This is a genomic window from Legionella yabuuchiae (assembly GCF_900640115.1).
In the GTDB taxonomy this organism is placed as follows: Bacteria; Pseudomonadota; Gammaproteobacteria; order Legionellales; family Legionellaceae; genus Legionella_A; species Legionella_A yabuuchiae.
Window position 1 is genome coordinate 1 of the sequence record NZ_CAAAIW010000003.1, and the last position, 115,343, is coordinate 115,343.

The window sequence follows — 115,343 nt, forward strand, 5'->3', positions numbered from 1 at the left end:
TAATCCGCTGCTACCAGCCACTCACAAAAAACAATTTAAAAATAAATCCTGCTATTTGATGGTAATCCAAAGGAAATTCGGAAAAAAATCGTTGTATTCTACGGTACCTTGACGCTTAGAGGGCGTCACTGAATACAACACAAGCCAATTGGTTTAAATTAACTGTACGCGTAGCAATCAATGCAAGCAACATAGTTACAAAACATGTCATTCTCGCCTTGTTCCAGCCAAAATACATATTTAAACTATCCTTCAACTCGCTGATACACTCCATATAACCTTCTTTTGACGATCGAGATTATAGGATTTTCATTCTATGGCAGCCAGTTATCTTAATTTACTTCAGTGCCAAACCAGAAATGGTTGCCCGCCTGTGCGGGCATGACAGGTTTTTTTGTCATGTACAGAGCAACATCCCAACAAAACAATGCATACGGCACTTGTTCCAGTTAAAATAGGCGTTTAACATTGCTGCAAGCTCACGGTTCTCCATAACAATACATCCTTTTCTTCGCAAAAAAATAGGTATTTTGGTGAATTCGGTGGGCTGCTGCAAGCGCTAAGTTTATCTTTTAATCCTCTAAAAACCGGGTAAGGGCACGGGCACCATTTCATGGGGCACGGGCACGTATTAGCTCAGTGGATTTTTGTCCGGTACGAAGGATTTTTTTGTCATGTACAGAGAATTTTGTCACGGATCTTAGGATCCATTGGCGCTCGAATTAGATTCAGAGTACAATTTGACGTTTTTACTACCAGTTTTGTCACGACATGCAAAAAACACATCGTAAAACAGGGGCTTTATATCGCAGGCTGTTAGCTTATGTTAAACCGTTTTGGCCTGTTTTGCTGCTAGGTATATTCGCCAATATTCTATATTCAGCGATTGATGCTGGTTTTACGTATATGATGCGCCCATTTTTAGATAAAGGGTTTATTGATATTGATATGGATTTTGTTAAAACCATTCCCCTAATTGTGCTGATTGGAATTACTGCGAGGGGATTGGTGAGCTCAGCGGCTAGTTATTGCATGACCTGGGTGGCTCGTTCGGTGGTTAAAGTATTGCGGCAAACCGTGTTTGCACACATTATTCGACTGCCAGCCGATTATTATGACGAGGCCACCTCAGGACAATTGCTTTCAAAAATTTTATACGACGTTGAACAAGTGGCTCAAGTCAGTGCTGATGCCTTAACGGATTTAGTGCAAAACAGTTGTCTTGTTATTGGTCTGCTGACCGTCATGATGGTGATTTGTTGGCAATTATCCTTGATGTTTTTGTTGACGATCCCATTCATAGGAATCATTGTCAATGTTACCAACAAACGTGTTCGAAAAATTAGTCATAAAGTCCAAAAGACGATGGGCGAAGTTACCGAAATTGCCGGAGAAGCTATAGAAGGGTATCGTGTTGTTCGGGTGTTTGGTGGTGAGCAATATGAGGTGAATAAGTTTAATTCAGCCACAGAAACCTCTAGAAAAAATGATATGAAAGTGGCGGTTAGTAAAGCAATCAATGTTTCGGGCGTGCAATTTATTATTGCTATTGGGATTGCCGCGATTATTTATGTAGCCATACAATTGTCAACGGTTATTGTGATCACGGCGGGTTCTTTTTTGGCCATTATTGCGGCTATGTTGCAACTGATTAAGCCAATGAAAACGTTAACTACCTTAAATGCTACTATCCAGCGCGGTTTAGCGGGTGCTGAAAGTATTTTTGATTTGCTGGATAAACCGATTGAAATCAAAGGTGGATACCGCTTAGCAGGTCGTGCTGAGGGTGAAATTGAGTTTAGAGAGGTCAATTTTGCTTATCGTCAGGGGCAGCCAGTATTGCATGGGGTAAATATTTCTATTAAACCTGGGGAGACGGTTGCGCTTGTTGGTCATTCAGGGAGTGGTAAGTCCACGATAGCGAGTCTTGTGCCACGATTTTACACCGTTGATTCGGGAATCATCACCTTGGATGGTATCCCATTGAACAAATATGCGTTGTCAAGTCTTCGTGCCCAGATTGCACTGGTCAGCCAGCATGTGACCCTATTTAATGATTCTATCGCCAATAATATTGCCTATGGGCGTTTTGATGTTAGTCGTGAGGATGTGATAAAGGCGGCGAAATTAGCTCATGCTGATGAATTTATCAGCGCGCTGCCATTTGCTTATGACACTCGTGTGGGTGAAAATGGCATTTTGCTTTCCGGAGGGCAGCGGCAACGTTTAGCAATCGCCCGGGCCATTTTAAAAGATGCTCCTGTTCTAATCCTCGATGAAGCCACATCTGCATTGGATAACGAATCGGAGCGGTATATTCAAGCGGCTTTAGAAAGCATTATGCAACACCGAACGACTCTGGTGATTGCACATCGGTTGTCTACCATTAAACGCGCGAATAAAATTATTGTAATGCACAAAGGCCGAGTGGTTGAAGAGGGGACTCATGAGCAATTGCTGGCGGAAAATGGTCATTACGCTCAATTGTATCAATTACAATCAGGGCAGGAACTTAAACAGGAAGCCGTGGCTTAGAATGCATTTATGGTTGAATAAATTATGGTACTCCAACCACGCAGTCTCATGGCTGCTCTATCCCTTTTCAGTTGTATTTCAAGTGTTAACACGCACTCGAAAATGGTTTTTATGCCGTTTTAAACAACGATCATCACCAGTACCTGTCATTGTCGTTGGTAATTTAACCGTAGGTGGTGTTGGGAAAACACCCTTGGTTATCGCGTTAGCCAAAGCGCTAAGAGCACAAGGATTCAAGGTAGGGATTGTAAGTCGCGGTTATGGCGCTCAAATTAAACGATTTCCTTATGAGGTTCATCCCGATTCAAATCCAAATCTGGTTGGCGATGAACCCGTTTTAATCGCTCAAAAAACGAGATGTCCAGTAGTGATCGCCCCTGATCGTGTTGCGGCGGTTCAGTATCTTGTGGATCAAAATTCCTGTCAATTCATTATCAGCGATGATGGCTTGCAACATTATCGTATGGCTCGCGCAATGGAGATCGTGGTCATTGATGGTCACAGAGGGCTTGGAAATGGATTATGTTTGCCCGCAGGCCCTTTAAGAGAACCCTCGACAAGATTAAAAGGCGCAGATTTAATTGTCGTGAATGGCGGTGAATGGCCTAACGCTTATCGAATGGATTTAACTCCAGGGGAGGTTACCAATCTTAACCATGGCCAGAAGATAAATGTAACTCAACTCATGCCTCCCATTGCGGCTGTGGCAGGAATTGGAAATCCCACGCGTTTTTTCTGTCTGCTGGATGCGCTAAAGATTCGCTACAATCCCTATTCTTTTCCGGATCATCATCGTTATCAATCCAAAGAGTTAATTTTTTCTGAAAAAACAATCTTGATGACTGAAAAAGATGCGGTAAAATGCCAGCAATTTGCAACGAACAATATGTACTTTTTGCCGGTTGAAGCGCGTTTAAGCGAAGAGTTTTGGAACGCGTTTTGGTCACATACTCTAAGGAAGGTATGACTGTGTTTTTTTTAAGACGACCTCTTTTAATACTGGCTTTGCTCTTTAGCTGTTCTATTCATGCCGATGAGCTTGAAAAACCCAGCCTTTTACCCACTGAAACACCACAGGCGAGCTGGGTCTTTAGTGGTATTATTAATAACGAAGAGGGTGACCAATTTGGTTATCTGTTTCAAGTCCAACGAGATAACACCAAATTTCATGCCCTAGCAGCAATTGTAGATGCGAATACTCATGAAGTATTGATCTTTGAAGAAAGTAGCGAGATTTTGGAGAATCCAGATCCCTGTAAATGGCAAATTGGACGCGCTTTTTTAACGTTCAATCCCATCAATGAAAACTGGGTGTTTGGATTAAAAAATAAAGGAAAGAAGGGGTTTAATTTCAAGGTAGATATGCTTCTGCAACAAGCCAAATCCCCCAAATCTTATGGTTTAAGATCAGGCGTGGAACTGATGATTAATCAAACAGGACGTATTAATGGACATATAAATCTAGGTCAAGATCAAAAAGAACAGTTCGTAACAGCCAATAATGCCTGGTTTAGCCATGTTTGGCTAACCGAGAAACAAGATAAGCCGCATTTCTTTTCAAATTTATTATGCCATTTTACGGATGGAAGCGGTCTTTACTCAGCTAATATGAAAGAAGAAGACGTACACCAAGGCGCTATTGTTGGACTTTGTGATCGAGAAGGAAACGCTTTAACCATGTCACAATTCATTGATATTAAAGAAAATGAAAACAATGTCTGGCATATCCGTATCCCTTCTCCGAAAATGACCTTTGAGCTCTCTGGTTCTTTTCAGCAGTCTGATGTACTAGCCGGGTTTATTTCTAAAGGAGAAAAAGAGGGATTTTGTTTATTAAGTAAAGAGAAGCTGGGCTAGGGTTTGTTGACATTTTATTGCACGGCTGTAAATGCGGCTGATGGGCGCCATTTTTGAGCTTGAATTCGTTAAACGTGTGCCGGAGAAAGCCGGTATAGGGCCGGCTATTCGCCTCATCTAACCTAAAAATGGCACTCAATCATCTATAGGTTCGCTTCACAAATTAAAATGTCAACCGCCCCTAGTAATTCAAAATTAGGAATCATTGTTTTTCAGGAAGCCAAATGACTAGAACGCTTGCAATCAATAAGGATGCCGGAATAATCAATAAAGCAACTTGATAGTTCCAAAGGGAATAAATCTTATCATCGCTAACTTTATCCAGCACATAGCCAATCAAGGGTTGAAATATGGGAGCGGTTAACATTGCTAAAGTGTTGGTAAATCCTGTGCATGTTGAAAGCGAGTTTTTCGGAGCGAGTTCATTGGCTATCGAAAAAGCAAGCATATATGCCCCGCATACGCTACCAATAGCAAACATCAACAGACCGATGACAAAAGAGCTTTTAATAGGAGCAAATAAAGCCACTAAAAGCAACCCCGCCGTTGCCAGACAAGAGAATAGAATGAGTGGTTTGCGCGCAAAGTTCACGGCTAAATAGCCAAATAAAGGGCAGCTCACACCAGCGCCTAAAAAAAACATTGAGCCTAAAAAACTTGCTTCAGCTAAACTTACATTAAGCTTGACCTGAAGAAATGGGATTGCCCATAACGCCCCAAACACCGTAACAATGGTGAAACTTAATCCCACGAACAACCCATTCGCCCACGCTCTTGGATTATTTAGGATACGCAACAGTTGGCGACCATAATGCGGCATAGGACCAGTGGCTTTAGGACTATCTGGGATATAATACCAACACAAAAACGAGATAAGAAAACAGATAAACCCCACGCCATAAATAAAATTACGCCAACCCCAAATGGCGAGGAGCTCTCCCATGCTAATCATCCCAGCAACCGTAACAAGAAACGCTAGTGTTTCAGAAAAACCTAATAAAAAAGCGAAATGTTTTAGAGGAATATGTTCCCTTAAAATATGAGAATACCCTACAAAAGCAAAGGCTGATCCTGCTCCAATTAAAATACGACCGGCAAATAGCCCAACTAACGAACTGCTGGATGCAAAAACAAGACATCCAATACCGCATAATAAAGAATTGATGGTTAATAAGACTCGGGTATTTTTACGATCAAATAAAATCCCTACCGGAATTTGAAAACTGGTGTAGACATAATAAATGGAACTGGCCAGAAACCCGGCCATCAAGGCAGACAGTTGCAAATCTCTCATAATCGCTCCGATGACAATACCGGATGAAAGTTGCAAAAAAAACTGCATCAAAATGAATAAGACGCTGGCCTGCCAGATCATGTATTTACGAAAAGGGATATTGGATAAAAAAGTCATGTCGGAATTAAGCTACTTTATGGATTTTCAGTAACATTCCTGCATGAGGGTGATCAAGATAATAGACCTTATTTTCCTGTAGCTTATGTTTTTGAGATAAAACAAACGAAGTAGAGCGGGTATGCGGAGCTGAAAATAATAGTTCTGAGTCCACTAAAAAATAGTGACTGTGGCGGATTCGTAAAGTGCCCTCTACATTCCAACCGCTTCGGTCAATTCTAGGTAATATAATGGGTTTCTGGTTTTGTGCCGGTTGCAACCAAGAATAATGTCCAAGTACCTGGTAATTCCCTTTATGGTTGAGCGCCCAAAGTTCATTTCTTAATCCGGAAGACGAGGAGGGCAGTAAATGATAGGGGGCTGAATTGCCATCATAGGCTTGTAATGATATCGCTTGCTGAGGTTCAAGGAAGATGGGTGCTGTGAGCTCTTCTGAAATGGCTCCAGTGTCATTATGAGCAAATACAATTAAATCAACTTGGTAGAGCGGAGGGCTTGGGTTAGCGTATGCTGCAAAGGAGCTCGTTAAACTAATCAGTAAAAAAAGGCGCTTCATATATAGGCGTTATTAATTTTATTTAAATTTGATTATACACGGCTAATTACAATTCTAGAACTCGACTTGAGCCATTTTTATAAAAATGACGGAAAGTTGAGTAAAAAGGTCTACCAAAAGATAATTAAGATAACAATACTAACCACGATAAAAATAACCATCGATGCAATTGAATAAGTGGTATTCATCTTGGTATTTATCGTATTTTCACCGTCAAGATTTAAAAAAGAACGAATTTTATTAGCCATACTGGATTTAGATCTAAACATAGAATCATAGGCAGTTGTTATTGGAACAACGGTATTATCTTTAAATTCAAGAGCAACTCGATACATGACCCCTCCTTTACGTCCAACAGATTCTTGGAGGGTCACTTTGTTGATTTGGTCAAGCGGATAAATCGCCTGATTGTTCTTAAATAAGTTTGATCGAGTAATCGTTAATTGGTTTTTCGTTTTGTCGAATGTGACAGTGATTTTTGCGGGAATTACGATAAGCAACACTCCGATGAGAGGAAAGCTTAATACAAACAATTTAGTCCAAGCTGGTTGGATTGAGGAAATAGAAAGTGGTTTGGTAGGGCAACCGACTAGGTAAGCATTGATGGCATTTGCAACCGACTGGGCCCTAGCGTAACTTGGGGTTGTTGCTGTGCTAAGGTGGATTGATTGCATTTGACTCTGAAGTTTAACATTATAATTTATATTCCCTTCAGACGATCGTTTACTGATTACAGAAGCGTGTTTTAAATGCCCAAGTTGCGTATGAGATGATTTTAAGAAGTACTTTTGGGTGGTTAAAACACAGGATAGGCGGTCATCATTAGCTTGGCATTTACACTGTATTTGATAGGATTGCAACACGTTGAGCGCTATTGCTCCGCCAATGAGTATAAAAAACAATCCGATTAAACGAATAAAATTCTGTCGTATAACAAGGGTTAATTGATGATTCGAGTAGGATCCGATTGCCATAGTATTTTAGAAACGTCGCTAATACTTTTATTATCGGCATGAATTCCAATAAACTTAATCTAAGTCTGAATCCATTGCTGAAATAATTTAAGTCCGTATTGATTCATTTTTGCCAAAAAATTACACTGGATTAATACCAAGGAATTATTAGAAGGGATTTTACAAGGATGCTATCATGAAAAGACTTACCCAAGGATTTCTTTGCCTTTCTTGCATACTGATGGTTTCAACAGCTAGCCACTCAATGCAACTCTCTAATCTACCTGATAAAAACCAGACGATCGCGTTGAAAACGCATTCATTGTTTTTGCCTGTAGGCAGCGAAGAATCTTTGATGGTGATGAATAAATCCTTACAAGAGGCTGTCTATAATTTATCGCTGGAATTAACTGGGACTGATCTTGAGCATCAATTGAAGATCACTTCCAACGATTGTAGTGTTTTAAATCCCGGTCAGTCTTGTCGGATTTTTCTTAAAGCGATTGGGAAGATTGCTAAGCCAATTTCTGTTCGATTAATTGGTGAGAATATAAGGCCCATTACCCTAGATGTTATGATTGAGGAGCTAAAACCTGGTATCTTTTTTGAGGGGGGTATTGTTTATCAAGTTAATCCCGATGGTCGTAGTGGCAAACTTTGCTCGATGGAGGATAACGCCCACTTTTCCTATTGGGGTGGCTACGGAATGGCTTTAAATGTGTTAAATGAAAGGGATGGCTTACCAAATTCCAAAACGGTAGCCGAGTTGTTTGAGGAGGATACGGACTTCGCTGCAGGATTATGTTATCGCTATCGTACCGATAGTCTGGGACAGTTTCCTTGTCAAGTGCCTAATCGTTGTTATGATGGCTGGTATCTTCCGTCTAAAGAGGAACTTCGTGAATTATGGCAAAATAGCACCTTGGCGCATGGACTGATTGGCGGGTTTAGCCAGGAGATATACTGGAGTTCAACCGAATTTACCGGCTTACAACCTTATTTCGCTTGGGCGGTTAATTTTACAAGCGGTACTTTGATTGGAGAAGCTAAAGATCAGCCTCATAAAATTAGATGCATTCGTTCGTTTAAATTATCCTAACGCCAAGGAGAACCTATATTTTAGAGATGAAGCTGCTATAGTCTTTAAAGTCCATAGATAATTTAAGAAAGGGACGTTCATTTTTATGCGGATATTTTTTCTCATTGCCTGTTTGCTTTGTTTATTATTCCCTTTACCACCTGTTGCTGCGGTGAATCATGGGAACGCGGTTTCACAAGCGTTTAATGTGGAGCGTGCCAATGAACAATTTGACAAACTTTCCATAAAGTTATCCACGGAAAATCTCGATCCCAATACCTTGAACCAAGCAATCGAACAATTGAATAATCTGGCTAAACAAGCCGATACCTGCGTACAAAAAACGGATGCTCGGATTGAAGAATTAGACGCTCAAATTAAGCAATTTTTTGGTGAGAAAGAAAAAAAACCTGGCCGAGTCGATTCAAACTATTTAGAGAATCAACGCGCCGAAATCGCTGAACAGCAGGCCAAGTGTCGTTTGTTTTTAATTCGAGCTAATGAAGCTCTCGAGGCCTACCGCAAGACCTTCTTATCCTTACAACAAGCCATTACGTTCACTCGCAGCGAAACCATTGTTACGCGCTTACAAGAATTTCCCAACGACTGGGAAAAGCTTAGTAGCCCGCAGATAAATGCGTCTAAATTTGATCGCTTCATCAGTACTTTGTCTTATGCGATTCCATTGCTTTTATTGGCTTTGTTTTTAAGTTGGCGAATTCAACAGTTGATGCATCGCAAATGGCGGAAGCGTACGAAGACGTTTTTAAGCAATTCAGTATTGCTTTTTTTCGGATTTTTCGTTCTTAGTCAATTAATTTTGGTCCAAACTCCTTTTGTAGAAGCGAAAAACAACGAATTATTTTATGACATTCTTGTGGGACTTCTCGCCTACGTATTCCTGTTTTTTATTTATAAATTTTTATTTACCTTACGAAGACTTCCTATTCTTTTGCAGTGGTATGGATTTGACGTCGTTTTTTTAAGACGTCTGGGTTTGGCAATTCTCACGATTTATTTTATGCGTTGGATAGGGCAAGATTTATTGCGATTATTCGAAGCTTCAGAGAACTTAACGCAGTTATTTGAAGATTTTATGTTGTTGGTCTCATTATCTGCCATGATTTATTTCACGCTTATTTTATACCATTCACACAGTACGTGGTTTAAAAACCGTTTTAGTGGGGTGATGTTGTATAAATTGATCGGTCTTATCGTGCTATTGTTGTTGATTTTAGATTTTATAGGTTACTCTATACTGGCCATTAACGCGGCGAATATTTTGTTTTCATTGCTGTTAGTCATCGCGCTTGGAACGGTACTTTTTTTAGGCATTTCAAATGCTTATACCCTATTGAGCTATAATCCGCATTATTTGTTTTATTTAAAACAATGGTTCGGGTATTCCGGTGAACCTCCCTTTATTGAATTGTTGTTTTTAAAAGTCATCGCCCAAATTATCGTATTCGTTGGAATGGTTGCGATATTGCTCCAATTGATTGGGGAGGCCAGTTTTTTTATCGACTATTTCTTTGATAATCTCATTGGAGGATTTAATGTTGGGAATATGACCATCATCCCTTGGCAGTGGTTGCTAGGGGTTGTGATATTTTGCTTCTTATCCCTAGGTTCACGACATGTTGCTAATAAAATTAGCAAAAGTCAGCAGATTGGGGAGGGAGAGGAAGAAAAGCAAGTAGCGATTGCATCCATTGTATTGTATGTGGGACTTGCAATCTCTGTGATTATAGGTTTGTTATTGGCTGGATTTAGTTTCACTAGTTTGGCTATCATCGCAGGGGCCTTGTCGGTAGGAATTGGTTTAGGCATGCAATCCATTGTGAATAATTTTTTCTCTGGGCTTATTCTTTTGATTGAAAAACCCATCAAAGCAGGAGATAGAATAAAGGTTGATGATGTTGAGGGGTTCGTAAAGCGCGTCAGTGTGCGTTCAACTCAAATCGTAACGCCTGCACAAGAAGATATCATTATTCCTAATTCTGATCTCATTACCCATCAAGTGATTAATTACATGTTCTCAGATAATTATTGGCGAGTAAAATGTGTGCTTGGTGTGGCTTATGGCAGTGATACGGATAAAGTTAGCAACATGATGATGGACGTGGCAATGGCACATCCTGAAGTCATTAAAAAAGCGCCCAATAAGCCAATGGTCCTATTCCGCTCCTTTGGCGAGAGTGCTTTAAATTTTGAACTGTGGTGCTTAATTAAAGATGTGAATAACAAATATCGTGTAACCAGCGACCTAAATTTTGCGTTAGACAAAGCATGTCGCGAACAAGGGATTACCATAGCCTTCCCCCAACGCGATGTGCACATCAAATTTGATGAGAAACACTTGCCTTGGAATAATTCGGAGGGTTCTTAAAATAATTACGTGGCTACGAAAGTGAACTCGACTCGCTGGTAATTGTTGTTGAATTACTCAGTATGTAAAGATGCATCTATACTTTAAGTATGATGATGTAAAAAAAATTTACGCAATGAACTATGACGAAGTGTTTGAAAAGTCACCCGAAGGGATGCTTGTTTTTGATAATCAAGGGTTTATTCTTCGCGCCAATGAGCACCTAAGTTCATTATTAGCTTATGAAGAAGAAGAGCTTATATCAACGATGCTCTGTGAGTTATTTAATGAGGCTGATTCAGCTAAAATTCTTTCTAAATGCTTAAACCTCACTGTAGAGGATGAGCTTATAATCAATACAGCAATGCGTAAAAAAACGGGGTCGTTAGTATACACTCAGACTAAATTTAAACGTATTTCAGATGAGATATTGCTAGCCGTTGTTCGAGATGTGGCGGTTAATATTGAAATATTAAAACAATTGCAATCCAGTGAAGAAAATTTTCGGCAAATTACCGAACATATTCGCGATGTTTTTTTTTTAAGGGATTTCAAAACACGCCAATTTTTATACATTAGTCCGGGATATAAAAAAATATGGCAAAGACCACTCTCTGAACTATATGCCAATCCTGATTCTTGGCTGGATTTCGTTCATCCTGAGGATCGTAAGCGAGTTCAGAAGCGATACGCGGAAAAGCATGAAACTGGTTCATTTGACGCAAAATACCGCATTATTCGACCTGATGGACAAATCCGATACATTCATGCACGGGTGTTTCCTGTGTATGATGAGCACAATAATTTATACCGCACAGCCGGCGTAGCGGAAGACATCACGGAAGAAATGCAAATTGCTGAAGATAAGCTTAGTGCCTCTGATAACGTTGAACACAGTATCCATGAATTGATGGTGGCTATTATTACGGCATTTGAGCAACGTGATCCCTACACTGTAGGCCATCAAAATAACGTTGCCTATCTTTCCAAAGCAATTGCGCAAGAGTTGAAATTTGATAAAAAACGCCTTAAAGGGTTGGAAATTGCGGCGCTTGTGCATGATATCGGAAAAATCGGCATTCCCGCTGAAATTTTAAATAAGCCTAAAGAGTTAACAAAGATTGAATATGAGCTAATCAAAACACATCCTCAGGCCGGATATGATATTTTAAAAGGAATTCAATTTCCTTGGCCCGTAGCTGAAATGGTATTAATGCATCATGAACGCATGGATGGAAGTGGGTATCCTCATGGATTGAAGGGGGAACAAATACTTTTTGAAGCCAGAATTATTGCCGTAGCAGATTGCTTGGATGAACTGTTAGCAGCCAGAGCTTACAACCCACCACTTGACCCAAAAACAGCACTTGCTAAAATACAAGAAAAAAAAGAAAAATTTGATCAGAAAGTATTAAAAGCATGCACCCATCTTCTCCTGGAAAAAAAGATTGCGCCCTATCTCACCAGGCTGAGTCATTTTAAATAAGAAAGCATTTTTTCTGTCTTAACTCACTCATAGAATAGAGTCTGTTGACTTTTCATTTTACCACTGCACAATGAAAGGACTTATGTCTCTTAGTTTATAAGGATAGTCTATGCTCGATATGGATGAGTCCATCCCTTTAAGGCGCACGTTAAGTCGTTTATTGGTGATGTTCTATGGGCTGGGTACTATTCTTGGGGCAGGGATTTATGTACTCATCGGCAAGGTGGCCGATAAAGCTGGCGTTTATACCCCTTTTGCTTTTTTACTTGCTGCATTCATCGCCTTATTCACCGCTGTTTCTTATGCAGAGCTCAGTTCACGTTTTCCTAAAAGTGCAGGGGAAGCTTTTTATGTTCAGCGCGCGTTTGCACAATCCTGGTTATCCGCGTTAGTGGGCTGGATGGTCGTGCTCACCGGAGTGGTTTCGGCTGCTGCGATTACCCGAGGTTTTACAGGGTATTTTCAATTATTTATTCCGTTACCTGATTGGGCATGTATTATTTTGTTGCTCGTATTAATGGGTTTTATTTCAATCTGGGGCATAAAAGAATCAGCGTTAATGGTAATGCTGGTTACCTTAATCGAGATAGTTGGATTAATGATCATTATTTATCTAGCGCATGACCAATTAGGTAACCTTTCTTCGATATGGCATAAAGCGGAGCCACTCTCCATGAATGCGCTCACAGGTATTGGCGCAGGCGCATTTCTTGCCTTTTATTCTTACATTGGTTTTGAAGACATGGTCAATGTGGCAGAAGAAATTAAAAATCCAGAGCGCAATTTGCCCGTGGCCATTTTTTGGGCGCTTGGGATAGCAACGGTTTTATATCTTTTAGTGGCATTCGCCATGCTTGCCACGGTTCCATTACCTATTCTTTCATCTAGTGATGCACCGCTCGCTACGTTTATGGAAATGAAAGGCTATTCTTCTCTTTTGATTGGCTTTATTAGTCTGATAGCCATTGTAAACGGCGCTTTGGCCCAAGTCATTATGGCATCGCGCGTCATGTATGGGATGGCTAAACAAGGAACTGCTCCTCGGCAGTTAGGACAAGTGCATGCGAAAACCCAAACGCCGGTGATATCAACGATATGTGTGGTCAGTGTCATTCTAACGTTAGCATTGGGGTTCAATATTGAAGGGTTAGCCAAGCTAACCAGTGTGATTATTCTTCTAGTTTTTATGTTAATCCATGCCGCATTAATCAAAATCAAACTGCGTCGAGAAATTGATCCAAAGGCAGTGTCTTACTCCATTGCGTTCCCCATCGTGGGGTTAATCACGTCAAGTTTATTCTTAATTAGCCAATTCTTTTAAACTCGAATTTGACCCTCTCCTAGAATAACCCATTTGTAGGACATCAAGGCATCCAATGCCATTGGACCCCGAGCATGAAGCTTTTGAGTACTGATGCCAATTTCAGCGCCCATGCCAAACTGGCCGCCATCTGTAAACGCGGTTGACGCATTCACATACACCGCTGCCGCATCAACTTGTTGAAGAAAAAAACCAACCGCTTTCTCATCTTCCGAGATAATGGCTTCGCTGTGTCCGGAGGAGTACTGTTTGATATGCAAAACTGCTTCCGCTATCGACTCTACGGTTTTAATTGAAAGTTTAAGCGATAAGAATTCTTGGCCAAAATCTCTAGGTTTGGCATGATGCAATAAGGAGGAAGGATAATCTGATTGTAACGCTGAATAACTTGCCTTATCTGCATAGAGTTCAACTTGTGACTCAGCAAGCATCATTACAAGCTTTGCTAAATCGGTTAAGCGAGCTTTATGAACAATTAAAGTATCTAATGCATTGCAGACACTAACTCTTCTCGTCTTTGCATTATGAATAATTAGGCGGCCTTTCTCCAAATCACCTTGTTCATCAAAATAAGTATGAACAATGCCCGCCCCGGTTTCTATGGAGGGAATTTTTGCATGTTCTCTTACAAAGTTAATCAATTGTTGGCTACCTCGAGGGATGCATACATCCACCAAGCCAACGGCTTCAAGCAGTATGTGTGTTGCTTCCCGTTCTGGAGGAAGGAGATAGGCAACGCTTAGATCGATTAAATGATCGGCTAAAACATCAGAGATCAGACGGGCTAAGCACCGATTGCTGTGAAACGCTTCTTTGCCGCCTTTTAAAATACAGGCATTTCCCGTTTTAAAACAAAGACTAAATACATCGATTGTTACATTAGGCCTAGATTCATAAATCACGGCGACCACCCCTAAGGGAACCGATACTTTTTGTAATTCCAGCCCATTTTCCAGGGTGGTTTCGCTGAGAATTTTGCCAACCGTAAAAGGCATTCGCGCTATTTTTTCCACATCATCGGCTAGCGCGGCAATTCGTTTTTGGGTTAATAACAATCGGTCATACTTTGGGTCGTCTTCAGCCATTAAGGCGAGATCGTATTGATTTTCTTTGATGATCAAGTCATAGGATTGGCGAAGTTTGGCGGCCAAAGACAGTAATACGCTACTGCGCTTGGCATCATTAAGACTAATGAGTTCCTGACTGGCTAATTTAACGGCTTGTAAACGATCCAGCACTTCCTTTTTCATGGATATTCCTATTTAGTTTATATTAAAATATATGTAATTGATCATAATGAATAAATACAGGCGTTCCTTTCTGACCAAGATATTCATTTAATCTGTTAGAATCATAACGAGCAATACCAACCCCAATTCGCTCACCCGCTAAACTACGGATATTAATGATATCGCCTTTTTTAAACGTTCCATCGATTTTTACTAAACCAACCGGCAAAAGACTCAGCGCACGCTGAGTTTCTATTAACAAACGATGAAGCTCTTGATTAATATATATGGATGCCGTTTGCTTGCCGGCAAAAGCAATCCATCGTTTAATATTGGACTGTCGTTTATTGGGTAAAATGGTTGTGCCAATCGATTCATTCTTAACCAGTCGTTCAATGACGTTTGGTTCATCAACGCAAGCGATGTGAGTGGTGATTCCAAGTCCGGATACTGTTTTGGCTGTGGCTAGTTTACTAAACATTCCCCCTCGTCCGTGTATACTTTTCGCGGTAGAAACCTCTGGCCAAGTTTGATTAGGGTTAATGATAGAAATAAGTGTTGCCTCTTGGGATTCAGGCTGAGCGCTATAGACCCCAGCGACATTACTTAAAATAATTAATTTATCTGCCCCAATTTGAGCCGCAATTAACCCGGCTAATTCATCGTTATCTGTGAACATCAGTTCTTCAATGGCGACACTATCATTCTCATTGACGATAGGGATGATGCTTTTTTGGCTTAAAAGCTCTCGAAATAATCGGGCGATATTTAAATAATGTTTACGAGTGTGAAAATCTTGTTTAGTGAGTAGCAATTGTGAAACTAATAAATTATGGGGCTTAAAAGCATTCGCATACAAACGCATTAATTCAACTTGGCCAAGCGATGCCAAGGTTTGTTTTTCACCAATGGAATGGCCATATTGACGGCGAAGGTATTCTCTAGCGACTTTACGCCCCGAACTGACAGCGCCGGAACTCACTAAAACCAATTGATGGCCTGCCTGTTGTAAGCGCGCTAACTGCGCCACTAACTGTTCAATAAGCTTAGCATACGGGACTCCATCTTGAGATAAAATGCTTTGCGTGCCAACTTTAATGATGAGCTTCATGTTGCTTATCCATCGTGTCTCTTCAGTTTTCTCTCTTAGGTTGATTAAAAAAGAGTTATGGCCAGACCTAGATCGATTATTCGTTTTTAATCAATACAAGGACAAAACAATTGAATCGTCTAAAATATCGCATTTTGAAGTATCTTGGCCATATTTTTCAGAAGAAAGCTTCCGTACATGACAAAAAAACCTGTCATGCACAGAGGAAGAAAACATTTGTTATAGTACAGAACTCAAGATGGCGATGAGCCTGTTATTGAGTCGTTTGTTGTTTCAGCAGCCTTGGCCGGTGTTTTCACAAGGGGTTTGAATAAGGATAATTTAGAAAACCAAGGAATGTTTCGTGTTTGGGACTTCGTTTCCTCAGCAGGAGCTGATGATGTGGATGAAATTGAGAAAGCAGAAGGAGATGGTGATGGACTGATGGCACTTTGATTTAGCCTAAAAATTTCATGTAAGGCATCGAGGCTTTTATGAAAGCTCCTTCTTCGCACCGATCTTTCTTCTTCTTTTTGTTCTGGTGAAAAATTTCGCGCCAGAACGTCAATTTCTCCTAGCTCTGTCCAAGTTCTATTTTGTTCTTGCATGTGAAGAAACAAGCCTGCAGCTCCAATTGATTTTGCATCTATAGGGAAAAAATCATGTGTAAACATTTCTGGAGTAACCAGTTCTCCGTTGCAGTCTTCGCCTGTCCAGCACCGATAACTAGGTATACTTGTTAATTCAGTTCGGGAACGGTCTTTTCTAATCTCAGCCAAATAATCCTGATAGGCTTCGGGAAAGTTGTCATCTTCTTTTTCAGGGGAATATTTATCACTAACCCATTCATCCCCGCCCAGAGGATCGCAGTCAATGGGCTTTATCAGTTTTTTTTGAAAAAGCTCTGCGATTTGAAAAGCCAAGATTACTGTCATTGAGCAGGTCAGCCCTCGCCCAACACCATCCAGTCTTGTTCTAACCCAGGGCAGACGAATACGAGCGGCATATTTCATGGCGCGATAAATACCGGCTTTTCGATAATTTTCTTCACCCAGTCTTTTGAAATCATGTGCATCTAGGCCTTCAGCTTCCAAGACAAGCTTCTTATTAAGGCGGTCTTCATCATAAGGAATTCTATATCTCACCTGGTTCATCAGTAAACTTATGGCAATTTTCGTAGTCTCGGAGTTCAGTCTATTGCGAAAAGCAAGAAAACTTACATCGTAAGCGACGTCTTCAAACCCTTTTTCCTGTTGTATTTGATTTTTTAGGGCTCGTAAGGTAGTAATGCATAGCCCAGAGGATTTTTCTGGATGATAATGGCCTGAATTACTAGAAATACTATGAATAATCGTTGGGTAGCCATTGCTGTTTTTTCCCGCATATATGGCAACATGATCGATGTAACTATAGGGGGGGGCCGTTTTATAATTATTTTGAAAAAAAATAATGTCGCCTATTTGCAGCTCATCTTCTGTCATGTTCTTGCCATCTAAGTAATAATTAGTTTTGAGTCGCTATTCTCGCGGAAGTTTGTGCGTTTAATTTGTATAAAATACACAGTATTGTATCATTTTGTTTTTATTGTGTAAACAATAGGGGTCTATAATTGGGGTTTCATATTGAATCAAAACACATTCTGATCCATGATCGCTTTAGCAACAATGCATTTAAAAACCACATTCATTGCGGATGTATACTCAACTTCTTATAAAAGGTTTCAATGAATACCATTCATAATTATCAGAGTCATTTCTGGATCTTGCATGTCTTTAGTGTTGTTTTTATTACCGCATTAACTCATGTTCTTATTGCGGGCTTAAATAATAAGCTGATTACCAACGCAGAAAAAACGCGACTGATTTATGATGAGGCGTTAATTAAGGCAATCAAAACTCCCCTTGCTTTTCTTATCTGGTTGTTTGGATTAGCCATTGCTGCGGAGGTCGTTTTAGCTCATAACGCCACCTTAACGTTTTTTCAATATTTAACCGAAATCAAAAAATTAGGCGTAGTTTTAGCTGTGGCATGGGGAGCAATCCGTTTCACCCATAATCTAGAGGCGTTATATATCCGTCATTGCGTAGAACATAGTAAAGAAGTAGATAAAACGCTCATTCATGCTTTAACTCAGCTTTTTACAGTCACGATAACGATTACATCTGTTTTGGTTGCCATGCAAATTTTTGGGTTACCCATTTCAGGATTGTTGGCTTTTGGCGGCATAGGTGGTGCGGCTATCGCTTTTGCTTCCAGAGATTTGCTAGCCAATTTTTTTGGAAGTCTAGTCATTTATATGGATCGGCCCTTTAAGGTTGGAGATTGGATTCGTTCCCCTGATAAAGCAATTGAAGGAACAGTAGAGTTCATTGGTTGGCGTGTGACCTGCATTCGTACGTTTGATAAACGACCTTTGTATGTACCTAACGGCCTTTTTCTTACAATCAGTGTTGAAAATCCATCCCGGATGACCAATCGCCGAATTAAAGCCACGATAGGAGTTCGTTATCAAGATGCAGACAAAATGGATGCAATCACCACCCAGATTAAACAAATGCTAAGAGAACATCCTGAAATTGATCATACGCAAACCTCGTTTGTTAATTTAACAGAATTTGGTCCATCTTCTTTAAATTTTATGGTTTATACATTCACCAAAACAACCAACTGGGTCAAATTTCAGTCCATTCAGCACGATGTATTTATGAAAATATTACATATTATTACTGCGAACAAAGCGCAGTGTGCTTTCCCAACCCAGACTTTGTTTTTACAAAATGAGCAAGTTAGGTCTTCTGTTGAAGCGTAATATCTTTATTATTGGAAGCCAGCGTAACGACTGATGGGATATAAAAGTGTTTAACCTCTAGGGTTTTGAAATTCTTCAATCAGGCGATCACAGAATCGATCAGTTTTTGTCGATTGGTTTTTGCAAAATAACGCTTTCAATGATCAAAATACCGAGCATGACAAATCTAGTCATATTAAGCAAATCTTCTCTGTACGGTACGATTTTTGAAAAACGTCGTTGCGAGGAGCGCAGCGACGAAGCAATCTAGAGGCTTTGAGGTAGTGAATGACGACATCAGTGTTTCATAACGATCCTCCCAATAAGGGTTAACCTTTTCAATCAAAGCCAACTTCTTTTTTTTTGAGCCACCTTTTAGCTGCTTTTCTCTAGCTATAGCACTGAGCATGTCTTCTATAAGCTCATAATAGACAAGGTATTTAAAGTCATATTTTTGCGTAAACCCAGGGGGCGTCCGCATATTTATGTTCATGTACTCGTTTGATTAAATCACTGGTCACAGGTGTAGTAACCATTTAAAATACCGACCAGCGCATTGATATTCATTCCTGACTCCATGTCATTTTCTTGGCGGAAAAACTATGGATTATCAATGAATCAGTGAGCTACTTTAATGCATTAAGGCCTCTAGATTACTTCGTCGCTGCGCTCCTCGCAACGACGTTTTCAAAAATCGTACCATACAGATCTCGTCTTTAAGTAAGCGTCCAAAGCTGTGGCATGCTTAGAAGAGGGCTTTGAGGATGCAATGGCTGTCATGGCATTACCCGAAAAATACAGAAAGCGCTTACGTTCCACCAATATGCAAGAGCGGCTTAATGAAGAAATAAGGCGCAGAGAACGCGTTATACGTATCTTCCCTAATGAGGAGTCGTCTAAAAGGCTTATCAGTGCATTCGCTGCTGAGTTTAATGAACAGTGGTTAGCAAGACGTTACTTGGATATCGATGAGTTTAAAGACTGGTTTGCTGAACAAGAACAACCCCAAAAATACTGTTCTTGAGTTGAATAAAATAGTTAATTAATGAATTATCTCATGGGATCGAATTGATTGGAATTTACAGAAAATTTTGGACTTAATCGAAATTATAGCAACGCCTTTAACCTGTTTTTTTATTTATTCATAGTAGGAAACTGTTTTCACATACTTAAATAATAGACTTTATACAAATGGACATAATTTATGAAACAAACCTCGATATTTAATCTCATTTGGTTGTTAAGCTACATTTCAATTGCTTCAGTTTCAGCTGCAATCATCACTCCGGCTCTGCCTGAAATTGAACATCAATATCACTTAGCTATCGGTAGCGTGGAATGGATGGTATCGGCTTTTTTGATTGGGTATGTATTAGGGCAATTAATTTATGGGCCTCTTGCTAATCAATTCGGTAGGCTAAAAGCATTAAGAATCGGTCTTACAATAAACCTGTTGGGTATTATTATTTGTTTAACCGCTTTATTCGCTAATTTTTATTGGCTGCTCATTTTAGGACGATTCATTTCAGCGCTTGGTGCGGCAAGCGGGCTTGCTTGTACTTTTATGCTAATTAATGAATGGTTGCCTGAAACTCAACGTAAATCAGCTATGGCTTATGCTGTATTTTCCTTTGCATTAGGTGTTGGGATAGCGGTGATGATAGGCGGCATTATTACTGAATATTGGCACTGGCAAGGTTGCTTTTGGCTTTTACTGGCGCATGGCTTGGTCATGCTTTGGGGTACGCAAGTATTTAGTGAAACATTAGTTGAGGCAAAGCCCATTCACCTGTCCAGGATAATAACGGATTACTCAACTACACTTAAATCCCCCACGTTAGTTGTTTATTCAATCGTGGTTGGAAGTTGCTCTGCTATATCTTATTGTTTTTCTGCAGCAGGCCCACAGATTGCACAGAATAGCTTGGATTTATCAGCGGCAGAATATGGCTATTGGAATGGGCTAAATGTCATTGGCATGCTGGCTGGCGGTATTTTAGCCAAACAACTGTTAACGCGGCTTTCAGAAAATAGCGTCATCGCAATAGGATTAACTGGAGTCGCGATTGCCATTAGCAACTTATTCCTAATGTGGCATCTTGGAAGTCAGTCAGCATTATGGTTTTTCCTAATCACAGCCAGTCTATATTTATTAAGCAGCTTTTTATTTTCTGGAGGATCAGCTATCGCTTCTAATGCAATAGCTGATAAAGCAAGCTCTGCTGCCATGATGAGTTTCATTAATATGGGCTTTGCAACCCTTGCTGTTATTGTAATGGGTTATTTGGTGCACAATCCGCTTTTAGGGTTTACTTTAATCTTATTAATTATTTGGTTGTTGGTGGTAGGATTGATTTTTACAAAAAAATCTTTAATAAATAAGTCCTAATGGATTATCGATGGGTAACGCAAGGAAAAAAGATGGGTAGCTACCAACAGGCATTAATATCCGCATCCTACGATGCTTCAATCCCGCCTTATAAATTATTGAATGACATCAAGCAGTATTATCACGACCCCAAAATAATCGCCATGTTGGAAAATATCATCACCAACCTCATTGATACACCCAGAGGAAGTAGAAATCCTTCTCATGGTATTGCATTGCGCGCCCCACTGTCTCAATTTTTTAGTGCGCTTTATCTTAAACGCTCATGGAGCGAGTTAAACAAATCTCATCCATCAATTTTTCTTTTAAAAAGAATCGCTATCTCAGTTCGCATTTGGCCTGTTTCTGTAATTTAACGCCATTTCTATGATCTATACTATAATGTAAGCACACTCATTTACAGGGTGTTTTATCATGCCAAAAGGTTGGCAATATCTAGGCCGTGGTACTTATAATATAGCTTACGTAAGTGATGACGGAAGATCTGTATTAAAAATCCAAAGAAACAGAAGCGAAACGGACACGCCAGAGCGATCAGTAAGATTATGGAATGCCATCAATCCGAATCTTCCTCCACCAGCTAGAACTGTAAGTACAAAAGATGGATTTGGATGGGTTTGTCCTTATGTACGGGGTGTACAAGCATCCGACAGTGAAATGAGCGGCGCATTAATTGATATATATAATCGCACTGGAAGAATTGTAGTTGATGCAACCGCACCAAAAAATTTCGTTAAAACACCACCTCCAGATAGTCAAGTCTTGTGTGTTGATGTGGGGATGGCTCTGCAAATGGAACGTAGAGAAGAAGATTTTTTCACTGAAAAAATACGCCGTAGAAGTGTTATAAGTCTTAATGCTTGGCGAGGGTTAAATGGTGCATATACGCCTTTTTTTCGGGGATGCAGTAGAACACATCCTAAAACAGTCGAAATGGTGAAAGCTCTGATTTTTATAAAAAATAATCGCCCCGATATTTTTAATGTTAATTTTTTGAAAATTCATCCCGATTTGGTAATCAAGCTTGCTGGTGCTTATGAACATCAAAATATACACGAAGCTTTAAGAGATTTAGATCGCGTGACACCAGAAGGAACTCTGGAGCATGTGAGACCGATTACTCCTCCAGAAGTAAAAGCCGGAAAAGACATCTTGAATGACCAACGAGCCATTACTCTCGAAAATATTAAAGAGAGTTTAAAGGTAGAATTACAACGGTATATCGATTCTAGAGGTGCATTTAATAGAGAGGGAGTATTTGAGCCTTCTTTAATAACCCATCTCTTTAGGAATGGTGTTTTAACGAACACTAAAGTTACAGCCGCTAGAGAATTAATGGACAGCATTACTATTGCTAATTCATTAGAGGAAATTAATCAAGCGTTACGAGCAAAAGCTACCAAAGAATTGACTGCAGGTAAGGTTACGCGTGGATTTGAAGCTGCCATTGGCAGGTGCATGGTTATAACCGAATCAGCAAAAGATCATCCAGGTTTACAATTACAAGATCAAGGTGTGCATCCATCGTAACTTGTCTCCACATAAGCAGATTGTTTAATGAAGCAATGGTTATGCACACGTTTGAACAACCTTTATTTAAGGTTGCTAACAAAGCACCATAATTTTGACAAAAAACATCATTGAGTTCGCTCTGAAGGTAAATCTCATGGGCGTTCGGCAACCGCAAGAAAACGGAGGGATGAAATAATATTTATGTTCAATAAAGGCATAAGCCAATCAGAAATCAGCAGAAGACTAACAATTGGTCGTACATCTGTAAGCAGAATAATAAATGAAAATCAAATTGGAGGATCAAGTTGAAGAAACTTCCATTTTTACTGAAATTAAAAAAATGGGATATTAGGCTATTATCTGCAGATAATCAGGATGAGATACAAAAATTCATTCGGTTATTTGATGATTTTTTTGAATTGTGTGAAGGAGAAAAAGGTTCTGCTGAAGTAATTTTCTCAGCTTGCCCGCCATCAAAGAATATTAGAGAAGATAAATTTGTCTTAGGTGTTTATGACCAAAATATTTTAATTGGTATTTTGGATATAATTCGTGACTATCCAGAAAAAGAGATATGGACAATTGGTTACTTGTTGATTCATCCAAATTATCGGAATCAACGTATCGGTTCTTGCTTAATTAGAGATCTTAGGCATTCTCTCCAGAAAATTACATTAAGATGTATTGTGCAAGAACAAAACATGAAAGCTTTAAACTTTTGGAAATCGAATGGATTCACGATTGTAAATCAAAGAAAAGAAAAATTAGGCCAAATAACTAATACCATCAATATCTTAGAAAGCAGAGAATTTTAATTACTGAACTTATAACTAGGGGATGATATAAAGTTGCAAAGGAAACGGGCCTTTTCATCAGAATCCCGGCTGGCCCACTAAAAAACGATGGCTTTGAATTCTTAACCAGGCGATGCAAAGGAGAAGCATCCGTGTTGTTCCCAGGCGTGTTCTGCCTCTTTTTCCACAGAATCGATCAGTTTTTGTCGATTGGTTTTCGCAAAAAATAATTGACCCTGCTGTGCATATTGCCATCCCAGGGCAAAAAGGCCGATGCCCGTTAGCGCGATGAATATATTAGCGACAATGACTTTCCAAAATGCTCGATGGGTAGACATTTCACTATCTTTGGAATGAAGTGTTTTAACAAACGATCGTTTAAACTCTTCCATCGCTTCTTGTGTGTGTTCGGGCAGTTCAAAAAAGTTTTTTAATTCTTGCCTTAAATCCAACGCCAAACGGATGGCTGTTTTCCCTTTTTCAACATCGCAAGTGAATAAGTAAAGTCCATAAGCAAACATCTGGTCGATTTGGTGAAGTAGATTGCTGATGGGCTGAGGGCCTTGCCAATGAAATATCTGGGATTGTTCTTTGGTAAATAAGCCTTCCGTGCTATGGCCTCTAAGCAGCACACAAAAAGCGACTTGTGGGATTGTTTTACTGATCAGCTGCAAGTTAATCTCATTTAAAAAATCCTCAAGAAATTCTATATTGCTTCCCACATCTCTCGCATCTTTCCCGGCGTTAACCACGATTTCGAACAGCTTTTGATTCAAAAGACCGTGTAATTTTATCCGTGCAAACCCAAAATCAATTTCAGCGATATATTGCTTCTGTTTGAGGAGAAAATTAAAGTTCTCCAAAGTTAATAAACCTGCGCTTAAAAGATCGCTTAAAGCAGAAGATATTGATATGCCCGAAAACTTGGACTTATCCTCACGCCATTCAGCAAGTTGTTTGAAGGTCATGGGGGTGAGGATGCGAGCGGTGTGCAATGCGAAAACGGCTTCGGCAATATTAAGGTAAGGGACTTCCTTTAAATACGCCATGAGCGGCGCTTTTCCGCCGATTTCTTGCTCTATTGCGCTGATTTCTTCCGATTGCACAATGCCCAGCGTTAAATCGTAAAGTGCCTTTTTTTTATCAAAGCGAAAAATGTTACGAACTTCTGCATTTTTTCTTGAAGTTTCGCCTATTTTTTTCAAGGTTTCTTCTTCAACGTTGGTTCTTGTTGTCTTTTTTTCTAAGAGCTCTGCTCTTTTTTGGATGATATGACTGATGTAAGATAGTTTTTCCCACAATTCCTCGTAGGGCATGTTTACATGCCCTTTAGTGAATTGTTGGCTGCCTTGCAATTTTAAGTGCAGATTAACATACGTGTAGTGGTCGTATTGATGGGGGTTGTCTACCAATTGAAAATCTAAATTTTCCCGCTTATAACGTACAAGATAAGCATCAAAACTGCTTAAGGAAGGATCGTCATACAAAATCCGTTTGTCGGGATTTCCTAACACCTGGTAGGCTTCATTAATACGTTCGAATTGTTCTTTATTGCCGGTAGGTCTATCTGGGTGATGAATTAAAGCCAAACGCCGATAAGCTCGTTTAATATCCTCTGAACTGGCTTTGGAATCAATCCCCAGGCACTGGTAATAGTCAATCATAAATTTGTCCAATGATTAAATTATTCAAACGCTATGAGTTAGGGTTTGCACTCCTGCTGTGTCTTGAGCTTCGGCCTGAGAAACGGGTGTTTGTTCTTGCGACAATTTGTAAAGAAACGCAATCCTCTGTGCCAAAGAGCCTATTTCATTGTCCAGATTGATGGCTTCTAACTCACCCATTAAATCGTCCATATTGGTAATGATGCCATCGTCCATGGCTCTCACAATTTTTGCAACTTCAGCGACATGCTCTCGTACCCAATGAAAGGTTAAAAACCGCCAAAACGGCGAGTCGCCTTTCGTATAATCATCCAGCATTTTTCGAGCTTGTTTCATGAGGTCTGTTTCATTGGCTACATAGGTTGGAAACCAACTAGGCCAATGGTGCTTTGCAATATATTGAGCCGGACTTACAGGCTTTTCCTGTGATATAGAAATATGCGTCACCGTTTCGGGTAAGCTCGCAAATAATTGCTTTAAAATCTCAGAGCTTGCTCGCTCAAAGCCATTGCCGCTGAGGTCGATATATGCAATATTTTTTGGGAGGCCTCTTAATGCGCCAAATAAAGCCTGGCTGGATTCGGGATTATGCAAAAAACCATTGCCTCTTAAGTTTAGCGAAGTTGCGGCTTCAGGTATTCCTTTAAAAATTGCCCCCAACCTTTTTTCAGAATCTATCTGATTTAACCCGCAGCCTGCGAGATTCACGGTGGCTTCACTGGCAGAGCACACGCTAATTCGGCGGCGAACAGCAGCTTCGCAACGTAAGCGATGTTCTTCAGTAATCGTGGCGGGCGGTATGGGTGAGATAAAGGAATCCGTTAATTGAGCGTGCTCGGCTGCTTGTGAGGGATCAACAAATGGAGAAACAACGGTTAAGCCTTTAAATGCCTGTGTCACTGAGCTTGCAAGCTGCCTTTGATGTTTCAGCTGGCCTTGAGGATTAAAAAAACCATACCCAGGGCCGCTTGAATATCGCGTTAAGACACCGTCATTACGAACAAAAATTTTGCTGGGTTCAATTAATAAAGTTACATCAGGGAAGGCATCCATTAATTGATTGAGTTTTGTCTGGGGTAGTGTATCAAGCCCATTGTCGCGTATATCCAGGGTGGATAAATTGGTTAAGTTCACCTGGCTGAATGCCTCGCTTATCTGGCTTGCCTCAAGTAAATCTAGTTTATTTCGATTAAGTCTAACCGTTCTCACCTGGAAGGGGAGTTGAGAGAAGAGACGTTTTACATCAGCAATACGTAGTCTGTATATTGAATTATCACTTAAATCGATTGTTTTAACATGTCTTGGTATACCCTTAAGGGCAATGATAAATTTATCTATTGACAGCCCAAGCAAATTGCACCCGCTTAAATCAAGTTCAACTATATGACTTGGTATGCGAGAAAATCGTTCAGCAACTTCACGGCCTGTTAACGTATTACCCGATGTTTCAACACATCTAAGTTTAGAAATATTGTTTGGAAGGTGATTCATTACCTCAGCAAATTCATCAGGAGCTAAATAGAGAAAGCCATTATTGCTAATATCTAACTCTGTTAAGCTTGCAGGAGCTTTTGTTAAAGCCCGAATTAAATCCACTTGATTTAATCCATTGCTCCTATCATAAGTATTACCCAGTTTTAAAATTTTTAAATTAGGCGGGAGTTCATTAAAGATGGCCTGGAGTGTTTTGTATCTATACCCATTTAAATTACTTTCAAGATCAAATTCTTGTAAAGAATCAGGAAGGATCTCTTTTAATTCTTGATAGGTTATTCTTACGCCCTTGAAACGAATGGTTGTAATATTGGGGTGTGCCGCCAGTTTAACATCCTTAGTAAAAAGCGACTTTTTACCGACATCAGGAATGACATTAAATGTTGTAAGAGTGGCAGGTAGCTTATATGAGACCTCAACCTCACAATTTAAAAGACACTCAGAAAGAGTGAGCTCATTAATATGACCAGGGATTGCGCTCAATGCTTGCCCAAGGCTCTCACCAGGGAATTCAGTTGATTCATTTAACTTAAGGCGATTATAAATTATTCCAAGTTTAATCACTGAGGCGGGTAAAGCAGATACATAGTCGCTTAACAAATTTCCTACATCTACATTATAGTGATCTACTCCTAAACTACGGAAAGAAAACTTTTTAATACATGTGCCTTTGAAAATTACCGAAGATACATGAGCTGGCAAATAATATAAAACTTCAGCAGGGGTCTTTGAATCTTTTGAAGTTGAAAACGATCCTTCAATGATTATCTCTTTTTCGGATCGCGGTATTGTTAAAAAAAAAATCCTTTAGTTCAGTTACATTTTTTTTACATAAATCATTTAACGCAATCTTCATATTTACCTCTATATGAATGTCTTTGAATAACTTAAAAATTTATAAACGTTTAAGACTTAAGGGAGTAAAAAAATTGAGGCAAGTATATCTATTCTTAATTAGATGGTCAATGAAAAGTCACTTGGTAAGCAAAAAGATCATGAGGCGCTAATTAATTACCTATTTATTCAACAGCTTGTGTAAATTTTGAGTGACTGAGCTAAATTTAATCACCCATTCAAAATGACGAGGGGATAATACTGCCTATATTCAACATCACACTTGAGTAGCGTTTTACTCCCCAGGCAGTCAACACGTTCCATCTTTTATAAAGGTATACCGTGATCGTTCAAAATCCGTAATTTATGCTTTTTCTTTTTTTTCGCCCTGCCGCATTTTAAAAAACTTGCAAGGGAATGAGCCATTAGTCGCTTTTTAAAATGCGGCAGGACAAAAAATAAAGGCGCCTAAAAACTCGCATTTTGAACGATTACGGGAATATTGGTCGGAGTGACAAGAATCGAACTTGCGACCCCTGCCTCCCGAAGGCAGTGCTCTACCAGGCTGAGCTACACTCCGAAAATAAGAAATAATTGCTAATGATCGCGCGTTACGGCATAGCGCGCGAGTTCGGTAAGCGCTTCTTTATATACCGAATCGGGTAAAATTTGCAAGGCAGTGATTGCTTTATCGACTTCGGCTTCAGCCACTTCGCGAGTATATTGAATCGAGTTGGCTTGTTCAATGGCCGCTAAAATTTCAGGCAAGGCTGCTAGATTACCGGTTTGTAGACTGTCAACAATTAACGTTTGTTGAGCTTTATCACACTGTTTTAAAGCGTGTAGGATGGGTAACGTTGCTTTCCCATCCGCTAAGTCATCACCAATATTTTTTCCCAAGGTTTCTGCGCTAGAGCAATAATCCAGTGCATCATCAATAAGCTGAAACGCATTGCCTAAATGCAAGCCATAATTAAATAAACTCTGATATATTGTTTCATCGGAATCACAAATTAAAGATCCAAGAGCCGCAGAAACGGCAAACAATAACGAGGTTTTAGAACGAATAATGTCGAAATATTCCTCTTCAGTCAGTCTGGTATTATGGCGATTATTCAACTGTTGAATTTCACCGCGAGTAATCTCGTAAAAATGCTGGGTCAAAATAGCCATAATCTTCAAATTACCGACTTCTAAGGCTAATTGCATGTATTGTATGAAAAGATAATCCCCCACCAGTATGCTGGCTTTGGTTCCCCAAATTTTATTGGCTGTTTTACGACCACGACGCATGGTTGATTCATCAATGACGTCATCATGCAACAACGTCGCAGTATGGAAAAATTCAATCATCGCTGCAAGGTTAATGTGATGTTTGCCTTTATAATTGCAGGCATGGCAGGCTAAAAGCACTAAAAGAGGGCGCAGTCGTTTGCCGCCGCTATGCATAATGTGATTCGATAAATCATCTATTAAGGAAACTTCAGATTTAATTTTCTCATTAATAAGCGCATTGACTGCTTCAAAATCTTCACTAACCAGATCGCGCAAGCGTTGAATTGGCATAGCCTAACCCCAGTAAAAAGATGAGAGCATGCTAAGCGGCAGAATACTTAATGTCAAGATAGACCTTCTCAACCGCTAGCCTTAACTTATGTCATTGTGAACGATCACGGGTATATGCAAAGCTATTGATCTTTAAAATTGATTGCTTTAATAATGAAGATACGCCAGGAATAAGGAGCAACCAGTATGCTATACGAGTTATTTTCCTGGGTACATCGCCGTGGAGACATAAGTGTTTTGCAAGGTGAACCACTGTCTTTAGTGCAAGTAGAAGCAGCTTTAAACGAAGCGATGGCCCTGCAAAGAAAGCTGATTGCTTCGCTATGGACAATGCGGTTTTCCAAGGCCAATCATGAACAAGAAGCAGATGAGGTCCGTTCGGCGTTAGAAACAAATCAAGCTTATCAACGATTTTTAAACGCATGTAAGGATCAGATTGCGTCTTCAACGCCAATGGATATGAGCCAGCTGGCACTAAATTATTTAAATTCCTTGGAAGATAAGCCTCTAAGAACTGCTAAAATCAATGAATTATTCTCTTATGTTTTAATTCTGAACGAATCTCGCGCATTAAGCCTCTACCATAGGAATGAGGCAAGCTTAGATAATGAAACTCATGTACAGTTTGTTTTGCATAGGTTATCAGAGCAACTAAAGTATCAGAATTATCCACTAGGAGTAGCCCGGTTGATGTTTAATTGGGTTGATGATGTTCTTCAATTTACTGGAGGGATATTGTGGCTGTTAAAACATGGTGTGACTCCAGCGGAGATCATGACGACGGGGCTTATTCATCATTTTTTTGATTATCATGTGGCTTTTTTAGACTCAGATGAAGACTCGTTCAAGCGATTTATCCAGTTATTAGAACCTTTCCCAGAAGCAGACGAAGTCATCCAGTTAGCCAAGAGGACCGGCGCTCATTTACGTGGATTTGAAGAGTTCTCCTTAACAGGCGATAGGTTAGGCGAGTTATTAATCAAGCAAGTGGTGTGTATTCCTAGGGTTCATTTTTCAATTAGCCGTGAAAATGCGTTTGCACTGTATGATTTATTTCAATCGACTTTTCTTTTGGAGGCTTTAAATAATGACCATAGGACCGAAGAAGCCTGGAAACTTATTTTAAAGGAGCTATTAAACCATAAGGTAGATCATTCTCTATTATCACGCTTATTGTCTAAGTTAGCAGGCGATGGCCATTATGATCGTCTTGAGGCAGTAGGAAGCCTTCTAGAGGACAGTACTGGAGAACAATTGCTTAAAAAAGACTTGGGTGGTGTGTTTCATTTATTACCCTATAAGCCTGCATTATATGAACGACTAGGATTGTTTGATCCAACCAATTACCTGAACCAATTAAATGATGCAGCACACTGCTCAGAGGATGTAATCGCACAATTAGCCACGATGATTAAAGCGCTTCAAAAAACGAATCAATCCTCAGCGGATCTTGTTTACCAAGCCTTGGTAACTGTAATAACGCATCATCCTGAATATTTGAGCGATGAACCATTATTGAAATTATTAAGACGTTATCCTAGAAAAAACAGCCTGCTGCAAGAAAGGGCGGATAAGCTCTCTTCGCAATTTAGAACCTGTGTGGCTGAAGCTAGCACGAGCCAGACCTTTGGGGAAGAACAATATTATACCATAGAAGACACCTGGAAAGAGATTTCAAGACAGTTATCCGTTTTAGATTTAATAGGCACGATCACCACCAGTATTCCTCGTGACAAATATGGGCTTTACATCTTAGTGACCGATGAGCGATTCGCGCATCAAGCGGGTGTGATAGATTATAAGGCTTTGACTCGTATCTTTCGATTAGTACCGGAATTAAATCCTGATTCTATAAATGAATATGAACGCTATTTAATTGAATTGTTGATTGCATTGGATGATGAATCTATCCGTACGCAAATCCTTGCTGCGCTGAATTGTAAATACAAAGACTCTCTGGCATGGGTTAGATCTAACTATGGTGGAAGAACGCTTCTAATTGGGACAGTCGAGCGTAGGAATGTGGGGTTACTACGATGGTTATTAAGTGACGAAAGAGCTCTGATGATTCAAGACAAAGAGATAGCTGCCATGTTGGTTTGCTCTGCCCAGCTCGGGTTTTGGTCATCTACCGAGCTTATTATAAAAGCGTACTCAGAGCGCTTTGACAAAAGAATCATAAAAAAATTGCTGTTTATGGCCGCCGAACAAGGGGAGTTGGCCATGGTTCAACAGCTTATTGAATTAGAAGACTTCAATGAAAATACCCTGCAATCTGCGCTGGTTAAAGCCGTCGAAGCCGGTCACGCCAAGGTGGCTGTTGATTTTTTAAGCAAAGAAACTCGTGCGCCGCGAGCCTCTTCTTTTACTAAGGGCTTTAAAGAAGCCTTTTTGGCTGGATCATTCCCGGATGCAAACTTTTTTGTCTCTTACATGTCAAGTCCGAGCATGCAAAACGCGGTGCATCAGTTATTAATTCATTCGGTTATTCATAAAGACAAGGTGGGCATTGAATTTTTATGCGCGCTTGAGTGCAATGAGCCGAAGCAAAATTCTATTGAACAAGCTTTTGAAGAAGCGGCAAAAGTGGGTGCCGTTGAATTGCTAGCCTTATTTTGTAACTCCAAGTATCAGCCAACGCTCCCATCGATTGAACGCGCATTGAATCATGCAACGAACAATGGGCATGAAGAGGCCTTGCAATTCATTTGCGAGACTCCAAAAGCTCGACCAACCAAAGCGGCTATTGGCACGGTATTAAAACTAGCCGCAGGAGCCGGACATTTAGCTATTGTACGATATTTATATTCTTATGAAGTTAGACCAAGTCGTTCTGCGATTTCTCAAGCGTTGAATCAGGCCCAGGTCAATCAGCATCACGAAACAGCAGCCTTTTTAAATAATCCACGGCATGTTGAAGCCTATCAACAAATCGATTTAGGATCTCCTTTATCTATTGTGGGATTTTTTTCATCTGAACGACTACAACGTTCATGCAGCGTTGGTTCCGAGCCAGGACACAGAAAAGCTATTTCGTTTTCAACCTAGGAATATCCTAATGACAGGGCAAGATCATACCATTATGACTAGATTTTAATTTCTGAGCATGATCTAATTGCACTTTCAGAAAAGAAAAGGATGCAATTAGATGAGTTTTGCCGATTATTTTGAGCAAATTACAGATCCTCGCAAGGATATTAATGTAAAACATGATCTTTTAGACGTGGTGTTTTTAACCATTACAGGAGTAATGTCTGGCTGTGAGGGCTGGAAGGATATTTATGAGTTTGGTTGAACAAAGATTGATTGGTTAAGGAAGTACAGACCCTTTAAAAACGGCATTCCAGTTGATGATACGATAGCACGCATTATAAGTTCATTAGTACCTGAAGAATTTACAAAGTGCTTTGTTGCCTGGGTGAATGAATTAAGGCGATATGAAGGCAAAGAGCAGATTTCAATTGACGGTAAAACACTTCGTCATTCATTTGATGGCGATAGGATGAGTGCATTACATAGCGTGACTGTATGGAGCAAATCGAATGGATTAGTATTGGCACAATCACGTTCAAAGGGTAAGAAAAATGAAAATAAAACGGTCATGGAATTATTAGACCTCATTGAAATGAGTAATGCGATTATCACAATGGATGCGATGAATACACAGCGCCAAATCGTTTCTAAACTGCACCAAAAGAAGGCCGATTATGTCTTGCCTGTAAAGGATAACCAAAAAAATTTGAACGAAGAAATCAAGGACTATTTTAGCTACATGAACAAACAACATGCCGATGTAGTTGCAAAATCAACCTATCACGAAGTGGACGCAGGCCATGGTCGAATAGAACAACGTACCTATCGTCAATTATTAATCAACGAATTAATTCCAGAAGCAGAAAAATGGGCAGGCATTAGAAGCATTGTAGAGGTGATTCGTCAGCGTGAGCTCAAGGGCAAAAACGAAACAGAGCACCAGTATTACATTAGTTCTCTACCGATTAATTTGCCCCTAATTGCTGATAGTATTCGGGGGCACTGGGAGGTGGAAAATAAGGCCCACTATGTCCTAGATGTGACTTATAAGGAAGATGATTCTCGCATAAGACGAGAAAATGCCGCTGAAAATATTGCTGTGGCAAGGAGGTTTTCCTTGAATCTTGCTCGGTTACATCCTAAAAAGGACAGTATGAAAGGAAAGCTAAAACAGGCTATGTGGTCTGATAATTTTCGTGACCAACTCATAGTTGGTCATAAGGCGGTCAAAGTATGATTTTGCCCTGATCCTAATGATTCTCCATTTGCTGAGTGCTCGCTTCTGTGGGATAATTTTTTCTTTGCAAAATCCCCAATAGGTGAATATATGGAAGACAATAAAAATAAAGCACTAGCCGCCGCACTTTCTCAAATAGAACGCCAGTTTGGTAAAGGGTCTGTGATGCGCATGGGCGATGGTACGGCAGTACGTGATATTGAAGCCATTTCAACCGGATCTTTAGGGTTGGATATTGCATTAGGAATAGGTGGCTTACCAAAAGGCCGTGTGGTGGAAATCTACGGCCCTGAGTCTTCCGGTAAAACCACATTAACGTTACAAGTGATTGCAGAATGTCAGAAAAATGGCGGGACGGCGGCATTCATCGATGCAGAACATGCGCTAGATCCAAGCTATGCCGAAAAACTAGGGGTTAATGTTGATGAATTATTAATTTCACAACCCGACACAGGCGAGCAGGCGCTTGAAATCACCGATATGCTGGTTCGTTCAGCGGCGGTTGATGTGGTGATTGTGGATTCTGTTGCGGCATTAACGCCCAAAGCTGAAATTGAAGGTGACATGGGCGATGCGCATGTTGGTTTGCAAGCTCGTTTAATGTCGCAAGCGCTGCGAAAGTTAACGGCGAATATTAAACGCACGAATACGCTTGTCATTTTCATTAACCAAATCCGTATGAAGATTGGGGTGATGTTCGGCAACCCGGAAACAACCACGGGTGGAAATGCTCTGAAGTTTTATGCGTCAGTACGCTTAGATATCCGACGAACCGGCGCAATTAAAAAAGGCGATGAAATTTTAGGCAATGAAACGCAAGTCAAAGTGGTTAAAAATAAAGTGGCGCCTCCGTTTAAACGTGCAGAATTTGATATCCTATATAATGAGGGAATATCGCGCGAGAGCGAAATTATTAACTTAGCCACGCAACTAGGATTTATGGAGAAATCTGGCGCTTGGTATAGCTATCAAAATGAAAAGATTGGCCAGGGGAAAGAAAATGTTCGCCAATATCTTAAAGAACATCCAGAGCTTGCTCAAACCCTAGAGCAGCAGATACGGGCGGAGTTATTAACGAAAAAGCCCGTTTCCGCTAAAGATGGGGTATTCGATGAATCTGTCGAGCGAATGGATGATTAATGGAGCGCGCATACGCTTGTGCGGTTCGTTTATTAGCGAGACGAGAGCATGGTGCCCATGAGCTAGCTCAAAAGCTTGTTCAAAAAGGATTTGCGAGTGTTGAGGTTAATGCCGCTTTGGCCGAGTGCCAACGATTAGGATTTCAAAGCGATGAGCGATTTGCTGAAAGCTTTAGTCGTAACCGAATTCGGCAGGGTTATGGCCCTTTGCGCATTGAACAAGAATTAAAACAATTACGAATCGATGGCGAAATGATTCGGCAGGTATTAAGCCAGGATGAGGCGTCCTGGCTTTTTCAGGCAAAAATGGCTAGAGAAAAGCGGTTTCAAGATTTGGAAGATTTTTCCCTGGAGGTCATTCAGAAGCAAAAGCGTTTTTTGCTTTATCGCGGTTTTCCAAGCGATGTGATTAACCAACTTTTTAAACAATTAGAATCTCTAAAGAGCAGTTCAACTAAGTTATTAAGACATGAAAATGAAGAGTTCAGAAATTAGACAAGCATTTTTTGAGTATTTTGTAAGTCACAATCATCAATTAATCCCCTCAAGTTCATTAATTCCGGCGAATGATCCCACTTTATTATTCACCAATGCTGGTATGGTTCAATTCAAAGAAACGTTCTTAGGGCTTGAATCACGCCCTTATAGTCGTGCGGTAAGTTCTCAGCGCTGTGTTCGCGCGGGTGGTAAGCATAACGATCTTGAGAATGTTGGATACACCGCTAGACATCACACCTTTTTTGAAATGCTCGGAAATTTTAGCTTTGGCGATTATTTTAAACGCGAGGCCATACAGTATGCCTGGGATTTTTTAACCCATGTTTTAAAGATACCCAGAGAGCGATTATGGGTTACAGTTTACCAGGATGATGATGAAGCGGCCGATATTTGGCTAAAAGAAATCGGAATATCGCCTAAGCGTTTCTCCCGCTGTGGTGAGAAAGATAATTTTTGGTCTATGGGAGATACCGGACCTTGCGGGCCTTGCACGGAAGTCTTTTACGATCATGGTGAAGGAATACCTGGTGGACCCCCTGGCAGCCCAGATGAAGACGGTGATCGTTACATTGAAATCTGGAACCTAGTGTTCATGCAATACAATCGTGATAAAGAAGGCCGCCTCCATCCGTTGCCTAAACCTTCTGTGGATACCGGAATGGGACTTGAGCGTATTGCTGCTGTCGTACAAGGCGTGCACAGCAATTACGAGATTGATAGCTTTCAACATCTGATTAAAGCCATCGCTAAGATGGCCGAGCAATCGGATTTAACCCATTCCTCCCTGAAAGTGATTGCCGATCATATTCGCGCATGCACGTTTTTAATTGTGGATGGGGTATTGCCTGGGAATGAAGGGAGAGGCTACGTACTGCGTCGCATTATTCGTCGAGCGGTACGCCATGGTCATAAGCTGGGTTTAGAGTCGCCATTTTTTTATCGCCTGGTTTCGCCATTAATTGAGGTCATGGGTGATGCTTATCCCGAACTTAAGGAAAATAAAGCGCAAATTGAAACGGTGTTAAAACAAGAAGAAAATCAATTTGCCCGTACTTTGGATCAAGGATTAAACCTGCTGCAAGAACACATTAAAACAATAGAGGGTAAAGTCATTCCTGGAGCCGTGGCGTTTAAACTCTACGATACGTATGGTTTTCCAGTTGATTTAACCGCCGATATAGCCCGTGAGCAGGGGTTAACCGTCGATATGGAAGGATTTAATCAATGCATGCAACAGCAACGCTCGTTGTCGCAACAAGCAAGTCTTTTCCAAGCCGACTACGATACCCCTGTTGATTTGACCGAGCGCTCCGAATTTAAAGGTTATGAACTTCAGACCCTGCGTAGTCCTATAAAAGCGGTCCTCATTGATGGCAAGAAAGTTGAAACGTTATCAACAGGGGCGAAGGGTGCAATCATTTTACAAGACACCCCATTTTATGCAGAAAGCGGCGGTCAAGTTGGCGATCGAGGATGGTTGTTGTCTGATGGGGCCGAATTTAAAGTCAGTGATACGCAAAAAAAAGGTCAGGCCATTCTACATTACGGTGAATTAATTAAAGGAAGTTTGACAGTAGATCAAACCGTTGAAGCGAATGTGGATTCAAGCCGGCGCGATGCGATTCGTCTTAATCATACCGCCACTCATTTATTACACGCTGCTTTAAAGCAAGTGGTTGGCGCGCATGTGCAACAAAAAGGCTCCTTGGTGGATGCCGAACGGGCGCGTTTTGATTTTTCTCATTTTGAAGCGTTAACTGCCGAGCAAATCCAAACGCTTGAAATAGTAGTCAATGACAAAATTCGTGAAAACGAAGCGGTAGTCACCGAGCTTATGTCAATTGACGAAGCCAAACAGTCAGGCGCTGTGGCTCTTTTTGGCGAAAAATACGCCGATGATGTCCGTGTGCTTACGGTTGGTGATTTTTCAAAAGAACTGTGTGGAGGAACACACGCAAGACGTACCGGAGATATTGGATTATTTAAGATAATATCAGAATACGGTATAGCCAGTGGCGTTCGCCGTATTGAAATGGTTACGGGCCATCATGCTTTGCAATGGGTGAATCAACAAATAACGTTGTTTAATCATATGGTTGATGCATTAAAAACCACCCCAGCAACCGCCGAAGCAAAGCTTCTGCAGCTTTTACAAGAGGCAAAGCAGCAAGAAAAAGAATTGGCTCGTCTTCAAGCGAAATTAGCGACTCAATCAGGGAAATCGCTTGAAAGCGAAGCGCAAAAAGTCGGAGAAATTAATTTACTGGTAAAAAAATTAGAACACGCCGATGGTCAAGCGCTAAGAGCAGCGATGGATCACCTCAAATCCAGCCTCGAAAAAGCCGTTATGGTGTTATACACCACAGAAGGTGGAAAAATGAGTGTGATTGCTGGCGTTAGCAAGGATATTTTAGGCCAAGTTCCACCAGCCCCCGAATACGTCAAACAATTGTGTGGCAAAGGGGGAGGGCGTCCGGATATGGCTCAAGGCGGCGGCCCGATTCCGGACGATTTAAACGAAAGACTCGCAAAAATCCCGGATTTGGTTAAACAGCGTTAGCAATCTCGACGCTTTGGATTCATTTTTTCCTACATGCACCAATTGATTCGGATCATCTAGAATCAGGATGGCGTGAACAAGTCAGGCCAGGTAGGAGTGGTGAACTCTATTTAAACTATTTTTAACTTAGCCGATAATAGAATAAACCTAACTTCACTTTAATGAGGCGTTTAACATGGCATTGCTTGTGCAAAAATTTGGTGGTACATCCGTCGCAACACAGGCTCACATTAATCACGCGGCCGATATTGTTGCAAAGGCCAAGCATGCTGGCCACGACGTGGTGGTCGTGGTTTCTGCCATGAGTGGAGAAACGGATAAACTTATTAATTTAGCGCATCAAATGAGTGAAAGCCCAGATCCTCGCGAGTATGCTGTACTGGTATCCACTGGGGAGCAAGTTTCCATAGCGTTAATGGCCATGGCATTAATTAACCGAGGTATTCAGGCTCGATCTTATACAGGAAGTCAAGCCAGAATTCTAACCTCGGGTCAGTATAAAAAAGCCCGGATCGAGGCTATTGATACTCAGCCTATGTTAGAAGACTTAAAGGAAGGGAACGTGGTGGTGGTCGCTGGATTTCAAGGGGTTGATAATAAAGGCAATATCACTACCTTAGGTCGTGGCGGCTCAGATACGACGGCCGTTGCCCTGGCTGCTGCGTTAAAAGCGGATGAATGTCAAATCTATACCGATGTGGATGGCGTTTATACGACCGATCCCCGCGTCGTGCCTGAAGCCAAGCGCCTTGATCAAGTCACGTTTGAGGAAATGCTTGAATTGTCTAGTCTTGGTGCCAAAGTATTACAAATTCGATCCGTTGAGTTTGCCGGTAAATTTAAGGTTCCATTACGCGTTCTATCTTCCTCTAAAGAGGGTCCTGGCACCTTGATAACTTCTGAAACAGATACACGCATGGAATCGTTTGCCATTACTGGTATCGCCTTTAGTCGTAATGAAGCCAAAATTTGTTTAAATGGCATACCCGATGGACCGGGAGTCGCTTCTAGTCTGCTCGCGGAATTAAGTACCATTGGCGTGAATGTGGACATGATTTTGCAGCACAGCCCTATTGATAGCTTGGCTGATTTTAGTTTTACGGTTCATCAGGATGAGTATAAGCCGACGTTCAAACTATTAGGCAAACTGGCTACTAAATTGAACGCCAAAGGAATAAAAGGATTTGAACGTTTGGCAAAGCTTTCTCTGGTTGGAGCAGGCTTGAAAAGTCATCCTGAAGTCGCACCGATGATGTTTAGAGTGTTGGCTGATCAAGGAATTAATATTCAATTGATCACCTCTTCAGAAATCAAACTGTCTGTGATTATCGATGAATCCAGGCTTGATGATGGAGTCCGAGCATTGCATCAAGCGTTTCGCTTGGAAGTGCAAGCTATAGATGAATCAAGAAAAATTGCCATAAATGGCACTGTATAAAATACTAAACTCCATATATTTGACTATCCCTAAGATACTTAAAAATGCGATAGTCAAGACTGAAAAAATTATCCGTATAATACTCGCATTTTGAACGATCACGGGTATATACTTAATGATATTCAATCAAAAATGCAGGGATAGTATGGCTGAATTACTAAATTTATTTTTACTGATTATTATTGTTGGAGTAGTATTTTGGTTGATTAATGCTTTTATACCCATGGCTGCCGGATTTAAAACCATCCTGAATTTATTGGCGCTCATCTTAATCATTATTTATATTTTACAATTTTTTGGCCTGATTCAACCGATCTTCCCCACCATTCATCTAATTCGTTAGTGGTTTAAAGTCTTGTTATACGCTCGAATTGCCATGGATTGAGTATGGTAATTCGAGCAATTCATTTCTATTCTTCGAACGTTGAATGTCAAATAATTGTCATCATTTAATTGGCGACCTTCTCCCTATTGCCTATACTTAATACAGAAAAGCCACTGCGAGAAATAAAATGAAACAATTATTATGTGCGTTGTTTTTTTTCCTGTTCTCCTTTTGCGCAATTGCTGCCGACATTCCGGAGGTCGAACAAGGCGCAGAAGATTACGATGAAACGATGTGTGTCCAACGGTATACAGATAATTGCATTAACATGGTATGCTTGACCTCAGAAGAAAGGGATTGCCAAGAGCAATGTCAAAAAGATGCTGAAGATAAGTGCAAACTACAAGGATTATAATTGTGATGAGCCATACTTTCTTCTAATTTTTCCCTGTACATGACAAAAAAACCTGTCATGCCCACGTAGGTGGGCAACCATCCATCAAAATAATCCGAAACCCAAATCAATCCACTGGGGATTGTTTTGCTCGATAAGATTTATTTTCCATTGTCGGTTCCATATTTTTTACTGGCTAATATGTAAACACAATATTGCTTTTCTTCCATTGTTCATCCTGGTTGGTTGCTAAAAACTTATTTACTGCCGGACCATTCTTGCCTTGTTCCAGCCAAAATACATATTTAAACTATCCTTCAACTCGCTGATACACTCCATATAACCTCCTGTTGACGATCGAGATTATATGATATTCATTCTATGGCAGCGAGTTATCTTAATTTACTTCAGTGCCAAATCAGAAATGGTTGCCCGCCTGCGCAGGCATGACACCCATTAGGAGGCTGTCTGTTAATAGGCAAAAGCCATCGCTTCAACGCTGGTGGGACATCGCTTAAAATCGACTGGGATTACGAGTAAATTTGAAGCATTTGACGGAAAGCACTTATACCATTATATATTTAATATACCCGTAATCGTCCGTAAACTAGCATTTTGAACGATTACGGGTATATACCCAAGCCTCTTAAAAATAAGAATAAGGAGCAGGTCGTGGAAGATGCGTTGGCTTCAGACGGTAGTATAAATCGGACGGCACATGATACGTTAATTAAATCTCATGCCAAAATGGTGAAGCGAATTGCTCATCATCTATTAGGCCGCCTGCCACCTTCTGTTCAACTCGATGATCTGCTACAAGCTGGGATGTTGGGGTTATTAGAAGCGGTTCGTAATTATGACGAAACCAAAGGTGCCTCATTTGAAACTTATGCCGGAATTCGAATCCGTGGTCATATGTTAGATGAAGTGCGAAGAAACGATTGGGTTCCACGATCGGTTTATCGTAATGCGCGTTTAATTTCAGCGGCTGTTCGAGAAGTTGAAAATCGACTTGGCCGTGATGCAAAAGATCATGAAGTCGCCAGCGAGTTAGGAGTGGGTCTTAAAGAATATCATGACATGCTAAACGATTCGGCAGGTGGTCATCTTTATGGATTTGAAGATCTAGGGGTGACGGATGATGTTTTAAAAGATGAATATCGCGACTCCATGAGTGAGCCTCATATTAATGCACTTAACTCGGATAGAACGTCCCAATTAGCGCAAATAATTAATAGTTTACCTAAAAATGAAAAATTAGTGTTGTCGTTGTATTATGAACAAGATTTAAATTTAAAAGAAATTGGTGAAGTACTCGGAGTAAGCGAATCCAGAGTATCTCAAATACACTCTCAGGCAACCCATCGTATTAAGTCCAGACTTCCTGAGTTGTAAATTCCTGTTCTAGCCTTACCACGCTATTTTGAGTAAAATATTGTCCTTATTCTTTTTTTAAGAGCACCATATGTTAGAAGTGAATCAAGTTGCCCATACATTAGTTGATCTCAATGAGCGTGTACAAGCGCTTCGGGGGTATCTTTGACTTTGACAAAAAGAGCGAACGGTTAGAAGAAGTTGAGCGCGAGTTAGAATCGCCTTCAATTTGGGATAATCCTGAGCAAGCGCAAGCCCTAGGTCGCGAACGGGCTCAATTGGAAGCCGTGGTTCATCAGTTAAAGCAGCTAAGTCATAATCTTTCTGATTTAAAAGAATTGTTTGAAATGGCGCGTGCTGAAGAAGATGAAACGGCTATTCATGATGTGGCTGAAGAAATGAACGAGGTTGAACGTCAAATCGAGGCATTAGAATTTCGCCGAATGTTTTCCGGAAAAATGGATAATGCCAATGCCTTCTTAGATATTCAAGCAGGCTCTGGGGGCACCGAAGCTCAGGACTGGGCAGAAATGTTGTTGCGAATGTATTTGCGATGGGGAGAGCATCATGGATTTGAAACGGAGTTAGTCGAATGCTCCGCGGGTGACGTGGCTGGCATTAAAAGTGCTACAATATACTTTAAGGGTGAATTTGCCTACGGTTGGCTTCGAACGGAAACAGGCGTTCATCGTTTGGTGCGAAAATCCCCATTTGATTCTGGCAATCGTCGTCATACTTCATTTGCTGCAGTATTTGTATCCCCAGAAGTGGATGATGATATTGAAATTGATATTAATCCTGCTGATTTAAGGATTGATACCTATCGTGCATCAGGAGCCGGTGGTCAGCACGTTAACCGAACCGATTCCGCGGTCAGGATTACTCACGAACCAAGTGGCATTGTGGTTCAGTGCCAAAACGACCGCAGTCAACATAAAAATAAAGATCAAGCGATGAAGCAATTACGGGCGAAACTGTATGAGCTTGAAATGCAGAAAAAAAACAGCGAGCAACAAGCGTTGGAAGCGACTAAGTCGGATATTGGGTGGGGTTCGCAAATACGTTCATACGTATTGGATCAATCTCGCATAAAAGATTTACGAACAGGCGTTGAAACCAGCAATACACAAGCTGTACTAGACGGTGAGCTAGATCCATTTATTGAAGCAAGTCTTAAAGCAGGAGTAGGGGCAGAATGATAGAAGAACAGATAGAACAGTTAGATGAAAGTGAAGTCTATCAGATTCGAAAGCAAAAATTAGTTGATCTGCGTGGGGAGGGTTTTAATTATCCTAATCAGTTTCAACGCCAGCATTTAGCGCTAGAAGTATTAGAGCAGTATGGCGATGAAACTAAAGAGACGCTGGCTGAACAGCATGCTAAAGTCGTTGTGGCGGGTCGTATTGTGTTGCGTCGTATTATGGGTAAAGCCAGTTTTTTCCATATCCAAGACATGTCCGGTCGTATTCAGGTGTATGTGCGTCAGAATGATATGCCCGAACTTTACGAACAATTCAAACATTGGGATCTTGGCGATATTGTCGGTGTACGCGGTGAATTATTTAAAACCAACACAGGTGAACTTACGGTTAATGCTGAACATATCGAGTTGTTGACGAAATCGTTGCGTCCTTTACCGGATAAATTCCATGGCTTAGCAGATCAAGAAATGCGTTATCGTAAACGCTATGTGGATTTAATTGCGAACGAAGAAAGCCGCAAAACCTTTTTAGTGCGTTCGCGTTTAATTACAGCCTGTCGCGCGTTTATGGATCAGCATCAATTTCTCGAAGTAGAAACCCCAATGATGCACCCTATCCCTGGTGGTGCGTTAGCTCGACCATTTATTACCCATCATAATACATTGGATATGCAAATGTTTTTGCGTATTGCGCCCGAATTGTATTTGAAGCGCTTGGTGGTTGGCGGCTTTGAGCGCGTTTATGAAATCAATCGTAATTTCCGCAATGAAGGAATTTCGACGCGCCATAATCCAGAATTTACGATGATGGAATTCTATGAAGCCTATGCTACCTATCATGATCTCATGGATTTCACCGAAAAACTGATGCGCTTTTTATGCGATGAAGTCGTGGGCGCTCGCAAGGTAGAGTATCAAGATCTAGTCATCGATTTTGAGCAACCTTTTGCCCGTATGAGTATCCGTGAGGCTATTTTAAAGCATCATTCAGATATCCGTGCAGAAGAACTTGAATCGCTAGAGACTTGTCGAGGCTTGTTGGATCGCTTTGGATTTGATTATAAAGACGCCGATGGCTTAGGCAAGTTGCAAATGATTTTGTTTGAAGAAACAGTCGAACATCAGTTAGTGCAACCGACCTTCATCACTGAGTATCCTACAGAAGTGTCGCCCTTAGCACGCCGTAATGAAGTGAACCCAGAAGTAACCGATCGCTTTGAGTTCTTCATCGCGGGCCGTGAAATTGCGAATGGATTTTCTGAGTTAAACGATCCAGAAGATCAAGCCGCTCGTTTCCAAAAGCAAGTTGAAGAAAAAGACGCGGGTGATATGGAAGCGATGCATTACGACAGCGACTATATTGAATCGTTGGAGTATGGCATGCCACCCACCGCAGGAGAAGGAGTAGGAATCGATCGCTTGGCCATGATCTTTACAAATTCCCCATCGATTCGCGATGTAATTTTATTTCCGCACCTAAGACAAAGTTAATAGGCTTATTGTATCGCCCATGTAAATCATTGTTATATGGGCGCAGAGTCCTCTATACCACTATGATGTAAGGTATTTTCAGTAAGGTATTTTGCCATTCCCGCGAAGGCGGAAATCCATCTTGTTCTTGGTAGAGAGCCAGTAGGGAAATGGATCTTCGCTTTCCCAATGACAATATCACTCGGTTTAACCTAGAAAAAAGCAGTTGAGTCCGTAACGAGCAAGTTAAGAGCGTTGAAAACGTTGTATTTTTAATATTTTTTGTCATGTACAAAGTAGTTTTGGTGAAAGCAGTAGCCACCACTACGGTGAGCTAAAAAAATAAGAAAATCCAGCTGATTTAGTGCTATTAGCTTGAGTAGTAGGGCTTTAATGCTTTTTCTAGGTTTAACTTCTAGGGGAGTTATTATCCCGACTATGTTGCCAGTCGGGATTAATTAAAATACTTGTAGGGATAGTAGATTGGAAGACTGTAGTGTTTGGAAGACTGTTTTTTTAAGAATTAGTTAATGTTTATTCATCCCAACTGAGCGTACCACCGGCTTGGTATTCAATGACTCGGGTTTCAAAGAAGTTTTTCTCTTTTTTGAGATCCATCATTTCACTCATCCAAGGGAATGGATTTTCAGCGCCAGGGTATTGCTCAGGAAGACCGATTTGTGCAAGACGACGATTGGCAATGAAATGCAAATATTCCTCAAACATATCGGCATTCATGCCTAAAATACCATGCGGCATGGTGTCTTTTGCATATTGATATTCAAGTTCTACGCCTTCGTTAATCAATTGCACTATTTCAGCTTTAAATTCAGGCGTCCATAAATGCGGATTTTCAATTTTAATCTGATTAATGACATCAATACCAAAATTCATGTGCATAGATTCATCACGTAAAATGTATTGGAATTGTTCTGACGTTCCAACCATTTTATTGCGACGACCCATTGAAAGTATTTGAGTAAACCCAACGTAGAAAAATATTCCTTCAAAGACGACGTAAAATGCGATTAAATCACGTAATAAGCGTTGATCATTTTCTGGTGTTCCGGTTTTAAACTCAGGATCCCCCAAACTTTGGGTAAAGGGTAAGGCCCAAGAAGCTTTAGTGGCCACCGATGGAATTTCTCGGTACATGTTAAATACTTCAGCCTCATCAAGTCCTAGACTTTCAATGACATATTGATAGGCATGGGTATGCAGCGCTTCCTCAAACGCTTGTCGCAATAAGTATTGGCGGCATTCTGGGTTTGTAATGTGCCGATACACAGCCAATACTAGATTATTGGCTACTAGTGAGTCCGCCGTTGAGAAAAATCCTAAGTTACGTTTAATAATCAGACGCTCATCTTCAGTTAAACCATTAGGATCATTCCACAAAGCTAAATCAGCGCTCATACTGATCTCATTAGGCATCCAATGGTTTGCGCAGCCCGTTAAGTACTTATCCCATGCCCAAGTGTACTTAAAAGGAACCAATTGGTTTAAGTCAGCACGACAATTAATGATTTTTTTATCATCAACATGGATACGGCTAGCACCCATTTCAAGTGATTCTAGGCCAGTAGCCCCAACAGATGGGGATTCTAATGATTGTAATTGTTCACTGGTCATACATATCTCCTTTATTGACACGCTTCGCAGTCAGGGTCGAGAATCGAACAAGCCTGCGGTTGCGGTTCTGAAAGTTTAACGGCATTTAAAGCACCATCCGTCACGGTTGATTTTTCTGCATTGCTAGCCCCAACACTACGTAAGTAATAGGTCGTTTTTAAACCACGTACCCAGGCCAGGCGATACAGTGAGTCAAGCTTTTTACCGGAGGGTTGCGCCATATAAATATTGAGTGATTGGGCCTGATCTAGCCATTTCTGTCTGCGAGATCCAGCTTCCACCAGCCAGGATGGGTCAATTTCAAACGCAGTGGCGTAGCGCGATTTTAACTCTTTAGGGATGCGGCTAATGGGTTGCACGCTGCCATTAAAGTATTTTAAGTCATTCACCATCACCTCATCCCATAAGCCAAGAGTTTTAAGATCCGCGACCAAGTAGGGGTTAACAACGGTAAATTCACCCGATAAATTGGACTTCACATATAGGTTTTGGTAAGTCGGTTCAATGGATTGAGAAACACCGCAAATATTGGAAATGGTTGCGGTAGGAGCAATAGCCATCACGTTGGAGTTGCGCATACCTTGTGTGCGTACTTTAACGCGTAATGACTCCCAATCCAATGTTTGTGAGCGATCTTGTTCTAAGTATTCGCCTCGTGCCTGTTGGAGTAGGTTAATGGAATCAATTGGCAATATTCCTTTGCTCCACAAAGATCCTTCGTAGCTGGAATAGCAACCCCGTTCTTTAGCCAGCTCACAAGAAGCCTCAATAGCGTAATAGCTAATCAACTCCATAGAGGTATCGGCGAAGTTGACCGCATCGTTAGAAGCATAATCAAGTTTTAGCTTATATAAGGCATCTTGAAACCCCATCAATCCTAAACCAATCGGACGATGCTTCAAGTTTGAGTTGCGAGCTTGTGGTACCGAATAGTAGTTAATGTCAATGACGTTATCCAGCATTCGTATCGCCGTTTTGATGGTGTCTTGTAATTTCTTCTGATCAAGCTTGCCTTCATTAATATGAGCGGGCAAATTAATGCTTCCCAAATTACAAACGGCTATTTCATCAATAGACGTATTCAATGTAATTTCAGTACACAAGTTGGAACTATGAATCACCCCTGTATGTTGCTGTGGTGAGCGCAGATTACAAGCATCTTTAAAGGTTAACCAGGGATGTCCTGTTTCAAACAACATGGATAACATTTTACGCCATAGTTTGATGGCGGCAACGGTTTTTACATTGCGGATTTTTCCTTGTTTCGCTTTCTCTTCATAATCAAGATAGAGCGCTTCAAACGATTTTCCAAAGGCGTCGTGTAATCCAGGAACTTCATCCGGTGAGAATAGTGTCCAGTCACTTTGTTCATGAACACGTTTTAAGAATAAGTCAGGAATCCATAACGCGGTGTTCATATCATGCGTACGGCGACGATCGTCCCCGGTATTTTTTCTTAACTCAAGAAACTCTTCCACATCACGGTGCCAGCATTCAAGATAAGCACAAACGGCACCTTTGCGTTTGCCACCTTGATTGACTGCGATAGCCGTCGCATCGGCTACGTTTAAAAAGGGAACAACGCCTTGTGATTTACCGTTCGTGCCTTTGATGTGGGATCCCATCGCACGAACCGGCGTCCAGTCATTGCCAAGGCCGCCAGCAAATTTGGACAGTAATGCATTGTCTCTAATTGCACCATAAATCCCATCGAGATCATCGGGTACGGTGGTTAAATAACAACTGGATAATTGAGGACGAACGGTTCCTGAATTAAACAAAGTAGGCGTCGACGCCATATAATCAAATGAGGATAGAAGCGTATAAAACTCAATGGCTTTATTTTCTTTATCTTCTTCACGGATGGCTAGCCCCATAGCGACGCGCATAAAAAAAGCTTGCGGCAGCTCATAACGTACGCCGTGTTCATGAATAAAATAACGATCGTATAATGTTTGTAGACTTAGGTAAGTAAATTTCATGTCACGTTCAGGAAATATTGCCTTCGCGAGCTTATCGAGATCAAAATCCTTAAGCTTCGGATCAAGCATGCCTTGTTCAATGCCTTGTGCGATATATTGCTTGAAATAAGCAGGGTAAAGCTTCGCCATTTCATCAAATGTTGCTTCTTCTCGCAGGTTTAATTTGCTTAACGCTTCGGTTCGCATACTATCTAATAACAAGCGAGCGCTTACGTAAGTATAATTTGGTTCTGTTTCCACCAGCGCACGAGCCGCCATAATTAGAGCTTTATGAACATCTTCTAAACTGGCTTTGTTATAAAGATTGCGCAAAGCGTCTTTGATGACAGGTTCGGCGTTTACATTAGCCAGATCACGGCAGGCTTCGTCTACGATGGTTTCTACCCGTTTCATATCCAACGGGACCAACTCGCCATCAGGCATTGTAATTAGCGGGACTTTATTATCAGTGGCCTGTTTTTTAAGTTGCTCTGAGCGCGCTTTTCGTCGTTCTTCACGATAAAGCACATAGGCACGTGCAACTTTATATTGACTGCTACGCATGAGCGCCAATTCAACTTGGTCTTGAACATCTTCAATATGAATGGTGCCACCACTGGGCAAGCGCCGCTTGAAAGCCTGAGTAATTTGCTTGGTTAAGTCATCAATTTGCTGATGAATACGATTAGATGCGGCGGCATTGCCACCTTCTACGGCTATGAAAGCTTTAGTAATGGCTACTTGTATTTTATTTTCATCATACTGAACGACTTTGCCATTGCGTTTGATGGTTTTTAAAATACCAGGCGCATTTGTATTCAATTCCAGTTGACTTTTTTGAGGTAATTCTTTTACCGGGTCGATAGTCTCTGACATGTTTCCTCCAAGGAAGATGAATATTGTCAACTACTTATGGCAATATTCCGGTAAGGTTGTTTTATGAAAACACAATATATAGTAATTGTTGCTGCTATATGTAACAAGATAATGTGTTTTGAAGAGAATTTCAATAGAATAACTATGAGAATATTCTGTGGATAAAATGTGATTTTAAATCATGAACGAGAATTTACTGAAGCTGGTTTTAAGTTTTTATTGTGGATAACTAAATTTCTCTGTATATGACAAAAAAATCTGTCATGTACAGACCCTAAGGCTTTTCATCTGGAAAATAGGTTTGATATAAATTTAGGTAATAATCATCATTTTCCAGATCGTAAATTTGTTGGGTAAACTGGTTTATTAAATCGTTGTTTTTAGGCAATGCAAAGATGCCCATACCTGCACCAACAATGGTTGGCTTAGCAATCATTTTAAATTGTCCGCTCCCGTTTTGTATCCAATAAATAGCAGTGGATTCATGAACGAATGCGGCTGAGATTTTTTTATTTGAAAGAGCATTTAAAATATCACCAATTCCATTAAAGCTGATAACGTCAACTTGGTCTAAATAGTTGGCCTTAAGATAGTTATAAAAAACCCCGCCATCTTGTTCACCATCCATAACGCCAACTTTTTTCCCTTTTAAGTCCTCTATCGTTTGTATTCCGCTCTGTTTTAAAACCATAAAAGAGCCGCGGCTTACAAGGTAGGGGGTGCTGGAAATATAGTTGGTTAAGCGATCTTTGGTAATGACTAGACCGCCAATTGCGACATCAATCGTTCCATTATCTAAAGCACCGAAGATTTTGTTTAAATCCATTGGTATTAGTTGACAATCATGATTTGTTTTACGGCATAAGGTCTGAATTAAAGCAACATCAAAGCCCTCTTCTAACGAAATCACGAAGGGGGGATAAAAGTATAATGTACCGACTTTGATAGTATCGGCGCTACTCAAAGAAGCATAAATGAGCAACAAAATTAAAATTAATTTTAAACGTTTCATTGTTATCGTTTATCCAGACATGAAAGGGTTATGTGATAATCATAGCTCACTTCTATAGATTTGTGCTTCGTATTTTAAGCGTTGATTTCCCAAATTGGCGAATAAATCGCTCTATCAACTTAATGCGTTCATCTATACCCGTAATCTTTCAAAATGCGTGTTTTTAGGCGCCTTTATTTTTTGTCCTGCCGCATTTTAAAAAGCGAGTAATGGCTCATTCCCTTGCGAGTTTTTTTAAAATGCGGCAGGGCGAAAAAGAAAAAGCATAAATCACGCATTTTGAAAGATTACGGGTATATATCACTATTTCCACGTTTGTCTAATAAACAGCACAGTAATGGAATGGCTATTCCCTTATACACAATCGATAACATCAGGATATTGATGTCCTTGGTAACGCACTTCCAATTTGTTCTATCCATGCTCAATGTTAACGATTGTCCGCTTAAGTCAAAACAATAAATGATCCAAGATGCTAAGGGCGTGAAATCAATCGTGACTTCCTTGAAAAACCGTCTAATGCGTTTGTAACGTGATTCTATGCTGGCAAGACTCGCAAAACCGCATGCTAATTCTGTTCAATTGATCGTTCTCACTTGGATGAGCGCAAACAACATCCCCTCTGTACATGACAAAAAAACCTGTCATGCACAGAGCAACATGCCAACAAAACAATGCATACGGCACTTGTTCCAGTTAAAATAGGCGTTTAACATTGCTGCAAGCTCACGGTTCTCCATAACAATACATCCTTTTCTTCGCAAAATAATAGGTATTTTGGTGAATTTGGTGGGCTGCTGCAAGCGCTAAGTTTATCTTTTAATCCTCTAAAAACCGGGCAAGGGCACGGGCACGTATTAGCTCAGTGGTTTTTTGTCCGGTACGAAGAGATTTGTGGGCAAAACAGTTGATTTCCATGCTTGGATCAAATCCAGAAATCCAGTGAAAAGTATGTCTTTGAAACGGTTAATTGGATACGTTCGATTTAAAGCGAGGCTTTATAACGATAGCATCACTAACACGAGAAAATCCATGCACGTCGACTGCAAACGAGTCTATGTTGGCCTTTAACTGACTTGAACTTCCGCCGTCTAAATTTAACGCATTGACGCAATTTAAAGGATCGGATTTCATGACTTGGGCCAATGTGGTGGTGCTCATGGGAGTATTATCCGTTACTAAGACAATCACTTTATCATCGGCGGTTATACCTAGGGCAGAGCGTTCGGCAACACCTGGTTTAAGCGATGGGATTTTGCCATCAATAATTAAGCGAGGCCCGCTTTGTAAAGCGAAATCTACCGTTTTGATGGGCGGGAATTGACGATGGGTTGCAATATAGGGTTTACCATCTTTGATATAAAAAATTCCCCACCAGCTGATCCGCTTTAGCGGATTTTGTTGTCCATGTCCACTAACGCGTAATCCTAAGGGGTGAAACTTACGGTCAAAAAACCCTCCATTCAGGGTAATCAAGGCATGGCTGTATTCGGAAAACTCATCGACTGAGGCATGTTGAAAGGATAATTCACTGGCTAAAACAAGATCAAGCTCATTTTGCTTGGGATCAATTCGAAATACATGAATATGAGCCCAGGGGTTAAGTAAACGTTCACCAAGATCACGATATTCAATGCCAGGAGCTACTTCACGCCAGTCATCGGCAAAAGCTCCCGTTGAACAAAACAGCAGTAGAATGGACAACACGAGGGTATTCAACCAGAAAATATTGCTTTTCAGACATTGTCCGCGAACAGTTTGCCTTAGCATGGTAATCTTGTATCCTTAGTCTCTAACTTATTATCCAATGGAATAACCATGGAAACATTAACGCAAAATAACAAGCCCTCCCTCCCTAAGTCAACTCATGAGTTAAAGCAACTAATGCACCTGGTGTTGCAAAAAGCAAAAGCGCTGGGCGCAACTGATGCGTCGGTGTCGCTGAATCATGATAGCGGTTTTTCAGTTGATGTAAGAATGGGGGAGGTAGAGACGGTCGAGTTTAGCGAAGATAAAGGCATTGGAGTAACCGTCTATCTAGATCGTCGAAAAGGTTCTGCCAGCAGCACAGATACTTCTGAGACGGCGATTGAAGCCATGGTTATGGCCGCTTATGATATTGCTAACGTCAGTGCAAAGGACCCTTGTTTTGGATTGGCTGATAAAGAACTTGTGAACAATGACTTGCCCGATTTGGACTTATTCCACCCTTGGACTTTAAAGCCGTACGATGCTATTGAAAAAGCCTTAGCATGTGAGCAAATGGCTTTAGCGAAGGATAAGCGCATAACAAATTCCGATGGCGTCAATTTGTCAACCTATGTATTCCACCATGGTTATGCTAACACGAATGGTTGTGAGGCAGTCGTTAGCAGTTCTCGTCACAGCGTCAGTTGCTCTTTGATTGCTAAACAAGGAGAAACGATGCAGCGGGATTATGAGTATACCACCGCCCGCGACCACGAAGACTTACTTGATCTCAAGCGGTTAGCTATCCACGCGGCTGACCGAACTACTAGCCGATTGGGAGCAAGAAAAATTAAGACTCAAAAAGCCCCAGTTATTTTTTCTTCCCGGCTGTCTCATGGATTATTTTCATCGTTTATAGCGGCGGTAAGTGGTTCTAATCTTTATCGTAAAAATTCTTTTCTTTTGAATGCTTTAGATCAAAAAATATTTCCAGACTATATCCGTATATACGAACAACCCCATTTACTAAAAGCCTTAGGAAGCTCACCCATTGATGGAGAGGGCGTTCCAACGCGCAACAATGTTATTGTTGATCGAGGCGTGTTACAACAATATGTATTAGGCAGTTATTCTGCTCGAAAACTAGGATTAAAAACAACCGCCAATAGTGATGGGGTTTTTAATCTAACGATTGATCCCACCACAGAAGGGTTACAGACGATTCTTAGCAAAATGGATAAAGGCTTACTGGTGACTGAATTAATGGGGCAAGGCATTAATATCCTAACTGGAGATTACTCCAGAGGAGCCAGTGGTTTCTGGGTGGAACACGGCAAAATTCAATATCCAGTAGAAGAAATCACAATCGCAGGTAATTTAAAAACCATGTTTCAAGCAATAGCCGAAGTGGGTGATGACATTAATCCGAATGTTTCAACCCGTTGTGGTTCGGTCTTGATTTCAGAGATGATGATCGCAGGTGATTAATTTTATACCCAATCAACTTCAAAATGCGACTTTTATGCTATCCATTGAAACGTCTAAAATATCGCATTTTGAAGATGATTGGGTATAGAACCATGATACCCGCGATTCTTCGCAGGCGCATGGTATGTTGGTTAATTCTTATCGCGAAAAATAATTCGTCCCTTGGTTAAATCATAAGGGGTTAATTCAACTTTTACTTTATCGCCAGTTAAGATACGAATGTAATTTTTGCGCATACGGCCTGAAATGTGTGCAGTGACAATGTGACCATTCTCCAGCTCAACACGAAACATCGTATTGGGAAGTGTGTCAATAACAGTACCTTGCATCTCTATATGATCTTCTTTGGCCATAGCTCTCCTAAAATATAAAAATATCAATCGATTTTAGCCTGAATCAGGGAAAATCGTTAGATTATGAATAAAAATTATTTATAAGGCGCAAATAGTGCCTTATTTTCGAAAAAATGGCAATCGCTCTAAGCGAATGACTGTGAAAGAATGTTCTCTAATTACTCATCAGATGTCGGATTCTCCCAGTTTCCTACGCGTGATGGCTTTTTAAGTGATTGCTTCAACAAGATCAAATAATCATGTCTTGAAATGATTTGTGCGCCTAAACTACACAAATGGTTCGTGGGTAATTGGCAATCAATAAAGTTAAAATGCCATGTTTTTAAAAGCTCGCTTAAATAATAAAACGCAAGTTTGGAAGCGTCTCGTACCTTGTGGAACATGGATTCACCAAAAAATACACCACCTAAACTTAAGCCATATAATCCTCCCACTAGTTTTGTTCCTTGCCAAACCTCAAACGAGTGCGCATATCCTAACGCATGAAGCTTGTTATAGGCGTTCATCATATCGGGGGTAATCCAGGTGTGACCTATACGTTCAGAGGTTGTGGCGCAGGCATAAATCACGGAGGAGAACGCAGTATCGACGGTAAAACGAAACGATTTATTTAAAGTTTTTTTTAAACTGCGAGACAATTTAAAAGAATTAGGAAATAAAATCATCCTGGGGTCGGGCGACCACCATAAAATAGGCTGGCCTGCCTCATACCACGGAAAAATACCAGAACGATATGCCTCTAAGATTCTGGATGGTGACAAATCACCACCCACGGCTACTAATCCATGCTCATCAAATTCTTCGGGATCAGGAAATGAAATAGCTTGCTTATTAAGAATAACAGGCTGAATATCATTCTCCAGTATCTAAAAATTTTTCGGCATCAAGGGCTGCCATACAACCAAATCCGGCTGAAGTAATGGCCTGACGATAGACATGGTCGGCCACATCTCCACAAGCAAATACACCAGGAATATTCGTTGCTGTAGCCATCCCTTCAAGACCAGTGCGAATTTGAATATACCCATTGTTCATGGTTAGCTGATTTTCAAAAATACCAGTATTGGGTGTATGACCAATGGCAATAAAAACTCCTTCTAGACTTTGTTCTTCTAACTGATCCGTTTTCAAGTTTCGAATACGAATACCTGTGACTTTCATATCATCCCCTAACACTTCTTCTAAGGTATGATTCCAGAGAATCGTCACATTGCCATGTTTTTCTTTTTCGAATAATTTGTCTTGAAGTATTTTTTCAGCTCGAAGTGAATCACGACGATGAATTAATGTAACCGATGCGGCTAGATTTGAAAGATACAAGGCTTCTTCAACTGCTGTATTGCCGCCACCGATCACGCAAACGCGTTTGTTGCGATAGAAAAAGCCATCGCAAGTTGCACAGGCAGAGACGCCTCTTCCTTGATAGGCTTTTTCTGAGGGTATGCCTAAATACTTCGCAGACGCGCCAGTTGCAATGATTAAACTGTCACAGGTGTAACGCTCTGTGTCACCTTGTAGTTCAAACGGTCTTTGCTGGAGATTTACTTTGACAATTTCATCGAAAATAATGTTGGTGTTAAAACGTTCCGCATGGGCTTGCATACGTTCCATTAAGGCGGGGCCTTGCAATCCTTCAACATCCCCTGGCCAGTTATCAACATCGGTTGTGGTGGTGAGTTGTCCACCGGGCTGCATACCGGTAATGACCACGGGGTGTAAATTAGCTCTGGCCGCATAAACAGCTGCGGTATAGCCGGCAGGCCCTGAACCTAGAATAATTAAACGGTGATGGTTTGTGTCACTCATGTTGTATACCTTTTGAAAAAATTTTACGGCTCATTCTCTCTTACAAGCTCCATCTCTGGATTTTTGCTTTGCTGCATCCGGGCTACTTAAAGTGTAAGCTTCTGTTCTGAAGGGTGTTGTCGCCCGGATGGAGGCATAGCCGGAATCCGAGAATAAACCCAAGATAGTCAATCTTCTGTGTTCACAGTTTTGTAGCCAGGATGCTGCGAAGCGGAATCCTGGAATACAGCCAGATACAAAGTTAACTGGGTTTTATGTTAAGATGACGATAGTATGATAAATCACGATGCATTAAAATACCTATGACTAATAAGAACAAGAACAAAAAGGCTAGTGACCCTAAAAGCGCAATGCCTCATTATCTAGTAAAACGCATCAGCGAAGGCAGTTTTATCCTGGTTCTAACTCTAGCGTTATATACACTGCTTTCTCTTATAACTTACCGTCAGAATGATCCAGGTTGGACGCACATGGGGCCGCATCCGTCTCATATAACAAACGCGGGCGGCCAGGTTGGCGCTTATATTTCCGATGGATTGTATTTTTGTTTTGGATACTTAGCGTATCTTATTCCACTTTGTTTCGCCTATGTTGGTTGGGTTATCTTAAAAGATCACCTCGCGCTAAGAAAGCTGAATAAGGCTATGCTCATGGTAAGAGCAGCCGGGCTTATTTTTTTATTATGTGGGGGGTGTGGACTTTTAGCGCTTGAGCTTAAAATCACGGCAAATGCTTTCGTCAATCATACCGGTGGAGTAGTGGGCGAGCTTATGGCATCTATGCTTCGTTCGGCGTTTAACCCCGAAGGTGCCACATTAATATTAATAGCGATGATCCTAGTCGGTGTTACTTGGTTAACGGGTCTTTCATGGGTGCTGATGACCGAGATGGTTGGACGATATACGCTTATTGTGATTCATTGGCTCGTTAAATCCGTGGCGATGGCCACGAACGCGTTATCTTTTCTTGGCAACAATGCAAAAGATAGGTTTAACCGCCCAACCCATACCCCTAATGTTTCAAAACCAATCATTCGAACACCGGAAAAAGCTCAATCTGAAGTCAAGCTAATCCAAGAATCAAAACTGGTGGAGTCTTCTCCTCCAGTTAAAGAAAAATCAGTTAAAAAGGTCGCGGTTATTCCTGGAATGCCGGCGTTAAGCCTTCTCAGCAAAGGTCAGCCTGGAAAACCAATGGGGGGTTATACGCACCAGGAATTAGAAACTCTGTCACGAGATGTAGAACAACATTTACTTGATTTTGGCATTCAAGCCGATGTGGTCTCCGTTCACCCCGGCCCTGTTATTACTCGCTTTGAGCTGCAATTGGCAGCCGGAGTTAAAGTCAGTAAATTAACGGCGCTTTCTAAAGACCTCGCCCGCTCTTTATCTGTAACAAGCGTGCGCGTGGTGGAAATTATTCCAGGAAAAACGGTAGTCGGACTTGAGTTGCCAAATCAGGATCGGGCCACCGTCTCTCTCTCAGAAGTACTGTCAGCAGACGTTTATCAAAAAGCACATTCATCGTTAACCTTAGCGCTAGGTGTGGATATTGCCGGTCATCCGATGGTGGTTGACTTGGCCAAAATGCCGCATTTATTAGTCGCAGGAACAACGGGATCAGGTAAATCCGTTGGAATTAATGCCATGATTTTAAGCCTGCTCTATAAGGCCTCCCCTGAGCAAGTTCGGTTAATTATGGTGGATCCTAAAATGTTGGAACTATCTGTTTATGATGGCATTCCTCATTTGCTCGCTCCGGTGGTCACAGACATGAAAGAAGCGGCCAGTGCATTGCGCTGGTGTGTAGGAGAAATGGAGCGGCGTTATCGCTTGATGGCTTCATTCGGGGTGCGTAACCTTGCTGGATTTAATAGTAAAGTCGCTGAAGCCAAAGCCAAAGGGCAGCCATTAGTTGACCCATTGTGGAAACCGAACAGCTCTGCAACAGAAGACAGTGCGCCAGAGTTAAATTCTCTGCCTTACATTGTCGTTGTGATTGACGAGCTAGCCGATATGATGATGGTGGTCGGCAAAAAGGTCGAGCAATTGATCGCACGGATTGCTCAAAAAGCACGTGCGGCTGGAATTCATTTAATTTTAGCCACGCAACGTCCATCCGTTGATGTTTTAACCGGTTTGATAAAATCTAATATTCCCACTCGAATTTCTTTCCAAGTCTCTTCAAAAATCGATTCAAGAACCATTTTAGATCAACAGGGGGCTGAGCAATTATTAGGTTATGGCGATATGTTGTTTCTAGCCCCAGGTACAGGTGCACCTCTACGTGTTCATGGGGCATTTGTCGATGATAAAGAAGTGCACCGCGTCGCGGATGATTGGAGGGCACGGGGTGTGCCGGAATACATCGATGAAATTACTCAGAACTCTGGTGATGGATTTGATGGTATTCCAGGAGAAGAAGGCCAAGATACGGAAGATGCCGATCCACTGTATGATCAAGCTGTAGAGTTCGTAATTGAAACGCGTAAGGCCAGTATCTCTGCTGTTCAAAGACGATTCAAAATTGGATATAATCGTGCAGCACGACTGGTGGAAGAAATGGAACGGGCCGGTCTCGTAGGTCCTTTAGAAGGGGGCTTCCGTGATGTTTTAGTCAATTCCATTGATGATTGAACCTGACGAATAGAATATTTTCCACTATAACATTTAAAGACAGATGATTCCCTAGGGCGTTTCATCAATTAGTTTTTCGAAGCGAAAATTGAGACGTTTTAGTTCAAATTTTAGCTTAAGTGAGGAGAATAGCCAGCTCTATTTAACGAACTCAAGCTGAAATTTGAGCAAATTGGCGCGGTTTGCAGCCGAAAATACTAATTGATGACACGCCCTAATAGAGAACGCAGAATATAGGATTTGAAATGATGCGAAAATTAATGCTCGCTGTACTTTTAATTGTGATGCAAAACGCATATTGCGAAGAAGCCAGTGCTATATTACAAAAAAAATTGAATGCAATTCAAACCATGAGCGCCTCGTTTAAACAAGTCGTCCAAGCTAAACAGCGCGAGCTTTCAAGCTCATCAGGCACGATGGCTTTATCTCGCCCAGGCCGCTTTAGATGGGATACGAAAGAACCCATGGCTCAACTGGTTGTCGCCGATGGCAATAAACTATGGATTTATGATAAAGAACTTGAGCAAGTGACCGTTAAAAAGCAACAAAAAGGAATTGGCGGTACAGCCGGTTTATTTTTGAGTGGTTATGACAATACCGTTGCCCGGGATTTTGAAGTCACTGAAAAGACGAAAGGCAATCAATCCCAGTTTGACTTGAAAGCAAAGTCCAATAAAGAAAATTTCCAACGCGTTAAGCTTACGTTTTCAGGTGAGCAACTTAAAACCATGGAAATGTTTGATCAACTCGGACAACACACGATCGTGCGTTTGAGTAATATTAAAATTAATCCTGGGTTAAAAACATCATTATTTAAATTTAAAGTTCCCAAGGGCGTAGACGTGGTTAGACAATGATATCGTCTTCTGACTCAAAGGGATTACCGCTAGCTGAACGGATGAGACCCACTCAAATTGAAGAAGTGCTAGGGCAGGATCACTTACTTGGACCAGATAAACCATTGCGTCTGGCCTTTGAATCTGGAAACCCGCATTCTATGATTTTATGGGGGCCTCCGGGTGTTGGTAAGACAACGCTTGCGCGACTGACTGCGAATGCATTTGACTGTGAATGGATATCGCTTTCGGCCGTTTTTTCTGGCGTAAAGGATATTCGTGCGGCGGTTGAATCTGCTCGTGCTTATCAAGCCAAAGGCCGTCATACGATTTTATTTATTGATGAGATTCACCGCTTTAATAAATCGCAACAAGATGCTCTATTACCTTACACTGAATCCGGGCTACTCACTTTCATTGGCGCAACCACTGAAAATCCCTCCTTTGAAGTGAACAACGCGTTACTCTCTCGTGCTCAAGTGTATGTACTCAAGCCATTAAATGATAACGCTTTAGCAGATTTAGGTAAGCGAGCATTGGGGCGTTATCTTCCTCATCTACAGATTGACCAAGATACCCAAAAGGCAATTGTTCATTACGCGGATGGCGATGCACGTCGTTTGTTGAATGTATTACAACAAATTAATGACGCTGCTGTTGCACACGGAAAGACCAGCGTCGATAAAGAGTTTGTATTAAATACCCTGAGCCATAGCGCGCGGCAGTTTGATAAGGGTGGGGATTATTTTTATGATCAAATTTCTGCCTTGCATAAATCGGTACGTGGTTCAAATCCTGATGCCGCCTTGTATTGGTTATGCAGAATGTTAGATGGAGGCGTTGATCCACGGTATTTAGCCCGCCGAATTATTCGGATGGCTTGGGAAGATATTGGATTGGCTGACCCCAGAGGCATGCAAATGGCGAACGATGCAGCAGAGACTTATGAACGTCTTGGATCACCAGAAGGTGAACTTGCGCTCGGTCAGGCAGTGATTTATCTTGCTGTTGCTGCGAAAAGTAATGCTGGATATAAAGCGTTTAACCAAGCCATGGCGTTCGTGAAACAAGATAAATCTAGAGCTGTCCCATTGCACCTTCGCAATGCGCCAACTGCTTTAATGAAAACATTAAAGCATGGTAAAGAATATCGTTATGCTCATGATGAGCCACACGGTTATGCAGCAGGGGTTAACTACTTTCCAGATGATCTGAAGCCGCCTCATTGGTACAAGCCTGTGGCTAGAGGATTAGAAGCCAAAATCGGTGAAAAAATGGATTTTTTGCGGAAATTAGATGAGCAAGAATAAAAAGAACATCCTATTATCGCTAATTAAAGCTTGCTGGATGTTTCTAGCGTTGGCGGTGATCTTACTTGCGATATTCTTTAGCTTATTTAGGGCGATGACTCCCTGGGCTGAACAATATAAAGGCGATATTGAACAGCACTTAACGAAATTAATTGGTCATCCGGTTCATATTCAATCTATGGAAACCAGCTGGTATTGGTTTGAGCCGGTTTTAAAACTCGATAAAGTCACCATCTCAGAGGCAGAACAGCCGGTTTTAAAGCTCGATAAACTGCTGGTTGGGATTAATCTTTTTAGCTCCTTATGGCACTGGCAGATTCAACCAGGTATTCTTTACATTGAAGATCTTAATCTTAATGTGCATGAAGTCAATCATCATTGGATTATTGATGGGTTAGGTCTTGGTCAACAAGCCGTGAATTTTGATTCAGATGGGGTTTTACCGGTACTCGCGTGGCTTTTAGCGCAACAAAAAATTATGTTAAACCACGTTTCAGCCCTTGTTCATCTTCAGGATGGTTCACTGCTTCCCATAACCGATTTATATCTAAATGTGGTTAATCGTTCTGGCCGTTATCGGGTCAAAGGAGGCGCAAGACTCTCTCAAACGAAACCTACCGAATTCACGTTGTTAGCGGATATGCAGGTCAATGCGTCTAATTTAAATCAGTCAAAAGGGGAGGTGTATATCTCTATTTCTGATTTTCTACCGTCGCAATGGCAGTATTTTATCCCACAACACACCTATCGTCTTGATGGCGGAGAAGGAGATATCGATCTTTGGATTGATTTTGCCAAAGGTCGAGTTCAACTGGTGCAGTCCGAGCTCCATGTTGATCACTTAGCATGGACCCAAACGTTAAAAAATCAAAGTCATTTTTTACAAACCCTACAGGCAAATCTCGCTTGGAAACCAATTGATGATGGTTGGCAGCTTGCTGGAGATAAAATTAAACTTAAATTGGCTGGTAAAGAGTGGCCTGAAAATAAATTGCTTGTCAAATATCGAACCTCCGTTAATGATATAAATCTATACCTTGAAACCATCGACATTGAATCTTTATTTAGCGCCGGAATCGATTGGCCTGCCTCTTTGAATACGCTGGCAAAAGTCCGACCCTTCGGCACGCTGCACGATAGTCAAATTCATTTTGTAAATCAGCAGGCAAATTTCTTTTTAACACGATTTAGCGATATAGGGATTAAAGGGACTAAGAACATACCGGGGGTGGATCATTTATCAGGAGTGCTCCATTGGCAACCTGATCAAGGTCGGCTGGAAATGGATTCCAATACGGTTTTTTTGCAGCCCTATAACAAGCCTCGTATACTTTTTTCAAAACTAAATACTGCAATAGACTGGAAACAACTGAGTCATGGATTGAGAGTCAGTTTAGACCGGTTTGTGTTAACTCGACCAGACTTGGTGATGAGCGCACAAGGGCAATTGGATGAGGCTCTATCCGAGCCAAAAATCAATTTGCAAGCCTTATTTTCCGCACAAAATGCCGAGCAATGGCTAACATATATCCCCCACGGCCATCTAAAAGATAAGCTTGAACACTGGTTGAAAAAAGACATTAAAAAAATAGGTAAAGCGACTGGGCGTATTACCATGAAAGGCGCATTGAAGGACTTTCCATTTGATAATACCGAAGGGGTTTTTACAATATCCTCTGCTTTAAACCAAGTTGATTTATATTTTAATGAACAATGGCCGCTTACCAAACACATTGACGCCTACTTAACAGTAAATAAACGTATTCTTACAACCGATATCGTTAAAGCCGACTTATCCGGAGTCCCCATTGAACACTTGAATTTAAGAATTGATGACATTGGGTTTGATCATGAAACGCTACTGATTCATAGTAAAAGTCAGGCGCCAGCAGAAGATTTAATGGCTTTCGTTCGTTCATCGCCATTAAACCAACGGCTTTCAAAGTTGAGTATGCTTGATTTAATGGGCCCTTTAGGCGTTGAATTAAGATTAGAAATCCCTTTATATCCTGGAAAAGAAGGTATTCTTGCCCGAGGCAGGTTAGCTTTTTTAGATAATAAAGCGGTGTTTCATCACCCAGCCGCTGATCTTGAATTAGATAAGATCACCGGTGAACTCGAATTTGATGAGCATCGCATCATCGATAGCGCAATCAAAGCCCGTTTAATGACAGATCCTGTTGACTTTCAAATCAAGTCCGTAAGAAGCACTAATCCTTATACTGAAGTTCGACTAAATGGTCATACCACCATAGAACTTCTTAACAATAAATTAAACTGGCCTATTTTTTCTTTGTTAAAAGGGCATTTAGATATTGCAGCCTTATTCACAATTACGGATGACCCGAATGATTTAGATCACATTGCATTGAAGACTTCCTTAAATGGCGTATCGATTGATTTACCGAAACCTTTCGGCAAGTCTGCTGCACAACAAGCGCCTTTAACGATCAATGTGGATTTTAACCCGGAAAAAGCACTGCATATTGATGTGGACTACAACAAACGTGCTGGAGCTAATTTGTGGTTTAATCGCAATAACAATGGTTTCGCGCTTCATCATGGTGAAATTAGGGTCGGCGATGGTCATGCTGTTAGGTCGAATAACAATGGGGTTCAAGTGGTTGGGACGTTGCCAGAATTTGATGTGAACGCTTGGTATAAAACATTGCAAAAAATTCCTACCGATCCTTCTGCTCCGAGCTTAATTGAGCGAATTAATTTCATAGACTTAGAATTAGAGTCAGTAAATACCTGGGGAAAGAATCTACAAAATTTTTACATTACAGCCAGCAAAGTCGATCGCAATGACTGGACAATTAAGTTAAAGCAGCCCTATTTCATGGCTAATTTGTTTTACCAGAACAATACGAATAGTTTAAGTGGTCATTTTGACTATCTGCATTTGCCAAAATTCAAAGAAAAAACAGAATCTAAGCCGCTTAACAAAATGAGTATTTTACCCGAACAAATACCGAATCTTAATTTAACCATTAATGATTTACAGGTGGGACAGTTAGACTTAGGAAATGTAATTATCAAAGCGAACAGCTATAAGAATCGCTGGAATCTTGAATATTGCAAATTAATTTCACCTGCTTATCAAGTGACGATTCAAGGGGATTGGACTGAAAACCATAGTCGCAGTAAAACGAGCATCAATGCAGGGTTAAAACTATCCGACTTAGCCAAAGCGCTTAAGCAATGGAATGCATCGCCAGCGGTTGAAGCCCAACAAGGAGAAATTCTATTTAAAGGGGGTTGGGATGCCCCGGCTTATGATATTTCATGGTCTAAACTCGCTGGTGACTTATCGATTCAGTTGCGTAACGGTCGTATTACTAAATTAAGTCCTGAAACCGAAGAAAAGATTGGTTTAGGGAAATTACTCAGCATTTTAAGCTTACAAACCATCCCTCGCCGTTTAACTCTAGATTTTAGTGATCTTGCGAAGGGGGGATATAGTTTCGATGTGTTTATGGGAAATTTTTCATTGAAGAATGGGGTTATGAATACCTCGGATAGCTATATTGATGGGCCAGTCGCCTATGCAAGCATAAAAGGAGAGTTGGACATTATCAAACAAATGTATGATCTCAACCTTCAAGTCATGCCCCATATTACGGCAAGCTTACCGGTTGTCGCTACCATCGCGGGTGGTCCTATTGCAGGAATTGCTACCTGGGTAGCCAGCAAAATAATAAATCATGGCATGCAAAAAATCAGCAGCTATACTTATAAAGTAACCGGATCATGGTTAGATCCAGTGGTGCAGCAAGTCAGTATTGAAAAACAAAAAAAGCAAGATTAGAACTGGTCAAAAGAATAAAATAAAGACAAGGATCCGATATGTTTTTACATCTATTTAAGAAATATTGGAATGTTAGCCTGCTGAAAACCTCCCCCGAGGAAACCCCTTTTTCAAAAGTACTTCTAGGAGTATGGGCAATTGCTTTTTATCTTGTAGTTGCCTCGCAATGGGGGCTTATTCAAACCGACATCGAACTTAGTCTTTTAAAAATAATGTTGGCTGATTTCGTGTTACTGGCTGCCTATTCATTGTATACGTACCTCTTGTTAGTCGCCTTTAAGCTTAAAGAGCGATTTGTTCAGACATTAACCTGCTTAATCGCAACTCATACAATCGTGCATGTATTTGCTTATCCTTTACTCGCAGTCACTCCTCTGTTAACAGAGACCACTTCACCACCTTTTTGGGTATTTTTACTAAGTCTCTTATATTTGCTATTCACTATTATGTTGACAGCATGGCAATTAATGATCACGGTCTTTATTTATAAGAAGGCACTGAATATTGATACGTTACCAGGTATACTCGCTACCATTGGGTTGTTTGCGGCGAATATCTTACTGGTATCGTTTGTTCGGTAGTTGGACGTCAGGATGCTAAGTATACCTCTGATCGTTCAAAATGTGTGTTTTTAGGCGCCTTTATTTTTGTGCGGTCGAATTTTAAAAGCGAGTAATAGCTCATTCCCTTGCGAGTTTTTAAAATGCGGTAGGGCAAAAAAAAGAGTATAAATCACGCATTTTGAACGATCATGGGTATATAACTAGGGCTTATACCTAACACCTGATCCCAAAGTGAATTAAATCTGAGAAGAAATCATGCATTTACATGTTTTAGGCATTGGTGGCACCTTCATGAGTGCTTTAGCAATACTTGCTCGTGAAGCAGGACATAAAGTGACAGGAAGTGATGCCAATTGTTATCCGCCGGTCAGTGATTTATTAACTGCAAAGGGGATTCAATGGACTGAAGGGTATGAAGACAGCACGTTGGCTTTAAAAGCAGATTGCGTCATTGTGGGAAATGCGATACGTCGAGGCATGTCGGTTATTGAAGCTGTCTTGAACGCAAGAAAAAAATATTATTCTGGGCCAGAGTGGTTGGCTGAACATATTTTATCGAAATACCGCGTCATGGCGGTGGCAGGTACCCATGGCAAAACGACAACAACCTCCATGCTGGCCTATATATTACATCATGCCGGCTGTAATCCTGGCTTTCTAATCGGTGGTGTTGCACCAAATTTTGAGACGAGCGCCTGTCTTGGTAAAGGGCCGTGGTTTGTAATTGAAGCCGATGAATACGATAGCGCATTTTTTGATAAGCGTCCTAAATTTATGCATTATCGGCCTGAATTAGCGATTCTAAATAATTTAGAATATGATCATGCCGACATTTATCCAGATCTCGCGGCAATTCAACAACAATTTCATTATTTTTTAAGGACTATTCCTGGCAAAGGAATCGCGCTAAAGCCGCGTGATGAACAAGCATTAAATGAAGTTGAAGCTAAAGGGGTTTTTTGCCACATAGAGACGATGGCATTGCAGGGTGATGCGACTTGGCGCGCTGAGCTTTTAGATGACAGCGGGCAACGCTTTCGAGTTTGGCATCATGGCAAGTCCATTGCTGAAGTCAGTTGGCCGTTGATTGGACACTTCAACGTAGAAAATGGTTTGGCAGCGATTGCTGCGAGTGTGAATGCCGGGGTTAATCCGTCAGAAGCTGCTGATGCGCTAAGTGAATATAAGCCGCCAAAGCGTCGACTAGAGATTAAAGCCAATCGACATAATATTACCGTATACGATGATTTTGCGCATCATCCAACCGCGATTGGCAAAACGATTCATGCTGTAAAAAGCAGCAATCGTCATCAACGCATCTTGGTCGCTCTGGAATTTGCTTCTTACAGTATGAGAACTGGAGTTCATGCGCATGAAATGGCGTCAGCATTACAGAACGTTGATGGGGTGTACGTGCTAAACCCTAAAGAATTTAACTTAGAGTCACTCACCAAAGATTGGATGTTTCCCTACAAGCTCCTACCTGATACCAACGCCATGGTGAATGCCATCAGCCAAGAACTAACCCCAGGTGATGCAGTACTGGTCATGAGCAATCGCGGTTTTGATGGAATTCATCAAAAAATTATAACGCGTATTGAGCAGCGGTTTGGTTAAAGACTATCCAAGGACCCTGCTCATTGCCTGATGATTCTCTAAAACTTGTCTATTTTCTCCATGGTCTGAAGATTTTCCTAAACCCGTCTAGATTCCCAGGATTGTCCGGGGAATCTAGAACACCAAATAAAAACAAATTCTTATCCATTTTTAATCTGTAACGCATCATCTTTATAATCAACAGCAATACGTTCACCTGGTTTAAACTGGCCTGTTAAAATCGATTGCGCTAAAGGGTTTTCCAATTGTTGTTGGATAACTCGTTTTAAGGGGCGAGCGCCATAGACTGGATCAAACCCCGCTTCAGCAAGATAGGCAAGCGCTTTGGGTTTTACTTCTAATGCGATGTTTTGTTCTGCCAAGCGTTGTTTTAAGTGATCAATCTGAATGGTGGCGATATCCGCGATTTGTTCTTTCGTTAGTGCATGAAACACGACGCTATCGTCAATGCGATTAATGAACTCTGGTCTGAAATGCTGGCGAACTTGCTCCATGACGGCTTCTTTGATTTCTTTGTAATCAAGTTTTTGACCCATATCCTGAATCAAATGAGAGCCAATATTAGAAGTCATAACAATAACGGTATTGCGAAAATCAACGGTTCTGCCTTGACCGTCAGTTAACCGTCCATCATCCAGCACTTGTAAAAGAATATTAAAGACATCGCTATGCGCTTTTTCAATTTCATCCAAAAGAATCACTGAATACGGCCTTCTTCTAACCGCTTCGGTTAAATAGCCACCTTCTTCATAGCCCACATAACCTGGAGGCGCTCCAATTAACCGAGCCACGGAATGCTTTTCCATAAACTCCGACATATCAATACGAACCATCGCATCGACGGTGTCAAAGAGAAAAGCAGCCAACGCTTTGCACAGTTCTGTCTTACCAACACCGGTAGGGCCTAAAAAAAGAAACGAACCAATCGGGCGATTCGGATCAGAAAGTCCTGCACGAGAACGTCTTATAGCATTCGACACCGACTCCACGGCTTCATCCTGCCCGATTACGCGTTTGTGTAACGCTTCTTCCATATGCAGCAGCTTTTCACGTTCTCCTTCAAGCATCTTGGATACCGGGATCCCAGTCCATTTTGAAACGACTTCGGCCACTTCTTCTTCAGTAACTTTATTGCGAACCAATTTCGTTTCTTTGGGTTCATGGTCAGTGACTTCTTTTAATTGTTTTTCAAGTTCTGGAATGCGCCCATATTGTAATTCGGACATGCGAGTAAGATCGCCGGCGCGTTTGGCGGTTTCAAGTTCAATTTTTGCTTGTTCTAACGCTTCTTTGATGTGCGTGGCGCCTTGTAAGGCTGCTTTTTCGGCTTTCCAGATTTCTTCTTGATCAGAATATTGCTTTTCGAGTTCCTGGATGGATTCCTCTAAATCCTCCAAACGCTTTTTGGAGGCTTCATCGGTTTCTTTTTTAAGCGCTTCTCGTTCAATCTTTAATTGAATTAAACGACGATCTAATTTATCAAGGCTTTCAGGTTTAGAGTCAATTTCCATGCGAATTTGACTGCCTGCTTCATCGATTAAGTCAATTGCTTTATCCGGTAATTGGCGATCCGTAATATATCGCTGCGATAAGGTGGCTGCCGCAACAATGGCGGGATCTGTAATTTCGACACCATGATGTACTTCATAACGCTCTTTTAAGCCGCGAAGTATGGCAATCGTGTCTTCTACAGAGGGCTCTTCAACCAGCACTTTTTGGAATCTCCGTTCTAAGGCGGCATCCTTCTCAACGTATTGTCGATATTCATCTAACGTTGTCGCCCCAATGCAATGAAGTTCGCCACGCGCCAAAGCGGGTTTTAACATGTTGCCTGCATCCATCGCGCCTTCAGCTTTTCCTGCGCCCACCATGGTATGCAATTCGTCAATAAACAAAATGATCTGGCCTTCTTGCTTAGATAAATCATTTAAGACGCCCTTTAAACGTTCTTCAAATTCACCACGAAATTTTGCACCAGCAATCAATGCTCCCATATCTAAGGATAATAAACGTTTATTTTTTAATCCCTCAGGCACCTCTCCGTTGATAATTCGCTGTGCAAGGCCTTCAACAATGGCGGTTTTACCCACGCCAGGCTCGCCAATTAGAACGGGGTTATTTTTAGTGCGGCGTTGTAGTACTTGGATGGTGCGTCGAATTTCATCATCGCGCCCAATCACCGGATCAAGTTTACCTTGCTCAGCCCGTTCGGTTAAATCGATGGTGTATTTTTCTAAGGCTTGTCGTTGTTCTTCAGCATTGGGATCGGTAACTGTTTCTCCACCACGAATGTCTTCAATCGCTGTTTCAATCGAGACTCTATTGGCGCCGGCTTGTTTTAAATACTTGGCCAAATTGCCATCTTCTTCCATTGCAGCAAGTATAAATAATTCACTGGAGATAAAATTATCTTTTCTTTTTTGAGAAAGTTTATCGGTTAAATTTAACAGCCGATTTAAGCCATTAGAAATATGAACTTCGCCACCAGTCCCTTCAACTTTAGGTAATTGATCAAGCGCTTGATCAACGGAGGTTCTTAATTGCGAAAGGTTAACCCCTGCTTTGGATAATATGGGTCTAACACTGCCTCCTTCTTGATCCAGAAGGGCCTTCATCAAATGTTCCGGTTCAATAAAGCCGTTATCTCGCCCCAGTGCTAGGGATTGAGCGTCGGCTAAAGCCAGTTGAAATTTCGAAGTCAGTTTATCCATTCGCATAATGTTGGCCCTTATTGTTATGTCAAGTCTAACGGCTTAAAGTGTATCTCTCGAAAATCCCCTTCAAAGGAGAGGCTCAGGAAATGTCGTTCTGTGATCAATACAAACGATGCACTTTGGATTATAGGACGTTTTGTAATTCCGCCCTTACTAACGTAAAATGGAGTTAATTTTTATAAAATCAAGACTAAACCATGACAAAAGATGACCCATCAATCAATACATCGGATTCTCAAGCGCTTTTAAACAAAGTGGTGCTTGAATACATGCGTGATCAACGTAGAAAACGTATTTGGCGTTGGATTTTGCGCGGCGCAATTTTTTTATTATTTATATGGTTTATCTATCAAGCGGTTTCAGCCCGTGGCGAATCACTCATGGAGCGCATGGAACCTCATGTCGGATTGATTGATTTAAAAGGAACGATTTTTGAAAATGAGCTCGCTAATAGTGATAATTTTGTCAAAGGGTTAGAAAAAGCCTATGACAACAAAAGCATGAAAGCTTTAATTATTCGCATTGATAGTCCAGGAGGGAGTCCTGTTCAAGCTGATTATATGTATAACGCGCTTCAATATTATCGTGAAAAATACCCAGAAATTAAAACCTATTCGGTGTGTGTGGACGCTTGTGCCTCAGCAGCATATTACGTAGCGGTTGGTGCCGATGAGATTTATGCGAATCCTTCAAGCTTAGTGGGGTCCATTGGCGTTTTATACAACGGATTTGGATTTGTAGATGCCATGCAAAAGCTTGGGGTTTCCCGTAGGCTTTATACCTCTGGAAAATATAAGGGGTTTATGGATCAGTTTTCGCCGGTTCAGCCAAATTCAGAAGAATTTCTTAAAAAAATGCTAGATATTATTCACCAGCAATTTATTGAAGTGGTTAAACAAGGACGAGGCGATCGTTTGGTCATTGATGATCAAACGTTTTCTGGGTTGTTCTGGACGGGAGTTCAGGCAAAAGAACGGGGTTTAGTCGATGGATTTGCGAGTAGTGGCCAATTGGCGCGCGACGTTATTAAAATTGATAAAGTGGTTGATTACACCTACGAAGAATCGGTGTTAGAGCGCGTGGCTAAAAATATAGGCACTGCAATGGCTAACCAGCTCCCTCAGAGTATGGGAATGAAACCCGGGCTACAATAAGACGTAGTAGGCTGCGCGAAGATTTCTCTCAAAGAAACTCACTGCAGTTGCCGCCATGATTGGCGACCGTAGCGGTCAAGCCCTGGGTTTTCGCCTACTTTTTGAATGGTTCCACTGGTTCCGGACAAATATTTGTACTCAACATCGCCAGCGCTCAGAATAGAGGGCGTTGCGATTAGGCCAACCTGGGATTGAACGCCACTAGGAGATACCTGTAGTGTTTGGCCACCATCGCTGTAAGTTACGGAATCGCCAGTCGTAAACTTACCATCTCCATCTAAATCAAATACGTTGTAATTTAATCGAGTTCCGGTAAAGGCATCCAATTCCATTAACCAGCCTTCACCACCAAAGTCACAGGGATCACTAGTTGGAATCAGGGTTGAGAAAATAATTTTATTGCTGGCAAACAACATATTTGAAACAATACGCTCACCCTCTGGATTATTATTGACAATTAAATCCATATACCAACCACGATCATTATTGGCCAGTAAGTTGTTGCTGGTAACCCGTACACCATCCTGTTGTTGTAAAATGGTTTGTTGCCTAAGTTCGGCGCGTCCGGAAATCACCGTCGTGCTGGCGTCACGCAAGGCATAGATGCTTTGCACGCTAAGATCAGTTTTATCACTATTTTCTAAATATTTACCGGTTCCAATGTAGACTTGAATTCCTGAGGGATTATTTACTAGATTAGATACCGTTGGTTTTATTGTAATAGGTTGGCGATTGCCTGAGCTATCTTTTGCCACGAATAAAGGCAACGGTGTCGAGCCAGATTTAAAGCTGAAATCCCATTGACTGACATTGGTAGAAGAAATATCAATTTTCCAAACATTGCCAAACAAATCGCCAGCATAAATACGATCAGCAATACTATTGCCATCCATATCGATCACAGCTGGAGAAGCCATGCCATTTGGACGGCTTAATCCTAATGGATCGGCACTCATGCCTACACCCGTATCAAATTTCTTAATCAGCGCGCCAGTATCAATATTCACAATGTAAATGACGGCGTTGCCGGTGGTGCTCACATGACCATCGACTTCGGTATTGTTATAACCGTTGCCAAATATGGCAGCCCATTCGCCGTTAGCTAAGCGTACTATGGAGGGTTGACTATAGGTATAACCCAAGTCAACATCATTTAAATCAGTAAATTCCCATTTCACAATACTCGCGGCCACACTTTCACTAAATGAAGCAGGATTGGTGACATCAAGCGCATAAATCGCCTGACCACCACCATTTAATCCAGCGGCTAAGATGGTTCGCCATTGATTGTTAATGAACACATCAATAACCGTAGGAGAGCCGTCGACATAATAATGATGCGAATAATCTTGTGAAGTTAATAGGGGTAAATTGGAATAGACTTTAGACGGGACATAAGCCAGTAACTCCGATCCTGTGGTCGCATTAAAAGCATGCAGCATACCATCATTGGCGCCAACATATAAAACAGGTTGGCGGTTTAAATTGGCTTGGCGGAAGGTATCATAAGGAGAGTTATTTTCAGGGGATGTTCCAGGCCAAATCGAGGGGTATTGCTGTTCTGGTATCCCAATCACCACCGGTGCTGAGTTAATGATATCTCCTAGTAATGTCGAGCGATCTCGAAACGTACCCCCATTTTGAACTTCCTGGGCTTGATTGCCGCGAAGGAACTCTAGTCGGTCACTGCCTAAAGCATCATTTAAACCGGACACGGGATTTATATTTAGCAAGGTCGTTTGAGTTGTATCAATTTCACTGCTGCTTGGTGAGGCGGGATTGGTTGGCCATCGGAAGGGCACTCCGACGCCTGTGGAAGGCTTATAAGTAATGATTTTTCGACCTGTGTCATAATTTTGGGTGTTAAGCTTTTCCGCGGCATCCCACTCTGAACCTCCAGGACCAGTTCCTGTTAACAATATATCCCCAGTCGTTTGATCAATGGCGTACGCAAGCAATTGTCCGCTCCAATCTTTAGTGCGAAAGATGGCTTGATAAATTTTAGTGCCAGTGGATAAGAATCCACTGCTTAAAGCCGCTGATGAAAAGGATCCCGTTTGGTCAATTATCATGTTAAACGCTTTAGCTAATTGCTCTTGTAGGGTTGTGGCGTTGGTCACCAAAAAATAGTTATCGGGAGAACCCGTTCCTGTGGTATCAAACTCAGAGGTTAAATCAGGAATATTATTGTTATTTTTATCGGTAAATCCTCCCCATTTTGCTGAATAAAATAGCGGAGAATTGAATAGCGTGGCTATCGTTCCGGTACTATTAGGTGTAAACGTTCGAGAAGTGGTGATTGGCAAAGCAGTACCATCTTGCCAACCTTGACCAGGTAGTTGCCCAGGTGGGGTATCTAGAAAATAATCAATATCACTCGTTTCGGACGTATCACTGTCTCGAACTTCTAAATAAACGCCATCTTCGGTGGTACCAGAAATTACATACCCCATATGTTGAGTAATAGAACCCGCGCTATAAATAGTCTCTAACTGAACCGTCAATGTATTATTTGAATTAACCGTCACGGTATACTTCACAATGGCATCCATATCAAAGTCAGCCCCTTGCTGCACGTCTTCAAAGTTAACGCGAAACACACCGCCGGTACTGCTTAAGGATTCAATATAAAAATCAACGATATTGTTGGTGGGTTGATATTGTCCTTGGGTGGCATTAATGCTAAATCCCTTGACGGACTTACCGAACGGAATAATAGAAATTTGCTTTCCACCCACATTAAATGTAATTTCCGGAGAGGGTGAGGAAAGACCAACCATTAACGATTTAATGGTTTGAGTTCCTTGTGCGCTGCTGACATCATTCGTCCAGCCATAATATGCAACGCTTGCGGGGTAATAGCTTCCCTCAGAGTTTGCATCATGAGGAGCTAACCCGCGAATATTGCCGAAACTAGTCACGGTTTTAGGCGTTGGTGCGCCATCGCTATTGTTTCCGGAAGCTCCAATAAACGCCAATAGACTTGAAAATCCTTCGCCAGTAAAAATTTCTTGTCCTAACGTTGCGGCGGATAAAGTAGGACTTAAATCACCAGAAAAGCTATTAAAGTAACTTCCTGGCACTTGATCGCTATCATAAGTAGGATAGATATCGCTTATTACAAGCATATTCGCTTTAGAGCAACGAGGATAGAGACTATAAGGGTTTTGCCAGGCAGGTTTGGGGAGATTTAGCGAAGCATCTGTGCCACTGGAGTAATCAAAAGAGCTCGTTGGGGTTGCTTTCCCCGCAAAATATCTCGTGGCCTCATACATCATTTCCGCTAAGGGGTTCCCCCACATTTGACACTCGCCATTATTAATATTTCTCGTCGTTATCCATCCGCAAGTGTAGGTATAATCGGTTTGAAATCCAGTGACAGTTAAACGATCAATCGTGGCGATAATCCCGCTCACGTTGGTAAATTGTCCTGTAGCCAGATCAATTTCATCGGTAATGGAAGAAATATTTTTACGAACCACACCTCCTTGCAAATTATTGGTGTAAGTTCCAGTCAGTAACCCAAAATACATGGACTCATTTTCACCAAAGGTTTGAAGTAATCCAACCGGTTTATAATTGCCTGACGCATAAGGTTGGCAATTGGATTCAAGACCAACAGCAGAGTCACATACTTTTACTCGAACCACATAATCTGTAATGTTTGAAAGAGTAGGACCAGTGCTGCCATTTAAAGCACGACTGTCAGCGACTGGTCGCTCGATACTGACCCACTCCCAAATACGATAAGGTTGATTTAAAGACACACGAAGTAATGGCAGCCCCGTGCCATTTCGCAATGTTGTGTTGGCAAATAAATGATAACTACCGGAGGAGGGCGTGGTTAACGGGGTATAATCACTAATATTGTACCCATCAACGGATAAGCTTTGATATTCCTTACCCCAACTATGGCCATCTTGTGGGATATACGTGCGCTGTAGAATGGTATCGGTTGAGCTATCGACGGAGCGATAGCCACCATACAGAACTTTTCGCAACGCATCCAAGCGAGCCGTGGTGAGATAGTTTAAAAAATTACCACTCCAGTTTCCTGAGCAAGTTTTAGTGGCGGTTACTGAAACCGGATAAAAATACTGATTGCCGCTATCATAGGCATAACATTTATAACTATCGAAATAACCAAAGTAATCAATGCTGGGTTTGAAACGAATATCTACTACGCCATCACCATCCATATCGGTTGCATCGTTGTACGCTTCAAAATACAACTTATGATCGCGACTCACCACCAGCATCGTTAGTGGAGGGACGCTATCGGTCAAGAACAGTGGCGTCTGGGATAAATCAAGTGGTGCCGCATAGACCGAGCTTTGAATGAGCGCAATACTTAGACCCAATGAGAGAAGATAACGGTTCACTAGAATCTCCTCCCTAACGTGGTTTGCAATATCGTGACGGACTCGTCAGAAGAGCCTGTTCCCCGAGAGGTAATCTGGTAATAAAATACACCGGTACTTTTAATGGATGAGTCACCTATGACCAGAGAGTCTGGAATAAACTCTAGAAATTCAATGATGTATTTGGGTGAAGAATTAATATGTTCCAAATCAGTATTATAGGTTGCGGCATTAGAGTTCCACCAACTGCTGGTTTGAGCTGTGATATCCGTATTCTGTAATATCGTCTGTACGCAGGGGAAAGAAGAACAGGTGGTTACGACAGGAGGTTGGGTGGTGAGGCCTAATAACCATTCCTCTCCTGCCATTAATGCCGATTCAGCAGCACTAAAGGATAACTCCTTATCCTGTAAATTCGATGACATTTTTTCCTGCATCTGCGTCACGTGCATCGCGCTTATCCCAAGTAATGAAACCACAAATAAGAGGATTAGGGTTACCGCAAGCGTTGCTCCTTGTTGCAAGGTTGTTACTTTTAAACTCTTGATCATGATGGCAACCCCCGATTTCTTAACGTAATCAATGTTTGCCATTCGCGACGTAATTTGCGATCGGTGGAGGAATAGGTGGTGTCATTAAATTGATAAGCTTGGGTTTGATTAGAGACGTTTTCAGTGGTCGCGAATAAGAGATTAATTCGAAGCGAAATCACCTTGTCCCAATTGTTACTAGTGTTAACTTCGGTGGCCGTTTGAAACGTATCGGCAGCGTAGTCATCATTGGTATCCACGCCATAGATGACCTTCATGCGTTCAATTCCTTCAACAAGCTCAATTTCATTGCCATCTAAATCTTGACGAACGAGGGCGTAAATAGGTTCATTATTTGAATTTGTTCGGCCGGTATCCTTGACATAAAATGCAAAATACACAAAGCGCATTATGTGAGCCCCTGCTTTATAAGCGGCAGAAAGGTCATTGGTGGTGTTATTACTCGTGGTATGTGTAATCGCGGTTGCATTAGTGTTGCTCCCTGCAATAAATATGTCGCCTGTATTACAGCTACTGATCATTATTACTTCTCCGGCAACGATTCCTAATCGGTCATAGACAAGTATCGGATTATTTTTTCGAACCATATCTGCTCGCAACTGAACGTTCGTACGAGAGGCTCTTCGAACTTCAATCACATCGCTGTTTGCGATGGCTTTACCACTTAGATTGCTTGGAAGTGCGGGACTAAACGAGGCGCTTAAGCCATCATAGCCATAAACTGGTGTGTCAAAAACTAACGCTGGTGAGGGATTTGTGACAATATTAGTCATATCAACTAGGTGGCTATTCGGACATCCTTGATACCCAGCCATACGAATTTCTTTATTTAAAAAGTGAATTGCATAGCGAGCGTTTTCCTGTAATCGGGCGAGACTGTCTTGGACTTTAAATGTGGTTTTATTGGTTAGATAAACCGCCCCAGCCGTTGCAAGTAATACCCCCCCTAAGGTTATGCTTATCATAAATTCAACAATAGAAAATCCTTTGTGTAAGAGGCTCATAATTGCACCTCCACGGTTAGACAAGTTAAGTCTACCTGCGGGTTTGCACCACAGCCAAGGCCGGTTGCCCCAGTACGATTATTGTCCCAATGTACCGTAATGGTATGCGTACTGCCATTATTTGTGACCGTACCTTGTCCTGAGGGCAGCAATTCGGAGTTATAACTGTTCCATATATGTGCATCGCGCTGAGCGATTTGAGAGCTTGAGCAATTAGAACAGGCCGGATCTGGGGGAATACCAGAAATAGCGTTGTAATGACCAGCCTCAACCCCAGCATAATTCGCGCGCATGCTGTCGATCATGTTGTTGACTTGTGCGATGGCAATGGATCGCAAATGAGCAGAATGATTATAGCGAATCATATTCAGCTGCATAGCGGCGATACCAAGCAAGCCGATGGCAAGTACCACGACGCTAATCAACACTTCCAACAAACTGAAAGCGGCTTGGTTATGAATACTCTTAATTATACGCATCTATAAAATCCACTACTTATTAATAAAGATAGTGCATTTTTCATGCCTTTGTATAATTAAAGAGCAAAAAAATATTTGGATCTCGGAATTCGCTATACGAAATCCCGCAGTTTCAGACCGCGGGAGCTAAGGATATTTATTACTGAAACCGACTTTCATCGGTATTTCTGCTGTTTGTTAGCTAGAGCTAGGAGATTATGCCGTAGCCGTAGGCGGCTGAGGAATGTCAGAACTAGAAGGCGTTCTGCTTGGAGGCTTCTGAAATAGACCAATTCCTGGAGTGTGTCCTAACGTGTCAGAGGGAGCTGCAGGGTTAGTATTAGGGGCATTCGTATCTCCCTTCAAATATCCAAGCATTAACATGGATGAATTTGGTGGTTCTGCTTCATTACTAGGTGTTTCTGCTTTGGTAAAGGCAGTCGATGAGAACCAGGCATTTAAAGCACGTAACCCATCTAAACTATATAAAGGAGCATTTAAGACCGCATGGCCTATCACATAAGCGGATCTCAAAATAGAGGTTAGGGCGATGTTTATGGCCGCATTAACGGATTGAATCATCCTTGTCGCTCCAACAATCGCGAGTACAATCGGAGTGAGAGTCGCTAATAAGCCTCGTCCTAGTAAAGAAAATGCTACATTAAAAAAACCTTGTGGTAATGGTTTAACAATTGAATTCAATAAAGCCTCGGTGATGATTAGTAAATACCGAGATATGGGAATAGCAATATAGCGCTTTATATCATTGTTAAGTTCATTTTCGGATGTTGATTTCAGTTCGGCTTCAGGGAGCTCTTTTTGCTTGTTCTTTTTTATTATTGTCAGTAAAATTATATCTAAAAGCTCTTGATCGCCTGTTTCAGAGTTATTCAAATGAATTTCGTCTTGTGTAAAAACAAATAAGAATCCATATATTTCTCGCTGGACGTTGAGATACCTTTTAGTTGCTAGCTCAAATGTTTCAGGACTGTCTTCAAAGTCATTTATTTCTTTGTTAATAGCACCACCAGTGAGTAGATTAGCTATTTGAACGGCAAAGTAAGCCGGTGCTTTAATCAATAATGATGCCAAATTTAAAGCAGTTTGGACAATAGTATCACTAAGGAGAACTAGGGATGAAAGGGCTAAAGAAATTATTCTAGCAATCAGATTAAAGGGGGCTGAATATCTTTTATATTCGGAGGACATTCTTAATAATTTGTTCCTCATCGACTCAGGTCGTATTGGTGGAGCTTGAATTAGAGAGGCTTCAGTTTGCTTAGTACTCTGAAGAACCTGCATGGGCAAATCGATGGCATCATTATCTCGCAGATACTTTGCAAAAAAAGTCTGGCTGGATATTAACTTATCAGGGTGTACTTCGAGTGCTAATTTTTTATAAAACTCGTGATGTTGATTTTCAGGAATGTTCTGAAAAGCCTCTTCAAAGCAAGTCTTCAATGTATCCTGGAGCTCGGGCTTATAAAAGGGTTTGTTTGATAAAGCGCGAGTCCGCGTTTCGAGGTTACGAGTAATGCCCCTGACGAGTTCAGGGATTGAAGTTGTCATTTGAAAAGCCCTCTACAATATTGATCAAAAAATGATTGACTGCGCATAATATATACATTTATTTGCGCAGTCAATCATTTTTTGCTCCATTCATTTTTGTTCCCTTCATTATTTAATGAAATCTGTAAATGATTAGAATGACTCATTGAAAAGCTTTTTGTGAAAGCATTCTTTGGCATTATTTTACACGATGCACCTATCGCATTTTGAAGTTGATTGGATATACGGGTTGTAATTTTATTCCTATTGAGCGCCAATAACAGGATTAATCGTTTGAAGTAAGGATTTAAAAATCTTAGGATTGCCTGCAATAACATCGCCGTGTTTCAAGAAATGTTCGCCACCTAATGGATCACTGATTAATCCACCAGCTTCTTGCACCAATAAAGCGCCAGCTGCTATATCCCAAGGCTTTAAACCAAACTCCCAAAACCCATCCAGACGGCCACTGGCCACATAGGCTAGATCCAATGCAGCAGATCCTGTGCGCCTAAACCCCGCGCATTTACCAAAGACCGCTTCAAGGGTAGGGAAATAACGCTTGGCAATTTGTTCATTGCGCATGGTGAATCCCGTGCCTAGCATCGCGGCAGATAATTGGGATTGTTTGGATACCCGAATACGGCGATCGTTTAATCGTGCACCACCGCCACGACTGGCGCTGAAACATTCATGGCGCAGTGGGTCATAAACAATTCCATGCTCAATGCGGTTTTTAACACGAATGGCGATGGATACCGCGAAAAATGGGAATCCATGCAGGTAGTTATTCGTGCCATCCAAGGGATCGATAATCCAAACAGTATCCGCGCGCTCCTGTTGTACACCACTTTCTTCAGCAATAATTCCATGATCCGGATAAGCTTTGTGAATCGTATTAATGATGGCTTGCTCCGCTTTAACATCAACTTCTGAAAAAAACTCTTCCTGACTTTTGGTGGTAATTTTAATTCGATCAAGCTGATCAATATGACGAACAATAATATCACCAGCCTGGCGAGCGGCGCTGATGCCAATGTTTAATAGTGGATGCATGCAATGACTCAATATTTACAGAAAAGACGAAATTCTACCATATTTTAGCAAATTAGGTATTGATTTTTGTTATTGTCCATGGCGATCGCTTTAAAACGCGCAAAATATGGGCGGACTAACCGAGCCGCGACCGTCAGGGAGCGGATATGTTAAAGTGCCGCTAAAAATATTCGTTCTTTATTTTTAAATAACGCCGTAGGCTCCCCTTGTTCATGAACAACATATTGAATGGTTGCTTCAATTTCTTCTTCTTTTTAAAGATATCGTGATTTTTTATACCACTCATGCCTCTTCCTGGAGTCCTTGATGACAACTAGAATATGGTAAACTTAAATTATATTATTTGTATTTTGAATCTGAAGTTAAAACAATGAATCTTGATGCCATTCGAATTATCTTAGTCGAAACCAGTCACCCCGGGAATATTGGGTCAACCGCTCGAGCTATGAAAACCATGGGGTTGAAGCAGTTGTATCTTGTCTCGCCGAAGTCTTTTCCAGATTCGCGTGCTGTAGAAATGGCAGCAGGGGCTGATGATGTGTTGAATCATGCGATTGTGACAGAAACGCTTTCTGAAGCGTTAAGCAATTGTCATTTAATTCTTGCCACGAGCGCCAGACCACGAGGCATTGCGCTGCCTGGGTTAACTCCAAAAGAACAGGCAAAATTAATAAGTCAGCAATCCGAGGATACAACGGTGGCAATACTGTTTGGACGCGAGCATTCCGGTCTTACCAACGAAGAATTATTGCGCTGTCATTATCATATTAATATTCCGAGTAACCCTGATTACAGCTCTTTAAATTTATCGCAGGCGGTTCAAATTATTACCTATGAACTCAGGATGAGGCTTCTCTCGCCTAAGGCCGAAGTCGAGACCAGTAAAGATTCGTTGGCGAGTGCGGAAGAAATAGAACGGTTTTATGATCATTTAAAATCAATTTTAATTGAGATTGAGTTTCTAAAACCTTCCAATCCCAGGCGCTTAATGCAACGAATTCGAAGATTGTTTAATCGTTCAAAACTTGAGACTATGGAAATTAATATTTTAAGAGGAATATTAACCCAAATCGAGCGAACCATAGAGAAGAAAAATGCCAGCAAGGCTTAACCAGAGTGCTCCTGCTGCGCTTAACTCGATAACCCTACTGAACATCGCAAATGAGAGAAAAAATAGGCACAGCCTAACAGGAGTTAGTCAATGAATACAAAGCCAATTTATTTCGATTACATGGCCACAACCCCAGTTGACCCGCAGGTGGTTGATGCGATGATGCGATACTTAGGGCCAGGTGGCGAATTCGGTAATCCCTCATCCAAAACCCACGCTTATGGGCGAACTGCGGCACAGGCGGTTGAACGAGCGCGATGCCAAATTGCTGAAGTGGTGGGCGCGCTTCCTGATGAAATTGTATTCACTTCCGGCGCAACCGAGGCGGATAATCTAGCGATTTTAGGCGCTTCTCGTTTTTATAAGCGTAAAGGCCAACACATCATTACCATGACGACTGAGCACAAGGCAGTATTAGATAGCGCTCACCAATTAGAACGAGAAGGGTTTGAAGTGACGTACCTAAACCCAGAATCGGATGGAATATTAAATTTAGAAAATCTCGAACAAGCGTTGCGTGAGGATACGATTTTAGTGTCCGTGATGCATGTGAATAATGAAATCGGCGTGATTCAAGATATCGAGGCCATTGGCAATAGTTTAAAAAACAAAGGCATTCTATTTCATGTCGATGCAGCCCAAAGCGCGGGTAAACTCCCGTTGAATTTACGAGCGTTGCCAGTGGACTTAATGTCCTTTTCGGCACATAAAAATTATGGACCAAAAGGTATTGGAGCTTTATATGTTCGTCAAAAACCAAGAGTTCGTTTAGAGCCTTTAAGCTTTGGTGGCGGCCATGAACACGGCATGCGTTCAGGTACCTTACCCACTCATCAAATCGTAGGAATGGGGGAAGCGTTTGCTTTGTCTGAATCTTTAAGAGAAATCGAACAGGCTAGAATTTTAGCGTTTCGTAAGGCGTTATGGAATGGAATTAAGGAACTACCAGGTATTCGTTTAAATGGCCATCCAGAACAACGTATCGCCGGCAATTTAAATATGAGCTTTAGTGGAATGGATGGCGAATTATTATTGACTGCTTTAAATGAATTAGCCGTGTCCACGACCTCAGCTTGTTCTTCCGCAAGCACTCATCCTTCATATGTGTTAAGAGCGCTTGGCTTAACGGATGCCCTGGCTTATAGTGCCGTTCGATTGTCTTTAGGCCGTTTTACAACAGAAGAACAAATTGAACACGCGATTGCAATTATTTGTCGTGAAGTCACACAGTTGCACGAACGGCAGAATCTTAGCGTATAATAGGTAAGAAACTGATTAAAGGTGTAATAAATGAGCGTTGTAAAACAGTATACTCAGGAAACACAACAAAGCGTTGAGCTAACCCCTGCAGCAATGCGACATGTATTGACGTATCTTGAAAAACAAAACAGCAAAGGGTTACGACTTTCAGTAAAAAAAACCGGCTGCTCAGGGTTGTCGTATGTCGTCGATTATGTCGACCAGCCTAAAGAGGATGATCTTGTATTTAAACTAAACCAAGATTATGTGCTCTGTATTGATAAAAAAAGCTATCCTTTCCTCAAAGGCATGCAAATTGATTATGTTCAACAGGGTTTAAATTATAAATTTATCTTTAATAATCCCAATCAAACAGGGCAGTGTGGCTGCGGTGAAAGCTTTACAGTGGATTAATTAGCCATCACTGTAGACGGATACTTTTTGTAAGAATCATATCAAGATGATTGGCAAAACGCCTAATCTCTGTCGCACTTAACTTAGGTGCGCCACCGCTAATCATCCCGCTTTCTCTTAAAGATTCATTAAAATCACGCATCGCGTGTTTTTGCTTGATGTTGGCTTCTGTATACAATTCACCTCTAGGATTTAATGCCATCCCTTTTTTGGCAATCACTTCATTGGCCAGAGGGATATCAGCAGTGACCACTAGATCATTGGGATGCATGTTCTCTACAATTTTATTATCCGCAACATCAAATCCCGACTCTACGTGCAATCGTTTGATGAAAGGGGAAAAGGGAATGGAAGCAAAATGATTTGCAACAATGATTACTTCAGTGTTTGTACGAATTGCCGCCCGAAAGATAATGTCTTTTATTTTATTGGGGCAAGCATCGCCGTCTATCCAAATACGCAATGATGTTTCTCGTTTATATTAAAAATTAGATTTAACCCGATCCATCCGCTTGAGCATACGTACTGTTGTGCGATGGTGTTAATCAGGATTTCCAGTTTACCATTATAAAGTAAAAAAATCTTTTTATGACGTTTACTGTCAGGGCAATCACATGTGCTCTCGCCCTGTTTTTACTATAGCCAGTATCATAACCATCTTTAATCAACTCTTGCTAATTAATCGAATTAATGTAACAAAACACACACATTGTGGTTAAAAATTGCTGGACATTTTTCAAAAAATCGCTTAAGCTTTCCTTAATAAATGCGTACCATTGATACAATATTTACATAGTTTGCTATATCTGATACTATAGAATCCATCCTGTTTCGGGCGAAGCAAATTGCTTTGAAATCATTAATAATTACATTGATTTTTATTTGGAGAAGACATGAGCGCAGTAATGCAAAATGTGCAGCAAGAAAATGAAGCGTTATCACAACAAGTGATTAACGCGGTAAAGGGTTATTTAAATGCAGTCAGCAGCAAAGATGCTAACTTGAATCTCTATCAACTGATCGTTGAAGAAGTTGAAGCGCCTTTATTTCGTACGGTCATGGAAATGACTCGTTACAACCAATCTAAAGCCGCTCGCGTTCTTGGTGTTAGCCGTGGGACGCTGCGTACTAAATTAAAGCGTTATTTCGACGACGAATTTATCGGCACCCGCGATTTCTAAGACCGCTCCTATTGTATCTATGGGCTTTAGCTAGACACTGTGCTATTATTATTTACAAAGCTGGTCAGGCAATCGCTCTTTGCTATCGTGCAAAGGGAGGAAAGTCCGGGCTCCATAGGGCAAAGTGCCAGGTAACGCCTGGGAGATGAAAGTCTACGGAAAGTGCCACAGAAAATATACCGCCACCAGGTTAATCTTGGTGGTAAGGGTGAAATGGTGCGGTAAGAGCGCACCGCGCGATTGGTAACAGTCGTGGCAGGGAAAACCCCACTTGGAGCAAGACCAAATAGGAATCCACTTGACTTCGGTCATAGCGCATGGCCCATGCGGGATTCGGGTAGGTTGCTTGAGGCAAACGGTGACGTTTGTCCCAGATGAATGATTGTCCGCGACAGAACCCGGCTTATCGACCAGCTTTTCTCTTGATTCTATTCCCTTCTAGCCTTACGATCGCGCTTTAAATTGCGTGAGTCTTCATTATGATGCTTTGTATTGATGTGGGAAACTCTCATATTTACGGTGGGGTATTTGCAGGAGATGAAATACACTTGCGTTTTCGTCAAACTTCTAAAGTCAGCACCTCAGATGAGTTGGGGATTTTTCTAAAGACAGTTTTGCGAGAAAATAATTGCTCCCCTGAAGCCGTTAATCAAATTGGGATTTGTTCAGTAGTGCCGCAGCTGGATTACTCACTTCGTGCTGCATGCGTAAAGTATTTTCAAACCGAGCCATTTTTCCTGCAAGCAGGCGTTAAGACCGGTTTAAATATACAATATCGAAATCCTGTTGACGTAGGTGCGGACCGAATTGCTAATGCGATTGCCGCAACCAGTCTTTTTCCTGGGAAAAATCTGATTATCATTGATTTTGGAACGGCAACCACGTTTTGTGTCATTAATTCGAAGAAATCATATCTCGGTGGCGCTATTTTGCCTGGCGTACGTCTTGCTGTGGATGCATTAAGCCGCAACACAGCCAAGCTTCCAGCCGTTGAAATCATTAAAACTGAATTTGTAGTTGGGCGCTCAACTATTGAAAGCATCCAGTCTGGAGTTTTTTATGGTGCCCTTGGAGCGTGCCGAGAACTTATTGGACGAATCAAACAAGATACATTCCCTAATCAAAACGTTACGGTTCTTGCAACAGGTGGCTTTGCCTCCTTGTTTGCAGATTGCGATTTGTATGATCAATTAGCTTCTGATCTAGTCCTACAAGGAATTCGTTTGTCTCTAACCATGAATCAATCCTAAAAAATTAGGAAGTTTCAAGCCTATACCCGTGATCTCCCAGACACGTGATTTATGCTTTTTCTTTTCGTCCTACCGCATTTTAAAAAACTCGCCAGGGAATGAGTCAGTACTCACTTTTTAAAATGCGGCAGGACAAACAATAAAAGCGCCTAAAAACCCGCATATTGGACGATCGGGGATTTAGAACACCTCAAGTTCTCATTTAAAAGCCACTCTGATTAACGTATGATCACTGCCCCGATGATGAATGCTTCTTTGAGCGCATTCAATGCAAAAAAATTAACTTTTTGCCTTGACGATAGGGAAAATGTGTTCCTATAGTGTAGTAAAGTGGTTTAAAATAACCAAAAAGTGGAGAAATGTGGGGAGAAATTTCCCCCAGAGTAAAAATCATGTTTCGAGGGATAAATTCAATCAGCATCGACGGGAAAGGCCGTCTTTCCGTACCAACGCGATATCGCGATGCGTTGGGGCAAGACCGCGCTTCTCTGGTCGTGACGATTGATACCGAAGAAACATGTTTGCTGCTGTACCCAGCAAGTCAGTGGCAAGTGATTGAAGACAACTTGCAACGCATGCCTAGTTTTAATGCAACCGCTCGTCGGATTCAACGCTTGTTAATCGGACATGCTACTGATGTGGAGCTTGACAGTAATGGGCGTATATTGCTGCCGCCGTTATTACGCGATTACGCTCATTTAAGCAAGCGGGTTGTCCTGATTGGACAGGGTAATAAATTTGAGGTTTGGGATGAATCTTTGTGGCAATCGAAGCGCGAACAATGGTTGGCAGAAGAAGCATCCAGAGAGGATGGTTTGCCAGATGAAATGAAAACGTTTTCTCTGTAAGGGAGAATGAAATGGCTGTACATCAATCCGTACTATTGCATGAATCCATTGAAGGCTTAGCCATCAAGCCTAACGGGATTTATGTCGATGGCACATTTGGACGTGGCGGCCATAGCAAAGCTATTTTATCGCGGTTGGATCAAAGTGGCCGATTAATCGCGATTGATAAAGATCTAGAAGCAATCGAGCATGCGAAAAAACATTTTGCAAAAGATGAGCGATTCACGCTGTATCAGGGATCATTTTCCAGATTAAAAGAGTTTTCGACGCATGCTGGAGTGATTGGTAAGGTAAATGGCATTTTGCTGGATTTAGGCATTTCGTCACCTCAAATAGATAATCCAGAGCGTGGGTTTAGTTTTATGCACCAAGGTCCTCTGGATATGCGAATGGACACCACACAAGAATTATCCGCTGCTCGATTTGTAAATCAAGCGAGTGCTGAAGAAATGGCAACAGTATTTAGAAACTACGGTGAAGAGCGTTTTTCTGGTCGAATTGCCCGTGCAATAATCCAAGCGCGTGCACACTCACCCATCGCCACTACTAGCGAGTTGGCCGAGATTGTTAAAGCGGCGAACCCAAAGTGGGAAAAACATAAGCACCCTGCTACTCGTGTGTTTCAGGCCATAAGAATCCATGTCAATAAAGAGCTTACTGATTTAACCGCCTGTTTAAACCAATGCCTAGATGTCTTGGCGGTTCACGGTCGTTTGGTTGTGATCAGTTTTCACTCCTTAGAAGACCGGCTGGTGAAACAATTTATGCGTGACGCGGAAATGGGAGATAGGCCTCCTCCAGGTGTTCCGCTCAAAGCAGTTGAATTAAAAACTAATTTTAAACGCGTAGGGAAAGCAATCAAACCCAAAGATGAAGAAGTGAAGCAAAATGTTCGAGCCAGGAGTGCAGTACTTAGGATAGGAGAAAAAATAGCATGAACGCCGCAGCGAAAACGATCCATCAAAGCAATGTATTTAGTGGGCAATTTGCTGATATCCGTGTGTCTCGACAGCTGTGTTTGCAAATCGCCTTGTTATTAGCTGTGTTAATGACCGCATTAGCAGTTATTTATACGACCAACATGCATCGAGTCACGTTTATCCAATTGCAGCAAGCAAAACATAAAACGCATGAATTGCAATTGCAATGGGGTCAATTGTTGCTCGAGCAGGCCAGCCTTGAAACGCCAGCACGTGTTGAGCAATTGGCTAAGACAAAATTAAATATGACTTTGCCAGTGAATAAGCATATCCATATGTTACGAATAAAATGAATAACTGGCGGCATAAAGTCCGGCTTACCACCGTTTGTTTCTTTTTTGGATTTATACTTATCGCGTTGATATGGCGAATGTATGATTTGACGGTACAAGATCGTCAGTTTCTACAGGGCCAAGGTAATGCACGAAGCCTCCGTACAGTGGATATACCCGCTTATCGAGGTATGATTACCGATAGGGAGGGTGCGCCATTAGCTGTTAGTACGCCAGTAAAATCGGTATGGATTAATCCTAAAAGTTTTCAGCCGTCCCAAGAACAACTCAATAAACTCGCGAAACTTCTTTCATTAACCCCTGAGCAAATCGCTCGTCGCGCTTCTGAAGAGCGCGGTCGGGAATTTATTTATTTACGCAGACAATTAACACCATCTATGGCTAAAAAAATTGAAGCGCTACAAATACCAGGGGTCAATTTTCAAGAAGAATTCAAGCGCTTTTATCCCCAAGGTGACAGCACAGCGCAACTGATTGGCTTCACAAATGTGGACGATAACGGCATTGAAGGCTTAGAGCTTGCTTATCAACAATGGTTGATGGGTATCAGTGGAAAAACCAAAGTGGTTAAAGATAGGCTTGGTCGAATTATCGAGGTATTAGGGTTGGTAAGAGAGCCAAGACCGGGAAATAATTTACAATTGAGTATCGATAGGCGGATTCAATACTTCGCTTATAACGAGCTTTGTGAAACGATTGAACATGCCCAAGCCAAATCTGGTTCAATTGTTGTGTTAGACGCTAAAAATGGTGAGGTTCTCGCCATTACAAACTGCCCTTCATTTAATCCCAATGCACGTAGCTATTATGCCCCTGATCATTACCGCAACAGGGCTATAACCGATTTATTTGAACCTGGCTCAGTCATGAAGCCGTTTAGTATTGCCAGTGCATTAGAAAGTGGGCACTTTACCAAGGATACGGTGATTGATACAAGACCTAGCTGGATGATGGTTGACGGACATGCGATTCGTGATGGGCGAAATTACGGTGTGTTGGATGTCACTGGGATTTTACAACATTCCAGTAATGTGGGGGTGACTAAGATGGTGTTGACTAGCCCTCCTGAACAATTAATCAATCTTTTAAGAGCATGTGGCATTAGTCAGCGCACTGAAACTGGATATCCCGGCGAAAGCGAAGGAACATTAGTCAAAACAAAAGATGCGAATCGGTTTGTATTGGCTACTTTAGGCTTTGGTTACGGAATGTCGTTAACTTCATTACAACTGGCCAAAAGTTATTTAATTTTTGCTAATGAAGGTAAAATGATGCCGGTAAGATTATTGCACTATGAGAAGCCCCCTGAAGCTTATCCGGTGATAAAATCTGAAACTGCTCAAGAAGTGTTGGGGATGATGGAAGCGGTTGTGGATGTCCAAGGCACTGGCCGGCGAGCCAAAGTGCCCGGTTATCGAGTGGCAGGAAAAACAGGTACTGCACGCATTGCTGGAAAGAAAGGGTATTCTGCCGATCGCCATATCGCAAGTTTTGTCGGTATTGCTCCAGTATCTAATCCCCGTTTAATTGTCGCTGTGGTTATTAATGAACCTTCCAAAGGAAGTTATTATGGTGGAGCTTTAGCTGCTCCGCTTTTTTCTAAAGTAATGGGTGCCGCTTTAAGAATACTTGATATACCGCCCGATGAAACCACGAGAACATAATGAAATTATCCACATTATTACATCCATTCCAATTACATAGTTCAACGGAGTGTGAAATTAAGAATATCCAAAACGACAGTAGGAAAGTTCAACCAGGCGACTTGTTCCTTGCTTATCCTGGCGCCGCAACGGATGGGCGCTTATATATTAAACGCGCCATTGAAGCGGGAGCAAGTGCAATTGTATACGAACCTGCCATGCTTCCAGACTATAGTATTCCCAAAACACGGGTTCCATGTCTACCATTACCTGGGCTCGATAAAAAACTGGCAGTCATTGGCAGTCGTTTTTACGGGGATCCTTCAAAATCAGTCCATGTTACAGGAGTTACTGGTACGAATGGCAAAACGACCGTAGCGTATCTTTTAGCACAGGCGTATGAATTATTACATCAGGAGTCCCGTTACATAGGAACCTTAGGAGAGGGTAAAGTCAGAGCGCTGAATCCGCTCGTTAATACAACACCAGATGGTTTATTTCTACAGAAATTGTTTCATCAATACCAAACATCATCGGTTGGTCAGGTTTGTATGGAAGTATCCTCTCATGCGCTCAGTTTAAATCGAGTGGATCAAATTGATTTTAATCAAGCGATTTATACCAACTTAAGCCATGAACACCTTGATTTCCATGGTACGTTGGAGGCATATGCGCATGCGAAGTCCAAATTATTTGCGACCCATAGCTTAAACTCTGCGATCTTGAATCAAGACGATCGATTTAGTGATCAAATGGCTTCTTGTTTACCCGCGTCTTGTAAAAAATTTACCTATGGAATACATGGGTATGCTGATGTTAAGGTTACTAAGTGGAATTTAACCATGACGGGAAGTGAATTTGAAGTGGAATCTCCATGGGGTAAATATCAGTTAGAGATATCTACGTTGGGTCTTTTTAACATTTATAATAATCTCGCTGTATTTGCAGGATTAGGAGCGAATAACTACTCGACAGCAGAGATTGTTTCACTGTTACCGAAATTGAGAGCAGCCCCCGGTCGAATGGAAGTTGTCGCAACGCAACCTTGTGTTATTGTGGACTACGCGCATACGCCCGATGCTTTAGAAAATGTATTGCAAGCGTTAAATAAACTAAAACAAGCTGACATCATTACCGTGTTTGGTTGTGGAGGAGAGCGAGATAAAGGTAAGCGCCCGATGATGGGAAAAATTGCTAGTCAATATTCGGATAAAGTGATCATTACCAGCGATAATCCTCGCAGTGAAGATCCAATGAGCATTATTGAAGAAATCGCTGTGGGGGTAACCGAAACCACAACGGCTATTAACATTCCTTCACGTGAAGAGGCGATACAAAAAGCAATTACCTTAGCAAACCGAGACGATATTATTCTAGTGGCTGGCAAAGGTCATGAATCCTATCAGCAAATCGGAAACCAGCGCATCGCGTTCTCTGATCAAGCAGTGGTTCAAAAGATACTCAAAGTTTAAAACTTACTTCTCTATCGCAATGCGATCATCAAACACAAAACAGGTTCCTTGCCAGAGGGATTGTTCCTCAGGAATTTGCTCGAGGTAATTTAATATGCCGCCGTCTAATTGGTAGACTTTCTCAAATCCAAGATTTTTCAAATAAGCGGTTGATTTTTCACACCGAATACCACCGGTGCAAAACATCGCGATTTTTTTATCTTTTTTATCCATCAGATGCTTATCCACATACTCTGGGAAATCGCGGAAGTGTTCGGTTTTAGGATTAATCGCATTTTTAAACGTCCCTAATCCAACTTCATAATCATTACGAGTATCGATAACCATCACTTCTGGATCAGCAATTATCGTATTCCACTCTTCAGGAGAAACATGCTGACCTGGATTGGTTAAAGGATCTACTCCTTCAACACCTAAGGTCACGATTTCTTTCCGAAATTTAACTTTTGCTTTAGCAAAAGGCATAAAGTCATCATAGGTTTCTTTAAACGTTAGATCAGATAGCTGTGGCAGGGTTCGTAAGTATTCGTAAAAATAGATGATTTCTTCACGGGCGCCTGAAATACTGCCATTTATGCCTTCATGAGCCAAAATAACTGTACCTAGAAGGTTGTGATCATTCATGAGCGTTAGCAACGGCTCTTTTAAAGATTCATAATTTTCTAGTGGTGTAAATTTATAAAAAGATGCAATGACATACGGTTTCATGACTTGACCTAATCGAATTAGCGAGTGTTATTTTGAACCAAAATGGGATCGTAAAATACCATATTTCAAAATTATAGTGAATATTTTTTGAAATAGACTTCATGAAAGCGTTAATTTTTTAGGAGGAAGTCGGTCTGGGAGATTCCCTTAGGTCACTATCTAGAACTTGTTTTTGTTCTTGAATGTTTTTAAAAAAAGCATTGCGATTAGAATGATTCTTAAGTTCAACTGCTGGTGCGGGTATTTCAGCCTTCAACCGGCCTTTAAAACTATCCTGAACCTCTTGTGGTAAATGCTGATTTCCTTCAATATTACTCATTAGACGCTGCTCGTTGTCTTGCAGTTGTTGTTTCAAATTTTGAAGATCAGATTTAATGGTATTGAGTTCATCAATTTGTTTTGCCGTGGAAGATTTAAAAAACGAAGCGATGTATTTGGCAAGAAAATTAGAAATAGCGACTAAGATTCCATCATATCTGAGTTTAAATTGGTTAATGGATTGGTCAAGCGTGTTAATTCTTTCTAAATAAGAGGTGTTTTCACGAAGATTTACCACGAGATCTTCAAGCAATTGAGCCACTGCTGTAGCGGCGCTTGCGGCTTTATGCAACTCATCAAGCTCATCCTCTGATATAGCTTTAAATTTAGATTTAATCAGTAAAAATGCTTCCTCTTGGGTCTCACTGGGATCAATCACTAAGAACGCTATGAGTTCTAATAAATTAGTTTCAATGGCTTGATCGATGTCGCTTTTGCGTTGGTTTAATTGATCTTTACACAAATCAAGACACTCAAGCAGTTTCCGTTTGCTTTCACTATCGATGGTATCCGGAGTAAACATTTTAACGGTCTTTTGAATAAACGTTGGAGCATAACGGCGGTAAAAGCTAACAGGAAGATAGGTTAAAGTGCTCATTAGTCCATTAATACGACTAGTATAGGAAGGTGTAGTTAGCCTACGAGACTGTTCCTCCCATTGCCTGCGAGTGGGTTCATTTAGAATGCGTTGAAACTCGGAGTAACTTAACTCAACATCGAGATTTTTGCTTAAAATATTAATAAGATAATCCGACTCAGAATATTTTTTTACAGTTGTACTTAATTCAGCGATATGTCGTTGTGACGCAATAACAATTGTTTTGCTGGCCAGATTTTGTTTAAGCGCCGCTAAGATGTGCTCATAGGTAGTCAACGATTCTATCAGCTCTTGTTGGCTAGCTTTTGAAGATACAAGTTGAGAGCACTTTTGACTTGAACGTTGAAAAACAGACAGGGGTTGGTGAGAAGAGGATTCTGGCATAATTATCTCATTTAAAGCTTGAATAGTTTGTATGTTGCAGCCAAGCGATTCATAATCAATAAAACGGTATATTGAACTAAGATTATACAGTGATTGTATTTAAAAAACAATTATGGATGTTCAATGCCCAAAATATTGTTGAGAGTCGAACTTACATGCGGGTTAATGTAACCCTTAAAATCATGGCGGCACTGGTGCGCTTTTCGTAATGAAAGAAACGCTTCTTTTTTGTTGGTTGCTTGTTTTAAAGCATTCGTTTCATGAATGGGATTATAGAGTGTTAGAACGCAATCTTGCCAGGTTGTATCCGCTTGGCATGGAAGTGGTTTCTTATCCTCAAGGGATACAACATCAAAATCTAACCCAAGTGCTGTATGAAGTTGTTGGCTTAGCCTGATCACGGCGTTTTGTTTTGCTTCTAGGCTATGACCGGCAATATGTGGGGTGCATAAGGTGGCGTAATCTACGACTTGAGGATTTATTTCTGGTTCATGTTCAAACACATCGGTACAGTAAATGACTGGATTTTTTGAGTTTAATAAGGCCTGTTCATTGACTATCCCTCCGCGAGAGGCATTAATTATCACTGTGTTCGCTTGTAATGAATTAATGAACTCTGCATTAATTAAATTGTTACTTGGATAGGGCGGATTGGTATGAAAATTAGGATGAATGGTTATTAGAGAACAGCTTTTTAACGCTTGTAGTTCATGGAAGGTTAACGCTTTATTTCTTGTTGCTTTTATTGGATCAACGCATAATACTTCAAAGCCAAGTGCCTGTAGCCGTGCGTAGACTCGACTTCCAACTTCTCCAAAACCAATCACACCGGCTTTAACATCGTGTAACAAGTAGCGTTTCTGTAAATAAGCAATGCTGGAAACAACATAATCTGCTACGGCATGCGCATTGGCTCCTTTCGCGTCAAACCATCTGATTCCACGTTCTGCTAGGTAATTCGTATCAAGATGATCAATTCCACTGCTGGCGGTTCCAACATATTGCACAGGACTATGATGCAATAAATCGTGATTAACTTTTAACGTCGAGCGACAAATTAAAACATCACACTCGTTTATGAGCGCGTTCAACTCTTGTTCTGAGTCGTAGGTGCGTAAGTGAAACGACTGAGCAAATAATTCATCCAGCCTAGGTAAAGAGGCATCGGCTAAAACGTTCATACATTAAAAATAAGTTGAATCATAGTGAGTGACCAGTATAGCAGGGGGCCGATCAACCAGTTTAACATTCCAGTAAATAACAAAATCAACAAAATAAAAAGACCATACCGTTCAAGTCTTAAATACAAATAAGATTGTTGAGGAGGAAGGATGCCTGCTACGATTCGGCTGCCGTCTAAAGGAGGAACCGGTATTAAATTGATATAGGCCAATACTAGGTTAATCAAAATACCAGCTTGAGAGGTCAGTAAAAGAAACGCTGCGGGTGAAGAAGTTTCAGGGCTAAGAAAGGTAGATAATTTCAGGCAACCCGCCCAAAATATAGCCATAACAAAGTTAATTCCAGGGCCTGCAAAGGCAACCAGTGCCATATCGCGTCTTGGTTGACGAAGCTGATACCAGTTTATCGGTACCGGTTTCGCCCAGCCGAATACAAAGTGAAACTGAGTGGCAATCGCAATAAAGATTGGAACCAATATGGTGCCAATTAAGTCAATATGCTTCATTGGATTTAAACTCAAACGACCAAGCATTTTAGCGGTGGTATCTCCACAACGACTTGCAATGAATGCATGCGCGGCTTCATGCAAGGTAATTGCAAAGATTAAGGGAAGGGCCCAGACGACGATTTTTTGAATAATAGTTAATGACTGCATGACACCTTCTCTTGTTATAAAGTGGCCATTGTTCCTTATTTTTTTGAATTTGAAAAGAGCAAACACCTAAAGCCTGGTCCTTAGAGATTGGCCATTTATAAAAACGCCGAATATTGTCGTCTTATAACTCCCATCCAATTCTGTCGCAAGCCTTGCTTATTAGCCATTATTATAAAAATGGCCCAAAACGAGTATCTTCAGGCGAATGGTTATACCGGTGATTGTTCAAAATGCGTGATTTATGCTTTTTCTTTTTTACCCAGGAGAAAAAAATAAATGCGCCTAAAACACGAATTTTGAACGATCACGGGTATATGGGCACTATAATTGCGTTATAATAACCTACCTTGTCTAATATTTGTTGTAAAAACCATGAAGCGTCATATTACAAGTATCGTTAAAGATAAGCTAACCGAGGCTGGATTTTATACTGACCGTTGTAAAGGACGTGTTCGAGCTCAAATTGTTCAGCGCGCCATTAATGCAAACTTTCAAATGGAAGCTGTCTTCAAACATATTGAACTTGAATTTATTTTTTTACTTAAAGCACAACGTTTGAATAATGCGGATATTAAAAGCGCTATTCTTCGATTAAGGGAAATTGAGTGTATTAATGAGATTTGTGAACGCTTAAAAGAGTTGATTATTAAAGAGGTATCGGAGTTTGAATCTTCAGAAACTCAAGATAACTATGTAAAAGAAGATGCTTATTTATCTTTACTTTTTGATGAGATGGACATCACGGCAGGGTTAAGGCGATGGGTTGAAGATGAATATGCTCCAGTAGATGCTAGGATTGAAGTGACCAAGCATCGAAAGGTCAGGCGCTATGATAGCCTCTCCCGTATTATTGCCTCACAAAGTTCTTCTGTTTCAGTGTGTGGCGCTGTAACGATAGATACAAGGTCTGCTCAACCAAGATTAATTATTAGTGCGAACATGAGCTCTGCTGTAGCTGAACCTCGATTTTTAGAGGAAATTAAATTTAAATTAAGCGTATTAAAATCTTTTTTTTCGACTTATCAATTTGGGTTGGCGGATTTACCTGACGAATCTCGCTGCCATGAGTTATCTTTAAAGTTGTTTCATCAGCTCTTTCCAAGCTATTTAGCTTCACCACAAACAGGTCAACAAGTCGGTACTCTTGAACAAGCGGTATTTAAGCTGACGCATACAGTCTTGTATGATCCAGAAACATTTTCAGAGGAAGAAAAAAAGGCATTTCTAGGTGCTCCTGTTATCCTACTTCCCAGCGTTATTGGTGATCATGTCGAAATGCTGATTACTCATATTACGCCAAGAGGCTTCATACAAAGCCATGAATCCCTTCCATCTTCTTTAGAGGCTAAGAATTTAAGATTTATTCATGCAGAGCAATTAATTGCAACGTATCTTTATAACTATTTAAAGATTCCAAGGGAAACAAAGTTTATTTTTGGTATCTCCAAACTTTGTTGCGCTACATGCAGTGGGTTTCTTGAGGCGTATCCTAATGTACTATTTCGTGGTCATCATCAACAACAATATGAAGGGGTCATTAATTTAAACACTGGCGTTCGTTCTGCCAGCTCAACTTTAAAAAAAGGACCAACTGCCCCGGAAAGTAGTCCAATGAAAACACCATACAAATCCAGGACAAGCGGTGCTTTGCCCACAGGAGCGTCGCTTGAGGATGGAGAGACTGGTGTGCCAAGAGTCCAAAGAGTAATCAGTTTTAAAAAATTTTTTTTGGAGGCGAGTAGCGTAAGTGCAGCTTCCACTACTGGTAGACAAGCTTCTAGCTCCCCTACTGACGCTCTTCTAGCTCATGGTGTGTTTAGTTTAAGGTTTCCTCTACCGCCAATTGAGGAACATATTGATACAATTGATCCCAGGTTGGGGCGAATGGCCTAATTTCTTTACCTCACAAAACCCCTGGCAATTAACGCTCGGCTTTAATATCATTGCGAATTATTTTTTTTATTCATAGAAGGCGCGCAGGTTGCCAAAACTAAATCCATACTTACAGCTAATTCTTTTATCTCTACTCTTGTTTTTGCCTGGGATAGCCAGTATGCCTGTAATTGACCGCGACGAGGCTCATTTTGCTCAGGCAACGAGACAGATGTTACAAACGGATTCTTATTTTCAAATCCGTTTTCAAGATAAAACGCGATTTCAAAAACCTCCAGGAATTAACTGGCTACAAGCCGCTAGCGTGAAGCTATTTAGCCATGAAGATGCTCAAGCCATTTGGCCTTACCGGATTCCTTCTGTCCTAGGCGCATTGCTGGCTGTTTTACTTACGTTTTATTTTGCAAGCCAAGTCATTCCACAACAAACAGCACTTATTGGTTCAGCGTTTCTCGCATGTTCTTTGCTGTTAGTGGTTGAATCGCATATGGCGGTTATTGATACTTCTTTATTATCCTCTGTCGTGCTCATGCAGGGGGCTCTTTGGGTGATTTATCGCGCGGGATATGACGAAATTAGAGCTCATTGGTGTTGGGCGCTGCTCTTTTGGTTAGCGATGGCCTATGGGTTTGTCTTAAAGGGGGTGACCCCTTTGGTTGGTGTTTTATCAACGGTAACGTTATGCATCATCGATAAACGGGTTCGTTGGTTGCGTGGATTGCATTTAGGATGGGGCTTGAGTTTATTTTTAATTTTAAGTTTAACGTGGTTATTTCTTGTAAATGCAGCAGAACAAAGTAACTATCTCCTGCAAATGATCCACAAAGATCTGTTGCCTAAATTACAAGGGGGACATGAATCGCATGGTAAGCCCCCTTTATTTCATTTAGTAATTTTACCATTGACGATATGGCCTGCCTCCTTATTTTTATGGCAGGGAGCAACCTATGCGTTTACACAAAAACATCAACCTATGGTCAAATTCTTGCTGGCTTGGATTATTCCAACTTGGGTGTTTTTTGAGTTAATGCCTACCAAGTTACCGCAATACGTATTGCCTACTTTCCCTGCTTTATGCTTATTGTTAGCTCTAGGAATTACGTCAAGTCAGCCTAAATTTAAATCAGGAATATGGCTGCATGTTCTTCAAGTGTTGTGGGGGGTATTAACGGTTGGTCTGGCGACAGCACTTTTGGTTCTACCTTATCTTGTGATGCAAAAAGTCACACTTTCTGCCATTATTGTGTTTTGGATTTTAGGGATTCTCGGGGTAACTTGTGTTTATTTTGCTTGGAAAGAAAGATATAAATCTGCCAGTTACAGCGCTATTTTAGCTGCCGTTTTATCATTTCCTGTCATTTTTTTCTGTTTACTGCCCCAACTTAAGCCTTTATGGATCTCGCATAATGTTGCACAAGCCATTAACTCCAAGGTTCTTTCTGAAGAAAAACCACTTATAGTGGTTGGATACAGTGAGCCCAGCTTAGTCTTTTATTTGAATACAAAAAATGTATTGTTTACCAATCAAGAAACCGCGCTTAATTTACTTGCAAATAAACAAGGTCTTCTATTGATTGATGAGGAAACGTTTGCAAATCTCCCTAATCACGATTGGCTAACCATTCTTGCTCGAATTCATGGCTTTAACTACAGCAAAGGAACATGGGTAAAACTGCTTTTGATTGAACGACAATACCCTCTGTCCAATCATGTTGACAATAAAACAATTAAAAAGGGCAATCATGAATAAATTAAAACGAAACCTCCCTACACCATTTGACCGATTGATGTCTCTTATGACAACGCCTTGGTTTGCAATCAGCTATTTTTTACTCGTTGCACTATGTTTTCTTTATATTGACCAGCCTTTAGCGCTCTTTTTTCAAAGCCTGGATGTAGAATCCAATTTTCCGATTTTAGTTTGGATTACTAATATTGGCTTAGGGGGGATTTATATTGTTTCTCTTTTTATCCTAGTGATCGTGTTTCGTTATATCTATCAACGCCCGGTCTGGGAAAAAAGAGTCTGGTTTCTTTGGTTATGTGTCGTTATCCCAAGTCTAATTTGTTTGATTTTAAAATATACTTTGGGTCGAGCACGTCCTATGTTGTTGTTTAACGATGGATTGTATGGATTTTATGGGTTTAAAACGAAGGCTGCCTATTGGTCATTTCCCTCAGGCCATACTACTACAATAACAGGATTGGCTTTCGGGCTATGCATTATTTTTCCAAAATATGCTTACGCCTTTCTTATTACCGCGCTTTGCATCGCAACTTCAAGAGTCCTTTTAACTCATCACTATTTAAGTGATGTGCTTATGGCAGCTTATTTGTCGTTTTTAGAAGTAGCGATTATTTATTGGTGGTATCAACGCAAACTTGGAGTTTCTCAGTTATCTGTGAGGCAACAAAATTATTCAGCTTAATATGGAATGCGTCTTATTCTTATTGCCTTGGGTCTAGAATAGAATTGATTAATTACGATATAATGCCTAACTTTTGACGAGTTTAGGTTGCCTAAGATGTCTGTAGAGTCGCCCATTGAATTATCAATTATCATCCCAGTTTACAATGAAGTAGATAATGTAGAAGGCTTATATCAAGAAGTCGTCACAGCGCTTCCAACAAGCCAGTATAAGTTTGAAGTAATTTATGTGGACGATGGCAGTACCGATGGCACCAAAGAAAAACTACTTGCGCTGGTAAACGCTTACGATAATCTGCAGGGCGTGTTTCATAAGCATAACTATGGTCAAAGCGCGGCGTTGTTAAGCGGCGCTCGTGCCGCTAGATACCCACTACTGGTTACCATGGACGGGGATGGTCAAAATGATCCTGCGGATATCCCACGGTTGTATAAACACGCGCTTACCCCAAATACGATTGTGCTCGGAAATCGCCAGAAACGAGATGATAATGCACTACGGCGTTTATCATCCAGAATTGGTAATAACGTTCGCCAATGGATTCTTAATGATGAATGCCCAGACACAGGTTGTAGCCTAAAATTGTTCCCGCGCGATGCCTTTTTAATGCTACCCCATTTTAATCATATGCATCGTTTTATACCGGCCTTGTTTAAACGCGCAGGCTTTAGGTTGGTTAATGTTAAAGTCAACCATCGTCCTCGTCTTCATGGCGTATCAAAGTATGGTGTAATGAATCGTCTTTTTGTTGGGATTCATGATTTAATAGGTATGCGCTGGTTATTAAAACGTCCCTGCGCACCGGAGGTTAACAATGTTGAACGTTGAGTATGTATGGTTAGGTGTTGGTCTTTTGGGACAAGCAATTTTTTCAGCGCGCTTTATCGTTCAATGGTTGGTGAGTGAAAAAGTAAAGCGCAGCGTTATTCCTGTGGCCTTTTGGTATTTAAGTTTGTTAGGTGGTATCACCTTATTGGCGTATTCGATTTATAAACGTGATCCAGTGTTTATTTTAGGCCAATCCACTGGGGTATTTATTTATTCTAGAAATTTGTTGCTTATCCAACGAGAACGAATCTCACGGAGTCAAACATTAAAACAAGCGAAAGGCTCCATTTAGCAAATTGTACAACATATACCCGTAATCTTTCAAAATGCTAGTTTTTGGGCGATTCGATTTTTTTGGCAGAGCGGCTTTTAAAGATGAATTAATAGCGAGCTCTATTGAGAATCATTAAAAGCCGCTCTGGCGGAAAAAGCGATAGAACAAATCTAGCCTTTTGAAAGATTACGGGTACATAATATAAATATAAAGGGATTTTGAAATGAATCAGCCTCTAACGCGGCAAACTACAGGTATTCATTGTTTTTTGACCTTTTGCATGGTGCTTATCCTATTTCCTGCCCATGCTGTTGTAAATTCTACCCCATGGTATACAACAGGCACCAATCACCAGGTAACGTTGAAGGTTGATTTCTTCATGTCTTCAACTTGTCCCCATTGCCACAAAGCGGATGAATTTTTTAAAACAATTGAACCTAACTACCCCTGGCTTGAGATTAAACGGCATGTAATTGATAAAGACAAAGCAGCGTTAAAACTGTTTTATGAGCGATTGCAAGCCTTAGATGTTAATAATTTCGCCGTTCCAGCGTTTTTCTTTTGTGGATCCAGATGGGTTGGTTTTGCCGATCCAGAGCGTTCTGGAAAGCCTCTATTAAGTGCAATGAAGTATTGCTATGAACAAATAAAAAAACATGGGGAATTACCACAAGCAACCATCCGGGTATTAAAGGCCAAAGGAACAGCGAGCCAATTTGAAATTGATAACTGGATAGCTCGCAGCCCACAATTATTTGTTCCTTTGTCTGGTTTAATGGATGCGATTACCCCTTGTTCTTTGTTTATTTATTTGGTTCTCTTGGCTTACATTTCGCTGCATTCGGGGTTTAAAGTCCTGCAATATCTGATCGCGATGACTTATCTGATAACTATTCTGGCTTTCGCATTCTTTGAGTTGGCATTTACCAATCAGTTTTATGCAGTGATTAATGCCTTAAGATGGCCCGCAGGAATAATTGGTTTATTTTTAGTATGGTATTTAGTGTTTTATGGCAGAGGAGCAAAAATGAAACCAGGGCAACGTTTGCCAATGGTATTGCCTATGGTTATTCTAACTACAGCGCTTGTTTTTTTCTATCAGCAAGCGTGTTTAATGAATATTGGGATGATTTTTGATCAATGGTTGTCTGGTCAAACCTTAACTACAACGGAACGTTATACTTATATTGGTATTTATTTGGTCAGTTATTTAATTCCGTTTATTCTTTTCTCTCTCGTGTACCTGTTCTTAATTCATTTAAGGCGTTTTCAAACGTATCATGAGCACTTATATCTAAGTGGCTGGACGTTTCTTCTTGGGGTTGGTGTTTTTTTAATAATAAAACCACTTTGGTTATCTAAATTAATGTATTCTTACATGGTTTTACTGATTGCGATTCTAGTCGGTTGGTTTTTACCTTATTGGAGAGCCAGACATGAAAAAAGATAAAAAAGCGCACATAAGTATAGACCACAACGACCTTGATTTAAGCCGCTCCATTTGAGATCATAAGGATAATTTATTAAGCAGGTGTGCAATGAGTAAACTCAAAGATATACCCGTAATTGTTGAAAGTGGTCATAAATATAAGACCAAGCAAGGGTTTGTAGCTATAAAAGATGGCGTTAAATCAGCATCGCCCGCCTATGAGCGCCTCCCAAAACCCAAGTGGTTACGCATCGTGAATCACACCTCACCCGCTTATGAGCAAGTTAAGCAACGTGTAAAAGAACACCGATTGGCAACCGTCTGCGAAGAAGCAAAGTGTCCAAATATTGCTGAATGCTGGTCGCATGGTACAGCCACCATCATGCTTATGGGAGAGGTTTGCACCAGGGCATGCCGCTTTTGTTCAGTGGACACTGGCAATCCTCGTGGCTGGCTTGATAAAGAAGAGCCTGAAAATACGGCTAAAACCGTTGCTTTAATGAATCTAGATTACGTGGTATTAACCTCGGTAAATCGGGATGACTTGCCTGATGGAGGGGCGAAGCATTACGCAGATACTATTCGAGCCATCAAAGCTCAATGCCCTCAAACCAAAGTAGAAGCGCTCACCCCAGATTTTCAGGGAAACCACAACGATATAGCGATATTACTAGATAGTGGGGTAGACGTTTTTGCTCAGAATGTAGAAACGGTCGAGCGACTAACTCATCCAGTACGAGATAATCGTGCAGGCTATTGGCAGACGGTTCACTTATTGGGATACGCTAAACAATATCGTCCTGATGTGCTTACCAAAACCAGTTTAATGCTAGGGTTAGGGGAAACTGATGAAGAAATTATTCAAACCATGGATGATTTGCGTACTCAACACGTGGATATACTCACGCTTGGGCAATACTTACAACCTACCAAAAACCATCTTCCTGTCGCGCGCTATGTAACCCCAGAAACGTTTAATAAATTACGAGAAATTGGTCTACAAAAAGGGTTTTTTGAGGTGGCTTCTGGGCCTTTGGTTCGCTCAAGCTATCGCGCCGATCGAGTGTTTAAGCGGGATAATCTAGGCTTGTAGTCACTACTTTGAATAAGAATAAAGGGAACTCACCAAGTTATCCTAAATAACCCAGCCGCTATGCGGCAAACATCAAAAAACGATCTCGTCATCGAGTTTGCTATGTTTGAATCAAGCCGCGGGTTCTTGTTAAGAAAGGTTGTTTGGGGCTAAACCTTAATCGCTACTTCTCAGCCAAAACGACATCAATAATATGAGTATCATGATACGGAAATGTAAAAATTTTGCTGAATAATCGCTTTAAGCGATGAAGTAAGAAATTTTTAGGCAAGAGCTTAATGGAGAGGCTATTTAAAAACCAAGTGCCTTCAATCCCAAACATCACTAATTCATCAATATTATTAATCGTAATTGGAATTTCTAGGCGATCATGGGCGACCACATGAAACTGGTGTTGGCAAAAAGCCTGCATTAACTCTTCTTTGCCTGCGGCTACGGTCGTATTTTTCACAATTGCTTTATAATAATGACCTACAATTCGGCTTAAGACACTGTCTTGGGTAATAAAGTGCGCGAGTTGCTCTTGAGCTACAGGGAATGATTCATAGGTTGTGGTAATTAAAGAAAAGTGCCCTGTTGAACGCGTTAGAAGCTTCGCTTGATTAAAGAGAGTATTGATTGGGATGTAGGCATTAATAAAGTGAGCAAGAACTAAATCTTGACTATGATGTGGCAGTAAATGACTCGCTTCGGTAGCAGTTGTTTCGATGGTGGTTAAATCTAAAGCTTTTTGGGCCTGAGCAAGCATTTCAGATGACACATCAATGCCTGTGAATGAGGCATTAGGCATCTGAAGCTCTAGCTCTTTAAGAAAAGCACCATTCCCCACACCAAGATCCAATACTTTATAATTCGGTTTTTGGCCTAGGTTCGCACGTTTAATCTGTTCAATCGCACATTGATGGCTGGTGCTGATTGACCCAAACCGATTGGCTACGGAATAGCGACTGGCTATATTGTTATACATGGCCTTTAAGGACATGTAATATTCCTAATCATGTTCATGGTGTGAGTATATCTTTTATTGAATTATTTTGCAGTAGGGGAAAACTGCAAATTGTTCGATCCTTATATCTGCATGCATTAAATCGTTTAGAATTTGACTAAAGCAAGTACCCTTGATAGTATCTCGCGAGTATTTAGAATACGTTATACTGACGGTGATTTCCTCTAGCAAAAGGTCTGACTGAGTAACCTAATAGATTGTAACTCCGTCATTTATAATGGAAATTTTGATTATAATTTAATGGAATTGGTCCTATGTGTGGGATAGCAGGTATATTCAATATAAAAAAAACAACAATTGATAATCTGGTCAATAAACTTTCCGTTATGAATGCGTTGCTTGCCCATCGTGGCCCGGATGATGAAGGCATTTGGACTGATAAACATCAAAGCATTGGTCTAGCCCATCGCAGGTTAAGCATTATCGATTTGTCCGTTCATGCTCACCAGCCTATGATTGCTCCAAATGGAGAGGTTATCGTTTATAACGGTGAATTATATAATCACATTGAGCTTAGAAAATCTTTATCCTCTCACTGGACGTTTACAACAAATTCAGATACTGAAGTCATTCTCGCTGCTTATAAAGTGTTTGGCGTAGAATGCGTAAAACATTTTAAAGGAATGTTTGCTTTTGCGATTTGGGATGGTGAAAAGCTCTTCTGCGCACGCGATCAATTCGGGATTAAGCCTTTTTATTACGCCAAACTTGGCAATGAATTTATCTTTGCTTCTGAAAGTAAAGCCTTAATGCCATTTCTTCCTGAAATAAAAACGAATCGAAAAGCGTTTGTTGAATACATTACGTTCCAATATCCTATGGGTGAGGAAACTCTTTTTTGCGATGTACTGCAGTTAGAGCCTGCTCATGCAATGCTGATTACCCCGGACAAGCAGAAAATCTGGCGTTATTGGGATGTTCATTATCATATTGACTACGATCATACACAAACTTACTTCGCCAATCGTCTTGAAGAAATAATGAATGAGTCAATTCAAGTGCATCTTCGCGCCGATGTTAATTTAGGCGCTTATGTTAGTGGTGGTGTGGATTCAAGTCTTATCGGCATTTTGGCTACCCAAGAAAAAAATCAATCGCTTCCCTTTTTCCATGGGCGATTTCTTGAGGATAAATCTTATGACGAAAGTGAATACGCTCAATATGCTGCGCAAAAATGCGGTACGAAGCTTCATGTGCGCGATATAACCTCACAAGAGTTTCAAGCGCATTTCAGTAATATTATTTATCACATGGATTTTCCAGTCGCAGGTCCTGGTGTGTTTCCTCAATACATGGTTTCGGAAATGGCCGCCCAACAGGTGAAAGTTGTACTGGGAGGACAAGGCGGCGATGAAATATTTGGCGGCTACGCACGTTATGTGATGGCGTATTTTGAACAATGCATGAAGGCCGCTATTGAGGGTAAGTATAAAAAAGGAAACTTCGTTGTTACCGCAGAATCGATTATTCCGAACTTAGAGGTACTCAATGCTTATAAGCCCTTACTCAAGCGTTTCTGGAGCGATGGATTATTTGAGCCTTTGGAAAAGCGCTATTTTTCATTGATTGATCGCGGAGCTGATTTGGATGGTGAAGTGGCATTGACCGCTGCCGAGCGCGATCAGGTTTATAGCCAGTTTTTGAATGTTTTTAATACCGCTAAATTTGAAAAAGCGGAGTCCTATTTCGACGGCATGACGCATTTTGATTTCAAATGTTTGCTTCCTGGATTGCTTCATGTGGAAGATCGCGTCAGCATGGCTCATGGTCTTGAAGCTAGGGTTCCCTTTTTGTATACGCCATTAATTGAATTCATGGCGACTATCCCTGCAAACATTAAATTTAAAGATGGACGCATGAAGCATTTGCTGAAGCAAACCTATTCGGATGTTCTTCCATCACCAATTGTTAATCGTAAGGATAAAATGGGCTTTCCAGTGCCGCTATCTGAATGGATGCATGGTGAGCTGAAGGAGTATATTTACGATATCCTTTCTGCAGGATGCTCCAGGACGGAAGGATTTATTGATTATAAAAAAATAATTCAAAATTTTGACAAAACAGGAAAATTTAGTCGTAAGGTTTGGGGATTTTTGTGTTATGAAATCTGGCAGCAGCAGTTTCACGATCAGTCCCATCGATTTAAATCAATGTTAAGCAATAAAAATAAAATTGAGCATTCAAGGCACATTGCCAATGAGCTTGTATGATAGGTTGAATTTGCAACACAAAAAAATTACTAATGAGGAGATAGAAATGAAAGTCTTAATTACCGGAGGTTCTGGGTTTGTAGGGTCCCATTTGGCTGATCGCTTGCTCGCAAGAAATGATCAGGTTTTGGTTATCGATAATTTCAGTACGGGAAGACGGGATAATTTAAAATCTCATAAAAATTTAGAAGTGATTGAAGCAAGCATTGCCGATACAGAAGCAATGGAGCGAATGTTTACACAGTTTAAACCCGATGTTGTGGTTCACGCGGCCGCTTCCTATAAAGATCCTGATAACTGGGTTGAAGATTGTCAAACGAACGTTTTAGGTACCGTAAACGTTGTTTCAGCGGCTAAAAAAGCAGGCTGTGAACGTCTGGTCTATTTCCAAACCGCTCTTTGCTATGGCTTAAATCCCAAAGAACAACCAGTGACTCTAGAACATCACTTCGATGCTCGTGGAAGCAGTTATGCGATCAGTAAAACCGCTGCAGAACACTACGTCGAGTTATCAGGTTTAAGCTTCGTGTCATTCCGTTTGGCCAATGCTTATGGCCCTAGAAATATCAGTGGTCCTTTGCCTACTTTTTATCATCGCCTAACTTCCAATAAACCTTGTTTTGTCATGGATACAAGACGTGATTTTGTCTATATCCAAGATTTAGTCAACTGCGTTGAAAAAGCAGTGGATGGAAAAGGCCAGGGTTATTATCATATTTCTTCAGGAAGCGACTATTCAATTAAAGAATTGTTTGACGCTACGTTAGATGCGTTAAATATTACGCTAGATAAAGAAGTCGAAGTTCGTGAGCGACATCCAGATGATGCGTTTACAATCCTACTTGATCCTTCTCGTACCAATAAAGATTTTTCATGGGAAGTTAAAACACCATTAACCGAAGGCGTAAAAGCTGCAATCGAATATTATAAGCAATACGGTATTGAGCAAACATTTACGCACCTTCGTGCCGCTGTGGAAGAGCCAGAGGTAGCATAACTAGCTCAAAAAAATATGGCAGCTTCTTACATGGCCTGATTTATTTACGCTGAGGAGGTGGCCTGAACAAGTCAGGCCAAGTAGGTGGTATAGGAAGTAGGTGGTATAGAAAGTATATTGTGGTCTCACAGAAGGCTAGTACCACCCCCCCTACGTGGCCCGATTTATTCGGGCCATCTAGAAAGGCCGCTAAAACGAATGGGGTTAAGTAGGAGTATAGTGTAAGACTCTAGTTGCTCGGAGCTGTTGCAAATAATTACATATTTACAAACATTAATTAAACGTAGGAATGGATAATGGCGGAATTTTCAGGTAAAAAAATACTGGTCGTTGGTGGGGCCGGATTTGTTGGAAGCACATTAACCAACATGCTTCTTGAGCGTGATGCCAAAAAAGTATTGGTTGTGGACAATCTTTTGTCAGCAGATATTGCACGTGTTCCCAATCATAATCATCTTGAATTCATACACGGGTCTATTACCGAAGATAAGATTTTATATAACTTACCAGAAGATACCGATTACGTGTTTCATTTAGCAACGTACCACGGTAATCAAAGTTCCATTGAAGATCCTCTAAAAGATCATGAAAATAATACATTGACCAGTTTAAAACTATTTGACCGAATCAGTAAATTTAAATCGTTAGAAAAAGTAGTCTATTCATCCGCCGGTTGCACCGTTGCCAAAAAAACATTTGACCATGCGGAAGCGACGGTTGAGCAAGAAGATGTTTCACTCTATCTGGATAGTCCTTATCAGATGTCGAAAATTTTTGGCGAATTTTATGGCAATTACTATTTCATGCGCTATAACATGCCTTTTGTAAAAGCCCGATTTCAAAATGTATACGGCCCAGGTGAAATATTAGGTGCTGGCCAATGGCGAGGTAATGCCAATACCGTATGGCGGAATGTAACACCTACCTTTATTTTTAAAGCGCTACATCATGAAGCGTTGCCTTTAGAAAATAATGGCATTGCAACCCGCGATTTTATTTATGTGGATGATATTGCTGAAGGCCTTATCGCCTGTGCATTGCGCGGAAAAAGTGGAGGCGTTTATAATATTGCCTCTGGAGTTGAAACTTCCATTAGAGATCTTGCTATGCTCATTAATGAAATTAGTGGCAATCCAGTAGACATTGCAAGCATGCCCGCTCGAAATTGGGACCGCTCAGGCAAGCGACATGGGGATACGAGCAAATCGGAACGTGAACTAGGTTTCAAAGCGCAGGTTTCTTTACCAGAAGGCTTACAAAAAACCATTGAATGGACAAAAAATAACATGGATACTATCAAGCGTTGTATAAAAGCCCATCAGCGCTATATTCCTGAATTAAAACAATATTTTTGAGAGAAGCTATGCAATTCATCGATCTTAAAGCGCAATCAAATCGCATTGAGCACCGCCTTATTGAACGGTTTAAAACCGTATTAAATCACGGTGCATTCATCATGGGGCCAGAAATTGCTGAGCTAGAACAATCGCTTGCAAAATACGTCGGGGTTGAATACGCGCTTGCAGTTTCTAGTGGAACGGATGCGTTGTTAATGGCCCTTATGGCCTTAGGCGTCAAAGCGGGTGATGAAGTCATAACCACTCCATTTAGTTTTTTTGCGACCGCGGAGGTGATTGCGCTTTTAGGAGCTAAGCCTGTATTTGTTGATATCAATGAATCGACTTATAACATTGACGTTTCTAAAATTGAAGCGGCCATTACGAATAAAACCAAGGCTATCATGCCTGTGAGTCTTTATGGACAATGCGCTGATTTTGATGAAATTAACGCCATTGCAAACCAGTATAATCTCCCAGTTATCGAAGATGGTGCGCAAAGTTTTGGTGCAACTTATAAAGGACAACAATCCTGTGGTTTAACCACCATTGGTTGCACTAGCTTTTTCCCCTCAAAGCCTTTGGGGTGTTATGGAGATGGTGGTGCTTGTTTTACGAATGACGCAGAACTTGCGAGAAGAATGAATGAAATCCGTACTCACGGGCAGTCTAAGCGTTACTATCACACCAGTCTTGGAATTAATGGTCGACTTGATACGATTCAAGCGGCGATTTTGCTTGAGAAATTAGCTCTTTTCCCAGAGGAAGTACAACTTCGCCAAGAAGTTGCACAACGATATCAAACGCTTCTTCCTAAAGAAATTAAAAAACCAAGCGTTCTGGCGCATAATCGTAGCGTTTATGCTCAGTATACAATCGAAGTTTCGAATCGAGAGGATGTGCAAAGCAAATTACATGATAGAGGTATACCGACTGCGGTGCATTATCCTGTTGGATTGCATGAGCAACCTATCTTTAAATCTCTCTATCCAGGAGAGCAATCGTTTCCTAACACGGAGCACGCAGCCAGTCGGGTGATGAGTCTTCCCATGCATCCTTATTTAACGTTGGATGAACAGAAAAAAGTTTGCACAGCTTTGGAGGCGGTTCTGTCAGAGACAATGGCAACAGCATAGTAAGAGTGTGCTAACGTTGGATTGTATCCATTGGAATTGAAGATGGGTAAGCGGGGGGCGGATGAGGGAAAAAAGCAATCTTTGAGAAAATACGAATAGAGTGCTAACCACGTGAAGTAAAAAGGTTTTGTGACTTAAATTCAAAGGAATAAATCATGTTAACGAGCTTCAAAGAAAAAATAACTAACAAAGAAGCCATTATTGGTATTGTAGGTTTAGGATATGTCGGCTTACCTCTGATGTTACGATTTGCAGAAGTCGGGTACCGAGTGATTGGGATTGATGTGGATGAACGAAAAAACGAATCGCTCAATCAAGGAAAATCCTACATTCAGCACATTTCATCAGCGCGAATTGCAGCAGTACAAAACAGGATTATTGCTACTTCGGATTTCTCAAAGGCAGAAGAAGCCGATGCGCTTATTTTGTGCGTACCAACCCCGCTTGATAAATACCGAGAGCCGGATTTAAGTTTTGTATTGCAAACCATCGATGCATTGCTACCTCACTTAAGAGCGGGCCAGCTTATTTCCTTAGAGAGTACAACCTACCCAGGAACAACCGAAGAAGAGCTGAAGCCAAGAATTGAAAGCACGGGTTTAAAAATTGGTGACGATGTGTTTCTGGTTTACTCTCCTGAACGAGAAGATCCAGGCAATGCCCATTTCACCACATCCACCATTCCCAAAGTCTGTGGCGGCGATACAGAGTCCTGCTCTGAAGCAGGGTTTACCTTATACTCTGCCGTCATTGAAACCGTAGTCAAAGTGTCTTCAGCAAAAGTTGCCGAAATGACGAAGCTTTTGGAAAATATTCATCGCTCAGTCAACATTGGCCTAGCTAATGAAATGAAAGTCCTCGCGGATAAAATGGATATTGATATTTACGAAGTCATTGATGCAGCGGCTACAAAACCCTTCGGCTTTGTTCCGTATTATCCGGGGCCTGGAATTGGCGGCCATTGCATACCAATCGATCCTTTTTATCTTACTTGGAAAGCTCGAGAGTATGGACTTCATACTCGATTTATCGAGCTCGCAGGTGAAATTAACAGCAGCATGCCGCGTTGGGTGGTGCACAAAGTGAGCGACGCTTTAAATGCTCGAGAACGCGCCATTAAAAACAGCAAAATTTTAATCTTAGGCATTGCGTATAAGCGTGATGTGGATGACATGCGTGAATCTCCCTCAATTGAAGTTATGGAGCTTTTACAAGCGAAAGGCGCTGAAGTATCGTACTCTGATCCCCATGTTCCTGTGTTTCCTGCGATGCGCGCCCACCATTTTGATCTACATAGTATTGAATTAACCGCTGAAACATTGCGTGGATTTGATTGCGTTATACTAACGACCGCTCATCGCGCGTTTGATTATGAATGGATAGCGGCCAACGCAAACTTAATTATCGATACCAGAGGCGCTTTCAAGCAATTTAAACAAGACAATATAGTGAGTGCTTAAGCATGACAAAATCACCTTGGTTTATAAATGATCGGGAAATAAACATTGCTTTGGTCGGTTGTGGAAGGATTTCAAAAAATCACTTACAAGCCATTAAGCAGCATGACGATCGACTTCATTTATCCGCTGTGTGTGATACCGATCCTTCAGCACTCCGAATTGCAACGGAAGAGTATGGGGTTGATGGATATTCCAGTCTTGATGAACTGTTACAGTATTCCAATGCGGATATTGTAACTCTTTGTACGCCAAGCGGTCTTCACTCCACCCAGACGATCAAGATCGCTGAAAGTGGTCGTCATGTAATCACAGAAAAGCCAATGGCCACTCGCTGGCAGGATGGTTTGCAAATGGTGCGAGCCTGTGACGATGCTGGTGTACGTTTATTTGTAGTTAAACAAAATCGACTCAATGCGACGTTACAACTGTTGAAAAAAGCAGTGGATAGCGGTCGTTTCGGTAAAATCTACATGGCGAACATCAACGTTTTTTGGACCAGGCCTCAGGATTATTATGATCAAGGGGGTGGATGGCGTGGCACTTGGGAGCTTGATGGTGGTTCATTTATGAATCAAGCCAGTCATTATATTGATTTAATCCACTGGCTATTAGGCCCCGTTCAATCCGTTCAAGCCATGATGGGAACGTTGGAGCGAAGAATTCAAGCGGAAGATACTGGCGTACTGAATATCCGCTGGCGCAATGGTGCGATGGGTTCTGTTAACGTTACCATGCTTACTTACCCTAAAAATTTCGAAGGTTCAATCACCATTTTAGGTGAGAAGGGTACGGTGAGAGTCGGAGGACTCGCAGTCAATGAAATCCAGCACTGGGAATTTGCAGACGAACAGCCTGAAGATGAAGAAATAAAACAAGCCAACTATCAAACCACATCCGTTTACGGATTTGGTCATCCACTTTATTACGATAATGTCATCAATAGCCTTCAAGGCAAAGAAGCGCCTCTAGTTGATGGCCGCGAAGGATTAACATCTTTGGAATTGCTGATCGCGGCTTATCGTGCTGCTCGGGATAATCAAACCATTCATTTGCCCTTGGAGTTATAAGATGTCTTATCAAGCCCATGAGACAGCCATTGTTGATGAGGGTGCCGCAATCGGTGAGGGCACAAGGATTTGGCATTGGGTTCATGTCAGCAGTGGGGCCAACATCGGCGAACGCTGTAGTCTTGGACAGAATGTTTACGTTGGTAATCGCGTTGTCATCGGAAACAACGTAAAAATTCAAAACAATGTGTCCGTGTACGATAACGTAACCATCGAGGATGAGGTGTTTTGCGGGCCTAGCATGGTGTTTACTAACGTATACAATCCAAGGTCGGCCGTTTCTCGAAAGGATGAATATCGTAATACCCTCATTAAGAAAGGCGCGACCCTCGGAGCAAATTGCACCATTGTCTGTGGAATAACCATTGGTGAGTATGCTTTTATCGGAGCCGGGGCGGTTATCAACCGAGATGTTCCTCCTTATGCGCTCATGGTTGGAGTGCCTGCTCGTCAAATTGGCTGGATGAGTCGTTTTGGAGAGCAGTTAACATTTACAAAAGAAGCTGATGGCTCAATGATAGCCAAATGCCAAACTACGAATGATATCTATATAAAGCAAGATAATAAAGTTCAACTTAAATACAGTGGGGTGGCTCAACTCGCGTAGCCCGGATGCAGTAAAACGGAATCCGGGATGTTCGAAGCTCAGAAATCCCGGATAACAGCGGCGCTTTCATCCGGGCTACACAATCCCTCTCACATTGACGGGATAGGCTAGGGTGGGGTAGATCAGAACGGTTTTTACGAAGTGCCACTCAATCCCAGCGTGTATAAAGAACAATAAATCTTCCTATACAATCAAAAGGAACATCATGAAGTTATGTACCATCGTCGGAGCAAGACCTCAGTTCATAAAAGCGGCTACCGTATCTAGAATTGTTAAATCAACATCAGATATAAAAGAAATTATTATCCACACAGGTCAGCACTATGATGCCAACATGTCAGAGCAGTTTTTCGAAGAACTGGATATTCCAAAGCCCTCTTATAATTTAAATATCGGCTCTGGTTTACATGGTAAGCAAACCGGGCTAATGCTTGCAGCCATCGAAGACGTTTTATTGAACGAAAAACCAGACTGGGTACTAGTCTATGGCGATACCAATTCCACATTAGCGGGCGCTCTGGCGGCCGCTAAGCTTCATATCCCCATTGCTCATGTCGAAGCGGGCTTACGATCATTTAATCGTAAAATGCCTGAAGAAATTAATCGCGTGACGACCGACCATCTAAGCACCCTTTTATTCCCACCCACTCAAAATGGATACCAACAGCTCATTAAAGAAGGGATAAGCGAAAAAGACATCTTTAATGTGGGAGATGTTATGTATGACGCAACGCTTTATTACAATGAATTTAACGCGAACCGAAAAACGATCGTTGATGACTTAGCGTTAAAACCCAAGTCTTATTGCCTGGCTACCATTCATCGTGCAGAAAATACAGATTGTCCCCAGCGATTAAATAACATCTGCACCGCACTCATTGAGTTAAGCACCGTCACAAACATTATAGTACCCTTACATCCAAGAACCCGCTCAGTCCTTGAGAAACAGGGATTATTGAAATCGCTCGTTGATCATATCCAACTGATTGAGCCAGTCGGTTATCTCGATATGCTGGCTTTAGAAGAGAACGCAGCGACCATTATTACCGATTCAGGAGGCGTCCAAAAAGAGGCTTATTTTAATCAAGTCCCATGCATTACATTACGGGATGAAACAGAGTGGGTGGAATTAATAGATGCCGGCTGGAATCGATTATGCTCACCCGATAAACCATTTTCCTTAATTGATTTCATCCCATTGGAAAACCCTTCAAGATTAAATTCCAGCGGACTATATGGGCATGGTAATGCAGCCGAGCGTATTATCAAACTTTTATGCTAAATAATTCATTTTCCGCCGATTACATTATCATTGGCGCAGGTATCATTGGATTAAGTCTGGCGCGTGAGTTAAGAGAGCGGCAACCACAAGCCAATATTGTTATTCTTGAAAAAGAAACAGAAATAGGTCTGCATGCCAGTGGCCGAAATAGTGGCGTATTGCACTCAGGGATCTATTATAAAGAAGGAAGTTTAAAAGCCCAACTGTGCTTGCAGGGCGCTAGAGCCATGTCTGCTTATTGCGAACGACATCAACTCCCCATTCATCGCACTGGGAAAATTATTGTGCCAAGCAAACCATCTGATGAGGGTATGTTACAAACCCTTTATCAACGCGCACAGCACAATGGTGCCAATGTTTCTTTGATAGATGCCCACGAACTTAGAAAAATTGAGCCTGAAGTCGCGGTAACTGGAAATCAAGTATTGTACTCTCCTGAAACGTCAGTTATTGATCCGAAAGCAATTCTTGCTCATCTATATCATCAATTACTTAAGAAAAAAGTCGTTTTTTATTTTAATCAGCCCTGTAGAAAAATTGATACGAACAGGAAAAAAGTATTTTCCAAAGATGCCGTAATTTCTTATGGTCATTTATTTAATACTTCAGGATTATATGCAGATATTATCGCAAAAGAATGTAGAATAGCTGAGCAATATACGATGATCCCTTTTAAAGGTATCTATTATGAATTGGCTGCGCACTCTCCTATTAAAGTTAATCACTTAGTTTATCCTGTTCCCGATATGAATGTGCCGTTTCTTGGCATTCATTTCACGCGCTCAATCTCAGGGAAAACTTATATTGGGCCCTCAGCCATTCCAGCGTTAGGACGGGAGCATTATATGGGCTTAAAAGGTATTAATGTTAAAGAAACCTTGGGAATATTTTCTCGTCTTGGCCAGCAGTATATATGCAATAATCAGGGGTTTCGTTTATATACGCATCAGGAAATAAAACACTTTATTAAAGCTGGATTTATATCCTCTGCACAACGACTAATTCCACGCATTCAACGAACAGATTTGATTAGAAGCCCAAAAGTTGGAATTAGACCGCAATTATTTGATAAACATAAAAAAGAATTGGTCATGGACTTTATGATTAAGAAAACGGAAAATGAAACGCATGTGCTTAATGCTGTATCGCCAGCCTTTACAAGCTCATTTAGCTTTGCCAAATTACTGATCGACAATTTTTTATGCAATCCAAGTCCCCAAGCTTTAGGTAAGGAGTTCATGTGAATTTAGAAGGTAAAAAAATTTTAGTGATTGGCGGCGCAGGGTTTATTGGTAGTTTCGTTATCCGTGAGTTATTAAAGACGAATGTTAAGCAGGTCGTTATTTTTGATAATTTTGCTCGAGGAAAGTTATCTAATATTGATGATTGTCTTAACGACGCTCGCTGTAGCCTCTTCCCATTTGGCGGTGATATCCGGGAAGTGGATGTCTTAGATAAAGCGGTCGAAGGCAAAGATTACGTATTCCATTTGGCTGCGATGTGGTTACTCCATTGTAAGGATTTCCCACGTACAGCCTTTGATGTGAATATCGCAGGAACTTTTAATGTATTGGAAGCCTGTGTTAAACACAAGGTAAAAAAGTTGATTTATTCATCCAGCGCGTCGGTATATGGCGATGCCGTGGAAGTTCCCATGCAAGAATCCCATCCTTTTAATAATAAAAACTTTTATGGGGCTACAAAAATCTCTGGCGAAGCCATGTGTACAGCGTTTCATGACCGTTATGGTTTGGAGGTTATTGGTTTACGTTATATGAATGTGTATGGACCAGGTCAGGATCAACACGCAGTGTATTCGGGTGTCATACCCATTATGTTAAACAAAATTGATAAGCATGAGGCCCCTGTGGTGAATGGCGATGGAAGTCAGGCTTATGATTTTGTTTATGTAGAAGATGTGGCTAAAGCTAATCTCTGTGCTCTTGTATCTCCTGTAGATTATGGATTCTATAACGTTGGCACGGGAGTACAAACCACAATAAGAGAACTATGTGATCTTATCTTGAATTTGAAGCACTCTGAAATGAAAGTGGAATATAAACCTTATGGCTCAGACGATGCTCGACAGCTGGTTAAAAATAGAATTGGATCAACCCAAAAAGCTCAGGAAGAACTTGGTTTTCAATATCATATTTCGTTAAAAGAAGGATTGAACAAATTAATTTATTGGCGGCAAACCGGTAAGTTTGAATTTGAATCAAGTTATTTATCCAGTGAATGTGTTTAAGACTAAGGAATCAATATGCAGTATATTCCGATCACCAAAGCCGTATTTGATGCTGAAGAGCAAGCAGAGATAATAAAACCATTACAAACAGGTTGGGTCGTTCAAGGACCCTATGTCAAACAATTCGAGCAAATGTTTGCGGAGTATACTCAATCCCCTTATGCAAAAGCGGTTAGTAATTGCACCACAGCCTTACATCTGGCCTTAGTAGCTTTAGGCATAGGGCCTGGTGATAAAGTGGTTGTTCCTTCTTTTACTTATGTAGCTTCTGCTAATGCAGTTGAATATACGGGTGCTGAGGTAGTCTTTTGTGACATTGATTTAAATACATTTAACATTGATTCCAAAAAACTGGCCGAGATTCTTGCCTCTGATCCAGAGGTTAAAGCCGTTATGCCTGTTAATCTCTTCGGATTATGTGCCGAACTAGATACAATTATGCAGCTGGCACAGCAATATGGCGTATATGTAGTCGAAGATTCAGCGTGTGGGTTTGACGCTTGGATTGGAAATAGACATTCTGGTACAGTAGGACATATTGGCTGTTTTTCATTTCATCCTAGAAAATCCATTACTACGGGTGAAGGGGGAATGTTAGTGACTCAAGATGAGGCAATTTATAATCTCGTCACCCAACTTTGCGACCATGGTGCTTCAAAATCGGATCTAGAACGTCATAAAGAAAAAGGGGGGTCTTTACTGCCTGATTTTACGCTTCGAGGCTACAATTATCGCATGACGGATTTTCAAGGTGCGCTCGGTGTTTGCCAAATGCGTAAATCCGAATCGATCATGAATGGTCGAAGAAATATTGCAAAACAGTATGATGAAGCCTTGAAGCAACTATCTGCCTTTAAATTACCCTCTGTAGCGGAGGGTTATACTCATGGGTATCAATCCTATGTGACTCTTTTTACCTTAGGAACCGATCTAACCAACTTAACGATTGAAACGATTGACTCCTTAAACATAAAACGTAATGAACTAATGAGAAAACTCGAAGAGAAAGGGATTGCAACTCGTCAGGGAACTCATGCTGTACATACCTTGGGTTATTATGCAGAGCGTTATCAACTGCAAAATAGCGATTACTTGCAAGCTTATGCTGCAGACCGATTAAGTATCGCATTGCCTCTTTATGCACAAATGACAAAAGATGAATTCGATTATGTAATAGAACATCTTCATGGAGCATTAATGTGTGTGGTATAACCGGCATCATTTCGCTTTCAGGGGAAAGTATTCATCCTGAACGATTAAAGTCAATGTGTGACGCCATACAACATCGTGGCCCAGATGGTGCGGGCTACCTCCTAGCACAAACAGGAAATCATCATCCACGTTCACAACAGTATTTTCAAGCGTTCACTGAAAAAAAGTATGCCCATGAAATGAGTTTGGTTCCATGTATTGATGATGATCAATCAAAACATTATCTTCACCTGCATCGCTGGGATTTATTTTTTGGCCATCGAAGATTGGCAATATTAGATCTATCCTCCTCAGGGTTTCAGCCTATTTCCGATATTTCAAAGAGAGTTTGGGTAACTTACAATGGTGAAATTTATAATTTCAAAGAAATAAGACAAGAGCTATTATTATTAGGCTATGAATTTTATTCTGAAACGGACTCTGAAGTATTGGTTAATGCCTATATAGAATGGGGAATAGAGGCTGTTTTTAAATTTAATGGGATGTTTGCTTTTGCGTTATGGGATAAAACCTTTAATAAGGTTTTTTT

At 41.1% G+C, this 115,343-nt stretch carries 88 protein-coding genes, 1 tRNA gene, 1 other RNA gene and 4 pseudogenes (1 of these 94 running past the window's edge); 62 read left to right on the forward strand and 32 right to left on the reverse strand.

Annotated features, from left to right (window positions below; all coding sequences use genetic code 11):
- The first annotated feature begins 771 nt into the window (after window positions 1–771).
- From msbA to E1O47_RS01545, 3 genes are read left to right on the forward strand one after another with little or no spacing between them, the layout of a single operon-like run.
- Complete coding sequence (gene msbA / locus E1O47_RS01535) at window positions 772–2,535, forward strand: lipid A export permease/ATP-binding protein MsbA (protein WP_133129512.1); 1,764 nt, start codon at window positions 772–774, stop codon at window positions 2,533–2,535.
- Between the two features lies 1 nt (window position 2,536).
- Window positions 2,537–3,502, forward strand: coding sequence for a tetraacyldisaccharide 4'-kinase (lpxK, locus tag E1O47_RS01540; RefSeq protein WP_133129513.1), 966 nt, complete (start codon window positions 2,537–2,539; stop codon window positions 3,500–3,502).
- A complete protein-coding gene (locus tag E1O47_RS01545; protein ID WP_133129514.1) occupies window positions 3,499–4,392 on the forward strand; it encodes a hypothetical protein in 894 nt (297 codons plus the stop codon). Before lpxK ends, E1O47_RS01545 begins: the two co-directional genes overlap by 4 nt.
- Window positions 4,393–4,594: 202 nt before the next feature.
- Here E1O47_RS01545 and E1O47_RS01550 read toward each other — a convergent pair whose 3' ends face one another.
- From E1O47_RS01550 to E1O47_RS01560, 3 genes are all read right to left on the reverse strand, one after another.
- A complete protein-coding gene (locus E1O47_RS01550) occupies window positions 4,595–5,803 on the reverse strand; it encodes an MFS transporter (protein ID WP_133129515.1) in 1,209 nt (402 codons plus the stop codon).
- Between the two features lie 7 nt (window positions 5,804–5,810).
- Window positions 5,811–6,359: a CsiV family protein gene (locus E1O47_RS01555; RefSeq protein ID WP_133129516.1), complete on the reverse strand. Its 549-nt coding sequence runs from the start codon at window positions 6,357–6,359 to the stop codon at window positions 5,811–5,813.
- 110 nt (window positions 6,360–6,469) lie between these two features.
- Entirely contained in the window at window positions 6,470–7,333 is an 864-nt protein-coding gene (locus E1O47_RS01560; RefSeq protein ID WP_133129517.1) for a cytochrome b-245 chaperone 1/Eros family protein, read from the reverse strand.
- A 175-nt stretch (window positions 7,334–7,508) separates the two neighbouring features.
- Here E1O47_RS01560 and E1O47_RS01565 point away from each other — a divergent pair, with 175 nt between their 5' ends.
- From E1O47_RS01565 to E1O47_RS01580, 4 genes are all read left to right on the forward strand, one after another.
- Entirely contained in the window at window positions 7,509–8,411 is a 903-nt protein-coding gene (locus E1O47_RS01565; protein ID WP_133129518.1) for an Lcl C-terminal domain-containing protein, read from the forward strand.
- 85 nt (window positions 8,412–8,496) lie between these two features.
- On the forward strand, window positions 8,497–10,779 hold the full coding sequence (locus E1O47_RS01570) for a mechanosensitive ion channel family protein (protein ID WP_133129519.1): 2,283 nt from the start codon (window positions 8,497–8,499) through the stop codon (window positions 10,777–10,779).
- A gap of 115 nt (window positions 10,780–10,894) precedes the next feature.
- Window positions 10,895–12,244, forward strand: coding sequence for an HD domain-containing phosphohydrolase (locus tag E1O47_RS01575; protein WP_165475016.1), 1,350 nt, complete (start codon window positions 10,895–10,897; stop codon window positions 12,242–12,244).
- Between the two features lie 109 nt (window positions 12,245–12,353).
- Window positions 12,354–13,565, forward strand: coding sequence for an APC family permease (locus tag E1O47_RS01580; protein WP_242601960.1), 1,212 nt, complete (start codon window positions 12,354–12,356; stop codon window positions 13,563–13,565).
- Here E1O47_RS01580 and E1O47_RS01585 read toward each other — a convergent pair.
- The 3 genes from E1O47_RS01585 to E1O47_RS01595 all read right to left on the reverse strand — a co-directional run bounded on the left by E1O47_RS01585 (window position 13,562) and on the right by E1O47_RS01595 (window position 17,365).
- Window positions 13,562–14,815 carry a glutamate-5-semialdehyde dehydrogenase gene (locus E1O47_RS01585; protein WP_133129521.1) on the reverse strand — a complete coding sequence of 418 codons (1,254 nt, stop codon included), beginning with the start codon at window positions 14,813–14,815 and terminating at the stop codon, window positions 13,562–13,564. The two genes, E1O47_RS01580 and E1O47_RS01585, sit on opposite strands and share 4 nt — an antisense overlap.
- A 22-nt stretch (window positions 14,816–14,837) precedes the next feature.
- Complete coding sequence (gene proB, locus E1O47_RS01590; protein WP_133129522.1) at window positions 14,838–15,905, reverse strand: glutamate 5-kinase; 1,068 nt, start codon at window positions 15,903–15,905, stop codon at window positions 14,838–14,840.
- Window positions 15,906–16,138: 233 nt separating this feature from the next.
- Complete coding sequence (locus E1O47_RS01595) at window positions 16,139–17,365, reverse strand: C40 family peptidase (RefSeq protein ID WP_133129523.1); 1,227 nt, start codon at window positions 17,363–17,365, stop codon at window positions 16,139–16,141.
- A gap of 242 nt (window positions 17,366–17,607) precedes the next feature.
- On the opposite strand from E1O47_RS01595, the gene E1O47_RS01600 reads away from it, so the two are divergent.
- Window positions 17,608–18,693, forward strand: a complete 1,086-nt coding sequence (locus E1O47_RS01600) for a mechanosensitive ion channel family protein (RefSeq protein ID WP_133129524.1) — start codon at window positions 17,608–17,610, stop codon at window positions 18,691–18,693.
- A 274-nt stretch (window positions 18,694–18,967) separates the two neighbouring features.
- Here the strand turns inward: E1O47_RS01600 and E1O47_RS01605 are convergent.
- Window positions 18,968–19,208 (reverse strand): annotated as a pseudogene (locus E1O47_RS01605) (GIY-YIG nuclease family protein); the annotation flags it as partial.
- Window positions 19,209–19,396: 188 nt separating this feature from the next.
- On the opposite strand from E1O47_RS01605, the pseudogene E1O47_RS01610 reads away from it, so the two are divergent.
- From E1O47_RS01610 to E1O47_RS01630, 5 genes and pseudogenes are all read left to right on the forward strand, one after another.
- Window positions 19,397–19,718: pseudogene (locus E1O47_RS01610) on the forward strand (transposase); the annotation flags it as partial.
- A 158-nt stretch (window positions 19,719–19,876) separates the two neighbouring features.
- Window positions 19,877–21,061 carry an MFS transporter gene (locus tag E1O47_RS01615; protein WP_133129526.1) on the forward strand — a complete coding sequence of 395 codons (1,185 nt, stop codon included), beginning with the start codon at window positions 19,877–19,879 and terminating at the stop codon, window positions 21,059–21,061.
- A 32-nt stretch (window positions 21,062–21,093) separates the two neighbouring features.
- Window positions 21,094–21,417: a hypothetical protein gene (locus E1O47_RS01620; protein WP_133129527.1), complete on the forward strand. Its 324-nt coding sequence runs from the start codon at window positions 21,094–21,096 to the stop codon at window positions 21,415–21,417.
- 58 nt (window positions 21,418–21,475) lie between these two features.
- Window positions 21,476–22,591: a hypothetical protein gene (locus E1O47_RS01625; protein WP_133129528.1), complete on the forward strand. Its 1,116-nt coding sequence runs from the start codon at window positions 21,476–21,478 to the stop codon at window positions 22,589–22,591.
- A 287-nt stretch (window positions 22,592–22,878) separates the two neighbouring features.
- Window positions 22,879–23,388, forward strand: a complete 510-nt coding sequence (locus E1O47_RS01630) for a GNAT family N-acetyltransferase (RefSeq protein WP_165475018.1) — start codon at window positions 22,879–22,881, stop codon at window positions 23,386–23,388.
- A gap of 101 nt (window positions 23,389–23,489) precedes the next feature.
- Here the strand turns inward: E1O47_RS01630 and E1O47_RS01635 are convergent, their stop codons facing one another.
- The 4 genes from E1O47_RS01635 to E1O47_RS01650 form a co-directional block, all read right to left on the reverse strand.
- Window positions 23,490–25,031: a J domain-containing protein gene (locus tag E1O47_RS01635; RefSeq protein WP_133129530.1), complete on the reverse strand. Its 1,542-nt coding sequence runs from the start codon at window positions 25,029–25,031 to the stop codon at window positions 23,490–23,492.
- 24 nt (window positions 25,032–25,055) lie between these two features.
- Window positions 25,056–27,125: a DUF5617 domain-containing protein gene (locus tag E1O47_RS01640; RefSeq protein WP_133129531.1), complete on the reverse strand. Its 2,070-nt coding sequence runs from the start codon at window positions 27,123–27,125 to the stop codon at window positions 25,056–25,058.
- Window positions 27,126–27,862: 737 nt separating this feature from the next.
- Window positions 27,863–27,939: transfer RNA gene (locus E1O47_RS01645), tRNA-Pro, on the reverse strand.
- Window positions 27,940–27,956: 17 nt separating this feature from the next.
- Complete coding sequence (locus tag E1O47_RS01650) at window positions 27,957–28,925, reverse strand: polyprenyl synthetase family protein (RefSeq protein WP_133129532.1); 969 nt, start codon at window positions 28,923–28,925, stop codon at window positions 27,957–27,959.
- 186 nt (window positions 28,926–29,111) lie between these two features.
- Between E1O47_RS01650 and E1O47_RS01655 the strand changes: the two genes are divergently transcribed.
- From E1O47_RS01655 to lysS, 11 genes and pseudogenes are all read left to right on the forward strand, one after another.
- A complete protein-coding gene (locus E1O47_RS01655; protein ID WP_133129533.1) occupies window positions 29,112–31,973 on the forward strand; it encodes an ankyrin repeat domain-containing protein in 2,862 nt (953 codons plus the stop codon).
- Window positions 31,974–32,073: 100 nt separating this feature from the next.
- Window positions 32,074–33,195: pseudogene (locus tag E1O47_RS01660) on the forward strand (ISAs1 family transposase).
- Between the two features lie 90 nt (window positions 33,196–33,285).
- Window positions 33,286–34,335, forward strand: coding sequence for a recombinase RecA (gene recA, locus E1O47_RS01665; RefSeq protein ID WP_133129534.1), 1,050 nt, complete (start codon window positions 33,286–33,288; stop codon window positions 34,333–34,335).
- A complete protein-coding gene (gene recX / locus E1O47_RS01670) occupies window positions 34,335–34,829 on the forward strand; it encodes a recombination regulator RecX (protein ID WP_133129535.1) in 495 nt (164 codons plus the stop codon). Before recA ends, recX begins: the two co-directional genes overlap by 1 nt.
- On the forward strand, window positions 34,810–37,392 hold the full coding sequence (gene alaS, locus E1O47_RS01675) for an alanine--tRNA ligase (protein WP_133129536.1): 2,583 nt from the start codon (window positions 34,810–34,812) through the stop codon (window positions 37,390–37,392). The genes recX and alaS overlap by 20 nt, the downstream gene beginning before the upstream one ends.
- A 175-nt stretch (window positions 37,393–37,567) precedes the next feature.
- Window positions 37,568–38,830 carry an aspartate kinase gene (locus E1O47_RS01680; protein ID WP_133129537.1) on the forward strand — a complete coding sequence of 421 codons (1,263 nt, stop codon included), beginning with the start codon at window positions 37,568–37,570 and terminating at the stop codon, window positions 38,828–38,830.
- Window positions 38,831–38,975: 145 nt separating this feature from the next.
- Entirely contained in the window at window positions 38,976–39,173 is a 198-nt protein-coding gene (locus E1O47_RS01685; protein WP_133129538.1) for a Thivi_2564 family membrane protein, read from the forward strand.
- Window positions 39,174–39,342: 169 nt separating this feature from the next.
- Window positions 39,343–39,570 carry a hypothetical protein gene (locus E1O47_RS01690; protein WP_133129539.1) on the forward strand — a complete coding sequence of 76 codons (228 nt, stop codon included), beginning with the start codon at window positions 39,343–39,345 and terminating at the stop codon, window positions 39,568–39,570.
- A gap of 651 nt (window positions 39,571–40,221) precedes the next feature.
- On the forward strand, window positions 40,222–40,944 hold the full coding sequence (locus E1O47_RS01700; protein WP_242601962.1) for an RNA polymerase sigma factor FliA: 723 nt from the start codon (window positions 40,222–40,224) through the stop codon (window positions 40,942–40,944).
- Between the two features lie 70 nt (window positions 40,945–41,014).
- Window positions 41,015–42,122 (forward strand): peptide chain release factor 2 gene (prfB, locus tag E1O47_RS01705; protein ID WP_133129540.1). Its coding sequence is split into 2 segments (ribosomal slippage): window positions 41,015–41,089 and window positions 41,091–42,122, totalling 1,107 coding nucleotides; the frame shifts between segments, so codons are not numbered across the junction.
- Complete coding sequence (lysS, locus tag E1O47_RS01710) at window positions 42,119–43,615, forward strand: lysine--tRNA ligase (protein ID WP_133129541.1); 1,497 nt, start codon at window positions 42,119–42,121, stop codon at window positions 43,613–43,615. Before prfB ends, lysS begins: the two co-directional genes overlap by 4 nt.
- Before the next feature lie 513 nt (window positions 43,616–44,128).
- Here lysS and E1O47_RS01715 read toward each other — a convergent pair.
- The 5 genes and pseudogenes from E1O47_RS01715 to E1O47_RS01730 form a co-directional block, all read right to left on the reverse strand.
- Window positions 44,129–45,226, reverse strand: a complete 1,098-nt coding sequence (locus tag E1O47_RS01715; RefSeq protein ID WP_133129542.1) for a ribonucleotide-diphosphate reductase subunit beta — start codon at window positions 45,224–45,226, stop codon at window positions 44,129–44,131.
- A gap of 11 nt (window positions 45,227–45,237) precedes the next feature.
- Complete coding sequence (locus tag E1O47_RS01720) at window positions 45,238–48,063, reverse strand: ribonucleoside-diphosphate reductase subunit alpha (protein ID WP_133129543.1); 2,826 nt, start codon at window positions 48,061–48,063, stop codon at window positions 45,238–45,240.
- A 274-nt stretch (window positions 48,064–48,337) separates the two neighbouring features.
- Entirely contained in the window at window positions 48,338–49,075 is a 738-nt protein-coding gene (locus E1O47_RS01725; protein WP_133129544.1) for a transporter substrate-binding domain-containing protein, read from the reverse strand.
- A 299-nt stretch (window positions 49,076–49,374) separates the two neighbouring features.
- Window positions 49,375–49,815, reverse strand: a pseudogene (locus tag E1O47_RS12465) (hypothetical protein); the annotation flags it as partial.
- Window positions 49,816–50,041: 226 nt separating this feature from the next.
- Window positions 50,042–50,845 (reverse strand): phosphodiester glycosidase family protein, encoded by an 804-nt coding sequence (locus E1O47_RS01730; protein ID WP_133129545.1) that lies wholly within the window; start codon window positions 50,843–50,845, stop codon window positions 50,042–50,044.
- Window positions 50,846–50,893: 48 nt separating this feature from the next.
- On the opposite strand from E1O47_RS01730, the gene pmbA reads away from it, so the two are divergent.
- A complete protein-coding gene (gene pmbA / locus E1O47_RS01735) occupies window positions 50,894–52,252 on the forward strand; it encodes a metalloprotease PmbA (protein ID WP_133129546.1) in 1,359 nt (452 codons plus the stop codon).
- Between the two features lie 131 nt (window positions 52,253–52,383).
- On the opposite strand, the gene infA is transcribed toward pmbA, so the two are convergent.
- From infA to trxB, 3 genes are all read right to left on the reverse strand, one after another.
- Window positions 52,384–52,605: a translation initiation factor IF-1 gene (gene infA, locus E1O47_RS01740; RefSeq protein WP_025386155.1), complete on the reverse strand. Its 222-nt coding sequence runs from the start codon at window positions 52,603–52,605 to the stop codon at window positions 52,384–52,386.
- Between the two features lie 158 nt (window positions 52,606–52,763).
- A complete protein-coding gene (aat, locus tag E1O47_RS01745) occupies window positions 52,764–53,444 on the reverse strand; it encodes a leucyl/phenylalanyl-tRNA--protein transferase (RefSeq protein ID WP_133129547.1) in 681 nt (226 codons plus the stop codon).
- Window positions 53,445–53,457: 13 nt separating this feature from the next.
- Window positions 53,458–54,411, reverse strand: a complete 954-nt coding sequence (gene trxB, locus E1O47_RS01750; RefSeq protein ID WP_133129548.1) for a thioredoxin-disulfide reductase — start codon at window positions 54,409–54,411, stop codon at window positions 53,458–53,460.
- 302 nt (window positions 54,412–54,713) lie between these two features.
- Between trxB and E1O47_RS01755 the strand changes: the two genes are divergently transcribed.
- The 6 genes from E1O47_RS01755 (at window position 54,714) to mpl (ending at window position 65,184) form a co-directional block, all read left to right on the forward strand.
- Complete coding sequence (locus tag E1O47_RS01755) at window positions 54,714–57,047, forward strand: DNA translocase FtsK (RefSeq protein ID WP_133129549.1); 2,334 nt, start codon at window positions 54,714–54,716, stop codon at window positions 57,045–57,047.
- Window positions 57,048–57,295: 248 nt separating this feature from the next.
- Complete coding sequence (gene lolA / locus E1O47_RS01760; RefSeq protein ID WP_133129620.1) at window positions 57,296–57,904, forward strand: outer membrane lipoprotein periplasmic chaperone LolA; 609 nt, start codon at window positions 57,296–57,298, stop codon at window positions 57,902–57,904.
- On the forward strand, window positions 57,901–59,193 hold the full coding sequence (locus E1O47_RS01765) for a replication-associated recombination protein A (protein ID WP_133129550.1): 1,293 nt from the start codon (window positions 57,901–57,903) through the stop codon (window positions 59,191–59,193). The genes lolA and E1O47_RS01765 overlap by 4 nt, the downstream gene beginning before the upstream one ends.
- Window positions 59,180–63,004 carry a YhdP family protein gene (locus E1O47_RS01770; RefSeq protein WP_133129551.1) on the forward strand — a complete coding sequence of 1,275 codons (3,825 nt, stop codon included), beginning with the start codon at window positions 59,180–59,182 and terminating at the stop codon, window positions 63,002–63,004. The genes E1O47_RS01765 and E1O47_RS01770 overlap by 14 nt, the downstream gene beginning before the upstream one ends.
- Before the next feature lie 38 nt (window positions 63,005–63,042).
- Window positions 63,043–63,585, forward strand: a complete 543-nt coding sequence (locus tag E1O47_RS01775) for a hypothetical protein (protein ID WP_133129552.1) — start codon at window positions 63,043–63,045, stop codon at window positions 63,583–63,585.
- Between the two features lie 237 nt (window positions 63,586–63,822).
- Window positions 63,823–65,184 (forward strand): UDP-N-acetylmuramate:L-alanyl-gamma-D-glutamyl-meso-diaminopimelate ligase, encoded by a 1,362-nt coding sequence (gene mpl, locus E1O47_RS01780; RefSeq protein WP_133129553.1) that lies wholly within the window; start codon window positions 63,823–63,825, stop codon window positions 65,182–65,184.
- Window positions 65,185–65,324: 140 nt separating this feature from the next.
- Here the strand turns inward: mpl and clpB are convergent, their stop codons facing one another.
- The gene (clpB, locus tag E1O47_RS01785; RefSeq protein ID WP_133129554.1) at window positions 65,325–67,901 is read right to left on the reverse strand and encodes an ATP-dependent chaperone ClpB; all 2,577 of its coding nucleotides are present in this window, start codon (window positions 67,899–67,901) and stop codon (window positions 65,325–65,327) included.
- Between the two features lie 194 nt (window positions 67,902–68,095).
- Here clpB and E1O47_RS01790 point away from each other — a divergent pair, with 194 nt between their 5' ends.
- On the forward strand, window positions 68,096–69,052 hold the full coding sequence (locus tag E1O47_RS01790) for a S49 family peptidase (RefSeq protein ID WP_133129555.1): 957 nt from the start codon (window positions 68,096–68,098) through the stop codon (window positions 69,050–69,052).
- Between the two features lie 38 nt (window positions 69,053–69,090).
- On the opposite strand, the gene E1O47_RS01795 is transcribed toward E1O47_RS01790, so the two are convergent.
- The 6 genes from E1O47_RS01795 to E1O47_RS01820 all read right to left on the reverse strand — a co-directional run bounded on the left by E1O47_RS01795 (window position 69,091) and on the right by E1O47_RS01820 (window position 78,030).
- Window positions 69,091–73,434 carry a pilus assembly protein gene (locus E1O47_RS01795; RefSeq protein ID WP_133129556.1) on the reverse strand — a complete coding sequence of 1,448 codons (4,344 nt, stop codon included), beginning with the start codon at window positions 73,432–73,434 and terminating at the stop codon, window positions 69,091–69,093.
- Complete coding sequence (locus E1O47_RS01800) at window positions 73,434–73,964, reverse strand: pilus assembly PilX family protein (RefSeq protein ID WP_165475019.1); 531 nt, start codon at window positions 73,962–73,964, stop codon at window positions 73,434–73,436. Before E1O47_RS01800 ends, E1O47_RS01795 begins: the two co-directional genes overlap by 1 nt.
- Window positions 73,961–74,968, reverse strand: a complete 1,008-nt coding sequence (locus E1O47_RS01805; RefSeq protein ID WP_133129558.1) for a PilW family protein — start codon at window positions 74,966–74,968, stop codon at window positions 73,961–73,963. Before E1O47_RS01805 ends, E1O47_RS01800 begins: the two co-directional genes overlap by 4 nt.
- Complete coding sequence (pilV, locus tag E1O47_RS01810; RefSeq protein ID WP_133129559.1) at window positions 74,965–75,447, reverse strand: type IV pilus modification protein PilV; 483 nt, start codon at window positions 75,445–75,447, stop codon at window positions 74,965–74,967. The genes E1O47_RS01805 and pilV overlap by 4 nt, the downstream gene beginning before the upstream one ends.
- Before the next feature lie 195 nt (window positions 75,448–75,642).
- A complete protein-coding gene (locus E1O47_RS01815; RefSeq protein WP_133129560.1) occupies window positions 75,643–76,995 on the reverse strand; it encodes a hypothetical protein in 1,353 nt (450 codons plus the stop codon).
- A gap of 243 nt (window positions 76,996–77,238) precedes the next feature.
- A complete protein-coding gene (locus tag E1O47_RS01820; RefSeq protein ID WP_133129561.1) occupies window positions 77,239–78,030 on the reverse strand; it encodes an inositol monophosphatase family protein in 792 nt (263 codons plus the stop codon).
- A 370-nt stretch (window positions 78,031–78,400) separates the two neighbouring features.
- Between E1O47_RS01820 and trmJ the strand changes: the two genes are divergently transcribed.
- From trmJ to E1O47_RS01835, 3 genes are all read left to right on the forward strand, one after another.
- Window positions 78,401–79,141, forward strand: coding sequence for a tRNA (cytosine(32)/uridine(32)-2'-O)-methyltransferase TrmJ (trmJ, locus tag E1O47_RS01825; protein WP_133129562.1), 741 nt, complete (start codon window positions 78,401–78,403; stop codon window positions 79,139–79,141).
- A gap of 90 nt (window positions 79,142–79,231) precedes the next feature.
- Entirely contained in the window at window positions 79,232–80,401 is a 1,170-nt protein-coding gene (locus E1O47_RS01830) for an IscS subfamily cysteine desulfurase (RefSeq protein ID WP_133129563.1), read from the forward strand.
- Window positions 80,402–80,431: 30 nt separating this feature from the next.
- Window positions 80,432–80,794, forward strand: coding sequence for a HesB/IscA family protein (locus tag E1O47_RS01835; protein ID WP_133129564.1), 363 nt, complete (start codon window positions 80,432–80,434; stop codon window positions 80,792–80,794).
- 7 nt (window positions 80,795–80,801) lie between these two features.
- Here the strand turns inward: E1O47_RS01835 and E1O47_RS01840 are convergent, their stop codons facing one another.
- Window positions 80,802–81,257, reverse strand: coding sequence for a YaiI/YqxD family protein (locus tag E1O47_RS01840; RefSeq protein ID WP_133129565.1), 456 nt, complete (start codon window positions 81,255–81,257; stop codon window positions 80,802–80,804).
- 430 nt (window positions 81,258–81,687) lie between these two features.
- Here E1O47_RS01840 and E1O47_RS01845 point away from each other — a divergent pair, with 430 nt between their 5' ends.
- The 8 genes from E1O47_RS01845 to E1O47_RS01880 all read left to right on the forward strand — a co-directional run bounded on the left by E1O47_RS01845 (window position 81,688) and on the right by E1O47_RS01880 (window position 88,461).
- Window positions 81,688–81,975 carry a helix-turn-helix domain-containing protein gene (locus E1O47_RS01845; RefSeq protein ID WP_133129566.1) on the forward strand — a complete coding sequence of 96 codons (288 nt, stop codon included), beginning with the start codon at window positions 81,688–81,690 and terminating at the stop codon, window positions 81,973–81,975.
- Window positions 81,976–82,031: 56 nt separating this feature from the next.
- An RNA gene (gene rnpB / locus E1O47_RS01850) (RNase P RNA component class A) lies at window positions 82,032–82,397 on the forward strand.
- A gap of 57 nt (window positions 82,398–82,454) precedes the next feature.
- On the forward strand, window positions 82,455–83,225 hold the full coding sequence (locus E1O47_RS01855; RefSeq protein WP_133129567.1) for a type III pantothenate kinase: 771 nt from the start codon (window positions 82,455–82,457) through the stop codon (window positions 83,223–83,225).
- 392 nt (window positions 83,226–83,617) lie between these two features.
- Window positions 83,618–84,073 (forward strand): division/cell wall cluster transcriptional repressor MraZ, encoded by a 456-nt coding sequence (gene mraZ / locus E1O47_RS01860; protein WP_133129568.1) that lies wholly within the window; start codon window positions 83,618–83,620, stop codon window positions 84,071–84,073.
- Between the two features lie 11 nt (window positions 84,074–84,084).
- Window positions 84,085–85,011 carry a 16S rRNA (cytosine(1402)-N(4))-methyltransferase RsmH gene (gene rsmH / locus E1O47_RS01865; protein ID WP_133129569.1) on the forward strand — a complete coding sequence of 309 codons (927 nt, stop codon included), beginning with the start codon at window positions 84,085–84,087 and terminating at the stop codon, window positions 85,009–85,011.
- Window positions 85,008–85,346 (forward strand): cell division protein FtsL, encoded by a 339-nt coding sequence (gene ftsL, locus E1O47_RS01870; protein WP_133129570.1) that lies wholly within the window; start codon window positions 85,008–85,010, stop codon window positions 85,344–85,346. Before rsmH ends, ftsL begins: the two co-directional genes overlap by 4 nt.
- The gene (locus E1O47_RS01875; RefSeq protein WP_207384277.1) at window positions 85,343–87,010 is read left to right on the forward strand and encodes a peptidoglycan D,D-transpeptidase FtsI family protein; all 1,668 of its coding nucleotides are present in this window, start codon (window positions 85,343–85,345) and stop codon (window positions 87,008–87,010) included. The genes ftsL and E1O47_RS01875 overlap by 4 nt, the downstream gene beginning before the upstream one ends.
- Window positions 87,010–88,461, forward strand: coding sequence for a UDP-N-acetylmuramoyl-L-alanyl-D-glutamate--2,6-diaminopimelate ligase (locus tag E1O47_RS01880; RefSeq protein WP_133129571.1), 1,452 nt, complete (start codon window positions 87,010–87,012; stop codon window positions 88,459–88,461). Before E1O47_RS01875 ends, E1O47_RS01880 begins: the two co-directional genes overlap by 1 nt.
- Before the next feature lie 3 nt (window positions 88,462–88,464).
- Here the strand turns inward: E1O47_RS01880 and trhO are convergent, their stop codons facing one another.
- From trhO to E1O47_RS01900, 4 genes are all read right to left on the reverse strand, one after another.
- A complete protein-coding gene (gene trhO, locus E1O47_RS01885; RefSeq protein ID WP_133129572.1) occupies window positions 88,465–89,169 on the reverse strand; it encodes an oxygen-dependent tRNA uridine(34) hydroxylase TrhO in 705 nt (234 codons plus the stop codon).
- A gap of 118 nt (window positions 89,170–89,287) precedes the next feature.
- Complete coding sequence (locus tag E1O47_RS01890) at window positions 89,288–90,469, reverse strand: hypothetical protein (RefSeq protein ID WP_133129573.1); 1,182 nt, start codon at window positions 90,467–90,469, stop codon at window positions 89,288–89,290.
- A gap of 110 nt (window positions 90,470–90,579) precedes the next feature.
- Window positions 90,580–91,650 (reverse strand): 4-phosphoerythronate dehydrogenase, encoded by a 1,071-nt coding sequence (locus tag E1O47_RS01895; protein WP_133129574.1) that lies wholly within the window; start codon window positions 91,648–91,650, stop codon window positions 90,580–90,582.
- On the reverse strand, window positions 91,647–92,306 hold the full coding sequence (locus tag E1O47_RS01900; protein WP_133129575.1) for a site-2 protease family protein: 660 nt from the start codon (window positions 92,304–92,306) through the stop codon (window positions 91,647–91,649). The genes E1O47_RS01895 and E1O47_RS01900 overlap by 4 nt, the downstream gene beginning before the upstream one ends.
- A 372-nt stretch (window positions 92,307–92,678) precedes the next feature.
- On the opposite strand from E1O47_RS01900, the gene E1O47_RS01905 reads away from it, so the two are divergent.
- The 7 genes from E1O47_RS01905 to lipA all read left to right on the forward strand — a co-directional run bounded on the left by E1O47_RS01905 (window position 92,679) and on the right by lipA (window position 100,252).
- A complete protein-coding gene (locus E1O47_RS01905; protein ID WP_133129576.1) occupies window positions 92,679–94,199 on the forward strand; it encodes a hypothetical protein in 1,521 nt (506 codons plus the stop codon).
- Window positions 94,200–94,287: 88 nt separating this feature from the next.
- A complete protein-coding gene (locus tag E1O47_RS01910) occupies window positions 94,288–95,949 on the forward strand; it encodes an ArnT family glycosyltransferase (protein ID WP_133129577.1) in 1,662 nt (553 codons plus the stop codon).
- Window positions 95,942–96,628 (forward strand): phosphatase PAP2 family protein, encoded by a 687-nt coding sequence (locus E1O47_RS01915; protein ID WP_165475020.1) that lies wholly within the window; start codon window positions 95,942–95,944, stop codon window positions 96,626–96,628. The genes E1O47_RS01910 and E1O47_RS01915 overlap by 8 nt, the downstream gene beginning before the upstream one ends.
- Window positions 96,629–96,724: 96 nt before the next feature.
- Entirely contained in the window at window positions 96,725–97,456 is a 732-nt protein-coding gene (locus E1O47_RS01920) for a glycosyltransferase family 2 protein (protein ID WP_133129579.1), read from the forward strand.
- Window positions 97,443–97,748, forward strand: coding sequence for a lipid-A-disaccharide synthase N-terminal domain-containing protein (locus tag E1O47_RS01925; protein WP_242601963.1), 306 nt, complete (start codon window positions 97,443–97,445; stop codon window positions 97,746–97,748). The genes E1O47_RS01920 and E1O47_RS01925 overlap by 14 nt, the downstream gene beginning before the upstream one ends.
- A gap of 205 nt (window positions 97,749–97,953) precedes the next feature.
- Entirely contained in the window at window positions 97,954–99,180 is a 1,227-nt protein-coding gene (locus E1O47_RS01930; protein WP_133129580.1) for a glutaredoxin family protein, read from the forward strand.
- Between the two features lie 88 nt (window positions 99,181–99,268).
- Window positions 99,269–100,252 (forward strand): lipoyl synthase, encoded by a 984-nt coding sequence (gene lipA / locus E1O47_RS01935; RefSeq protein WP_133129581.1) that lies wholly within the window; start codon window positions 99,269–99,271, stop codon window positions 100,250–100,252.
- Window positions 100,253–100,415: 163 nt separating this feature from the next.
- On the opposite strand, the gene E1O47_RS01940 is transcribed toward lipA, so the two are convergent.
- On the reverse strand, window positions 100,416–101,234 hold the full coding sequence (locus E1O47_RS01940; protein WP_133129582.1) for a methyltransferase domain-containing protein: 819 nt from the start codon (window positions 101,232–101,234) through the stop codon (window positions 100,416–100,418).
- 278 nt (window positions 101,235–101,512) lie between these two features.
- Between E1O47_RS01940 and asnB (E1O47_RS01945) the strand changes: the two genes are divergently transcribed.
- From asnB (E1O47_RS01945) to asnB (E1O47_RS02000), 12 genes are all read left to right on the forward strand, one after another.
- A complete protein-coding gene (asnB, locus tag E1O47_RS01945; protein ID WP_133129583.1) occupies window positions 101,513–103,468 on the forward strand; it encodes an asparagine synthase (glutamine-hydrolyzing) in 1,956 nt (651 codons plus the stop codon).
- Between the two features lie 46 nt (window positions 103,469–103,514).
- Complete coding sequence (locus tag E1O47_RS01950) at window positions 103,515–104,465, forward strand: NAD-dependent epimerase/dehydratase family protein (RefSeq protein WP_133129584.1); 951 nt, start codon at window positions 103,515–103,517, stop codon at window positions 104,463–104,465.
- A gap of 296 nt (window positions 104,466–104,761) precedes the next feature.
- Window positions 104,762–105,820: an NAD-dependent epimerase/dehydratase family protein gene (locus E1O47_RS01955; RefSeq protein ID WP_133129585.1), complete on the forward strand. Its 1,059-nt coding sequence runs from the start codon at window positions 104,762–104,764 to the stop codon at window positions 105,818–105,820.
- 8 nt (window positions 105,821–105,828) lie between these two features.
- On the forward strand, window positions 105,829–106,938 hold the full coding sequence (locus tag E1O47_RS01960) for a DegT/DnrJ/EryC1/StrS family aminotransferase (protein ID WP_133129586.1): 1,110 nt from the start codon (window positions 105,829–105,831) through the stop codon (window positions 106,936–106,938).
- A gap of 155 nt (window positions 106,939–107,093) precedes the next feature.
- A complete protein-coding gene (locus E1O47_RS01965) occupies window positions 107,094–108,398 on the forward strand; it encodes a nucleotide sugar dehydrogenase (protein WP_133129587.1) in 1,305 nt (434 codons plus the stop codon).
- A gap of 2 nt (window positions 108,399–108,400) precedes the next feature.
- Complete coding sequence (locus E1O47_RS01970; protein ID WP_133129588.1) at window positions 108,401–109,465, forward strand: Gfo/Idh/MocA family protein; 1,065 nt, start codon at window positions 108,401–108,403, stop codon at window positions 109,463–109,465.
- Between the two features lies 1 nt (window position 109,466).
- A complete protein-coding gene (locus tag E1O47_RS01975; RefSeq protein ID WP_133129589.1) occupies window positions 109,467–110,072 on the forward strand; it encodes a DapH/DapD/GlmU-related protein in 606 nt (201 codons plus the stop codon).
- Between the two features lie 205 nt (window positions 110,073–110,277).
- Entirely contained in the window at window positions 110,278–111,354 is a 1,077-nt protein-coding gene (gene wecB / locus E1O47_RS01980; RefSeq protein ID WP_133129590.1) for a non-hydrolyzing UDP-N-acetylglucosamine 2-epimerase, read from the forward strand.
- Window positions 111,348–112,598, forward strand: a complete 1,251-nt coding sequence (gene lhgO / locus E1O47_RS01985) for an L-2-hydroxyglutarate oxidase (protein ID WP_133129591.1) — start codon at window positions 111,348–111,350, stop codon at window positions 112,596–112,598. The genes wecB and lhgO overlap by 7 nt, the downstream gene beginning before the upstream one ends.
- Window positions 112,595–113,602 carry an NAD-dependent epimerase/dehydratase family protein gene (locus E1O47_RS01990; RefSeq protein WP_133129592.1) on the forward strand — a complete coding sequence of 336 codons (1,008 nt, stop codon included), beginning with the start codon at window positions 112,595–112,597 and terminating at the stop codon, window positions 113,600–113,602. The genes lhgO and E1O47_RS01990 overlap by 4 nt, the downstream gene beginning before the upstream one ends.
- 15 nt (window positions 113,603–113,617) lie before the next feature.
- Window positions 113,618–114,814, forward strand: coding sequence for a DegT/DnrJ/EryC1/StrS family aminotransferase (locus E1O47_RS01995; RefSeq protein ID WP_133129593.1), 1,197 nt, complete (start codon window positions 113,618–113,620; stop codon window positions 114,812–114,814).
- Window positions 114,802–115,343 carry the beginning of an asparagine synthase (glutamine-hydrolyzing) gene (gene asnB, locus E1O47_RS02000; protein ID WP_133129594.1) on the forward strand. The gene runs 1,471 nt beyond the window's last position, so 542 of the gene's 2,013 nt are visible here — the first part of the coding sequence; it begins with the start codon at window positions 114,802–114,804; its stop codon lies off the right edge, out of view. The genes E1O47_RS01995 and asnB (E1O47_RS02000) overlap by 13 nt, the downstream gene beginning before the upstream one ends.

Coding starts and splice junctions, on each gene's coding strand:
- msbA (WP_133129512.1), top strand. CDS start 772: ATGCAAAAAACACATCGTAAAACAGGGGCTTTATATCGCAGGCTGTTA.
- lpxK (WP_133129513.1), top strand. CDS start 2,537: ATGCATTTATGGTTGAATAAATTATGGTACTCCAACCACGCAGTCTCA.
- E1O47_RS01545 (WP_133129514.1), top strand. CDS start 3,499: ATGACTGTGTTTTTTTTAAGACGACCTCTTTTAATACTGGCTTTGCTC.
- E1O47_RS01550 (WP_133129515.1), bottom strand. CDS start 5,803: ATGACTTTTTTATCCAATATCCCTTTTCGTAAATACATGATCTGGCAG.
- E1O47_RS01555 (WP_133129516.1), bottom strand. CDS start 6,359: ATGAAGCGCCTTTTTTTACTGATTAGTTTAACGAGCTCCTTTGCAGCA.
- E1O47_RS01560 (WP_133129517.1), bottom strand. CDS start 7,333: ATGGCAATCGGATCCTACTCGAATCATCAATTAACCCTTGTTATACGA.
- E1O47_RS01565 (WP_133129518.1), top strand. CDS start 7,509: ATGAAAAGACTTACCCAAGGATTTCTTTGCCTTTCTTGCATACTGATG.
- E1O47_RS01570 (WP_133129519.1), top strand. CDS start 8,497: ATGCGGATATTTTTTCTCATTGCCTGTTTGCTTTGTTTATTATTCCCT.
- E1O47_RS01575 (WP_165475016.1), top strand. CDS start 10,895: ATGAACTATGACGAAGTGTTTGAAAAGTCACCCGAAGGGATGCTTGTT.
- E1O47_RS01580 (WP_242601960.1), top strand. CDS start 12,354: ATGCTCGATATGGATGAGTCCATCCCTTTAAGGCGCACGTTAAGTCGT.
- E1O47_RS01585 (WP_133129521.1), bottom strand. CDS start 14,815: ATGAAAAAGGAAGTGCTGGATCGTTTACAAGCCGTTAAATTAGCCAGT.
- proB (WP_133129522.1), bottom strand. CDS start 15,905: ATGAAGCTCATCATTAAAGTTGGCACGCAAAGCATTTTATCTCAAGAT.
- E1O47_RS01595 (WP_133129523.1), bottom strand. CDS start 17,365: ATGACAGAAGATGAGCTGCAAATAGGCGACATTATTTTTTTTCAAAAT.
- E1O47_RS01600 (WP_133129524.1), top strand. CDS start 17,608: ATGAATACCATTCATAATTATCAGAGTCATTTCTGGATCTTGCATGTC.
- E1O47_RS01615 (WP_133129526.1), top strand. CDS start 19,877: ATGAAACAAACCTCGATATTTAATCTCATTTGGTTGTTAAGCTACATT.
- E1O47_RS01620 (WP_133129527.1), top strand. CDS start 21,094: ATGGGTAGCTACCAACAGGCATTAATATCCGCATCCTACGATGCTTCA.
- E1O47_RS01625 (WP_133129528.1), top strand. CDS start 21,476: ATGCCAAAAGGTTGGCAATATCTAGGCCGTGGTACTTATAATATAGCT.
- E1O47_RS01635 (WP_133129530.1), bottom strand. CDS start 25,031: ATGATTGACTATTACCAGTGCCTGGGGATTGATTCCAAAGCCAGTTCA.
- E1O47_RS01650 (WP_133129532.1), bottom strand. CDS start 28,925: ATGCCAATTCAACGCTTGCGCGATCTGGTTAGTGAAGATTTTGAAGCA.
- E1O47_RS01655 (WP_133129533.1), top strand. CDS start 29,112: ATGCTATACGAGTTATTTTCCTGGGTACATCGCCGTGGAGACATAAGT.
- recA (WP_133129534.1), top strand. CDS start 33,286: ATGGAAGACAATAAAAATAAAGCACTAGCCGCCGCACTTTCTCAAATA.
- recX (WP_133129535.1), top strand. CDS start 34,335: ATGGAGCGCGCATACGCTTGTGCGGTTCGTTTATTAGCGAGACGAGAG.
- alaS (WP_133129536.1), top strand. CDS start 34,810: ATGAAGAGTTCAGAAATTAGACAAGCATTTTTTGAGTATTTTGTAAGT.
- E1O47_RS01680 (WP_133129537.1), top strand. CDS start 37,568: ATGGCATTGCTTGTGCAAAAATTTGGTGGTACATCCGTCGCAACACAG.
- E1O47_RS01685 (WP_133129538.1), top strand. CDS start 38,976: ATGGCTGAATTACTAAATTTATTTTTACTGATTATTATTGTTGGAGTA.
- E1O47_RS01690 (WP_133129539.1), top strand. CDS start 39,343: ATGAAACAATTATTATGTGCGTTGTTTTTTTTCCTGTTCTCCTTTTGC.
- lysS (WP_133129541.1), top strand. CDS start 42,119: ATGATAGAAGAACAGATAGAACAGTTAGATGAAAGTGAAGTCTATCAG.
- E1O47_RS01715 (WP_133129542.1), bottom strand. CDS start 45,226: ATGACCAGTGAACAATTACAATCATTAGAATCCCCATCTGTTGGGGCT.
- E1O47_RS01720 (WP_133129543.1), bottom strand. CDS start 48,063: ATGTCAGAGACTATCGACCCGGTAAAAGAATTACCTCAAAAAAGTCAA.
- E1O47_RS01725 (WP_133129544.1), bottom strand. CDS start 49,075: ATGAAACGTTTAAAATTAATTTTAATTTTGTTGCTCATTTATGCTTCT.
- E1O47_RS01730 (WP_133129545.1), bottom strand. CDS start 50,845: ATGCTAAGGCAAACTGTTCGCGGACAATGTCTGAAAAGCAATATTTTC.
- pmbA (WP_133129546.1), top strand. CDS start 50,894: ATGGAAACATTAACGCAAAATAACAAGCCCTCCCTCCCTAAGTCAACT.
- infA (WP_025386155.1), bottom strand. CDS start 52,605: ATGGCCAAAGAAGATCATATAGAGATGCAAGGTACTGTTATTGACACA.
- trxB (WP_133129548.1), bottom strand. CDS start 54,411: ATGAGTGACACAAACCATCACCGTTTAATTATTCTAGGTTCAGGGCCT.
- E1O47_RS01755 (WP_133129549.1), top strand. CDS start 54,714: ATGACTAATAAGAACAAGAACAAAAAGGCTAGTGACCCTAAAAGCGCA.
- lolA (WP_133129620.1), top strand. CDS start 57,296: ATGCGAAAATTAATGCTCGCTGTACTTTTAATTGTGATGCAAAACGCA.
- E1O47_RS01765 (WP_133129550.1), top strand. CDS start 57,901: ATGATATCGTCTTCTGACTCAAAGGGATTACCGCTAGCTGAACGGATG.
- E1O47_RS01770 (WP_133129551.1), top strand. CDS start 59,180: ATGAGCAAGAATAAAAAGAACATCCTATTATCGCTAATTAAAGCTTGC.
- E1O47_RS01775 (WP_133129552.1), top strand. CDS start 63,043: ATGTTTTTACATCTATTTAAGAAATATTGGAATGTTAGCCTGCTGAAA.
- mpl (WP_133129553.1), top strand. CDS start 63,823: ATGCATTTACATGTTTTAGGCATTGGTGGCACCTTCATGAGTGCTTTA.
- clpB (WP_133129554.1), bottom strand. CDS start 67,901: ATGCGAATGGATAAACTGACTTCGAAATTTCAACTGGCTTTAGCCGAC.
- E1O47_RS01790 (WP_133129555.1), top strand. CDS start 68,096: ATGACAAAAGATGACCCATCAATCAATACATCGGATTCTCAAGCGCTT.
- E1O47_RS01800 (WP_165475019.1), bottom strand. CDS start 73,964: ATGATCAAGAGTTTAAAAGTAACAACCTTGCAACAAGGAGCAACGCTT.
- E1O47_RS01805 (WP_133129558.1), bottom strand. CDS start 74,968: ATGAGCCTCTTACACAAAGGATTTTCTATTGTTGAATTTATGATAAGC.
- pilV (WP_133129559.1), bottom strand. CDS start 75,447: ATGCGTATAATTAAGAGTATTCATAACCAAGCCGCTTTCAGTTTGTTG.
- E1O47_RS01815 (WP_133129560.1), bottom strand. CDS start 76,995: ATGACAACTTCAATCCCTGAACTCGTCAGGGGCATTACTCGTAACCTC.
- E1O47_RS01820 (WP_133129561.1), bottom strand. CDS start 78,030: ATGCATCCACTATTAAACATTGGCATCAGCGCCGCTCGCCAGGCTGGT.
- trmJ (WP_133129562.1), top strand. CDS start 78,401: ATGAATCTTGATGCCATTCGAATTATCTTAGTCGAAACCAGTCACCCC.
- E1O47_RS01830 (WP_133129563.1), top strand. CDS start 79,232: ATGAATACAAAGCCAATTTATTTCGATTACATGGCCACAACCCCAGTT.
- E1O47_RS01835 (WP_133129564.1), top strand. CDS start 80,432: ATGAGCGTTGTAAAACAGTATACTCAGGAAACACAACAAAGCGTTGAG.
- E1O47_RS01845 (WP_133129566.1), top strand. CDS start 81,688: ATGAGCGCAGTAATGCAAAATGTGCAGCAAGAAAATGAAGCGTTATCA.
- E1O47_RS01855 (WP_133129567.1), top strand. CDS start 82,455: ATGATGCTTTGTATTGATGTGGGAAACTCTCATATTTACGGTGGGGTA.
- mraZ (WP_133129568.1), top strand. CDS start 83,618: ATGTTTCGAGGGATAAATTCAATCAGCATCGACGGGAAAGGCCGTCTT.
- rsmH (WP_133129569.1), top strand. CDS start 84,085: ATGGCTGTACATCAATCCGTACTATTGCATGAATCCATTGAAGGCTTA.
- ftsL (WP_133129570.1), top strand. CDS start 85,008: ATGAACGCCGCAGCGAAAACGATCCATCAAAGCAATGTATTTAGTGGG.
- E1O47_RS01875 (WP_207384277.1), top strand. CDS start 85,343: ATGAATAACTGGCGGCATAAAGTCCGGCTTACCACCGTTTGTTTCTTT.
- E1O47_RS01880 (WP_133129571.1), top strand. CDS start 87,010: ATGAAATTATCCACATTATTACATCCATTCCAATTACATAGTTCAACG.
- trhO (WP_133129572.1), bottom strand. CDS start 89,169: ATGAAACCGTATGTCATTGCATCTTTTTATAAATTTACACCACTAGAA.
- E1O47_RS01890 (WP_133129573.1), bottom strand. CDS start 90,469: ATGCCAGAATCCTCTTCTCACCAACCCCTGTCTGTTTTTCAACGTTCA.
- E1O47_RS01895 (WP_133129574.1), bottom strand. CDS start 91,650: ATGAACGTTTTAGCCGATGCCTCTTTACCTAGGCTGGATGAATTATTT.
- E1O47_RS01900 (WP_133129575.1), bottom strand. CDS start 92,306: ATGCAGTCATTAACTATTATTCAAAAAATCGTCGTCTGGGCCCTTCCC.
- E1O47_RS01905 (WP_133129576.1), top strand. CDS start 92,679: ATGAAGCGTCATATTACAAGTATCGTTAAAGATAAGCTAACCGAGGCT.
- E1O47_RS01915 (WP_165475020.1), top strand. CDS start 95,942: ATGAATAAATTAAAACGAAACCTCCCTACACCATTTGACCGATTGATG.
- E1O47_RS01920 (WP_133129579.1), top strand. CDS start 96,725: ATGTCTGTAGAGTCGCCCATTGAATTATCAATTATCATCCCAGTTTAC.
- E1O47_RS01925 (WP_242601963.1), top strand. CDS start 97,443: ATGTTGAACGTTGAGTATGTATGGTTAGGTGTTGGTCTTTTGGGACAA.
- E1O47_RS01930 (WP_133129580.1), top strand. CDS start 97,954: ATGAATCAGCCTCTAACGCGGCAAACTACAGGTATTCATTGTTTTTTG.
- lipA (WP_133129581.1), top strand. CDS start 99,269: ATGAGTAAACTCAAAGATATACCCGTAATTGTTGAAAGTGGTCATAAA.
- E1O47_RS01940 (WP_133129582.1), bottom strand. CDS start 101,234: ATGTCCTTAAAGGCCATGTATAACAATATAGCCAGTCGCTATTCCGTA.
- asnB (WP_133129583.1), top strand. CDS start 101,513: ATGTGTGGGATAGCAGGTATATTCAATATAAAAAAAACAACAATTGAT.
- E1O47_RS01950 (WP_133129584.1), top strand. CDS start 103,515: ATGAAAGTCTTAATTACCGGAGGTTCTGGGTTTGTAGGGTCCCATTTG.
- E1O47_RS01955 (WP_133129585.1), top strand. CDS start 104,762: ATGGCGGAATTTTCAGGTAAAAAAATACTGGTCGTTGGTGGGGCCGGA.
- E1O47_RS01960 (WP_133129586.1), top strand. CDS start 105,829: ATGCAATTCATCGATCTTAAAGCGCAATCAAATCGCATTGAGCACCGC.
- E1O47_RS01965 (WP_133129587.1), top strand. CDS start 107,094: ATGTTAACGAGCTTCAAAGAAAAAATAACTAACAAAGAAGCCATTATT.
- E1O47_RS01970 (WP_133129588.1), top strand. CDS start 108,401: ATGACAAAATCACCTTGGTTTATAAATGATCGGGAAATAAACATTGCT.
- E1O47_RS01975 (WP_133129589.1), top strand. CDS start 109,467: ATGTCTTATCAAGCCCATGAGACAGCCATTGTTGATGAGGGTGCCGCA.
- wecB (WP_133129590.1), top strand. CDS start 110,278: ATGAAGTTATGTACCATCGTCGGAGCAAGACCTCAGTTCATAAAAGCG.
- lhgO (WP_133129591.1), top strand. CDS start 111,348: ATGCTAAATAATTCATTTTCCGCCGATTACATTATCATTGGCGCAGGT.
- E1O47_RS01995 (WP_133129593.1), top strand. CDS start 113,618: ATGCAGTATATTCCGATCACCAAAGCCGTATTTGATGCTGAAGAGCAA.